The 90,621-nt window shown below is 40.6% G+C and carries 80 protein-coding genes, 4 pseudogenes and 2 riboswitches (1 of these 86 cut by a window edge); of the genes and pseudogenes, 71 read left to right on the forward strand and 13 right to left on the reverse strand.

Going from position 1 to position 90,621, the window contains the following annotated elements; translation table 11 throughout:
- Positions 1-376: the start of a hemolysin family protein gene (locus DW005_RS04070; protein ID WP_022376597.1), read on the reverse strand. It extends 932 nt beyond the left edge of the window; the window shows 376 of its 1,308 coding nt (coding positions 1-376); it begins with the start codon at positions 374-376; its stop codon lies off the left edge, out of view.
- A 105-nt stretch (positions 377-481) separates the two neighbouring features.
- A complete protein-coding gene (locus DW005_RS04075) occupies positions 482-2,092 on the reverse strand; it encodes an ATP-binding cassette domain-containing protein (RefSeq protein WP_022376596.1) in 1,611 nt (536 codons plus the stop codon).
- A 180-nt stretch (positions 2,093-2,272) separates the two neighbouring features.
- Between DW005_RS04075 and DW005_RS04080 the strand changes: the two genes are divergently transcribed.
- The 12 genes from DW005_RS04080 (at position 2,273) to fabV (ending at position 21,365) form a co-directional block, all read left to right on the forward strand.
- Positions 2,273-3,184, forward strand: a complete 912-nt coding sequence (locus DW005_RS04080; RefSeq protein ID WP_117478269.1) for a ComEC/Rec2 family competence protein — start codon at positions 2,273-2,275, stop codon at positions 3,182-3,184.
- 68 nt (positions 3,185-3,252) lie between these two features.
- Positions 3,253-5,577 carry a bifunctional (p)ppGpp synthetase/guanosine-3',5'-bis(diphosphate) 3'-pyrophosphohydrolase gene (locus DW005_RS04085; RefSeq protein ID WP_022376594.1) on the forward strand — a complete coding sequence of 775 codons (2,325 nt, stop codon included), beginning with the start codon at positions 3,253-3,255 and terminating at the stop codon, positions 5,575-5,577.
- Positions 5,578-5,592: 15 nt separating this feature from the next.
- Positions 5,593-6,213: an MBL fold metallo-hydrolase gene (locus tag DW005_RS04090; RefSeq protein ID WP_117478270.1), complete on the forward strand. Its 621-nt coding sequence runs from the start codon at positions 5,593-5,595 to the stop codon at positions 6,211-6,213.
- Positions 6,214-6,224: 11 nt separating this feature from the next.
- Positions 6,225-7,661 carry a coproporphyrinogen dehydrogenase HemZ gene (hemZ, locus tag DW005_RS04095; protein WP_242989357.1) on the forward strand — a complete coding sequence of 479 codons (1,437 nt, stop codon included), beginning with the start codon at positions 6,225-6,227 and terminating at the stop codon, positions 7,659-7,661.
- Positions 7,652-8,902, forward strand: a complete 1,251-nt coding sequence (hisS, locus tag DW005_RS04100; protein WP_022376591.1) for a histidine--tRNA ligase — start codon at positions 7,652-7,654, stop codon at positions 8,900-8,902. The genes hemZ and hisS overlap by 10 nt, the downstream gene beginning before the upstream one ends.
- 45 nt (positions 8,903-8,947) lie before the next feature.
- On the forward strand, positions 8,948-10,744 hold the full coding sequence (gene aspS, locus DW005_RS04105) for an aspartate--tRNA ligase (protein ID WP_022376590.1): 1,797 nt from the start codon (positions 8,948-8,950) through the stop codon (positions 10,742-10,744).
- Complete coding sequence (locus DW005_RS04110; RefSeq protein ID WP_117478271.1) at positions 10,741-11,781, forward strand: aldose epimerase family protein; 1,041 nt, start codon at positions 10,741-10,743, stop codon at positions 11,779-11,781. The genes aspS and DW005_RS04110 overlap by 4 nt, the downstream gene beginning before the upstream one ends.
- Positions 11,782-12,140: 359 nt before the next feature.
- Positions 12,141-12,590, forward strand: coding sequence for a hypothetical protein (locus tag DW005_RS04115; RefSeq protein ID WP_022376588.1), 450 nt, complete (start codon positions 12,141-12,143; stop codon positions 12,588-12,590).
- A gap of 10 nt (positions 12,591-12,600) precedes the next feature.
- Positions 12,601-12,705: riboswitch (TPP riboswitch) on the forward strand.
- 37 nt (positions 12,706-12,742) lie between these two features.
- Positions 12,743-14,050, forward strand: coding sequence for a phosphomethylpyrimidine synthase ThiC (gene thiC / locus DW005_RS04120; RefSeq protein WP_022376587.1), 1,308 nt, complete (start codon positions 12,743-12,745; stop codon positions 14,048-14,050).
- A gap of 89 nt (positions 14,051-14,139) precedes the next feature.
- Entirely contained in the window at positions 14,140-19,434 is a 5,295-nt protein-coding gene (locus DW005_RS04125) for a hypothetical protein (protein WP_117478272.1), read from the forward strand.
- An 18-nt stretch (positions 19,435-19,452) separates the two neighbouring features.
- Positions 19,453-20,133: a hemolysin III family protein gene (locus tag DW005_RS04130; RefSeq protein WP_117478273.1), complete on the forward strand. Its 681-nt coding sequence runs from the start codon at positions 19,453-19,455 to the stop codon at positions 20,131-20,133.
- Positions 20,134-20,210: 77 nt separating this feature from the next.
- The gene (gene fabV / locus DW005_RS04135) at positions 20,211-21,365 is read left to right on the forward strand and encodes an enoyl-ACP reductase FabV (RefSeq protein WP_117478274.1); all 1,155 of its coding nucleotides are present in this window, start codon (positions 20,211-20,213) and stop codon (positions 21,363-21,365) included.
- A 55-nt stretch (positions 21,366-21,420) separates the two neighbouring features.
- Here the strand turns inward: fabV and DW005_RS04140 are convergent, their stop codons facing one another.
- Positions 21,421-22,740 (reverse strand): aspartate kinase, encoded by a 1,320-nt coding sequence (locus DW005_RS04140; RefSeq protein WP_117478275.1) that lies wholly within the window; start codon positions 22,738-22,740, stop codon positions 21,421-21,423.
- Between the two features lie 135 nt (positions 22,741-22,875).
- On the opposite strand from DW005_RS04140, the gene DW005_RS04145 reads away from it, so the two are divergent.
- The 5 genes from DW005_RS04145 to DW005_RS04165 all read left to right on the forward strand — a co-directional run bounded on the left by DW005_RS04145 (position 22,876) and on the right by DW005_RS04165 (position 27,344).
- A complete protein-coding gene (locus tag DW005_RS04145; protein WP_117478276.1) occupies positions 22,876-23,148 on the forward strand; it encodes a hypothetical protein in 273 nt (90 codons plus the stop codon).
- A 75-nt stretch (positions 23,149-23,223) separates the two neighbouring features.
- Entirely contained in the window at positions 23,224-24,306 is a 1,083-nt protein-coding gene (locus DW005_RS04150) for a CobW family GTP-binding protein (RefSeq protein WP_117478277.1), read from the forward strand.
- Between the two features lie 15 nt (positions 24,307-24,321).
- The gene (locus tag DW005_RS04155; RefSeq protein WP_181974936.1) at positions 24,322-25,275 is read left to right on the forward strand and encodes a GTP-binding protein; all 954 of its coding nucleotides are present in this window, start codon (positions 24,322-24,324) and stop codon (positions 25,273-25,275) included.
- A 268-nt stretch (positions 25,276-25,543) separates the two neighbouring features.
- Positions 25,544-26,062: a PaaI family thioesterase gene (locus tag DW005_RS04160; RefSeq protein ID WP_117478279.1), complete on the forward strand. Its 519-nt coding sequence runs from the start codon at positions 25,544-25,546 to the stop codon at positions 26,060-26,062.
- Between the two features lie 73 nt (positions 26,063-26,135).
- Positions 26,136-27,344, forward strand: a complete 1,209-nt coding sequence (locus DW005_RS04165) for an NADP-dependent isocitrate dehydrogenase (protein ID WP_117478280.1) — start codon at positions 26,136-26,138, stop codon at positions 27,342-27,344.
- Positions 27,345-27,692: 348 nt separating this feature from the next.
- Here DW005_RS04165 and DW005_RS04170 read toward each other — a convergent pair.
- Positions 27,693-28,208, reverse strand: a pseudogene (locus DW005_RS04170) (polysaccharide deacetylase family protein); the annotation flags it as partial.
- A 150-nt stretch (positions 28,209-28,358) separates the two neighbouring features.
- Here DW005_RS04170 and DW005_RS04175 point away from each other — a divergent pair.
- From DW005_RS04175 to DW005_RS04270, 19 genes and pseudogenes are all read left to right on the forward strand, one after another.
- Positions 28,359-30,470 carry a lectin like domain-containing protein gene (locus DW005_RS04175; protein ID WP_117478281.1) on the forward strand — a complete coding sequence of 704 codons (2,112 nt, stop codon included), beginning with the start codon at positions 28,359-28,361 and terminating at the stop codon, positions 30,468-30,470.
- An 88-nt stretch (positions 30,471-30,558) separates the two neighbouring features.
- Positions 30,559-30,846: pseudogene (locus tag DW005_RS04180) on the forward strand (metalloregulator ArsR/SmtB family transcription factor); the annotation flags it as partial.
- A 26-nt stretch (positions 30,847-30,872) separates the two neighbouring features.
- Positions 30,873-31,091, forward strand: a complete 219-nt coding sequence (locus DW005_RS04185) for a cation transporter (protein WP_022377652.1) — start codon at positions 30,873-30,875, stop codon at positions 31,089-31,091.
- Between the two features lie 11 nt (positions 31,092-31,102).
- The gene (locus DW005_RS04190) at positions 31,103-32,971 is read left to right on the forward strand and encodes a heavy metal translocating P-type ATPase (RefSeq protein WP_117478282.1); all 1,869 of its coding nucleotides are present in this window, start codon (positions 31,103-31,105) and stop codon (positions 32,969-32,971) included.
- A 142-nt stretch (positions 32,972-33,113) separates the two neighbouring features.
- On the forward strand, positions 33,114-34,472 hold the full coding sequence (locus DW005_RS04195; protein WP_117478331.1) for a citrate/2-methylcitrate synthase: 1,359 nt from the start codon (positions 33,114-33,116) through the stop codon (positions 34,470-34,472).
- A 3-nt stretch (positions 34,473-34,475) separates the two neighbouring features.
- Positions 34,476-35,267, forward strand: coding sequence for a Cof-type HAD-IIB family hydrolase (locus DW005_RS04200; RefSeq protein WP_117478283.1), 792 nt, complete (start codon positions 34,476-34,478; stop codon positions 35,265-35,267).
- 15 nt (positions 35,268-35,282) lie between these two features.
- A complete protein-coding gene (locus DW005_RS04205) occupies positions 35,283-36,737 on the forward strand; it encodes a UDP-N-acetylmuramoyl-L-alanyl-D-glutamate--2,6-diaminopimelate ligase (RefSeq protein ID WP_117478284.1) in 1,455 nt (484 codons plus the stop codon).
- A gap of 117 nt (positions 36,738-36,854) precedes the next feature.
- Positions 36,855-39,140 (forward strand): glycoside hydrolase family 2 TIM barrel-domain containing protein, encoded by a 2,286-nt coding sequence (locus tag DW005_RS04210; protein WP_117478285.1) that lies wholly within the window; start codon positions 36,855-36,857, stop codon positions 39,138-39,140.
- Positions 39,133-40,542: a glycoside-pentoside-hexuronide (GPH):cation symporter gene (locus DW005_RS04215; RefSeq protein WP_117478286.1), complete on the forward strand. Its 1,410-nt coding sequence runs from the start codon at positions 39,133-39,135 to the stop codon at positions 40,540-40,542. Before DW005_RS04210 ends, DW005_RS04215 begins: the two co-directional genes overlap by 8 nt.
- An 82-nt stretch (positions 40,543-40,624) precedes the next feature.
- Entirely contained in the window at positions 40,625-40,987 is a 363-nt protein-coding gene (locus DW005_RS04220) for a CidA/LrgA family protein (protein WP_022376476.1), read from the forward strand.
- The gene (locus tag DW005_RS04225) at positions 40,980-41,672 is read left to right on the forward strand and encodes an LrgB family protein (RefSeq protein ID WP_022376475.1); all 693 of its coding nucleotides are present in this window, start codon (positions 40,980-40,982) and stop codon (positions 41,670-41,672) included. The genes DW005_RS04220 and DW005_RS04225 overlap by 8 nt, the downstream gene beginning before the upstream one ends.
- Positions 41,673-41,704: 32 nt before the next feature.
- The gene (locus DW005_RS04230) at positions 41,705-42,358 is read left to right on the forward strand and encodes a GntR family transcriptional regulator (protein ID WP_117478287.1); all 654 of its coding nucleotides are present in this window, start codon (positions 41,705-41,707) and stop codon (positions 42,356-42,358) included.
- Between the two features lie 12 nt (positions 42,359-42,370).
- Positions 42,371-43,717 carry an MATE family efflux transporter gene (locus DW005_RS04235; protein WP_117478288.1) on the forward strand — a complete coding sequence of 449 codons (1,347 nt, stop codon included), beginning with the start codon at positions 42,371-42,373 and terminating at the stop codon, positions 43,715-43,717.
- 373 nt (positions 43,718-44,090) lie between these two features.
- Positions 44,091-44,936 (forward strand): DUF3737 family protein, encoded by an 846-nt coding sequence (locus tag DW005_RS04245; RefSeq protein WP_117478290.1) that lies wholly within the window; start codon positions 44,091-44,093, stop codon positions 44,934-44,936.
- Between the two features lie 14 nt (positions 44,937-44,950).
- Complete coding sequence (locus DW005_RS04250; protein WP_117478291.1) at positions 44,951-46,111, forward strand: MalY/PatB family protein; 1,161 nt, start codon at positions 44,951-44,953, stop codon at positions 46,109-46,111.
- 98 nt (positions 46,112-46,209) lie between these two features.
- The gene (locus DW005_RS04255; protein ID WP_117478292.1) at positions 46,210-46,830 is read left to right on the forward strand and encodes a TetR/AcrR family transcriptional regulator; all 621 of its coding nucleotides are present in this window, start codon (positions 46,210-46,212) and stop codon (positions 46,828-46,830) included.
- Between the two features lie 113 nt (positions 46,831-46,943).
- Positions 46,944-48,734, forward strand: a complete 1,791-nt coding sequence (locus tag DW005_RS04260) for an ABC transporter ATP-binding protein (RefSeq protein ID WP_117478293.1) — start codon at positions 46,944-46,946, stop codon at positions 48,732-48,734.
- Position 48,735: 1 nt separating this feature from the next.
- Positions 48,736-50,463, forward strand: a complete 1,728-nt coding sequence (locus tag DW005_RS04265; protein WP_117478294.1) for an ABC transporter ATP-binding protein — start codon at positions 48,736-48,738, stop codon at positions 50,461-50,463.
- A 162-nt stretch (positions 50,464-50,625) separates the two neighbouring features.
- On the forward strand, positions 50,626-51,582 hold the full coding sequence (locus DW005_RS04270) for a 2-dehydropantoate 2-reductase (protein ID WP_117478295.1): 957 nt from the start codon (positions 50,626-50,628) through the stop codon (positions 51,580-51,582).
- Positions 51,583-51,597: 15 nt separating this feature from the next.
- On the opposite strand, the gene DW005_RS04275 is transcribed toward DW005_RS04270, so the two are convergent.
- Genes DW005_RS04275 through DW005_RS04285 form a run of 3 tightly spaced genes read right to left on the reverse strand, consistent with a single transcriptional unit; the run spans position 51,598 to position 52,736 of the window.
- Entirely contained in the window at positions 51,598-51,912 is a 315-nt protein-coding gene (locus DW005_RS04275; protein ID WP_022376466.1) for a hypothetical protein, read from the reverse strand.
- Positions 51,913-51,925: 13 nt separating this feature from the next.
- Positions 51,926-52,363, reverse strand: a complete 438-nt coding sequence (locus DW005_RS04280; protein WP_117478296.1) for a hypothetical protein — start codon at positions 52,361-52,363, stop codon at positions 51,926-51,928.
- A 1-nt stretch (position 52,364) separates the two neighbouring features.
- Positions 52,365-52,736, reverse strand: a complete 372-nt coding sequence (locus tag DW005_RS04285; protein ID WP_022376463.1) for a PadR family transcriptional regulator — start codon at positions 52,734-52,736, stop codon at positions 52,365-52,367.
- A gap of 216 nt (positions 52,737-52,952) precedes the next feature.
- On the opposite strand from DW005_RS04285, the gene DW005_RS04290 reads away from it, so the two are divergent.
- The 3 genes from DW005_RS04290 to DW005_RS04300 are packed head-to-tail and all read left to right on the forward strand — an operon-like array spanning position 52,953 to position 56,862.
- Entirely contained in the window at positions 52,953-54,044 is a 1,092-nt protein-coding gene (locus tag DW005_RS04290; RefSeq protein WP_117478297.1) for a hypothetical protein, read from the forward strand.
- Positions 54,045-54,056: 12 nt separating this feature from the next.
- A complete protein-coding gene (locus DW005_RS04295; RefSeq protein ID WP_117478298.1) occupies positions 54,057-56,147 on the forward strand; it encodes a hypothetical protein in 2,091 nt (696 codons plus the stop codon).
- Positions 56,140-56,862, forward strand: a complete 723-nt coding sequence (locus tag DW005_RS04300) for an ATP-binding cassette domain-containing protein (RefSeq protein ID WP_117478299.1) — start codon at positions 56,140-56,142, stop codon at positions 56,860-56,862. Before DW005_RS04295 ends, DW005_RS04300 begins: the two co-directional genes overlap by 8 nt.
- Before the next feature lie 6 nt (positions 56,863-56,868).
- Here DW005_RS04300 and DW005_RS04305 read toward each other — a convergent pair.
- Positions 56,869-57,009, reverse strand: a pseudogene (locus DW005_RS04305) (winged helix-turn-helix transcriptional regulator); the annotation flags it as partial.
- A 6-nt stretch (positions 57,010-57,015) separates the two neighbouring features.
- Positions 57,016-57,156 carry a hypothetical protein gene (locus DW005_RS13765; protein WP_181974937.1) on the reverse strand — a complete coding sequence of 47 codons (141 nt, stop codon included), beginning with the start codon at positions 57,154-57,156 and terminating at the stop codon, positions 57,016-57,018.
- A gap of 110 nt (positions 57,157-57,266) precedes the next feature.
- Positions 57,267-57,362: riboswitch (purine riboswitch) on the forward strand.
- Positions 57,363-57,375: 13 nt separating this feature from the next.
- On the opposite strand from DW005_RS13765, the gene DW005_RS04310 reads away from it, so the two are divergent.
- From DW005_RS04310 to DW005_RS04325, 4 genes are all read left to right on the forward strand, one after another.
- The gene (locus tag DW005_RS04310; RefSeq protein ID WP_347461415.1) at positions 57,376-58,758 is read left to right on the forward strand and encodes an NAD(P)/FAD-dependent oxidoreductase; all 1,383 of its coding nucleotides are present in this window, start codon (positions 57,376-57,378) and stop codon (positions 58,756-58,758) included.
- 825 nt (positions 58,759-59,583) lie between these two features.
- Positions 59,584-59,886, forward strand: a complete 303-nt coding sequence (locus tag DW005_RS04315; protein WP_347461416.1) for a nucleotidyltransferase domain-containing protein — start codon at positions 59,584-59,586, stop codon at positions 59,884-59,886.
- Positions 59,873-60,283 (forward strand): HI0074 family nucleotidyltransferase substrate-binding subunit, encoded by a 411-nt coding sequence (locus DW005_RS04320; protein WP_117478301.1) that lies wholly within the window; start codon positions 59,873-59,875, stop codon positions 60,281-60,283. The genes DW005_RS04315 and DW005_RS04320 overlap by 14 nt, the downstream gene beginning before the upstream one ends.
- Before the next feature lie 110 nt (positions 60,284-60,393).
- A complete protein-coding gene (locus DW005_RS04325) occupies positions 60,394-60,843 on the forward strand; it encodes an NUDIX domain-containing protein (RefSeq protein ID WP_117478302.1) in 450 nt (149 codons plus the stop codon).
- A gap of 110 nt (positions 60,844-60,953) precedes the next feature.
- Here the strand turns inward: DW005_RS04325 and DW005_RS04330 are convergent, their stop codons facing one another.
- Positions 60,954-61,832, reverse strand: a complete 879-nt coding sequence (locus DW005_RS04330; RefSeq protein WP_117478303.1) for a LysR family transcriptional regulator — start codon at positions 61,830-61,832, stop codon at positions 60,954-60,956.
- A 204-nt stretch (positions 61,833-62,036) separates the two neighbouring features.
- Between DW005_RS04330 and DW005_RS04335 the strand changes: the two genes are divergently transcribed.
- From DW005_RS04335 to thiI, 23 genes and pseudogenes are all read left to right on the forward strand, one after another.
- Complete coding sequence (locus DW005_RS04335) at positions 62,037-63,137, forward strand: MATE family efflux transporter (protein ID WP_242989359.1); 1,101 nt, start codon at positions 62,037-62,039, stop codon at positions 63,135-63,137.
- A gap of 2 nt (positions 63,138-63,139) precedes the next feature.
- Entirely contained in the window at positions 63,140-64,015 is an 876-nt protein-coding gene (locus tag DW005_RS04340) for an aldo/keto reductase (protein WP_117478304.1), read from the forward strand.
- Positions 64,016-64,027: 12 nt separating this feature from the next.
- A complete protein-coding gene (locus DW005_RS04345; RefSeq protein WP_117478305.1) occupies positions 64,028-64,222 on the forward strand; it encodes a hypothetical protein in 195 nt (64 codons plus the stop codon).
- 97 nt (positions 64,223-64,319) lie between these two features.
- Positions 64,320-65,108 (forward strand): class I SAM-dependent methyltransferase, encoded by a 789-nt coding sequence (locus DW005_RS04350; protein WP_117478306.1) that lies wholly within the window; start codon positions 64,320-64,322, stop codon positions 65,106-65,108.
- A gap of 144 nt (positions 65,109-65,252) precedes the next feature.
- Positions 65,253-67,124, forward strand: coding sequence for an InlB B-repeat-containing protein (locus tag DW005_RS04355; protein WP_117478307.1), 1,872 nt, complete (start codon positions 65,253-65,255; stop codon positions 67,122-67,124).
- A gap of 152 nt (positions 67,125-67,276) precedes the next feature.
- Positions 67,277-67,714, forward strand: a complete 438-nt coding sequence (locus DW005_RS04360) for a MarR family transcriptional regulator (protein ID WP_117478308.1) — start codon at positions 67,277-67,279, stop codon at positions 67,712-67,714.
- 1 nt (position 67,715) lies between these two features.
- Positions 67,716-69,071 (forward strand): MATE family efflux transporter, encoded by a 1,356-nt coding sequence (locus tag DW005_RS04365; RefSeq protein ID WP_117478309.1) that lies wholly within the window; start codon positions 67,716-67,718, stop codon positions 69,069-69,071.
- Between the two features lie 7 nt (positions 69,072-69,078).
- A complete protein-coding gene (locus DW005_RS04370; protein WP_242989360.1) occupies positions 69,079-69,429 on the forward strand; it encodes a response regulator in 351 nt (116 codons plus the stop codon).
- Between the two features lie 156 nt (positions 69,430-69,585).
- Positions 69,586-69,876 carry an antibiotic biosynthesis monooxygenase gene (locus tag DW005_RS04375; RefSeq protein ID WP_117478310.1) on the forward strand — a complete coding sequence of 97 codons (291 nt, stop codon included), beginning with the start codon at positions 69,586-69,588 and terminating at the stop codon, positions 69,874-69,876.
- A gap of 79 nt (positions 69,877-69,955) precedes the next feature.
- A complete protein-coding gene (locus DW005_RS04380; protein ID WP_022376679.1) occupies positions 69,956-70,594 on the forward strand; it encodes a class I SAM-dependent methyltransferase in 639 nt (212 codons plus the stop codon).
- Positions 70,595-70,725: 131 nt separating this feature from the next.
- Positions 70,726-71,634 (forward strand): C39 family peptidase, encoded by a 909-nt coding sequence (locus DW005_RS04385; protein ID WP_117478311.1) that lies wholly within the window; start codon positions 70,726-70,728, stop codon positions 71,632-71,634.
- A 72-nt stretch (positions 71,635-71,706) separates the two neighbouring features.
- Positions 71,707-72,402 carry a VanR-ABDEGLN family response regulator transcription factor gene (gene vanR / locus DW005_RS04390; protein WP_022376681.1) on the forward strand — a complete coding sequence of 232 codons (696 nt, stop codon included), beginning with the start codon at positions 71,707-71,709 and terminating at the stop codon, positions 72,400-72,402.
- 415 nt (positions 72,403-72,817) lie between these two features.
- Positions 72,818-73,513: pseudogene (locus tag DW005_RS04395) on the forward strand (HAMP domain-containing sensor histidine kinase); the annotation flags it as partial.
- Between the two features lie 111 nt (positions 73,514-73,624).
- On the forward strand, positions 73,625-75,907 hold the full coding sequence (locus DW005_RS04400; RefSeq protein ID WP_181974938.1) for an EAL domain-containing protein: 2,283 nt from the start codon (positions 73,625-73,627) through the stop codon (positions 75,905-75,907).
- A 505-nt stretch (positions 75,908-76,412) separates the two neighbouring features.
- Positions 76,413-76,580: a hypothetical protein gene (locus DW005_RS13770; RefSeq protein WP_181974939.1), complete on the forward strand. Its 168-nt coding sequence runs from the start codon at positions 76,413-76,415 to the stop codon at positions 76,578-76,580.
- Positions 76,581-76,667: 87 nt separating this feature from the next.
- Complete coding sequence (locus DW005_RS04405; RefSeq protein ID WP_117478313.1) at positions 76,668-77,291, forward strand: DUF6033 family protein; 624 nt, start codon at positions 76,668-76,670, stop codon at positions 77,289-77,291.
- Positions 77,282-77,500 carry a hypothetical protein gene (locus DW005_RS04410; protein ID WP_117478314.1) on the forward strand — a complete coding sequence of 73 codons (219 nt, stop codon included), beginning with the start codon at positions 77,282-77,284 and terminating at the stop codon, positions 77,498-77,500. The genes DW005_RS04405 and DW005_RS04410 overlap by 10 nt, the downstream gene beginning before the upstream one ends.
- Positions 77,501-77,577: 77 nt before the next feature.
- Complete coding sequence (locus DW005_RS04415) at positions 77,578-77,856, forward strand: nucleotidyltransferase domain-containing protein (RefSeq protein ID WP_242989361.1); 279 nt, start codon at positions 77,578-77,580, stop codon at positions 77,854-77,856.
- Positions 77,840-78,250: an HI0074 family nucleotidyltransferase substrate-binding subunit gene (locus DW005_RS04420; protein ID WP_117478315.1), complete on the forward strand. Its 411-nt coding sequence runs from the start codon at positions 77,840-77,842 to the stop codon at positions 78,248-78,250. Before DW005_RS04415 ends, DW005_RS04420 begins: the two co-directional genes overlap by 17 nt.
- A gap of 284 nt (positions 78,251-78,534) precedes the next feature.
- A complete protein-coding gene (locus DW005_RS04425) occupies positions 78,535-79,212 on the forward strand; it encodes a hypothetical protein (RefSeq protein ID WP_117478316.1) in 678 nt (225 codons plus the stop codon).
- 89 nt (positions 79,213-79,301) lie between these two features.
- Positions 79,302-80,063: a 16S rRNA (uracil(1498)-N(3))-methyltransferase gene (locus DW005_RS04430; protein ID WP_117478317.1), complete on the forward strand. Its 762-nt coding sequence runs from the start codon at positions 79,302-79,304 to the stop codon at positions 80,061-80,063.
- Complete coding sequence (locus DW005_RS04435) at positions 80,064-81,227, forward strand: cysteine desulfurase family protein (RefSeq protein ID WP_117478318.1); 1,164 nt, start codon at positions 80,064-80,066, stop codon at positions 81,225-81,227.
- Positions 81,228-81,239: 12 nt separating this feature from the next.
- Positions 81,240-82,427, forward strand: a complete 1,188-nt coding sequence (thiI, locus tag DW005_RS04440) for a tRNA uracil 4-sulfurtransferase ThiI (protein WP_022376691.1) — start codon at positions 81,240-81,242, stop codon at positions 82,425-82,427.
- A 91-nt stretch (positions 82,428-82,518) separates the two neighbouring features.
- Here thiI and DW005_RS04445 read toward each other — a convergent pair whose 3' ends face one another.
- Entirely contained in the window at positions 82,519-82,752 is a 234-nt protein-coding gene (locus DW005_RS04445) for an HPr family phosphocarrier protein (protein WP_022376692.1), read from the reverse strand.
- Positions 82,753-82,907: 155 nt separating this feature from the next.
- On the opposite strand from DW005_RS04445, the gene mtaB reads away from it, so the two are divergent.
- From mtaB to DW005_RS04465, 4 genes are all read left to right on the forward strand, one after another.
- The gene (mtaB, locus tag DW005_RS04450) at positions 82,908-84,203 is read left to right on the forward strand and encodes a tRNA (N(6)-L-threonylcarbamoyladenosine(37)-C(2))-methylthiotransferase MtaB (RefSeq protein ID WP_117478319.1); all 1,296 of its coding nucleotides are present in this window, start codon (positions 82,908-82,910) and stop codon (positions 84,201-84,203) included.
- Positions 84,204-84,240: 37 nt separating this feature from the next.
- Positions 84,241-85,629: a magnesium transporter gene (mgtE, locus tag DW005_RS04455; protein WP_117478320.1), complete on the forward strand. Its 1,389-nt coding sequence runs from the start codon at positions 84,241-84,243 to the stop codon at positions 85,627-85,629.
- Between the two features lie 63 nt (positions 85,630-85,692).
- Positions 85,693-85,893: a hypothetical protein gene (locus DW005_RS04460; RefSeq protein ID WP_117478321.1), complete on the forward strand. Its 201-nt coding sequence runs from the start codon at positions 85,693-85,695 to the stop codon at positions 85,891-85,893.
- Positions 85,890-86,042: a type II toxin-antitoxin system RelE/ParE family toxin gene (locus DW005_RS04465; RefSeq protein WP_117478322.1), complete on the forward strand. Its 153-nt coding sequence runs from the start codon at positions 85,890-85,892 to the stop codon at positions 86,040-86,042. The genes DW005_RS04460 and DW005_RS04465 overlap by 4 nt, the downstream gene beginning before the upstream one ends.
- A gap of 50 nt (positions 86,043-86,092) precedes the next feature.
- On the opposite strand, the gene DW005_RS04470 is transcribed toward DW005_RS04465, so the two are convergent.
- Positions 86,093-89,512, reverse strand: coding sequence for a DUF4982 domain-containing protein (locus DW005_RS04470; RefSeq protein ID WP_117478323.1), 3,420 nt, complete (start codon positions 89,510-89,512; stop codon positions 86,093-86,095).
- A gap of 131 nt (positions 89,513-89,643) precedes the next feature.
- Between DW005_RS04470 and DW005_RS04475 the strand changes: the two genes are divergently transcribed.
- Positions 89,644-90,105, forward strand: coding sequence for a GNAT family N-acetyltransferase (locus tag DW005_RS04475; RefSeq protein ID WP_117478324.1), 462 nt, complete (start codon positions 89,644-89,646; stop codon positions 90,103-90,105).
- An 8-nt stretch (positions 90,106-90,113) separates the two neighbouring features.
- Here DW005_RS04475 and DW005_RS04480 read toward each other — a convergent pair whose 3' ends face one another.
- Positions 90,114-90,569: a substrate-binding domain-containing protein gene (locus tag DW005_RS04480; protein ID WP_117478325.1), complete on the reverse strand. Its 456-nt coding sequence runs from the start codon at positions 90,567-90,569 to the stop codon at positions 90,114-90,116.
- Positions 90,570-90,621 lie beyond the last annotated feature (52 nt).

Genomic DNA, 90,621 nt, shown 5'->3' on the forward strand with positions numbered 1-90,621 from the left:
TTGTCGCAAGGTTTTTTGGTGTGATTTCACCAAAAATCAAAATCAATACAGTCAGAATACCGGTTGCGATACCGGCAAAAAGACTAGTGCTGTTTTCCATACCAATCCGTTTGCATATTGAAAATGCATAGGATGTTGATATCGAAGAAGCAGAAAGATTTACAATGTTGTTACAAATCAGTACAGCACTCAGCATTTTTGAAGGTTCTTCGATTAACTTCAAAACGCGTTTTGCTGCTTTACTATTTTCCTCTGCCAAAGAGCGCATGCGGATTTTATTTACCGTTGTTAATGCCGTCTCTGCAGAAGAGAAATATGCGGATAATATGAGTAAAATTATAATTATAAGTATATTTACCGCGTCACTGGGCCCCAAGTCCTCATCTCCTTTTGTATCCAGGGTCGTTATGGATTATTTTCCAACCATTGTATCTGATTGGATGAATATTGTCAAGTTTTGTCTTTTCAAGTCAGCGTCAAATCAGCTTAAAGCCTGACGTTTTCTGGCCATTTCATCACTGTCGAGATATTCGTCATATGTGGTTACCTTGTCAATCATACCATTTGGCGTAAATTCAATGATACGGTTGGCGATGGTCTGGATAAACTGATGATCCTGGGAAGTGAATAAAACAACACCGGGGAATTTAATCAGACCATTGTTTACGGAAGTGATGGATTCCATATCTAAGTGGTTTGTTGGCTCATCCATTAAAAGGACGTTAGAACCAAGCATCATCATTTTGGAAAGCATAACACGAACTTTCTCACCACCGGAAAGTACATTGACTTTCTTTAATCCATCGTCGCCCTTAAAGAGCATACGTCCTAAAAAGCCGCGGACATAAGTAGCATCTTTTTCCGGAGAAAATGGCATTAGCCAGTCTACGATGGTATCGTTACTGTCAAAGTATGCTGTGTTATCTTTCGGGAAATATGAGTTGGAAGTTGTAATTCCCCATTTATAATCGCCTTCGTCCGGTTCCATTTCACCGGCAAGAATCTGGAATAAGGTTGTTGCCGCAATACCGTAAGAACCAACAAAAGCAATTTTATCATCGTGGCCAACGGTAAAGGAAACATTGTCAAGCACTTTTTCGCCATCAATCGTCTTTGAAAGATTGGTAACGGTAAGGACTTCATTTCCGATTTCGCGGTCCGGTTTAAAGTCAACATAAGGATATTTACGGCTGGATGGGCGCAGAGTGTCTAACTCGATTTTTTCCAGCGCACGTTTTCTGGAAGTTGCCTGTTTGGATTTGGAAGCATTTGCACTGAATCGCTGGATAAATTCCTGCAGTTCTTTGATTTTTTCTTCCTTTTTCTTATTGGCTTCTTTCATCTGCTTAATCATCAATTGGCTGGATTCATACCAGAAATCATAGTTACCTGCATAAATCTGCATTTTGCCGTAATCTAAGTCAACGGTATGAGTACATACTTTGTTGAGGAAATAACGGTCATGGGATACTACAATAATTGTATTCTCAAAATCAATGAGAAATTCTTCTAACCAGCGGATGGAGTCCAAATCCAAATGGTTTGTCGGCTCGTCGAGCAGAAGAATATCCGGGTTGCCAAATAAGGCACGTGCTAACAAGACTTTAACCTTGTCCGTGTCCGGCAGTTCGCTCATCTGTTTGTAGTGAACTTCCGTGGCAATACCAAGTCCGTTTAACAAGGTGGCAGCGTCAGCTTCTGCTTCCCATCCATTCATGGTGGCAAACTCGGCCTCGAGTTCACTTGCACGCATACCATCTTCTTCGGAGAAGTCTTCCTTGGCATAGATGGCATCTTTTTCCTTCATGATGTCATACAGTTTTTGATTTCCTGCAATTACGGTGTCCAAAACAATTTGGTCGTCATATTTAAAATGGTCCTGCTCCAATACGGAAAGACGCTCGCCGGGGCCTAAACTGATTTCGCCGGTTGTCGGCTCTAATTCGCCGGAAAGAATTTTCAAAAAAGTAGACTTTCCTGCACCGTTGGCACCGATGATACCGTAGCAGTTTCCTTCAGTGAATTTAATATTTACTTCCTCGAAAAGCGCTTTTTTTCCGAAACGTAATGAGATGTTACTTGCTTGAATCATAATTTCCTCCATGTTTGTTTCATACTAAAGTTTTTGCCATAAGGCATAACATATCTATTTTATTTTACTAGAAATTTGCTAAATTGCAAGGATTTCTTTACAGTAGCGGAGGAATATGGTACATTTTATCATGCAGAAAAAAGCTGCCGGGTGTGCAGCTGGTTAAGAAAGGGAGATGTTATGCCAACGAAAAAGCAAAAACAGGCTGTAATCCGACAGCTTTTAATTCCAATAATTTTGATTATTGCGGCACTTTTGTACCAGCCGGTAAAAGGGCTTTTTGTCTCAAAGGAAAAGCCTGTTGAGACAAAAGCGGATGGTGGCAGCCTTACGGTTTCTTATATCGATGTGGGACAGGGGGATGCTACGCTTATTCAAAAAGGAAACTTTAGTATGTTAATTGATGCCGGGAAAAATGAAAAAGGGCAGATGGTTGTTTCTTATCTGAAGAAAAAAGGTATTAAAAAGTTAAATATATTAGTGGGAACTCATCCGGACAGTGACCATGTCGGAGGTCTTGATGATGTCATTAACAATGTTCAGGTAGACACGGTGTATCTGCCTGAGGCAAAAAAACAGACGAAAACGTACCGGGATGTGGAAAGTGCCTTGAAGAGTGTGAATAAGACGGCACAGATGCCGGAAATCGGAAAGGAATATCGGTTTGAAAAAAATGTGGTAATCCGTTTTTTGGGACCGCTCAAAAATTATAAGGAAGCAAATAATAATTCTTTGGTGGTGCAGCTTGCCTATGGGAAAAACCGCTTTTTATTTATGGGCGATGCGGAAGAAAAAGCAGAAGAGGATATGATAAAAGAGAATTACGATCTCGAATGTGATGTGCTAAAAGTTGGGCATCATGGAAGTTATACGGCAACGGGGGATAATTTTCTTACAAAAGCGGATCCGGCGTATGCTGTTATCAGCGCGGGAAAAGACAATTCTTATGGACATCCTCATGCAGCTACTCTTGCTAAGCTTGAGGATGATGATGTGCAGATATACCGCACGGATACGATGGGAACGATTGAGGCAGTTTCAGACGGGAATCAGATTCATATGGAAACGGAGAAGGGGAAAACAAACGAATAGTTGATAGTTGCATTTTCAAGGGAATCCCATTATAATAAGTAAGATACCACATAAGAAGGAGGAGCCATATGGAGGAAGAAAAGACAGTCGGATTGGTTGAAACGTTTGATACCGGTGAATTGTCAACGGAATTGATTCCGCCGAATTTTACAGATCCGGATGATTTGTTTGAAATCTTGAAAAAAACGGTCAGCAGTTACCATCCTTCCAATGATTTGGAGATGATTAACAAAGCTTATGAACTGGCGAAGGATGCCCATAAAGACCAGAAGAGAAAATCCGGCGAACCATACTTGATTCACCCGGTATGTGTGGCGATAATTCTTGCACAGCTTGAGATGGATAAGGAGACCATCGTGGGGGGGCTGCTTCACGATGTTGTTGAAGATACAAAATATACGACAGAAGATTTGACAGAGATGTTCAGCGCAGAAATTGCGGCATTGGTGGATGGTGTTACGAAATTGACACAGTTGAATTATTCTTCTGATAAATTAGAGTTACAGGCGGAAAATCTGCGTAAGATGTTTCTTGCGATGGCGAAAGATATCCGCGTAATTATTATTAAACTGGCTGACCGCCTTCATAACATGCGGACAATGCAGTTTATGAAGCCGGAGAAACAGAAAGAAAAATCAAAAGAGACGATGGAAATTTATGCACCGATTGCAGACCGGCTTGGTATATCCAAAGTAAAGGTTGAATTAGATGATTTGTCTTTACAGTATTTAGAGCCGGAAGCTTATCGGGATTTGAGCGAACAGTTTAATGCCATCAAGGAATATAAGGAAAATTTCGTAAAGGAAATTATGGAAGAAGTGGATAAGCGGCTGATTGAAAATAATATTAAGGCAACCATTGATGGCCGCGTAAAACATTTGTTTAGTATTTACCGCAAGATGGCAAAACAGCATAAGACATTAGACCAGATTTACGATTTATTTGCAATTCGTATTATTGTGGACAATGATCAGGAGTGCTACACGGCACTTGGTATTATTCATGAGATGTATAAACCGATTCCGGGGCGTTTTAAAGACTACATTGCGATGCCGAAACCGAATCATTACCAGTCTCTGCATACGACGCTGATTGGTCCGACCGGTCAGCCGTTTGAAATTCAGATTCGTACGTATGAAATGCATCGAACGGCAGAATATGGTATTGCGGCTCACTGGCGTTACAAAGAGAGCGGTGGAAGCAACAGCTCCAAAAATCAGAGAGAAGAAGAGAAGATGGCATGGCTGCGTAGAATTTTGGAATGGCAGCATGACATGGATGATAATAAGGAATTTTTGAGTTCCATTAAAAGTGATTTGGATTTGTATTCCGACCGAATTTACTGCTTTACACCAAATGGAGATGTAAAAAATCTTCCTGCCGGCTCCACACCGATTGATTTTGCCTATGCTGTCCACACAGCAGTGGGAAATAAAATGGTGGGTGCCAGAGTAAATGGCAGTATCGTGAAACTGGATTATGAGATTCAAAATGGTGACCGCATTGACATTATTACCAGTCAAAACAGCCGTGGTCCAAGCCGTGACTGGCTAAATCTTGTCAAGAGCAGTCAGGCAAAGAATAAAATTAACCAGTGGTTCCGTAACGAATTTAAGGAAGATAATATTATTAAAGGAAAAGAACTTTTGCATACTTACTGCAAAAACAAAGGCATTGACCTTTCGGTTCTTTTGCGAAATGAATATACAGCAGCCTGCATCCGCAAATATGGATTTCGTGACTGGGAGTCTGTGTGTGCCGCAATTGGGCATGGTGGATTAAAAGAAGGACAGGTTGTTAATAAGTTACAGGACGAGTATAACAAGAAAAACAAACGCATTGTTTCGGATGCTCAGGTGCATGAAGTAATTGAGAATGCAAAAGAGGCAAAGCAGGTGGCAGAACACACATCCAAAGAACACTTAAAGAGCAAAAGCGGCATTATTGTGGAAGGTTTGGATGATTTGGCAGTTCGTTTTTCGAAATGCTGCAGCCCGGTTCCGGGAGATGAAATTGTTGGATTTGTTACAAGAGGCCGCGGTGTGTCAATTCACCGTACCGATTGTGTGAATATGATTCATCTGCCGGTATCGGAGAAAAATCGCCTGATTGAAGCCGAATGGAGTCCGGAGGCAAAAGACAGCGGTGAAGTTTATCCGGTTGAAATCGTCATTTACTGTTATAACAGAAGTGGTGTATTGTTTGACATTTCCCGTATTTTTACGGAAAATAATATTGATGTGAAATCCATGAATGTCCGCACAACCAAGCAGGAGCGCGCAACGATTACCGTTGGATTTGAAACACATGGTGTGGAACAGTTAGACCGGTTAATCAGTAAATTAAAATCCGTAGAAAGTGTAAACGACATTGAGCGAAGCACGAACGGTTAAAAAGGGAGAAATATTATGGAAATCATTATGCTGACAGTAGGTCAGGTATGTACTAATTGTTATATCATTCATCAAGAAGGTACGAATTCTTGTGTTGTGATTGACCCTGGTGACGAAGCAAAAAAAATAGCAGACCAGATTCGCAAAAACGGCTGGGACTGTGAGGGGATTTTATTAACACACGGACACTTTGACCACATTACCGGCGTGAGTGACCTTGTCTCTTATGTTGGTGGAAAGGTGTATGCTTACAGGGAGGAACTTGATGTTTTGAAAGACCCGCATCTGAATGCCAGTGCGATGGCAGGCTATGAGGTGGCAATTGAGCCTGAGATGTTACTGCGTGACGGTGAGAAACTTGAGATTGCCGGATTTGTATTCCGTGTCATTTATACGCCGGGGCATACGAAAGGCGGATGCTGTTATTATGAAGAAAAGGAGAAGGCTTTATTTAGTGGAGATACCATTTTTATGGAATCGATTGGCAGAACGGATTTGCCGACCGGAAATACGGCACAGTTGTTAGATTCCGTGCGGAATAAAGTGCTTGTGCTGCCGGATGATGTTAAAATTTATCCGGGACATGGGCCGGAAACAACGGTTGCCTATGAGGCGGCAAACAATCCATATGCATAGGGGATTTATGTATGATTACTTTTGAAATGAAGAAAAATGACAAAAAGCCATTGGAATTTGCTTATGATATGAGAGCACTTTCCCAGAGTTTTTTTCCGGAACACCCTTGTGAAATTAAAGAGAGGGAAGACTGGAAAGAGCAAGAGGGATATCCCTTGTCATGTTATTTTGGAGATGAGCTTTTCTTTCATTTGGATTTACCGATAGGCTATGATAAAAACAGTGTAAAAGCTGCGGTGTACAGACAGTTTTCAGAGAAAGCAAATAAGACACTGCCATGGGGGATTCTTACCGGGATTCGTCCTGCGAAAATTCCACTTCGCATGCTTTTTGAAGGGAAAACCAAAGAAGAAGTCCGTGAGTGCTTAAAAGAAGAATATCTGGTGAGCAAAGCAAAGATTTCTCTTGTGATGGATGTTGCAGAGAAAGAATATGAGATGGTAAAAGATTTGGATGAAAAAAACGGATACAGTGTCTACATTGGAATTCCGTTCTGCCCTTCCATCTGCCAGTACTGCTCCTTTTCTTCTTATGATTACAAGAGTTATGCCACAAAGGTGGATGCCTATTTAGAGGCACTGGAAAAAGAGATGGCTGCTTTTAGTCTGCAGGCCGGAGAGAGACCGCTGCATACCATTTATGTAGGGGGCGGAACGCCGACATCTCTGAATGAGCAGCAGTTACAGAAACTGATGGATATGATACAAAAGCATCTGGATGTAAAAAAGGCACTTGAGTTTACGGTGGAAGCCGGGAGACCGGACAGTATTACAATGGAAAAACTTGAAATTTTAAAACGTGCCGGTGTGACGCGTATTTCCATTAATCCACAGACAATGAAGCAGCATACATTAGAATTGCTCGGTAGAAATCACACAGTAGAACGTGTGAATGAAACATTTTGGATGGCACGTAAGGCTGGTTTTGATAACATTAATATGGATGTGATTGTTGGATTGCCGGAAGAAGATGAAGTGGACTTTTGCAATACGCTGTATAAAATCCATGAACTTGACCCGGATAGTGTCACCGTGCATACGCTTGTGATTAAGAGAGCATCCAGAATGAGACGTGAACAGATGGAGAGAGGTGGAGAAATTCGCCCGGAAGATACACTGATTCCGATTATTCAGAAGGCAAGCGAGGATATCTTAAGAGATTACGGATATCTGCCGTATTATATGTACCGCCAGAAAAATAAGGCAGGTACCACAAGAAATACAAATCAGGAAAATGTTGCCTATGCAAAACCGGGTAAGGAGTGTTTATATAATACGTTAATCATGGAAGAATGGGAAACGATTGCGGCACTTGGCAGCGGCGGCTCCACAAAGTATGTCATTCATGAAGAAAACCGTATGGAGCGCATTGAAAACGTAAAAAGTGTGGATGATTATATTCTCCGCATTGATGAGATGATAGAAAGGAAAAAGAAATTATGGCATTAAAGAAAAAACCAACAACCGGAATGAAAGACATTCTGCCAAGAGAGATGGAGATTCGAGATTATGTAATCGGACAGATTAAAGAGACATATCGTACTTTTGGTTTCCAGTCGATTGAGACCCCTTGTGTGGAACATATTGAAAATTTGAATAATAAACAGGGCGGTGAAAATGAAAAACTCATTTTCAAAATTTTGAAACGTGGTCAGAAACTGAATCTGGAGACGGCAGAAACCGAAAGCGATTTGGTTGATGGTGGTCTGCGCTATGACCTTACAGTGCCGTTATCCAGATATTATGCGAATAATGCAAATGAACTGCCGGTTCCGTTTAAGGCACTTCAGATGGGAAATGTATGGCGTGCCGACAGACCACAGCGTGGACGTTACCGTCAGTTTATGCAGTGTGATATTGATATTTTGGGTGAGCCGTCAAACTTAGCGGAAATTGAATTGATTCTCGCAACGACGACGCTGCTTGGTAAACTGGATTTTGAAAACTTTACCATCCGCATTAACAATCGTAAAATCTTAAAAGGAATGGCTGCTTTCTGCGGATTCCCGGAAGAAGAATACGACGAGGTGTTTATCATTCTTGATAAGATGGACAAGATTGGTATGGACGGCGTTGTGGCAGAACTTTTAGAGGCCGGTTATGCCGGTGAATCCGTAGAAAAATGTAAGACTTTATTTGAGACAGTAACAAGTGATATTGAGGGCGTACGCTATATGAAAGATACGCTTGGCGAGTTTTTGGAAGAGGGATCTGCCGAAGATTTGGAGACTATTATTTCTACAGTAGAAAAAGTTAAAACAGCAAATTTTAAAATTGTTTTTGACCCGACACTTGTCCGTGGTATGAGTTATTATACCGGACCAATTTTTGAAATTGCGATGGATGAGTTTGGCGGTTCTGTCGGTGGCGGCGGACGTTACGATGAAATGATTGGAAAGTTCACCGGAAATAACACATGTGCATGTGGATTTTCCATTGGATTTGAGCGTATTGTTATGCTGCTTTTAGAGCGTGATTACAAAGTGCCGTCGGCAGCTCAGAAAAAAGCCTATTTGATTGATAAAAAAGCATCTGCGGATGTAATCGCAGAAGTAATCGAAAAGGCAAAAGCCGAAAGAGAAAAAGGAATTATTGTTGCTATTAATATTATGAAAAAGAACAAAAAATTCCAGAAGGAACAGCTCATGGCAGATGGCTATGAAGAGATTGAAATGATTTACGCAGATTAATTAGCAAAACAAACCGATACAATCGGGTTATCTATGGAGGTTATTATGGCAGAGTCAATGACAGGATTAAAGCGCACATGCCGATGCGCGGAATTAACAACAGAAAATATTTCTCAAACCGTTACCGTGATGGGATGGGTTCAGAAAAGTCGTAACAAAGGCGGAATTGTCTTTGTGGATTTAAGAGACCGTTCCGGTATTATCCAGCTTATTTTCGAAGAAAGCAATGTTGGAAAAGAAGGGTTTGAAAAAGCAGCAAAATTAAGAAGTGAGTTTGTTGTGGCTGTTACAGGAACTGTTACAAAGCGTTCCGGTGCGATCAATGAGAATTTGAAAACCGGTGAGATTGAAGTGGTTGCCACCGATATCCGGATTCTTTCGGAATCGGAAACACCACCATTCCCAATTGAGGAAAATTCAAAAACAAAAGACGAACTTCGTTTGAAATATCGTTATCTTGATTTGCGTCGCCCGGATTTGCAGCGTAATCTGATTTTGCGCAGTAAAGTCGCTATGGTTGCACGCCAGTTTTTGGCAGATGAAGGATTTTTGGAGATTGAAACACCAATTTTGATTAAGAGTACACCGGAGGGAGCACGTGATTATCTTGTGCCAAGCCGTGTGCATCCGGGCAGTTTTTATGCGCTGCCACAGAGTCCGCAGGTGTTAAAACAGCTCCTTATGTGTTCCGGTTATGACCGTTATTTCCAAATTGCAAAATGTTTCCGTGATGAGGATTTGCGTGCAGACAGACAGCCGGAGTTCACACAGATTGATATGGAATTATCTTTTGTTGATGTGGACGATGTTCTGGATGTCAATGAGAGATTACTGCAGAAAATGTTTGCTCTGATTGATGTGGATGTTCCACTCCCAATTCCACGTATGACCTGGCAGGAAGCAATGGACCGTTTTGGGTCGGATAAGCCGGATACCCGCTTTGGCATGGAGCTTAATGATGTGACAGAAGTCGTTAAAAACTGTGGTTTTGGCGTATTTACCGGTGCCATTGAAAATGGCGGTTCCGTGCGTGGTATTAATGCGAAGGGACAGGGCGCTATGCCACGTAAGAAGATTGATAAATTAGTTGACTTTGCAAAAGATTTTGGTGCCAAAGGACTTGCTTATCTGTGTATCAATGAGGATGGCAGCTATAAATCTTCTTTTGCAAAATTTATGACAGAAGAGGAATTGAAAAACTTAGTAGAAGCAATGGCTGGTGAGCCGGGCGATTTGCTGTTGTTTGCAGCGGATAAAAATAAAGTTGTCTGGGATGTGCTTGGAAACCTTCGTCTGGAGCTTGCGAAACAGATGGATTTGCTTGACAAAAATGAATTTAAGTTCCTCTGGGTAACGGAGTTTCCGCTTCTTGAGTTCAATGAGGAACTGGGCCGTTTCCAGGCAATGCACCATCCGTTTACAATGCCGATGGAAGAGGATATTCCATATCTGGAAAGTGATCCGGGACGTGTTCGTGCACAGGCTTATGATATTGTATTGAATGGTACGGAAATCGGTGGAGGTTCCATCCGAATCCACCAGAACGATATTCAGGAGAAGATGTTTGAAGCATTAAACTTCTCCAAAGAAGATGCGTATGAGCAGTTTGGATTTTTGTTAGATGCCTTCAAATACGGCGTTCCGCCTCATGCAGGACTGGCCTATGGTCTGGATCGTCTGGTTATGCTGATGGCAAAGGAAGACAGTATTCGTGAAGTAATTGCATTCCCGAAAGTAAAAGATGCTTCTTGTCTGATGACAAATGCACCAAGTCCGGTGGATGCAAAGCAGTTAGATGAATTAGGTATTATGGTTGAAGAAAAGGAGGAACAGGCAGAATGAGTGTAGCACAAAAAAGTTTTGGAACAACCAAGAATGGAGAAGAGGTAACTCTTTACACCATCACAAACAAGAATAACGTATCGGTAAGCGTCATTGATTATGGTGCAAACTTAGTGTCTTTGATGGTACCGGATAAAAACGGCAATGTGGAAGATATTGTTCTTGGATTTGATAACGTTGCCGGTTATGAAGTGAATGGATGCTTTTTCGGTGCGTTCATCGGACGTCATGGAAACCGCATCGGCGATGCCAAATTTGAGTTAGACGGTGTAACGTATGAACTTGAGAAAAATGATGGAAAGAATAATCTGCATGGCGGCACACCGGGCTATCATCAGGTTATGTACCAGGCAGCAGTTGGTGACAACAGTGTCACATTTACCCGTGTAAGTCCGGATGGAGAGCAGGGATATCCGGGAAATCTTGATGTGAGTCTGACCTATACGTTGACAGATGACAATGAATTAAAATTGCATTATGTGACAAAATCAGACAAAAACACACTTTGCAATTTGACAAATCATAGTTACTTTAACTTAAAAGGACACAAGGGCGGACAAATTACGGACCACATTGTGACGATAAAAGCAAACGGCTTTACGTCGACAAGTGACGATTTGATTCCGGACGGAACAATTGTAGATGTGACCGACACACCAATGGATTTCAGAAAGCCAAGATGTGTAGGTGACGATATTGATTCCGATTATCCACCGATTGTTTTGGCAGGTGGTTATGACCACAACTATGTTTTGGATAAGCCGGAAGGAACTTTTGCAAAAGTAGCAGAAGTGACAGAAAAGGAAAGTGGCAGAACAATGGAAGTGTATACAGACCTTCCGGGCATGCAGCTTTATTCCGGAAACTTTATTGAGAATGAGAAAGGAAAAGATGGACAAACTTATACAAAGAGAACCGGTATCTGCTTTGAAACGCAGTTTTTCCCGAACTCCATCAATGTTAAGTCCTTTACACCATGCGTGATTAAAGCAGGCGAAACCTTTGAATCCGAAACAATGTATAAATTTTTCTTTTAGTTAGGAAATACTTACGATCGACAAATGCTAAGCTTTCTAATCGGATAAGTGATGGTGTTTGTCGGTTTTGCATAACAAAAAGGAAGATGGCGGGGAACCATCTTCCTTTCTGCATTAAAAAGAGGAGAAAGTTTGGTTTAAAAACACCAAAACAATTTATGAAAAAAAGAATCTTGTAAGCAAATTCATGTTACAATCGTTAGTATAGGGGTTAGATGTTAGGATAGTTTTGCGAAAATGTAAACGTTTTGTTAACATGGGAAATTTACGGTAATTCTTTTTTGTGGGAATAACGAAACAAGATATGGTTGAATACTATAGGATAAAAAGGCAGCTTTGATTTTACTAAAGGAGAGTGAATGGTGAAAAGTGTATTGGGAAAATTGATTCAAAGAGAATTTGGAAAAGAACGGTATGCGTGCTATGCCGATAAATTAAAGAGAAAACAAAGTATGGATGTGTTTTGCGATATTTATGAGAAATTGAGTCATTCGTCGGAAGAAGAACTGGATTTGGCGTTAAAAGGACTTTTGGACACCGTGCAGCAGTCAATTGGAATCAGCCGCAACTTTATCTATATTGTGACTGGTTTTGCAGTTACGGTGCTTACGCTTGTTTTTTTACAGCTTCCTGCGGTGGTGTTTGCCATAACAGCAGTGACCGCCGGACTTATTTTTTTGTATAAGACGTGTGAATTTGTGAAAAACCGGTACTGTGACCGTGACATCCGCATTGTTTTGATTTATAAGATTGCTCTCTTTCATCTTTTGGAAGAATCTTGTTTACAAGAGGAGCAACATGAGCTATAATAGCGGTATGTCAATAAATCTGGGGAGCTTGCAGACAGGCTGAGAGGAAGGTGACACCTTCGACCCGAAACCTGATGTGGGTAATGCCAACGGAGGAAGAATCTATGGAGGACCACATTTGTGGTCTTCTTTTTTTTGAATGGAGGATAAGAATGAGTAATTATACGACACAGATGGATGCAGCCAGAAAAGGAATTATCACACCGGAGATGGAGCGGGTCAGCGCTTATGAAAATTTCGATGTGGAAGAACTTCGCGAGTTAGTTGCAAAAGGACAGGTTGCGATTCCTGCCAATAAAAATCACAAATGCTTAAAAGCTTATGGAATCGGTTCCCGTTTGAAAACAAAAATCAATGTTAATCTTGGAACGAGTAAGGATTGTCTTGATTTGGATGTGGAAATGAAGAAAGTACAGGCGGCTGTCGATATGGGTGCTGAGGCAATTATGGACTTGAGTTCATTTGGTGATACACAGAAATTCCGCCGTAAACTGACAAGTGAATGTCCGGCTGTTATTGGTACCGTGCCGATTTATGATGCCGTTGTTTACTATAACAAAGCATTAAAAGACATTACTTCCGATGAGTGGATGGAAGTCGTAAAAATGCACGCCAAAGACGGTGTTGATTTTATGACCATTCACTGTGGAATTAACCGTGCCACAGCAGACCGTTTTAAACAGAATCTGCGTCACACCAATATTGTATCCCGCGGCGGTTCCATTATTTTTGCATGGATGGAATTAACCGGAAATGAAAATCCATTTTATGAGAGATATGATGAACTTTTGGATATCTGCGAAGAGTATGATGTGACAATCAGTTTAGGAGATGCCTGCCGTCCGGGAAGTATTGAAGATGCCGGAGACATTTCGCAGATTTCCGAATTGGTTGCACTTGGTGAACTGACACAGCGTGCATGGAATCACAATGTACAGGTTATGGTTGAGGGACCGGGTCATATGCCGCTGAATCAGATTCGTGCAAACATGGAAATTCAGCAGACGGTATGTAAGGGAGCGCCATTTTATGTATTAGGACCTTTGGTGACCGATGTTGCACCGGGTTATGATCATATTACCAGTGCGATTGGTGGAGCAATTGCTGCGACTTATGGTGCATCATTCCTTTGCTATGTAACACCGGCAGAGCACTTGCGTCTCCCTACACTTGAAGATGTTAAAGAAGGAATTATTGCTTCCCGCATTGCAGCCCATGCTGCGGACGTGGCAAAAGGACTGCCGGGTGCAAAAGACTGGGATTTTGAAATGAGCGAAGCACGTCGCAATCTTGATTGGGAAAAGCAGTTTGAACTTGCCATTGACCCAGAAAAAGCACGCCGTTACCGTGCAGAAAGCAAACCGGAAAAAGAAGATACATGTACGATGTGCGGAAAAATGTGTGCCGTAAGAAATATTAATAAAATTCTTCGAGGTGAAGACGTCGATATCATGGACTAAACGAATTACTATCTTGCAAAACACCCTCCATTAGGTGTATAATAATACTGCATTAATGTGCGGATATTATACCCATGGAGGGATTTTTTATGAAGAAAAGGATTTTGGATTTTTTAATTAAGATTGGAAAGAAGTGTAAACCACTTACCTACCCGGTAATGATTGTAGTCATTGCCTTTTTGACAATTTATCATGCGATAAGAAATCTATTTACAAAGGAGAATAAATGGAAGTCTCTTGTGACCGGTGCCATCTGTCTGGTTGCCATTGTAGGAGCTGTTCTTGTCCTGCCATCACTGGCGGATGAGATGACGGGTGAGAGCCAGACCGAGACTGTGTCAGAGGCGGAACTTGAGCCGACGATGACACCGGATGTGACGGTGGAGCCGGTTGTGACTGAAGAACCGGAAGAAAAGCAGGACAGTGAGGAGACAGAATCGGTAGAAGAAACGACAAAACCGGAAGAAGAGAAAAAAGACGAGGGAAAGGCGACGGATGAGCCACAGGCAACTGAGGAACCGCAATATCAGTCAGCAGCCAAACAGGATGAATCCGATAATCTGCCAAAAGAGGAAAAGAAGGCAATTAAGAAAAAGAGGGAAGCGGCACCGGTTCAGTTAGAAAAACCGACCTGCCAGGTGGTAGAGCAGCCGGTAGGGCCGTATACATATCCGATGGATTCAACCATCAAAGTAAAAGTTGAAGTAACACCGCCGGCAGGAGCCGGTTATGAGTGCCAGTGGTATGTAAGCAAAACGGCAAACGGTACCGGTGAGGCGCTGGTTGGAAATGGAGCAAAGACAACAACGTATTCCATTCCGAAAGATACCGGAGCCGGTGATTATTATTTCTACTGTATGGTGAAAAGTGTTGACAATAACCAGTATGATTTAGATTCTGAAGAAGTACGCAGCGATGATGTAGTTGTTACGATTCAGAAGGGCGAGCCGCAGCTTTCTGATTTTGATATCAGTACGATTAAAGAGGAATACTATTATACCGGAGAAATCATTAATCCAACTATTGTGTCTCCGAAAGAGGGAATGGGAAATGCCTATATTGTTGTGAAAGATGGCACGACAGAAAATCGTCCGAAAGCAGACAGTGATGATCCTTATGCGATTTATCTGCATGTCAGCAAGGGTAGTAACTATAAGGCAAAAACAATTGATTTGAATAAAACAATTACCATTAAGCGTTATCCGACACCAACGAAACCGTACACAGTCAGTGGTACAAAAGGAAAACTTGTCGATGGAAAACAGTGGTATACTTCAGATGTAAAGATTGTACCGATGAGTGGCTATTTGATTTCAACGGATGAGAGCGATTTTAAAGATTCCATCATTTGTTCATCCGATGGTACGAATCAGGGACCACTTAACGTCTATTTAAAAAATAAAAATAATAAAGGAATCACCGGTGCAATAACGGTGGCAGAAAAGCGGGATGGACAGATTAATATTGATAAGACCAAACCGACAGCAACGATAACTTATGAAGGAAAACAGTATTCGGATGCCGATCATGAACTTAGCGAGGATTGCTTTAATCATGAAGTTGTATTTTCTCTGAGTGCAGAGGATGAGACGAGTAAAGTGGACAGCCGTGCTTATGTGCTGGCAACAAAGGCGATGACGGCAAGCCAGTTAAAGTCAGCTTCCTGGGTTACTCTTGCAGAAGGGGACACGGTTACGTTCAGCCAGGAGGGAAAACGTATTTTCTATGCTCGTGTAATCGACAAGGCAGGAAATACAACTTATTCCGCATCTAATCAGATTACTGTGGATAAGACCTTGCCGGAAATTTTATGTGGAAGTAAAAAATTAGGGGATACGAAAAGTTATATTGCAGATCGCAAAAAAATTACGGTTACGGATGACTATCTTTCAAAGGTTACTGTGAAAAACGGTTCCAATACGGTTCTTACAAAAACAGAAGATGATATCACAAAGGGAAGTGTATCGTTTGTCATTGAGAGAACTACGGAAACGAATGATGATATTGTTTACGAGATTACGGCAGAGGATAAGTCCGGTAATCAGAAAGTTACGACATTGACACTGAAAAATCCGGTACTTGATGTCGATGCGAAAAACCTCGATTTTGGAAGTGGCAGCTCGGCACTGACTTATGGTTATGAAGAGGTGGAAGCACAGGCGGTAAGCTTGATAAATAAAGCAAACAATCAGCCGGTGGCAGCAGATTCCATTACATTGGAAGGTGCAAATGGAGAAGCAGAGTATTTTGAAGTTGCAGATGGAACAAAAATACGTCCAAAACAGGGACTTCATGCAGGAACTTATACCGAAGTGGTTCGGATTGCTTATAATGGAGATGCTGAGTCCGAGGTGACCTGCAAATGCAGCGTAACAATTAAAAAAGCCAACATGTTAGTGCGTTACACCGGTCAGAAAGATGTCGGTTATCATACGCTGCCGGATTTGAAAGGAACAATTGAGTACACAGCGACGGATTTTAAAAATGGAGACACAAAGGATGTATTTGTAAAAGATGCAGATTTTGTGGCACCGAAATTATATTATATGGATGAAAATCAGAATAGTCAGGAATTTACATCGGATAAACGTGCAATGGAAACGATGCAGCTGATTCCGGATGGCGGTTCTTCACACGACTATGAATTTTCATATGCAGCCGGTGAACTGGAAGTGAAACATCATGTACTTCGTGACGGCTATGTGATTGAGGGTAAAAAGGTAAAAGGCTACGATTGGTATGTATCAGATTATGTAGCCATCCGCCCGGCGGCGAATTATCAAATTAGTGATTCGGAAGCAGCAGATTCTTTCGCTTCCCAGACACAGTCGATTTCCGTGGCTGGGCCGACAAACGGTGTAGAGAAAAGTTTTTATGTTATGAATACACAGACGGGTGAAATTTCTGCGCAGATGAAAGAGACGATAAAAATAGATAATACGGCTCCGTATTTTAGAAATGGAGAAGGTATTACCGTATCCTCCAATCTGTGGGCTGAGTTTTGTAATTCCGTAAGTTTTGGACTGTTTTTTAATCAGACCAAAGCGGTATCCATCAGTGCAACGGATGAAGAGAGCGGACTGGAACCAATTCAGTATTGTATATCGGAAAAAGCCGTGGAAGGAACAGCAGAGAGTTTAGATACCAAATTAAACTGGGTAACGTATGAGGATGGATTTTCGATTTCACCGGAGGAATATGAGAGTGCGGTTATTTATGCAAAAATAACAAATCATGCCGGTTTGTCAACTTATATATCTTCCAATGGTTTGGTGTTTGATAACAAGCAGCCGGAAATCAATAAGGTTGAAAATGGAAAAGAACAGGGTATCGTGGATGAAAAAGAATATATCACGGAAGTTTTGTCCTTAAAAGTTTCAGACGGTAATTTAAATGAGACAACACTCTATGAGGGAACCGATGTTACGGCATCCGGAAGTGCCCTTTCGATTGTTGAAGAGTCGGAAGGGATGAAGACGGCGGAGAAGGAGATTGCCTGCCCACAGAAAGGCTCTAAGACTTATACCGTGGTAGCGAGAGATTCAGCCGGTAATAATGCGGAGCGTGAGTTTACGATTACGAAACCGATTTATGATATTACGGCAGATACGCTTAAAATTGCGGATGCGGTTTATGGTTACACATCAACGCCACAGACCAAAATAACCTTTAAAAATACGGATAAGGCAAATGCAGACGCTACGGTACAGAAAGTCATTCTTGGCGATGACAAACATTTTGAAGTGAAAAACACAGGAAATGAATTCTGGATTGCTGCCAAAGAAGGACTTTCACATGGTAAATATGCAACGGATGTGACACTGGTTTATAACGGTGGCAAAGAAGCAAAGACGACATGTGGTTTTTCTGTTGATAAAGCGGTTTTGAAGGCGACATATTCGGGCGATGATTTGTATTATCACGAAACGTTAGCTAAGGGTTCTGTAAAAGTAACCGGATTTGTAACGCAGAACGGTGTTGTGGAAACACCGGAGACGGCAGCCGGCTATGTGGCTCCAACGGTTGATTTTACACAGACAGCGAAAGAGACAAAAGAGCTTACACCAAAAGGCGGCAAGGCAGATAATTATACCTTTGAGTATGTGTCCGGTCTGCTTTTGGTTGACCGCCGCTATGCGAGTGCCGGAAAAGACGGTCAGTACCGAATTGAAGGCAGTGTTTCGGATACCGGCTGGTATACTTCGGATTTAAGGATTGTACCAAAAGATGGTTACGAACTTTTGAGAGAAGAGGAAGGAAAAGCACTGGATGAGATTGCTCTTACAAAAGATACAGACTGCGGTGAAGAAAAATTCTATATCATGAATGAGACTACGGGTGAAATTTATTATCCGAGTGTATTCAATTATAAGAAAGATACGAAAATGCCGGAAATTAAAGGTGTTGAAAAAGATGCCACATATGAGGCAAACAGCCGTGAGGTAACGGTATCGGATGAGAATCTGTCGAATGTTACCGTGAACGGTAAACCGCAGAGTATGGAAAATAATACGGTTACATTTACTTTGACAGCAGAACAGGAAACGATGGTATATGTAATTACTGCAACCGATTGTGCCGGTAATATGTCAGATTGCACAGTGGTATTAAATCAGCCGGCATCGCTCCCGGCATCAGATGATACCGATGCGGATAATGCAGGCAATTCAGGTGATAATAATACGGATGGAAATGCAGTTACACCGACCGCTTCACCGTCCCAGGCAATTGCCGGTATTGTGAAAAAGCATGTCAAGGTGGTTGACGGAGCACCGAATACAGCACTTGTAACAGGTACACAGGATTTGAAAACATCTGTACTGTCAAATGGAGAACAGCAGGCAGTAGAAGATGGCAGTAATGCAAGCATTGAATTGCGCATCAAGAATATTGACGGCAGTGTTCCTCAAAACGATAAGGAACTTGTGATTGCAAATCTGTCGGGTTATTCGGTCGGTGAATATTTGGATATCACACTGTGGAAGAAAGTAGGAAGCAGTTCAGAGAAAGAGGTAACAAATTTGGCAAAACCGATTTCTGTAACGGTAACGGTTCCTTCGGATTTGCGGAATGCGTCGCGTGAATTTGTTGTCCTTCGTGTTCATAAAGGAAAAGTATCCGTATTGGAAGATTTGGATTCAGCAACAAATACGGTTACATTTAAGACAGACCGTTTCTCTACGTATGCGCTTGCCTACCGTACGGCTGCAGCACTTACAACGAGACAGACAAATTCCACGAAGAATACAAGTGTGATTGGAACACTTGCGACAAATCCATCACCGGCTACCGGCGATACGGCTCCACTTCTGCCGATTGCTATTGTATTTCTTGGTTCTTTATCAGGAATACTCATAACGATGGTGCTTCGGAGAAAAATGTAATTCATCGGAGGTTTTAGCATGAAAAAAGTTAGAACACATTTGGAAGACCGTGTTCTTCCATCTTATACAAAAGGAGAAGAAATTTTTAATATGGTTTCGCATATTGCCGGTGGTGCGCTGGCAATTGCGGCACTGGTACTCTGTGTGATTTTTGCAGTAATACACACAGATGCATGGGGTGTTGTGGGAGCAGCTATTTATGGCTCCACGATGGTTGTGCTTTATGCGATGTCAAGTATTTATCATGGTTTGAAACCGGAAATGCCTAAAAAGGTGTTTCAGGTTATTGATCACTGTACAATTTATTTTCTAATCGCAGGAACTTATACGCCGGTCACTTTGACGGCACTGAGACCACAGTACCCGGTACAGGCATTTGTGATTTTTGGTATTGTGTGGGCGTGCTGTTTCATCGCGGCAACTCTGACGGCAATTGATTTGAAAAAATATCAGATTTTGTCGATGATTTGTTATCTTGCGATGGGATGGTGTATTATTTTCTTTATTAAACCGACGGTGCAGTGTCTTGGTGCCGGAGGAACCGTCTTTTTGTTTACCGGCGGTGTTGCTTACACCATTGGAGCAATTTTGTATGGTATTGGTAAAAAGAAAAAATATGTGCATTCCATTTTCCACTTGTTCGTGGTGGCGGGAAGTATTTTGCACTTTTTTATGATTTTGTTTTATGTTATACTATAGCGTAAAGTGTTCCCTTATGAATGGGGATGCGGGTTGTTTAGTGGTTTTGATTGATGCAAAAGAATTTGGAGGATAAGATGATAGTAGAACCAAAAGTAAAAGGATTTATCTGCACGACAGCACATCCTGCCGGCTGCAAAGAGAGTGTAAGAAGACAGATTGCTTATTGTAAAGAAAAAGGCATGGTGGAAGGACCGAAGAAGGTATTGGTGATTGGCTCTTCGACCGGTTATGGTTTGGCAAGCCGTATTGCAGTAACATATGGTTACGGGGCAGATACGATTGGCGTGGCATTTGAGAGAGAGTCCAATGGAAGAAGAACGGCAACTGCCGGCTGGTATAACACAAAGGCATTTGAAGAGTTTGCCAAAGAAGACGGTTATTATGCAAAGTCATTTAATGGTGACGGTTTTTCGGAAGAAATGAAAAATCAGGTAATAGAGACGATTCGCAAGGATTTTGGAAAAGTTGATATGGTTGTTTACAGTATGGCAGCTCCGAGAAGAACGATGCCGGATGGAACGACAGTATCCTCTGTATTGAAAACGGTAGGAAAAGAACTTACAAATAAAACGATTGATTTGAGAAATAATGAAATTAAAGACGTAACGGTACCGGTTGCCAACGAAGAAGAAATTGAAAATACGGTTAAAGTTATGGGCGGTGAAGACTGGGAAGCATGGATTCAGGCTCTTGTAGATGCAGACGTCTTGAGTGACAATGCTGTTACGTTAGCATATTCTTATATCGGACCGGAACTGACTCATGCGATTTACAAAGAAGGCAGTATCGGTCAGGCAAAGAAACATCTTTTTGAGACATCGAAAAAACTCACAAAAGAGTTTGAGGCGAAAGGATTGAAGGCTTACATCTCGGTGAATAAGGCGTTGGTTACACAGAGCAGTGCAGCAATTCCAATTGTCCCACTTTACATTTCTCTGCTTTATAAGATTATGAAGAAAGAGGGACTGCATGAGGGGTGCATCGAGCAGATGAACCGTTTGTTTATCGACAAACTGCCGGCAAAGGAAACGGATGCAGAAGGTTATATCCGTCTTGATGACTGGGAAATGGAAGATAAAGTCCAGAATGAAATAACAAAGCTTTGGGACTTAGTTACGACAGAGAACATTGGCGAGCTTGGTGACATTGAAGGTTACTGGGAAGATTTTTATCACATGTTTGGTTTCCATTATGACAATGTGGATTATAGTGCTGATGTAGAAATTTAAAAATGACAGAAATAAAAAAGGGGCTGCCAAAATGGCAGCCTCTTTCAATTTGCAATTATAATCTTGCAACTACGAAAATATCATAGATAGCGCGAATTGCATCTTCGAAATCTTCATTATTTACACCGATGATAATATTTAACTCACTCGAGCCCTGGTCAATCATTTTTACATTGATATGCGCATGAGCAAGAGCGGAGAACAAACGACCGGCAGTACCACGTGTACTCTTCATGCCACGTCCTACAACAGCAATCAAAGCTAAATCAGATTCCAGATGAATGGTATCCGGTTTTGCTAAACGGTTGATGTCGGCAATGACTTCCTGCTCTTTTTCCTGAAATTCGTCCTGATGAACAAAAATAGTCATGGTATCAATACCGGATGGCATATGCTCAAAAGAGATACCATTGTCTTCAAAAGCGCTGAGGACTTTGCGACCAAAACCGATTTCGGAGTTCATCATATCTTTTTCAATATTAACGGCTACAAAGCCTTTTTTTCCGGCAATACCGGTGATGGTATAAGCAGGAATCCGGCAGGTGCTTTCTACAATCATTGTTCCATCGTCTTCCGGACGGTTTGTGTTTCGGATGTTAATTGGAATACCGGCTTTTCGTACCGGGAAGATTGCATCTTCGTGGAGTACGGAAGCACCCATGTAAGCAAGTTCTCGTAATTCCATATAAGTAATGGTATGAATGACTTCCGGATTTTTTACGATACGTGGGTCAGTAACTAAGCAGCCGGAAACGTCTGTCCAGTTCTCATACAAATTCGCATTGATTGCTTTGGCAACCAAAGAACCGGTGATATCGGAACCGCCGCGGGAGAAAGTAACAACTGTACCATTTTTCATGGCACCGTAAAATCCCGGAATGACAGCTCGTTCAATTTTATCTAAATAAGTGGCAAGAAGCTCGTTGGTGGTTTCAGAATCAAAAGACCCGTCTTTGTTAAAACGGATTACATTGGCAGCATCGACAAATTCATAGCCGAGGTATTTTGCCATAATTTTTCCGTTTAAGTACTCGCCACGGGAAGCAGCGTACATAGAACCTGCTTTTGCTACAAACTGTTTTTTAATGATTTCAAAATCTTCATCTAAAGAAAAATCGAGTTTCAAACCATTAATGATTTCGTTATAGCGGTCTTTGATTTGATTTAACTGCTTGTTGAATGCCTTGCTCTGTTCTGCCAGTTCATAGCAGTGATACAGCATATCCGTTACCTTCGTATCATCGGAAAAACGTTTTCCCGGTGCGGAAGGGACTACATAACGGCGGGATTCGTCTGCTCGAATAATAGCGCCAACTTTCATAAACTGTTCTGCGCTGGCAAGGGAACTTCCACCAAACTTAACTACTTTTTTCATGAAACATCTCTCCATATATTTTTTTTGTGTCAAAGATTTACAGACACACGATTATAGTAAACCATGTTTTTTGGTATTTTTCAAGAGTTTTTTGTGATATAATAAGAAAAAGAAATTTTACAGAGGAGGATTTGTATGGAAGGAATTACATTATATTCCATTGATTATTATAAAAAAAGTGTTTTTAAAGGCAGTTACCGGGGGATGAATTTCAGAATTTCGAAAGACGGCGATGAGGAGGGAAAGAAACTTCTTGCGACTGCGTGGAAAGGGCCGTTTATACTGGAAAAGACAAAGGAGGAGCCGGTGACGATGGCGTTTAATTTTTCGGATGAGGGGCTTTTAGAGGCGGATGAATGGTTGACGAAACAGCAGAAACTGTTATGCCCGGGAGTAGGGGAAGAGTGACCTCTTGTAACTTTTTGAAAAACGAGTATAATACTAGTAGCAGAGAAACATAAGAATAAGGAGGTTATTATTACCATGACAAAAATTGATATTTTTTCCGGTTTTCTTGGTGCCGGTAAGACAACATTGATAAAAAAACTGATAAAGGAAGCATTTCAGGGAGAAAAACTTGTCCTGATTGAAAATGAATTTGGTGAGATTGGCATTGATGGCGGTTTTATGAAAGATGCCGGCATTAATGTAACGGAAATGAATTCAGGATGTATTTGCTGTTCATTGGTTGGTGATTTTGGTGCCGCATTGGAAGAAGTACTTGAGAAATATCATCCGGACCGCATTATTATTGAGCCATCCGGTGTTGGTAAATTGTCGGATGTTATTAAGGCTGTCTCCGGTGTAATGGAAAGCCATGCCGATGTGCAGATGAATGGGTATGTTACGGTGGCAGACGCAACAAAATGTAAAATGTATATGAAAAACTTTGGTGAATTTTACAATAATCAGGTTGAGAGCGCAAAGACAATTGTGCTAAGCCGGACCGGTAAAATTACGGATGAAAAGTTAGATGCTGCGTTGGCTTTGATTCGCGAGAAAAATGATAAGGCAACAATTATTACGACACCATGGGATGAGATTGATGGAAAACAGATTCTTGGTGCGATTGAGGAGAGTAATTCGCTGGAATTAGAATTGATGGAAGAAGAGGATGTATGTCCGGAGTGTGGACATCATCATGATCACGACCATGAACACCACCATCACCATGAGCACGGTGAGTGCGACCATCACGACCATGAACATGAACACCATCATCACCACGGGGATGGCGAGTGCTGTTGTGGACATGACCACGAGCATGGACATCATCACCATCATGCGGACGATGTATTTACAAGCATGGGTATCGAGAGTGCGCACAAATACAGTGAGGAAGAATTGACCGGTATTTTGAAAAAATTGTCTGCTGAGGATAATGGCTATGGAAACATTCTTCGCGCGAAGGGAATTGTACCGGCGACGGAAGGTGAATGGTTCCACTTTGATTTGGTACCTGGTGAGTACGAAGTACGCCGGGGCAGTGCAGACTATACCGGAAGAATCTGTGTTATTGGAGCAGAGTTGAAAGAAAGTGAAATTAAGCAATTGTTTTTAGGATAAGGAATGGAGGAAACTATGTTTGGAAATCGGGATATTCCGGTCTATTTGTTTACCGGTTTTTTGGAAAGCGGTAAATCAACATGTTTTCAGGAAATACTGGAAGAGGGAAATTTTGAAGACGGCTTGCGTACCTTATATCTGATGACGGAAGAGGGAGAAAAAGAAGTCGATGAAATGTTGCTTCGCCATAATAAAGTGGACACGGTTTTGATTGAAGACGAGGAAGATTTGACAGAAGATAAGTGTAAAGAACTTGTGAAACAGTATAAGCCGGCACGAATTGTTATTGAAGTAAACGGAATGTGGGATTTGGTTAAGTTAATCAATGAAACCATTCCGGAAAATTGGATTGTTGTGCAGACTTTTACGACGGTCAATGCGGAAACATTTTCTGTTTATATCAATAATATGAAATCATTGATTATGTCGCATTTTCAGCAGTCGGATTTGGTTATTTTTAACCGTTGTTCGTCCGATATGGACAAGGCATCCATGCGTCGAAATGTCAAAGCAATCAACCGCCGTGCCCAGGTTTTATTTGAATCAGAGGATGGCTCGGTTGAGAGTAATATTGAAGAAGAATTACCGTTTGATGTCACTGCAAAAGAAATTGTATTAGAAGATGATGATTTTGGATTGTGGTATCTGGATGTCAGTGAGCATCCGGAAAAATACGAGGGAAAAACGATTGTATTTAAGGGACAGGTATACAGAAATAGAACCTTCCCAAAAGATGCCTTTGTACCATCCCGTGCAGCCATGACCTGCTGTGCAGACGATATCGCAAAAATCGGATTTATCTGCCATTATCCAGAGGCTGATAAATTTGCAACCAACGACTGGGTTATGGTAACGGTAAAAGTAAAACCGGAATTTAGCCGTAAACAACAAGCATTAGTGCCAATGCTTTGGGCTGACAAAGTCGAAAAAACCACTCCCCCACAAGAGGAAGTTGTATACTTTAGTTAGCTACAAGCCACGCACCAAAAGAGATGCGCCATGGCATGCAAGCTCGCTTGCAAATGCCATGGCGCATCTCTTTTGGTATGAGGCGACAGCCTCTATGAGCGGAGCCGGAGGCGGAGCGAATAGCGTGGGATATTCGGCGGAGCGAATAGCGTTGCATAAGGCAAGCCATCACAAATTTTATAGATGTTTTACAAACGTTGTGCTATACTACTAATAGACAAAAGGCAGAAAGAAATTTAATCAATATTGAAAGTACAAGGAGCACAACATGAAGATACTTAGCAAACAAAGAAACAGCCGAATGTGCATGATTTGCGGGCTGGATAATGAATATGGCGTGAATGCACCATTTTACAACATGGAAGATGGCAGTGTGATGACGGTGTTTCGCTACAAAGAACAGCACCAGAGTTATCCGGGACGTGTGCATGGCGGTATGATTACGGCGATGCTTGATGAGATGGGGCTTCGTTCCTTGTGGGCGAAGGAATTGTCGGAGGAGACTTTTGGTGTGACGATATCGTTGGATACCAAATACCGCAAACCGGTTCCCTATGAGACAGAATTGATTGGGCGGGGTGTAGTTGTAAAAAACACGAGCCATTTTATTATTACAGATTCTTATATTATGGATAAAGACGGTGAAGTCCTTGCAAATGGAAGAATTAAATACATAAAAATGGACACACAGAAGATTCAAGAGGGCATAGAAGTGCATGAAGAAATGCCGTATCTTGTAGAGGATGGCAGGACAGAAATCGAGGGGCCATTCTTTGACAATCTGTAGCCACTATGCTATAGTAAAAGGCGACAATAATTTATGGAAAGCGTCCATGTGAACGTTTTGGTTAGGAGGAAAAATGAGTAAGATTCAGATGAAAACCCCACTTGTAGAGATGGACGGGGATGAAATGACCAGAATCCTTTGGCAGATGATTAAAGATGAACTGTTGCTGCCATACGTTGATTTAAAGACAGAGTATTATGACCTTGGTCTGGAGTACCGCAATAAAACCAATGATCAGGTGACAGTGGATTCCGCAGAGGCAACAAAGAAATATGGTGTGGCGGTAAAATGTGCTACGATTACACCGAATGCTGCCCGTATGGATGAATATGATTTGAAAGAAATGTGGAAATCGCCAAACGGCACAATTCGTGCAATTTTAGATGGTACCGTATTTCGTGCACCAATCCTTGTTAAGGGAATCGTTCCTTATGTAAAAAACTGGACGAAACCGATTACAATTGCTCGTCATGCGTATGGTGATGTTTATAAAAATACAGAAATCAAGGTTCCGGGTAAAGGAACAGCAGAGCTTGTATTTACAGCTGAGGATGGAACACAGACTAAAGAAGTAATTCATAACTTTGATGGTCCGGGAATCATTCAGGGAATTCACAATACAGAAAAATCCATTTCCAGTTTTGCACGCGCATGCTTTAGTTATGCAGTGGACACCAAACAGGACTTGTGGTTCTCTACCAAAGATACCATTTCCAAAAAATACGACCATACATTTAAGGACATTTTCCAGGAAATTTATGATACGGAGTATAAAGAAAAATTTGAGAAACTTGGCATTGAGTATTTCTACACGCTTATTGATGATGCGGTTGCCCGTGTAATCCGTTCAGAAGGCGGCTTTATCTGGGCTTGTAAAAACTACGACGGAGATGTAATGTCTGATATGGTAGCTACGGCATATGGCGATTTGTCCATGATGACATCCGTTTTGGTATCACCAAGCGGTGTTTATGAATATGAGGCTGCACACGGAACGGTACAGCGCCACTATTATAAACATTTGAAAGGCGAAGAGACTTCGACTAATTCCATTGCAACTATTTTTGCATGGACAGGCGCACTCAGAAAGCGTGGAGAGTTGGATGAGATTCCGGAATTGATGGATTTTGCAGACAAACTGGAGAGAGCCTGCATTAAGACTGTGGAGGATGGAAAAATGACAAAGAGTCTTTCTCTTATTTCCACATGTGAAAATCCGGTAATTTTGAACAGCCTTGAATTTATTCAGGCAATTCGTGAGACACTGGATTCTTTGATGTAACATATAAAAAAACAGACCACTGTGATACTGTAAAAGTGCAGATATTGCAGTGGTCATTTTTTGGTATCGGCAGGGGTAGTTTTTAACCTGCCGTCCTTCTGTGTTTATCGTGTAATTATCTTTCATAATCAAAGCAGAAATTGGTACGAGTTGAAATCCTTTTTTCTTCAAAATTGTTAAAAGTTCATCCAGCGCTTCGGCGGTGTGTTTTCCGCCATTGTGGCAGAGAATAATCGAACCGTTGCCAAGATGTTTGTGCTCTGTGACGCGGCGTATGATGGTGGCGGCATCGTAATCTTTCCAGTCGAGGGAATCCACATCCCACTGAATCGGATAATATTTATTTTCCCGGCACACACGGATAAGAGTGTCGTTATAGTCCCCGTAAGGAGGGCGGAACAAAATCATATCTTTACCGGTTAGTTTTTTTACTTTTTCATGAGGTTTCATAATTTCTTCTTTGCATTGTGCGGCCGATAGCTGTGACATCTGTTTGTGGTTTTCACTGTGGTTTCCAAGGTCATGCCCGCCGGCGGCAATTGCTTTTACATCGTCCGGATATTTTTCAATCCAGCCGCCTGTCATAAAAAAGGTTGCCTTTACTTTGTGTTTTTTCAGCGTGGCAAGAAGTGATGCGGTGTCGTCGTTTCCCCAAGCCGCATCAAAGCTGATTGAAATCTGCGGTTTTTCCTTTTCTACGCAGTAGATGGGAAGTTCTTTTTCATGAAGCAGAGATTCATTGAAAACGGCACGGTTTTCCGGATAAACAAAAAAACTTGTTGCGAGCAAAGCAAAGGATGTCAGGACGATGGCACCGATTTTTGTAAAAAGAATCAGTTTTTCCCGTTCTTGTTCGATGTTCATAGATTACCCCGCTATCGTTTTGCTATAGTTTATGGAGAGAAAATGCTTATTATGACAGGAAATCTTTTTTCTTTGCAAGTGTGTATGAATATGGTAAGATTACTACATAAGAAAATTTATGAATGAATCATTTACGAATGGAGGTATATCATGAAAAGAAGAAATTTATTGGCAGCAGTGCTTAGCTTTTCGCTGGTAATAGGGATGAGTGCACCGGTGGATTTGGCACAGGAAAGTAAGAAAACGCAGACCGCAGTATCCATCGAGGATTCGGTCGGTGAGACTTCAAAGTATGGCTATCTTCCAATTCATCGGAAACTATTAAATTCGGATGATTTGTCATCCGGCAGAAAGAAAAAGGCAGCAAAGACAACGATTCCGTCATCGTTTAATGCCAGAGAGGAAGGGCTGTTGACGGATATCAAAGATCAAGGAAAAACGGGCATGTGCTGGACAATGTCTGTGATGGGAGCGTCTGAAGCAGATATTATACAGGATGGCTCTGAAGAATCTCCGGATTTATCAGAGTATCATCTGGCATATTCGACATACAACAAAGCCGACGATCCGCTTGGTTTGACGGTAGGGGATATTTGCAGGCCAAGAGAGAAGAATAATGATTTGTATGGCTGGGGCGGAAATTCCGTTTTAGCAACTGCTACATTAGCCAGATGGCAGGGAGTTGTAGATGAATCAGTTGCTTCTTTTGAAGATTTACAGAACAAAATTAATCGTAACGTAACGGCTGACTTACCGGATGAGGTGATGTATGATAAGGATTCCTATCATTTGCAGAACGTAGAATACATTTATATGACGAAAGCGAACCGCAACCAAATCAAACAGAAATTGATGGAGTATGGGGCAGCGGAGTGCTCTATGTATGCGCCGGAAACATCGAGTGACGAGCAGATGTATGGAAATACTGGGAAAAGCAATTTTACGGCGTATTATTGTGATGATACAAGCAAGACGACCAATCACAGTGTATTGATTGTAGGATGGGATGATAATTATTCGGCAAGTAATTTTAATTCCAAATGTCGTCCTTCTTCAGACGGTGCATGGCTAATTCGCAACAGCTGGGGCGACTGCAACAGTATGGGCGGATATTTCTGGATTTCTTATGAGGATGCTATGCTGCAGGCGGAGAAGAATGAAGAGGCAGAGGTGGCATTCTTTGATGTGGAAAAAGCGGATAATTACGACAATAACTATCAATATGATGGTGGAATTCCATTTGCTTATTCGAGAAGTTTTCTGCGTGGTGCCAATGTATTTGAGGCAAAAGCCGATGAAAAAATGCAGGCAGTTTCTTTCTATACACAGGAAGCAAATGTAAATTATGAAGTATCAATTTATGAGAGTCCGGATTCGGATAATCCGATGTCCGGTAAATTAATGTCTTCATTGTCCGGTACGATTGCAGAGCGCGGATATCATACCATTGATTTTGTAAAAGAAGATAAAGATGAAGTATTTATGACAAAAGGAAAGCGTTATGCAGTTGTTGTAAAATTGGAAGAGAGTGGGGATACTTCTTATCAGACTTATGAATGTACTTATAACAATTCTGCACTTACAGAAGCAGTTAGCGCAAATGAGGGCGAAAGTTATGTTCAGTATTCGGATGGTGAGTGGGAAGATTTTTCCAAACTTGTATGGTCTGGCGGCAGAAAAAACAATGCAAATCTCTGCATTAAGATGTTTTCTGATACTTGGGATTCTACGAAAGCAACACCGACGCCGGTGCCAACGGTAACACCAACGCCGGTGCCAACGGCAACACCAACGCCGGTGCCAACGGCAACACCAACACCGGTGCCAACGGCAACACCAACGCCAGTGCTAACGGCAACACCAACGGCAACACCTGTGACTACGCCGACGCAAAAGGCACAATCAACACCGGCAGCCAATAATCCGACAACCCCGGTAGTTACGGATAATCCTGTAACACCTGATAATAGCAGTGCCCGGACAGTGGTTGTGAAAAAACTAAAGTTTAAATATTCGTTGAAAAAGGTGAAAGCCGGTAAAAAAGTAAAGTTAAGTAAGTGGCTGAAAGTGACGAAAAAACGCGCAGGGGATGCAAAGATTACCTATAAATTTACAAAGAGTAAATATAAAAAATATGCTACCCTGTCAAAAAAAGGTGTCTTTAAGGCAAAGAAGGCCGGAAAGAAAAAGACGGTTTATGTAAAGGCAGCAGCGGGTGACGGCAGTAAAAAGACAGCGAATATAAAAATAAAAATTAAATGATAATAGGGGTTGACTTTTTATGTTATCCTGCATATAATGAACATATGAATAATTGTTCATATGTAAATTTACAGAAACGGAGAGTGATAAAATGCCAAGTGAAGATGAATTGTATGACTTGGCGGAATTGTTTAAGGTGTTTGGCGATTCGACCAGAATCCGGATTTTGTTTGTTTTATTTGAGAAGGATGTCTGTGTTTGTGATTTAGCGGAAACCTTGAATATGACGCAGTCAGCAATTTCGCATCAGCTAAAGATTCTAAAACAGAATAAGTTAGTAAAAGGCCGCCGCGAGGGGAAATCGGTGTTTTATTCACTGGCCGATGACCATGTGCGAACGATTATCGAGCAGGGAATCGACCATATTGCGGAATAACATAATTGAATTGGAGGAAATGAATCATGAAAAAGAAATTTAAATTACAGGACTTGGATTGTGCAAACTGCGCAGCAAAAATGGAAGAATCAATTAAGAAAATTGATGGTGTAAACGATGCAGTAGTCAGCTTTATGACACAGAAGATGACAGTAGATGCCGATGATGCGCGTTTTGATGAAATTATGGATGAGGTTGTCCGTGTTTGTGCAAAAGTTGAGCCGGATTGCCAGATTCTTTTGTAGGAGATGAGTGTATGACAAAAAAACAGAAAAAAATGAGACTTCGGATTATCATTTCCCTTGTCCTATTTGTTATCCTGTTTGTTTGTGAGCATATGGGAGTATTAGAGCCACTGCCGTGGTGGGCACAGCTTTTGATATTTGCCGTTCCGTACCTGATTGTCGGATATGACATTATTTTTAAGGCTGCGAGAAATATTTCCCATGGACAGATTTTTGATGAAAACTTTCTGATGATGATTGCCACCTTTGGTGCATTTGGCGTTGGTGAGTATTTAGAGGCTGTTGCTGTAATGCTGTTTTACCAGGTCGGTGAATTGTTCCAGGGTTATGCGGTTGGAAAATCCAGACAATCCATTACGGAAATGATGGACATCTGTCCGGAATATGCGAATGTAGAGGAAGATGGGAAATTAGTGACAGTAGACCCGGATGATGTAGAAGTCGGTACGATTATTGTTGTAAAGCCGGGAGAGAGAATTCCTCTCGATGGTGTTGTTATAGAGGGCGAATCGTTAATTGATACGGCGGCACTTACGGGTGAGTCGGTACCGAGAAGAGCGTCAGAGGGCGATGAGATTATCAGTGGCTGCGTCAATGGCAGCGGAACGCTGAAAATCCGTACCACAAAGGAATTTGATGATTCGACGGTTGCCAAAATTTTGGAACTGGTAGAGAATGCAAGCAGTAAAAAGGCAAAGGTGGAGAATTTCATCACCCGATTTGCCAAATACTATACGCCGGTCGTTACGATTGGAGCAGTTTTGCTTGCTGTGATTCCACCGCTTATTTTAGGCAGAGGATTCGCTGAGTGGATTCAGAGAGCATGTATTTTCCTTGTTATTTCCTGTCCGTGTGCACTGGTGATTTCGGTGCCGCTTGGATTCTTTGGCGGTATCGGTGCTGCATCTAAGATTGGTGTTTTGGTAAAAGGCAGTAACTTCTTAGAGGCGGTTGCAGAGATGACTACCATTGTATTTGACAAGACCGGAACACTGACAAAAGGCGAATTTAAAGTAACCGAAATGAAACCTGCCGGTGGTGTTTCAGAAGATAAATTATTGGAAGTAGCCGCACTTGGCGAGAGCTATTCAAACCATCCGATTGCCGGTTCGATTATCGAGGCATATGGAAAAGAAATTGAGAGAAGCCGTGTGTCAGATGCGGTTGAAATTGCCGGCCACGGAGTTCAGATTCTCGTAGATGGTGTGATGACTTATGTCGGCAATGAAAAGCTGATGAAAAAACAGTCGATTGCTTATGAGCCGTGTGAAAGCGCCGGAACGGTTGTCTATGTGGGTCAGGAGCAGACCTTTTTAGGGGCACTTGTGATTTCCGACACCGTGAAACAGGGTGCAGCAGAGGCAATTCATAAGATGAAAAATGTTGGTGTGAAGAAGTGCGTCATGCTGACCGGTGATAGAGAAAAAACTGCGAAACATGTGGCAGATGAGTTGAAACTGGATGAAGTGCATGCCGAACTTCTCCCCGGTGATAAAGTGGATGAGGTGGAAAAACTTCTTTCCGCGCAAAAAGATGGAGAGCGTCTTGCCTTTGTCGGCGACGGTATCAATGATGCACCGGTTTTGACCCGTGCAGATATTGGTATTGCGATGGGAAGTCTTGGTTCCGATGCAGCAATTGAGGCGGCAGATGTCGTTTTGATGGATGATGACATCCGAAAGATTGCGTCAACCGTACTGATTTCCAGAAAAACACTTCGCATTGTAAAGCAGAACATTGTATTTGCCCTTGCCGTAAAAGCAGTTGTACTTTTGCTTGGTGCAATTGGTGTGGCGAATATGTGGGAAGCTGTATTTGCCGATGTCGGTGTATCTGTTTTGGCAATTTTGAACTCAATGCGGGTGATGAAAAATCATTAACATGATTTGCATTTTTGATTAACATGTAGTATAATGTCATAGTCAAAGAGGATAGGTCCGAAAATGAAGTGTCCTATCCTCTTTTTTCGACTATGACAAGAGTCCAAAAGAAGGAGGATTTGGTTTGGATAATCACTCAATGATGGAACTGGGAGAAAAGTTAAATAGTAAATTTGAAAATCTGGTGGATTACTGTATGGTGTCCGGTGCCATTAATCAGGATTTGTATAACGAATATGATGTGAAGAGGGGACTTCGCGATTCGAATGGTAAAGGAGTACTTACCGGCTTGACAGAGATTTCAGATGTCTGTGGATACCGCTTGAAAAACGGCAAAAAGATTCCTTGCGACGGAGAACTTTATTATCAGGGATATAATGTAATGGACCTTGTAAAAAGTTTTGAAAACCGCCGATTCGCTTTCGAGGAGACAACCTATTTGCTGATGTTTGGCGAACTGCCGACACATACTCAGTTAAAGGATTTTGAAGAGGTATTAACCAGTCTTCAGGAGCTTTCCGGTCAGTTTGTTCGTGATGTGATTATGAAAGCGCCAAGTGCAAACATTATGAATGCATTGCAGAAAAGTGTGCTGACACTGTATTCGTATGATGAGAATCCGGACGACATTTCCGTGGCAAATGTACTGCGCCAGTCTTTGCAGTTAATCGGCAAAATTCCGTTGATTGCGGTGTATGCGTATTTGTCATACCGTCATTTTGGATTTGATGATAATTTATACATCCGTACACCGGATAAAGATTTGTCAATTGCAGAAAATATTTTGCAGATGGTAAGACAGGACGGTAAATTTACGGAGTTAGAGGCGAAAGTTTTAGATATTGCACTTGTCATTCATGCAGAGCATGGCGGCGGTAATAACTCGACGTTTACCAATCATGTGGTAACGTCTTCCGGCACAGATACATATTCTGCGATTTCAGCATCCATTGCTTCGCTGAAGGGACCGCGTCATGGTGGCGCCAACTTAAAAGTGTTGCAGATGTTTGATGATATTAAAGAACACTGCAAGGACTGGAATAATGAAGAGCAGATTAAAGAATATTTGAATAAAATTCTGAATCGCGAGGCCTTTGATGAATCCGGTCTGATTTATGGAATGGGACATGCGGTTTATACATTGTCTGACCCTCGTGCCGTGATTTTGAAACGCTATGCAAAAAAACTGGCGGAGGCAAAAGGTAAAATGGATGAATTTCATCTGTATGAAACAGTGGAAGAAGTGTCCAAAGATTTGATTATGAAAGCACATTTGCGTTATAAACCGGTTTGTGCAAATGTTGATTTTTACAGTGGTTTTGTATATACTATGCTTGGTATTCCGAGAGAATTATTTACTCCGATTTTTGCGATTGCCCGTATTTCCGGATGGAGTGCACATCGTCTGGAAGAGCTGGTAAACAAGGGTAAAATTATTCGACCGGCGTACAAATACGTAGGAAGTCATGTGGATTTCCGTGAAATAGACGAGAGAGAATAAACGATGGAACAATACATGTTATTTTTCGATATTGATGGAACTTTGTTAGATGAAAAAGAGGGAATCGTGCCGGAGAGTACGGTGCGTGCCCTGCATCAGGCAAAGAAAAACGGACATTTACTGTTTCTTTGTACCGGACGCTGCAAGTCCATCTGGCCAAAGGATATTTTGGAAATTGGTTTTGATGGTGTGGTAGGCGGATGTGGTACGAATATATTTTATCATGGGGAAGAGCTGCTTCATGCAACATTACCGAAAGAATTGCAGAGAGAAGTTGCCGATTCTCTGACGCGCTATCATATCGATGGTGTTTTGGAAGGTCAGGAGACGGCATATTTCCGCAGAGATTACTGGATGCCGGTTGTAAAATCCATCTTTGAGGAAAATGGAACATTTTCGGCAAAATGCCAGTTGTTCTGGGAGGATGCCGATTTGAATTTTGATAAGATGGCACTCTGGTTTGATGAGAGCAGTGACATGAAATCATTTAAGGAACAATGGGAAAACACGTTTGATTTTATTTTACGTGACCCGACTTTTTATGAGGTCGTGCCAAAAGGTTATTCAAAGGCGACCGGAATTGATTTCCTTTGTAAGCGTTTAGAAATTGACAGAGCGCATACGGTAGGAATTGGTGATAGTACAAATGATTTGCCGATGCTTGATTTCACCGGCATCAGCATTGCAATGGGAAGTGGCAATCCGGATATTTTTCCGTCGGTCGACTATGTAACGGCGGCTGTGATGGAAGATGGAATTGAGAAGGCATTGAAACATTATCAATTAATCGAGTAAAGGGAGGTCGGCAAAATGAAGTTAAGTAAATTAGTGGAGCACATCGAGTACGAACTGGTACAGGGAAGCCTTGATACGGAAGTGGCAGACATCGCATATGATTCCAGAAAAATCAAAGAGGGAATGTTGTTTGTTGCCATTGCAGGAACGGTTGTCGATGGTCATAAATACATTCCGGATGTTGTGAAAAAAGGCGCATCGGTGCTTGTTGTGGAAAAAGAGATTGAGTCCATAGATGAAAGTATTACAGTGATTCGTGTGGCAAATGGCAGAGCAGCGCTGAGTCTTTTATCCCAGGCGTATTTTGATTATCCGGCATCGAAGATGATTTCGATTGGAATTACAGGAACAAAAGGAAAATCGACAACCACATATATGATTCGTGATATTATTGAAAAATCCGGGAAAACCTGCGGAATTGTTGGTACAATTGGTGTGGCAATTGCCGGCAAGGTGACACCGACGGAGCATACAACGCCGGAATCCTATGATTTGCAGAGATATTTTAAAGATATGGTGGATGCCGGGTGCGAGTATATGGTAATGGAAGTAAGCTCGCAGGGAATCAAGATGGACCGTGTGGCAGGAATGCATTTTAATTATGGTATTTTTACCAATATTACGCCGGACCACATCGGACCAAATGAGCATGCAGATTTTAATGAGTATTTGTACTGCAAGAGCCGTCTGTTTACGATGTGTGACGTCGGAATTGTAAATCGTGATGACCCGCACTGGAAAGAAATGATAAAAGATGCGACATGTGAGGTTAAAACATATGGAACAGAAGATGCGGATATGACGGCAACGGAAATTGAGCATGTGAATAACGAGGGAAATCTGTGTATGAAATTCCATGCGAATGGTCTTTTGAACGGAGATATCATTGTTGGTCTGCCGGGACGTTTTAATATTTACAATGGAATGTGTGCGGCGTGTACCGGTGCTCTGTTGAAAATGCCGGAAGAGGTGATTCTGCACGCGCTTGAGCACGTAAAAGTGCGTGGCCGTGTGGAAAATGTTCCGACCGGCAGAGGATTTTCCGTATTGATTGATTTTGCGCATAATGGTGTGAGTACCGAGAGTGTGCTAAAGACTCTGCGTGGTTACAATCCGCACCGGATTATTGCTATTTTCGGATGTGGCGGCAATCGAAGTAAACTGCGCCGTTACGAGATGGGAGAGGCCGTTGGAAATCTGGCGGAACTTGCAATTGTGACAAGTGATAATCCGAGGACGGAAGACGTAATGGATATTGTAAAAGATATTGAGGTTGGTCTGGCAAAGACAAACGGTGAGTATGTGGTGATTCCGGACCGTCAGGAGGCTGTGAATTATGCAGTTGATCATGCCGAGGACGGCGATATGATTATTCTTCTTGGTAAAGGGCATGAAGAATATCAGGAAATCAATGGTGTGAAATACCATTACAGCGAGAGAGAAGCGGTTATGAATGCGCTGGCGCGTTAATTAAAATTTGAATTGAAAAAGAAACTATCAATTTATGCGAAACGAAAGCATAAACGGATAGTTTCTTTTTTTTTGGGTATAAGTAAAAAGAGAATGATTCAATGGAGGAATAAATAAATGCGTCAGATTTTAGATTTTAATGAGAATTGGTGGTTTATTCATGCGGATGTAGATGTTTCGGAGGCAAGACCGGGAGAGGGAGAACTTGTTTCGCTGCCTCACACATGGAATGCACTGGATGGACAAAAGGGAGATGGAACATATGACAGAGGCAGTTACTGGTATGTAAAAACGTTGGATAAGTGGGAGCCGTCTGCGAAGTATTCTCGTTTATTTTTGGAAATACCGGCGGCGGGGCAGCAGGCAAAAGTGTTTGTAAATGGTGAGTTCGTTGTGAGCCATGAGGGGGGCTATTCAGCGTTTCGAGCCGATATTACGGAAAAATGTACGGAAGAATTTAATACGATAGCAATTTGGTGCAGCAATGAAAAATGTGATGCGATTTATCCGCAGTCGGCTGATTTTACTTTTTATGGCGGGTTGTATCGTGGCGCACATCTGATTTGCGTGCCGGAAACGCATTTTGAACTGTTACACTACGGAGATTTGGGAATCCATGCTGCCACAGAACCAGCTTCGTGGGACAAAGAGGATTTTATGCTTCACATCCGAACAAAGATTTGCGGGGTGGAAAAAGATAATCAGGTGATTTACCAGATTTTTGATGAAGATGGAAAAGAAGTGGCAAGTGCAGCACGTCCGGCGGACTCACCGGATACTTCTATTCCTCTTTATAAACCGCACCGCTGGGATATTAAAAATAGCTATCAGTATACGCTAAAGGCACTCATTATGCGCAATAACGAATGCTTGGATGAAGTGGAACTTAAATTTGGTGTAAGGACTTTTTGCTGTGATCCCGGGCGCGGTTTCCTAATAAATGGAAATTGTGTGCCGCTGCGCGGCGTGAGCCGGCATCAGGATAAATTGTATCAGGGAAATGCACTTACAAAAGAGGATCACATCCGGGATGCTGAGCTGATTGAAGAAATCGGGGCAAATACGGTGCGTCTTGCCCATTACCAGCATGCACAGGAGTTTTATGATGAGTGTGATAAGAGGGGATTTGTTGTCTGGGCGGAAATTCCTTTTATCAGCGTGATGAATGAAGACCCTTTAGCACATGAGAACTGTATAACCCAGTTAAAGGAACTTATTTATCAGAATGACCATCATCCAAGCATTTGTTTCTGGGGCATTTCCAATGAAATTTTGATTGGGGGTATTTCTGAAAAGCTTGTGGAGAATCACAGGGAGTTAAATGCACTTGCTAAAAAGATTGACCCATATCGTCTCACGACGATTGCTCATGTGACGATGACGCCGAAAGACGGTCCGATGCATGAAATTACCGATGTGGAAAGTTATAACCATTATTTTGGCTGGTATGGCGGAAAGACAGAGGACAATGGTCCATGGATGGATGAGTATCATGAAAAATATCCAAACCGCTGCATCGGATTGTCGGAGTATGGCTGTGAGGGAATCATTACCTATCAGGGAGGAAATCCAAAGTGTAAAGATTACAGCGAGGCATATCAGGCAGGATACCACGAATATATGGCACATATGTTAGAGAGACGCCCTTGGATTTTCTGCTCATATGTATGGAATATGTTTGATTTTGGGTGTGCCGCACGTTCAGAAGGCGGTGTGACGGGAAGAAATAACAAAGGCCTTGTAACGATGGACAGAAAAATTAAAAAGGATAGTTTTTACCTATACAAGGCGTACTGGAATCCAGAACCGATGGTTCATATCTGTGATAAGCGGTATTCGCTCCGCTCTGAGGAAAATACCCAAATCCGCGTGTATACAAATCAGGAAAGAGTGACACTTTTTGTGAATGGGGAAGAAATGGCGGTAAATGAGGTAAAACGTCATGTGGCATCTTTCCCGATTTCTCTTAGTGGAGGAAAAAATGCAATTCTTGTAAAGGCAGGAGATGTATGGGATGCTGTGACGATTGATAGGGTGGAAAAAGAGCCGGAAAGCTATGTATTCCCGGAAGCCAGTGAGAGGGAAGAAGGCGTGGCAAACTGGTTTCAGGAGATTGGTTCGCTAAATCTTTCAGAGGAAATGAAATATCCGGAGGACCGTTATCATATCCGCTGTACGTTAGAGGAAATCAGTGAAAATGATGAGGCGATGGAACTTGTCACGAAAGCGATGAAATTGATTACCGGTATGACACTTGCAAAAGAAGAAGGCATGTGGGATATGATGAAAAAAATGAAGTTGGAAAGTATGAAGGAAATGCTTGGGGCGATGGCACCGGATGGCTTTTTAGAAAGTCTGAATATGAAATTAAACGAAATTAAAAAGGAGAATTTAAATGGATAAACAAGTCAGACCCTTTGGTATGCGTGATAAAATCGGGTATATGTTTGGCGATTTCGGAAATGATTTTACTTTTATCTTATCATCGGCTTTCATGTTGAAATTTTATACAGACGTTATGGGAATTGGTGCCGGTGTGGTGGGAATGTTAATGATGGCTGCTCGTTTTTTAGATGCATTCACGGACATTACAATGGGACAGATTGTGGATCGGAGTAAACCGGGGAAGGACGGAAAATTTCGCCCATGGATAAGGCGGATGTGTGGTCCGGTTGCGATTTCCAGTTTTTTGATTTACCAGTCAGCATTTGCCGGTATGCCATATTGGTTTAAGGTAGGCTGGATGGTTGTCACGTATATTTTGTGGGGGTCGATTTTTTATACCGCGGTTAATATTCCGTATGGTTCGATGGCTTCGGCAATTTCTGCCGAGGCAAAGGACCGGGCGCAGCTATCAACCTGGCGGACGGTCGGAGCAACTCTTGCCGGGCTTGTAATTGGAGCAGGAACACCGATGCTTGCTTATGTTACGGTGGAAGGTCAGACGGTTTTGTCAGGATTTCGTATGACGGTAATTGCCGGTGTTTTTTCTGTGCTATCCTTTTTGTGTTATCTGCTGTGTGTAAGACTTACGGTAGAGCGTGTTGAGGTGCCGGCGAGTGAAGGGAAAATCCAGTTCACAAGCCAGTTAAAAAATCTAATGAAAAACCGGGCATTGCTTGGCATTATTGCGGCGGCGATGTTTTTGCTGCTTGCCTTACTTGGCATGCAGGGAATTTCTGCCTATGTATTTCCGGAAGTGTATAATAGCGCTAAGGCACAGTCAATGTTTTCGCTTCTCACCAGTCTAGCGGTGTTAGGTGTGTGTGCACCGCTTGCTACACGGCTGTCCGTGCGTTATGGAAAACGGGAATTGTCGGCTTTTTCCTGCCTATTTGGAGCAGTGATTTTGTTTTTGTGTATGGTAATATATCCGAAAAATGAATGGGTTTACGTTGGCTTTTTTGTCCTTGCTTATATCGGAATCGGCTTTTTTAACACAGTTATTTGGGCAATGATAACAGATGTGATTGATGATGCCGAGGTGAAAAATAAGGTGCGCGAAGATGGAACGGTGTATTCCTTATATTCGTTTGCAAGAAAGTTAGGTCAGGCTTTGTCGTCGGGCCTTGTGGGGACGATTTTAGCGGCGGTTGGATATCAGGCACAGCTTATGCATAATCCGCAGGGAGCAGAGCAGATAGCAAGGCGTGCAGTGATTCTTGACCGGATTTTTCAGATGTCATGTCTGATACCGGCAATTGGGCTTTTTATTGTGGCGATGATTTTGCTTTTTATCTATCCGCTTTCGAAAAAAAAGGTGACTGAAAATATTGCTGAGCTGGAAAAAAGAAGAAATTCTTGACAAGAAGGATATCCGTTGTATAATAGTTGGTGGTGCCAAATTGGTACTACCAATTTATTATATTACGTTAAGGAAGAGGATTATGAAATATTTAAAGCAGTTTTTACTTATTCTATGTATCACATTTGTTGGCGAACTTGTCAAATATGTTCTGCCGCTGCCGATTCCGGCAAGTATTTACGGTATGGTGATTTTATTTGTGGGTTTGATGACGGGACATATTAAACTGTCTTCGGTGAAGGAGGTAGGGAAGTTTTTGATTGAAATTATGCCGGTGATGTTTATTCCGGCGGGCGTTGGTCTGATGGTATCGTGGAATGTGTTAAAACCTCTTTTAATTCCCGTGGGAATTATTACGTTTGTTAGTTTTGTTGCGGTAGCTGTGGCAACGGGAAAAACGGCTCAGTGGATGATTAAGAAAGATGAGGGGAAAGACCATGAATGAATTTTTAGAGAACTCACTTTTTGCAGGAGTTACCATTAGTCTGCTTGCGTATATGGCAGGGGCATTTCTGAAAAAGAAATTTAAAATTGCGCTATTAAATCCACTTTTAATATCCATTATTTTATCAATTGTTGTATTAGTGACCGCAGATATTGATTATGATGTGTACAATGCAGGGGCTTCTTATTTGAGCTGGTTTTTGACTCCGGCTACGGTATGTCTTGCGATTCCTTTGTATGAGCAGTGGCAGCTTCTTAAAAAGAATTGGAAAGCAGTTATGTTTGGTATTTTAGCTGGTACACTTACCAGCGGTGTAACAGTTTTTATGTTAGCAAAATTTATGAGTCTGTCGCACACGGAATATGTGACGCTTTTGCCAAAGTCGATTACAACGGCAATTGGCATGGGGCTTTCCGAAGAGTTAGGCGGTTATGTTACCATTACGGTAGCAGTGATTGTTGTTACCGGTGTGGTTGGCAATATGTTTGGTGAGCTTGTCTGCAAGTTGTTTCGTATTACTCATCCGATTGCGAAGGGACTCGCATTTGGATCTTCCTCACATGCGATTGGAACGGCGAAAGCAATGGAACTTGGCGAAATCGAAGGGGCAATGAGCAGTCTTGCGATTGCAGTTACGGGAATTTTGACCGTAGTATTTTCCCCATTATTTATGAAGTTTATTTAAGAAATTTCATTTACATAGGAAAGGAAAAGGTTATGAAACAAACCGGGTGTCAGGAATATCAAAAGGTGCTTTCATATTTTTACGATTTGGTAAAAGATGGTACTTTGACTTGGGGAAGTAAACTGCCGACGGAGAGAAAGATTGCAGAGCAGTTAGGAATTGGAAGAAATTCTGCCAGAGAAGCCATCTGTGTTCTACATGGCATGGGCGTTGTTGAAAGGAAGCAGGGCTCCGGCAATTATGTTGCGGAGAATATCGGGCAGTCTTTTGGCAGCATGATTCAAATGCTTCTTCTTTTAAATGGGGTAACGAAAAGTGAAATCTGTGAGTTTCGCCGTGCCATGGAGAAAATGGCTGGCAATCTTCTTTTGAAAAATGGTATCGATGAAAAAATCAAACAAAAACTTTCGGATTTATTACATACAATGGCTGAATTAACCGGGGAACCTTTGGCAAAACAGGATAAGGAATTTCATGACACACTTGTTTTTGCTACGAAAAATAATCTGCTGATTACAATTATGCAGGCGGTCAGCATTGTGTATACGGAATGCGTTGAATATGACAGTAAAGATTGTCTGTTAGCGAGTCACACGCGGATTTATGAAACTCTTATAAAAGGGGATGAAAAGGATTTCAACGATGCAATCGATTTTCATTATGATTTGATTGAGAAGCGGATGTAAGGAGAACACAGGATGAGACAGGAACGAGATTTAACGAAGGGAGCAATTGTAAAGAGCCTCTGGCTTTTTGCACTTCCTCTCATGCTTGGCAATGTGCTGCAGCAGTTTTATAACCTGGTCGATACATGGGTGGTCGGGCGTTATCTTGGCAAAAGGGCACTGGCGGCAGTTGGCGCATCGTATACGTTGATGACATTTTTGATTTCGGTTGTTATTGGTCTGTGTCTGGGAGCAGGTGCCTTTTTTTCGATGGCATACGGTAGGAGAGAAAAAGAGACTTTCCGAAATGGGATTTTTATGTCCTTTACGGCAATTGGTAGTCTTTCGATCGTTTTGACAATACTGTTGTATGGATTCGTAAGACCACTTACTTATCTTTTGCAGGTTCCGGCAGAAACCGTAGAGGATATGGTAACGTATCTCATATATGTGTTTGCCGGATTCTTTGCTATTTTTTTGTATAACTATTTTGCAAGTGTTCTCAGGAGTATTGGAAATTCGGTGCTGCCACTTGTTTTTCTTGGGATTTCAGTCGCACTTAATATCGGACTTGACCTTTTGTTTGTTGTGACATTCTCATTTGGTATTGCGGGTGCTGCCGTGGCAACCGTTATTTCCCAATATATAGCAGGTATCGGTCTTATGCTTTATTTTCTCTTCCGGTATTCTGATTTGTGCCCTGCGAAAAAAGATTTCACATGGGAAAAAAAGAACTTCCGGCAGATTCTTTCTTTGTCCGGATTTACGTGTTTGCAGCAGTCCGTTATGAACTTTGGCATCCTGATGATACAGGGATTAGTCAATTCTTTTGGTACAACGATTATGGCAGCGTTTTCCGTGGCGGTCAAAATTGACACGATTGCGTATATGCCTGTGCAGGATTTTGGAAATGCCTTTTCCTTTTTTGTGGCACAGAATTACGGGGCAAAGAAGTATGCCCGCATCCGGAAAGGATTTCTGATGGCACTCGTCAGCGTATTGATTTTTTGCCTTGTAATCAGTGCAGCTGTCTTTGGATTTGCTGACACGCTGATGGGATTTTTTACAAACGAGGGCAGTGCCATATCTGCTGCCGGCGCCGAATATCTCCGGGTAGAAGGCGCTTTCTATGTTGGAATCGGTATTTTGTTTTTGCTCTATGGATATTACCGCGCGGTGGACAAGCCGGTTGTCTCGGTGGTTCTTACGATAATCTCACTGGGAACGAGAGTGCTTCTTGCCTATGCACTCACCGGACTTTTCCACACCGGTGTGATAGGAATTTGGATGGCAATCCCAATTGGATGGGGACTCGCTGATTTGGTGGGAATGGTGGGGATTGTTTCAAGTTTTCGAGGGCACTTTTTTCGGTTCCCATAATTTCGTAGAAAAGTTTTGAACCTCGTGGGCGCTCCCACTTGTTGAGTGCGTAGCGGTATGGGCACTGAAACTACCAGTGCCGCATACCGACGTACTCAAAACCCACGAGTTACAAAATTTTTCTACGGAATTATGGGCAGCCAAAGAAACCAATCTCGGAAACTTGAAATAAACAAAACCAGCCAAACTCAGTTCATCTTATGGATGTGTTTCGTTCCTTTTCAGAGTTTCTATAAAGCTTTACTACAGAATTACGGAAAACAAAAAACCACCCAACAACCATTTGACATTTTAAAGCAAGAAACTATAATAGGAAATAGTATGTTATTGGTGCTACCAATTATTTTTAGCCCAGATACAGGAGGTATTTGTGATGAAAGAAATCAGACAACAGTTTTTGACTGGTGAGCGTGCCTTATTTCAAGGTGCGGATTTGAAAATATACGATACGATATTTGACGATGGAGAATCTCCATTGAAAGAAAGTCATAATATTGAATTAAGAAACAGTATGTTTAAGTGGAAATATCCGCTGTGGTATTCGGACTCCATTTCTGTAAAAGACAGCACGTGGTTTGATATGGCGCGTGCCGGTGTGTGGTATACGAACCATATGGTTGTTGAAGATTGTGCAATTGAGGCACCTAAAAATTTCCGCCGATGTGTGGATTTAACACTTTCCCGCGTGTCCATTCCAAATGCAGAGGAAACATTGTGGAACTGTCAGGATGTTGTTTTGAATGATGTGATGGCAAAAGGCGATTATTTTGCCATGAACAGCAAAGATATGAAGATTGACGGTCTGACACTTTATGGAAATTATTCGTTTGATGGCGTAAAAAATGTAGAAATCAAAAATTCCAAATTGTTGTCCAAGGACGCATTTTGGAACAGTGAAAATGTAACCGTTTACGATTCCTTTATTTCGGGTGAATATCTTGGATGGAATGCAAAAAATCTGACACTGATTGGCTGTACGATTGAGAGCCTTCAGGGCATGTGTTACATTGATCATTTGGTGATGAAAGACTGCAAATTAATTAATACGACGCTGGCATTTGAGTATTCGACGGTGGATGCACAGATTACTAACACGATTGATAGTGTATTGAATCCGACAAGTGGAGAAATCCGCGCAAAAAGCATTGGAAAACTCATTTTGGAAAAGGATAAAATAGACCCGTCGAAGACAAAAATTATTTGTGAGGAGACAGTATAAGGAGGAAAATTTTCATGGCAAGCAATTTTGATGAGATGATTGACCGCAGAAACACCGCATCGCTGAAGTGGGATGTGGAGGAAAATGAATTGCCGATGTGGGTGGCGGACATGGATTTTGCGACCGCACCGTGTGTTCTGGAAGCAATGAAAAAACGCTTGAATCATGGGATTTTTGGTTATACCGTGATTCCGGAACAATGGTATGAGGCATATGTTGGCTGGTGGAAAAAAAGACATCATTTTGAAATGGAAAAGGATTGGCTTGTTTTCTGTACAGGTGTGGTGCCTGCCATTTCTTCCATTGTCAGAAAACTGACAACGCCGGCAGAAAAAGTGCTGATTCACACACCGGTGTACAACATCTTTTTCAATTCAATTCTCAACAACGGACGTCAGGTGTTGGAAAGTCCGCTTGTGCTGGAAGATGGAAATTACCGGGTGGATTTTGAAGATTTGGAGCAAAAACTGGCGGATCCTCAGACAACCCTTATGATTCTCTGTAACCCTCATAATCCGGGGGGCAAGATATGGGACCGTGCGACGCTCTCAAGAATCGGCGAGCTGTGTCAAAAATATCATGTGATTGTTGTGTCCGATGAAATTCATTGTGATTTAACGGAGCCCGAGTGTGAATATGTTCCCTTTGCTTCTGTTTCCGAGGCGTGCCGTGACAACAGCGTTACGTGCATTGCGCCGACGAAAGCGTTTAATATTGCCGGTTTGCAGACGGCGGCAGTTTCGGTTCCAAATCCGGTGATTCGTCACAAAGTATGGCGGGGACTGAATACCGATGAGGTGGCGGAGCCAAATGCATTTGCCATTGATGCGGCAGTAGCAGCATTTACAAAAGGAGAAGTGTGGCTTGACGAATTGCGTGCCTATATTTCGGAAAACAAACGTGTCGCTACGTCATATATTCAGGAGAAAATTCCGGAATTGACGGTGATTTTGTCCGATGCAACCTATCTTTTATGGGTTAATTGTGAGGAGGTTTCACAGAATGCGAAAGAGCTGGTACAAAAGATTCGCGAGAAAACCGGATTATATTTATCCGATGGCAATGTCTTTGGCGGGGATGGAAAACACTTTTTCCGAATGAACTTAGCGTGCCCAAGAGAGCGGATGATGGATGGATTAAAACGGCTGTCTCAGGCAATCACACAGATAAAATGATAAAATGTCGCAATAAGCGGTAAGGCATTGACAAAAGAAAGACGCAAGATTATACTCATAACAGTGTTATATAACGGTGTTATGGATTGGAGGTACAGGTGTCAAAACCATTGGAAGGTGTTTCTGAGAAAATAGAAACATGTGCAAAGAAGGAATTTCTTGAAAAAGGGTATGTGGATGCATCCCTTCGGAATATTGCTGCAAAAGCCGGAACTACGACGGGTTCAATTTATTCCCGGTATGGTGGAAAAGAAGGACTTTTTAGTGCAATTGTTGAGACGGCAGCAGAAGAATTTGTCCGGATGTTCCGTGGCATACAGGAAAAGTTTCATCAGACGGACCCGGAGAAGCAGCCGGAAATTATGGATGATTTAACGAGAGATGGTATGCGCCAGATGGTTTTATTCATGTATGAGCATTTACAGGAGTTTCAACTTTTGGTGGATGGTTCTTATGGAACAAAATTTCAAAATTTTGTGGAACATTTAGTGGAGATTGAGACAGAGTATACGGTCAAATACATGGAGACAGCGGGGATTGACCCCCAAAAGGAAAGTCCTATTACCGGTGAATTTTCACATATTATGAATAAGGCCCTTTTTGAAAGTTTTTTTGAAGTGGTTAGGCACAACATGCCAAAGGATGAGGCACTCCGATATATTGATATGCTTGCAAAATATCACTGTGCCGGATGGCGTGTTATTTATGAAAAAGATTGAATATAAAAAGGAAGGCTGCATGGAGTGAAAGCAGCCCCTCTTTTAAATCTTTGGTTAGTTATAACTTACACTAGTTATGTGACACGAATAGTATTTGAAGGAGGCTTTCTTAGATGGCAAAGAAGAAAGAAACAAAGCAAAGTCCGATGCAGCGGTTATTTGTTTATGCCGGAAAGTATAAATATCTTACCATTGCATCCTGGATTCTTGCTGCGATAAGTGCGTTTGTTGCACTTGTTCCATTCTATTTTATCTGGCGCATAATCAAAGGGGTGCTCTACGTGGCACCAAATTATGCAGATGCAGAAAATCTGTCGGCTTATGGATGGAGTGCGGTTGGATTTGCGATATTGTCCATGCTTATCTATATCGGAGCTTTGATTTGTTCGCATTTGTCCGCATTTCGCGTACAGGCAAATATAAGAGTTGGGCTGATGAAACATATTTTAACGCTGCCACTTGGTTTTATGGATGAAGAGGGAAGTGGAAAAGTAAGAAAAGTTGTGAATGAATCCAGTGCAGCAACCGAGACCTATTTAGCTCACCAGCTGCCGGATAAATGCGTGGCAGCTACTACGCCGATTGGTCTTGCGATTCTTCTTTTCGTATTTGACTGGCGGCTTGGACTCTTGTGCCTGATTCCGGTTGGTTTAGCTTTTCTTGTGATGGGAAGCATGATGGGCGAAAATATGAAAAAGAAAATGGCAGAATACCAGAATGCACTCGAAGAAATGTCAAGTGAAGCTGTAGAATACGTTCGTGGTATCCCCGTCGTAAAGACATTTGGTCAGTCTGTCTTTTCATTCAAGAGATTTCGTGAGGCAATTAAAAATTACGAAAAATGGACGATTTCTTACACAAAAGATATGCGCATTCCGATGACGGTATACACGGTATCAATTAATGCAGTATTTGCTATTTTGATTGCAGCAGCATTTTTCTTTGGCGGGGTAAATAGTGGAGCAGTGGACAACACATTTCTTTTAAATTTACTGTTTTATATAATTATCACACCAATTATCACGGTTACCTTAACAAAGATGATGTACGCCGGTGAAAATACGATGATTGTTGAAGATGCACTTACGAGAATTGATGGAATTCTCAATAAAAAACCACTTACACAGAGCACGGCTAAAAAGACGTCAAACGACACTTCCATTTGCTTTGATGGCGTTTCGTTCCGATATGAAGGTGCTTCAAAGGATGCACTGAAAAATATCAATCTTGAAATTCATGCCGGTGAGCAGGTTGCGTTTGTCGGACCATCCGGTGGTGGAAAGACAACGATTGCGCGTCTGATTGCGCGGTTTTCTGATGTGACAAAGGGCAGCATAAAAATCGGCGGCGTGGATGTAAAGGATATTGAGCAGAAAAAGCTGATGGATACCGTATCGTTTGTGTTCCAGGACAGCAAACTTTTGAAAATGTCCATCTATGACAACGTGCGCATGGGTAAAAAAGATGCGACCCGTGAGGAAGTCATGGAGGCATTAAAAAATGCACAGTGTGAAGATATTATCGAAAAACTGCCAAATGGTATTGATACCGTAATCGGTTCCAAAGGAACTTATTTATCCGGTGGAGAGGCACAGCGTGTTTCCATCGCAAGAGCAATGTTGAAAAATGCACCGATTCTGATTTTGGATGAGGCGACAGCGTTTGCTGACCCGGATAATGAGGTGAAAGTTCAGGCAGCATTTGCAAAACTCTCAAAAGGAAAAACCGTGATTATGATTGCACACAGACTTTCTTCTGTTACCGGTGTTGACCGTATCTTTGTTTTGCAGGATGGCGAAATCAGACAGGCAGGAAAACATGAAGAATTAAAAGATGCAGAAGGGCTGTATGCACACATGTGGAAAGCATACAATCAATCTGTAAGCTGGAAGGTAGGTGTGTAATATGATAGAAAAATTGATGCATAAATATGCTCTTTCCAAACAGGGAGCATCGGATATGATAAAAGCAATTATTTCCGCTACCATTTCGAATATTATACTTATGGTGCCGGTTGCCCTTTTGTATTATTTAGTAAGAGACTATATGGCAGGAAATTTAGGGGATAAAGTTCTCTTTTATGTGGCAGGGTGTTTGATTACATTTGTATTGATTGGTATTTCAACATACATTCAGTACAATGCCACGTTTTTATCGACCTACGTTGAAAGTGGTGTCCGAAGAGTAACATTAGCTGAGAAATTAAGAAAAATTCCGCTTTCTTTCTTCGGGAAAAAAGACTTGTCAGACTTAACAAGCACAATTATGAATGACTGCGCACAGATGGAGACAGCATCTTCTCATTTCATTCCGGAACTTTTTGGTGCGTGCATTTCGACAGCTTTGATTGCGGTTGGTTTATTTTTCTTTGACTGGCGTATGGCGATTGCAGCACTCTGGGTACTTCCGGTTTCATTTCTCATTGTCGGATGTTCGGGAAAAGTACAGAAGAGTTTGAATAAAAAACAGATGGTATTGAAAATGGCATGTGCAGACGGTATTCAGGAGTGCCTGGAAAATGTAAGAGATTTGCAGGCTTATAATACGCAGGAAGATTACATGAAAGGACTGACTGCAAAAATTAAGGCGGTTGAAAAGCATGCGATTGTAACAGAGCTTGGAACAGCTGTATTTGTCGGAAGTTCACAGATGATTTTGAAACTTGGAATTGCTACCGTTGCACTTGTTGGTGGTGTATTGTTAGCAAAAGGGGAATTAGATATTCTTACCTTTTTCATGTTCTTGATGGTAGTATCAAGAATTTATGACCCAATGCAGGTTTCTCTGCAAAATCTGGCAGCAGTTATTGCTTCCGGTGTTCAGAGTGACCGGTTAGATGAAATCTTGTCACATGAAGTACAGGACGGTACAAACACAATGAAGCATGACGGTTATGACATTGAATTTTCCAATGTGGGATTTTCTTACGAGACCGGTGATGTGGTGTTGAAAGATGTTTCTTTTGTGGCAAAGCAGGGAGAGGTTACAGCATTGATTGGACCATCCGGTGGCGGTAAAACGACAGTTTCCCGTCTTGCCTCCCGTTTCTGGGATGCAAACCGCGGCAGCATAACAGTCGGCGGCATGGATATTTCCAAAGTAGACCCGGAGACTTTGATGTCACTGTATTCAATTGTATTTCAGGATGTTACGTTGTTTAATAATACAATTCTTGAAAATATACGAATCGGTAAAATGGATGCAACGGATGAAGAAGTGATTGCGGCGGCAAAACTTGCTCACTGCGATGAGTTTGCAGAAAAGCTTTCCGACGGCTGGAATACGGTAATCGGAGAAAACGGATCGGAACTTTCCGGTGGAGAAAGACAGAGAATTTCGATTGCCAGAGCCTTTTTAAAGGATGCACCGATTATTCTTTTAGATGAGGCGACGGCTTCGTTGGATGTAGACAATGAGACGATGATTCAGGAATCTTTGTCTCGTTTAATTAAAGACAAGACGGTCATGATTATTGCTCACCGTATGAGAACGGTTGCAAATGCGGATAAAATAGTAGTATTAAAAGACGGTGTGGTAGCAGAGAGTGGAACGCCATCTGAGCTGGATGCGAAAGACGGTATTTATGCCAATATGGTGAAGACGCAGAACCTTGCTGCGGACTGGGCACTGTAGAGGCAGAATACGAAAAAACTGCATAGAATAGAAATGTATGAACTGGCACAGCATTTCCTATCGTATCGGAAAAACTTTTGTGGATATGGAGTTGAAGATGAGGACGAAGGCTGTCCGCATTGCTGGATAAAAAAGAAAATATGAAGAAAAGAGGAAAATAAAATGATACATTCCGTAGCCGTTTTAGGAGCAGGGGCAGTTGGTTCCTATGTTATCTGGGGGATTTCTGCTTTGGATGATGTAGAACTTGGTGTCATCGCAGAGGGAGAAAGAGCGGAGCGCATTCGGAGGGAGGGATGTCTTATCAATGATAAGGTTTATCGCCCGCAGGTGTGGGCGCCAAAGGAAGCAAAGAAAGCAGATTTATTAGTGGTTGCTCTCAAATACAATGCACTTTTAAAGGCTCTGCCAAGTATCAAAGAGGCTGTGGGAGAAAATACAATTGTTATGAGTCTGATGAATGGCGTTGATAGTGAGGAAATTATTGCAAAGGAAGTGGGAGAGCCACACGTATTATATTCTGTCATTAAGATTGCTTCTCATAAAGAGAAAACGGGCTTTTATTTCAATCCGGAAACAACGATAGGAATTATTTTTGGAGAATTGAAGACACCCTATGACAGTGAGCGGGTGCAGGCGGTAAAAGAATTGTTTGGAAGAACAGAAATCCATTTTCGTGCGACAAAATATATTCGTGAAGAGGTGTGGAGCAAATACCGGTTAAATGTGTGCAACAACCTGCCACAGGCAATTTTGGGTGCCGGGGTCGGCTGCTACCGGGATAGTGTTCACATGAAAAAAATCAGTGATAAACTTAAGGAAGAACTTGAGGCAATTGCGCTGGCAAAGGGAATCGATATGTCAAAGGTGGAAAATACTTCGACACAAAGAAGCGCCGTGCCGCCAAGTGCGAGATATTCTACTTTGCAGGATTTGGATGCAGGGAGACAGACGGAAATTGAGATGTTTTCCGGTGCGCTTATACGCATGGGAAAGGAACTTGGTATCCCGACGCCATATAATGAGTATACCTATCATATGATTAAGGCGTTAGAAGAAAAGAATGAAGGTGTCTTTGATTATCGCGGAGGAAATGAGGAGCCGGTGATGTTTAAGTAGGGGATTATAAAGAAATTAAAAAACATAGGTCGGCGGCTCCAAATTGTCTGCAATAAAATAAGCAATAAGGCAGGCAATAAATAATAGTCCGCCGATACCTATCATTAATTTCATGATTTTTTTGCTTGTTTGCATTTGCTTGGAATTAATTATCTCGTTGTCACAAAATTGTTGTTGTAAATTTGCATAGGTTGCATCTGGATATTTAGTTATATAATCATACAACTCTGTTTTTGCAGTTTCTCTCAGCATTTTCCGTTGAGGATTTGAATAAACAGAGGAAGGAACCATTTGCTTTATGATTTTTTTGATTTGATGTTTTTTGAGCATGGATTGTAACCTCCTAATCAAAAGTGATTTCTTGCACTGGTGTTGGGTCTGGGTTTCCATTTATAGGATTTATGTTTTGTATATTTTTATTGTCTTCTTCAAAGTATTCCACATAATATCCATCAGCGTATTCACGCATAGCACATACATGCTGAATTGTAAGCCATATAAGAATAATGAGTATTATAAAAAAGACAGAAAAACTGCACCAATATAAAATCATATTTCTTGGATGGAGTTTTGTGAGTGAGTGATAGGAGACCATGTTTTGAATTTCTGATGGTTCTCCAAATTGCGTCAGCAAATCATTGTAATCTGCATTTGGATGAGTTTTTTGATAATGTAATAAGTCTTGTTCTAACTCATCTAGAAAATTTTTTTTTATTTTATGTTTTCCCTTATAGAGTCTTCGAATTTGTCTTAGGTATTTTTTTGTGATATTTCGTTGCATGTTAATCCTCCCCGTTTTTATTATCCACTTGCGAGACACAAGAAATGATGGTATCAATTGCTGAAGTAATGGTATCATATTCTTGTAAAAGATTTTTTAATCTTAATCTGCCACTTTCCGTGATAGAATAGTAAACACGTGTCCGACGAACGCCAACTTTAACCTGTTCAAAATCCAAATAGCCATTTTGATTTAAACGATAAAGAGTTGGATACATAGTCGCTTCTTTTAATTCATATTTACCATTGCTTAATTCGGACATTTCCTGTGCCAGTTGATATCCATATTTTTTGTTCGTTTGCAATAATAGTAACAAAACCAATTCAATGGTGCCATTTTTTATTGTGTTTACTTTTCTAGTTTGTTTTGCCATTTTTTCACACCTTTATATATGTATCACCATAAAATTTTCTGAGTTTTATTTTATCTTATATAAATCATGTTGTCAACTTTATTATATAACATCAATACTTTTTAATAAATAGTATTTGACATTTGCTACATACGATGTTATTCTAAAAAAGAAATAACAAATCTAAAGTTGAAAGAAAAACTAGATTTAAATAATAAGAGAAGGGAGTAGTTTCAAATGAAAAAAATTATTATTGCAGCGTATATTCTTTTATGTATTTGTCTTACCGGCTGCGGTGGAACCAATCAGAAGGATTATGGTGAGAACTATAATCAAGAACAGGATGCACAGAATTTTTCCATGATAAGAAATGCAGCAGCAACAGAAAATGGATTTTATGTGTTACAGGATCAATATGTTTATTTCATTGATAAAAAATCGAAAAAAGCAGTTCCGTTATGTGGAAAACCAAATTGCAAACACAAAGATAATTCATGTAATGCCCATTTTACTCATCCGGAGAATATTCAGGCATATGCCGGAAATCTTTATGTAGTAGCCGGAGGTTCGGAAGAATTAACCTGTTCTTTGTATCGAATCAGCCTGGATGGAAGCCAGAGAGAAGAATTGAAAGTACTGTTTCGCTATGATAGTGGTGATTCCGGCTGCTCGCTAGATTTTACGATACATAGAGGCTATGGCTATATGGCAGTGAACTGGATGCAGAAAGACAGAGAAAAGAAGACACAGACATTGTATCAGATTCTTTTGGATTCCTCGGATGAAAAAAAGGAAGTTGCTCAGGTGACAGGATATGTGCCGCTTATTCATGTTAATGAAACAAGGGGAAATCATATTTATTTTACGACAAGCTGTTATTTGGATAAGGATGGGACAGAGGAAGAATTATTGAATTACGAATGGAACATTTTAGAGGGTTCTAGTAAAAAATTAAATATTCCTAAGGGCGAGGCTCTACTGGCTGTCAGGGGAGAACGCTATTTTTGCTACCAAGATGGAAAAGGACTTCGTTCATATGATGAGAATGGTAAAAATGAAAAGAAACTGTTTGAGTGGCAATATGAAATCTGTAGTGTATGCCGGGACGAAAAGTATATATATTTTGATAATGAACCATGTGCAGACTCGGTATCAGACCGGAGGATTATGGTTGTGGATTATGATGGAAATGTGATTTGTGAGAGAAAAAACATGACAGAAAATAGTCCGGAAATTATCTGGTCTGATTCCAAACAAGTACTGCTTCAAAATATAGAAAAAGAAACTTATCAAATACTGAATTTAAAGGAGATTTCTACTTTGAAATAGAGGGGAGTTATTATGGGAGAATTAAGAAGAATTGTTTGTCAAAAAAAATATCTGCTTGCCGTATTTGTATTATTAATTGCAAATTTGTTTTTGTTTCAATATTATCAAATGGATAATTTGCAGGCGTTAAGAGACAAAGAAACGAGACAGGATACCCTTGATGTGTGGCAGGAAGATCAGGAAACGGCAAAAGAAGAGTTTGTTAGCAAAATAAAGGAGATGGATGCACAGTCGGAAACTTTGTCCGAGATTAGTATTTTTTCGGATGAAAACTCATTTGTTAATCAAAATATCCAGCGGACAAAAAAAGATTTTGCAAGGATAAAAGGAGTCAATATAGATGTTTCACATTCTGAAAAGGCGATGTCCGAATTTTTGGAATATGATGAAATTTTTTATGTTTTCCTTTTGTTTATTATTGTAACGGTTCTAAATTTTTTTGATGAAAGGAAGTCGGGGCTCTGGCAGATTACTTATAGCTGTAAAGCGGGAAGAATGAAATTGGCAGTAAAACGATTAGGTATCTTTTTGTTTTTAACGCTGCTATTTAGCTTTTTTATTTTTTCTGAAACATTGTGGATGGCTTTTTTTGACTACGGAGGCAGTGGAATCCTATCTTCGCCGGCACAGTCGGTTATTGCGCTAAAAGATTTTACCCTTCCCCTTTCTGTATCTGGTTTTTTGATATATTATTGGGTGATTTGTACACTTTTAATGATGTTTACGGGATTGTTTGTGTGGGCGTTCCTCTCACTGGTACATAACCGAAATCTGGGACTGGTTTTGGTGGTTTTAATTTATGGAACGGCATTTGCTTTGTATCATCTTATCCCACAACAGCATCCGCTTTGTGTCTTGCGATATTTCAATTTATGGTTTTTGGCAAGTCCAAAAGAAACATTTTTAGAATATGTCAATTTCCGGATAGGCGGTATACTGGTTAATCTGCGGGAATTTGTGCAGGGAACTGCTATTGTATTTTGTGCTGCCGCAGGGATTGCTGCCTGTTATATTAATAAGAGGACGAGACCGTTTTATGCGGCAGGAATTGTGGAGCGTGTACTGGAGCGGGTGAATGAATGGTGGAAAAAGATTTTGTGTCATTGTCACGGGATTGGATTTGAATTATATAAAACATTATTCTATGGAAAGGGAATCTTTGCTGCTATTATTTTTGTGTATTTGATTGTAAGCGGCATTTCCATGGAGGATTTAATGGTTAGTCCGGCACGGGAACAATTAAATCATTTTTATGAACAAAATACCGGACATATTACAAAAGAGACGATGCAGCCATATGAAAAAATAACAAAAGAATTGAAAAAGGTTGAGGAGAACCGTGCCAAAGCATCGGGGGAATCATTAAAAGAAGCAGATGATATTTATGAGTCCTACGAGGCAACAAGGGCAATGGCTTTGAAACTTGAAGAGCGGTTAAATTATGCAGAAAAACTGGAAAAACAGGGAATTGATGGCTGGTGGCTGAATGAAACCGGGTATCGTTGGCTGTTTGGTAAAGGAAATGTATCTGACCGAATGGTTCACGGTGCACTGGCAATACTTGCCATGATATTTATGTTGTCCGGATGTTATGCTATGGAGAGGCAGTCCGGTGTCCGCTTTATTCTGCGGTGTACAAAAAAAGGCAGGAAGAGCTTTTTCTTACGAAAGGAAGTCTGTGCGGTAATTACGGCGGTATTTACCTGTGGTCTGACTGTTGGAGCGGAGATTTATGAAGCAGGGCGTTTATATAATTTAGATGGTTTGAGTGCACCGGTTCAAAATATATCATTTTTACAAAATGTGCCTTTTTCCATTAGCATCGGACAGTTTTTGTGTATCTGGATTTTTATGCGCTTTTTAATTTATATGATGGTTGCCAATCTGTGCCTGATGATATCATCTACGACAGAACGGGTAGAAAAAGCACAGATGATTTCGCTGTCATTGTTAATTTTTACAGTGATTTCCGGTGTTTCAGAATATATGGTACTTGGAACGCAGAGGGGCAGGAAAACCATTTTTGTTGGTATCTTTGTATTGTTGTGTCTCTGTATAAGCATTTTTGTTACATATCGAAGATGGAGGAATGTAAATGATTGAAATAAAAAATTTGCGAAAGACATATGGGAAAAAGGTGGCATTGAAAAGTTTTTCTTATACATTTGAAGATGGTATTTATGGTATGCTCGGAGCGAATGGAGCTGGGAAGAGTACACTAATGAATTTGCTTACGGATAATGTAAAAAGGGATTCCGGTGAAATTTTGTATGATGGAAAAGAGATATTAAAGATGGGGGGAAGTTATCTGGAAAAAGTAGGATATATGCCACAGCAGCAGGGATTTTATGAAAGTTTTTCTGCCCGCATGTTTTTGGTTTATATGGCGGAATTGAAAGGACTCCGAAAAAAAGAAGCAAAAAAGCAGATTGAAAATCTTTTAGAAATTGTTCACTTGTCACATGTGGCGGATAAAAAAATTGGCGGGTTTTCCGGGGGAATGAAACAGCGTGTTTTGCTGGCTCAGGCATTATTAGGCAATCCCAAACTTCTAATTTTGGATGAACCGACAGCAGGACTTGATCCGAAAGAACGTGTCAATTTGAGAAACTATATTCATCAGTTGTCTCAGAATAAAATAATTTTATTAGCAACTCATGTGGTAAGTGATGTCGAAAGTATTGCAGACCGGATTCTCATCATGAAGGCGGGAGAACTGGTGGCAGATGATACGCCGGAACATTTGGTTCATGCCGTTGATGGAAATAATTTAGAGGATGTGTATATGAATTATTTTGGTGATAAGGGAGAAAAATAGGTAAAATTATTTTAAAGTTTTCTTGTAATTTGTGCCCCAGCTTTGCATTGCCATAAGAATCGGTCTCATGGATTCGCCCGTTTCGCTCAGAGCATATTCTACATGAGGAGGAACTTCTGGGTAAACGGTTCGGGTGATGAGACCGTCTAGAGATTAAAAGGTTTTCCAGCACTTTTCCTTTAGAAAATTGCTAATTACATTTATATCTTCTCCTTCGTATGGAATTAAATTTATTCTAGCATTACAGTCTGCTCTTTCTTGTAAAAGAGATTGTATTTTATCAAAATCACTCATAAAAAATCCTCCTTTAGGGGTACTTTTGAAGAGCAGGAATATCGAAATTTATTGAAAATTTGTATTGCCGATTCCACAAAAAAGTGCGAAACACTTGCAGCTGCCCGCAATCTATGATATGATTTCAGTGTTATATAGGTTTGTAATTGGTCAAACGTTTCTACGAACTACCGTAATAGTTTACTATAACAATTATGGTAGTTTTTTATTTGTTATGAAATGGAGGACACGAATATGAAATATGATGTAATTATTGTAGGTGCCGGACCGGGAGGTATTTTTTCAGCGTACGAGTTGACGAAGAAGAATCCGTCTCTGAAAGTTGCCGTATTTGAAAAGGGATATTCTTTAGAGAAACGCAAATGTCCGATTGATGGAGATAAAGTAAAGTCTTGTATTAATTGTAAATCCTGTGCAATTATGAGTGGCTTTGGCGGCGCAGGCGCTTTTTCGGATGGAAAATATAATATTACGAATGATTTTGGTGGGACACTTTATGAGTATATTGGAAGGGAAAAGGCAATTTCGCTAATGAAATATGTCGACGAGATTAATTGTGCTTATGGTGGTGCAAAAACGCATATGTATTCAACGGCAAACACGAAGTTTAAGAAGATTTGTATGCAGAATAAACTTACACTTTTGGATGCATCCGTAAGACATTTAGGAACCGATATTAACTATGTAGTTCTTGAAAATTTATTTGCAAAACTAAAGGATAAAGTAGATTTTTATTTCCAGACGCCGGTAGATAAAATCGAAAAAAAACAAGAGGGTTATAAGGTTTTATATAAAGATGGGGAGGCAGAATGTACAGAGTGTATTATTTCTGTTGGGCGAAGCGGAAGTAAATGGATGCAGTCAATTTGTGAAGATCTTGATATTTCCACAAAATCAAATCGAGTAGATATCGGAGTTCGCGTGGAACTTCCTGCAGTTATTTTTTCGCATCTTACCGATGAATTATATGAGAGTAAAATTGTTTACCGCACAAAGAAATTTGAGGACCGTGTCCGCACATTTTGTATGAATCCTTATGGGCAGGTTGTGAACGAGAACACAAACGGAATTATTACGGTAAATGGACACAGTTTTGAAGACCCGGAAAAGAGAACAGAAAACACTAATTTTGCGCTGCTTGTGGCGAAGCACTTTTCTGAGCCATTTAAAGACAGCAATGGTTATGGTGAAAGTATTGCAAAACTATCCAATATGCTGGGCGGTGGTGTGATTGTTCAGAGATTTGGAGACCTTGTGAGGGGAAGGAGAAGTACGGTAAATCGTATTGAGGAAAGTACAGTGCGTCCGACTCTTGCGGCAACGCCCGGTGATTTAAGTCTGGTGCTTCCAAAACGTATTATGGATGGTATTATTGAAATGATTTATGCACTTGATGCTGTGGCACCCGGTACAGCAAATGATGACACTCTTTTATACGGAGTGGAAGTTAAATTTTATAATATGGAAGTGGATATTGATGAAAATTTGGAAACGAAACATAAAGGTCTTTATGTGATTGGTGATGGCAGTGGTGTAACACATTCGCTTTCGCATGCTTCGGCAAGCGGCGTGTATGTGGCAGACCATATTGTGAATAATTGATAAGGAAAGTGGGAGTAATTGTCCTAAAAAATTCTAGACAAGCTTTTTCTTTTATGCTATAACTAGAATAACAATGAAATAAAACACGACACTTTCCTGCCACCGGGTAGGAAAGTTAAGCGTCAGATTTTCTATCGTTAGGTCTTAGAAGATAGGAAATGCTGGCGCTTTATTTTTTTGAAAATAGGAAGGAGCTTAGGCACTATTATGAGTAATCCAATTAAAAGTTTAACAAAAAAAGAATGGGGGAGTATGGATTGGTTCCCTGCTAATCATTGTGATATCCAATGTTTCATCGGGAAGCTTTGATTTGTATGGCTTTATTAGCTGGAAGAAACGGGAAAAGTGATGTGTATCGGCTGGATGTTTGAATGAAGTAAAAGTGGACATTGAAAGCGGGCTTTCCGCAAAAGGCAGCAGAAGAACCCCAATATGAATTTACATCGTACTTTTCACAATTTGCTCGTATTCTTTTTGAATTTCATTTGTGCTTCCTGCCCGTTTGTTTTTAATAAATAGTGTTCGAAATATCAATCTTGCAAGTGGACCAACAAGAATAAGCTGCAACGGAAATGCCATAACAAAATTTTTGCAGTATGTCATGAGATAATCCGGTATGAAATTTTCTGTAAAACCATATCCATGATATACGCCGAGCACGCAATTAAATGAAGTCAAGTATTATTTTTAATTCGATTGCGATTGCAAGAAATAGGAAAAATGTGTAAGATAGTAGGAGAAATGACGAAATGCTCTGTTTAGTTTTCTGAAATTATGACGATACATTATATAGAGTGTTGATTTTATTTGCAAGGAGATTTTTATATGATGATAAATATGAAATATAATCTTCCAGATCGAATATTGAGGGAACTTTCTTTTTTTGCGAAGAAGTATTCTGTCACAAAAATTATACTGTTTGGTTCCCGTGCACGAGGCACAAATACAGAAAGAAGTGATATAGATATCGCAGTATATGGTGGAGATTTTGAACATTTTTATTGGGATGTCAAGGAAAATATGCATTCTCTTCTTATGTTTGATGTCGTACGAGCAGATGTAAAAATTTCAGATGAATTGAAACAAGAAATAGAAAGGGATGGTGTTATAATTTATGAAAAAACTTGAAAACTTTACAAATAGTCTGTCTATATTGGCAGAGGCGGATTTTAAACTTGCAGAAGAAAATGATATATATCGAACAGGGATTATTGGACAATTTAATCTAACTTTTGAACTTGCATGGAAAGCATTGCAGGAAATTATGAGACTGCATAGTGTGGAAGGTACTGCTACCGGTTCGCTTCGTGAAATCTTGCAGCTTGGTTATAAAATTGGATTTATCAATGATTCTGAGGTATGGCTGCTTATGCTGAAAAAACGCAATACTTCTGTTCATATTTATAATGAAGATGAAATTGATGAAATGATTATGCTGATACGTGACAGTTTTATTCCGGCTTTTATTGTTCTTAGGGATATGCTGGTAAAGAAACTGGATGTAGTTGAAAGTGATTGGGTGTAAGATGAGTGGAGGATTTAGTACGGTATCAACAGGAAGAATTACGATAGAAGAAAATGAACAACCCGCCTGAAATGTAGTGGGTACAAATCGTAATTTTAGGAGGAATATCAGTGCGAAATAGAAGTATGGCTTTGGTTGTTAGGAATGACAAGATTTTGATGATAAAAACATTTCGATTTAATAGATATATTTGGAAACTTCCAGGTGGTGGAATTGAGATAGGTGAAACCGCAGAAGAAGCTGCTATAAGGGAATTGAAAGAAGAATGTGGTTTAGAAGGAGTAATTAATAGACCTCTAAACACATTACATTGCAAAGATGGAAGTATAGAATATGTATTTTTAGTTGATGTTTCGGAAGAACAAGAGGCGATTGTGGGAATAGACCCAGAAGTTCCAGTAGGAGAAGAACAATCTATCAAAAATGTATGTTGGAAAAAGCTTAATGAACTTAGTGAAAAAGATAGGGCTTTTTTATGGTCGTATGGATTATTACAAGTAGATGATTATTTTGAACTTGTATTAAGTTGGGGAGACGAAATAAGTTATCCGCTTGATTAGGCAGTTTGTCGGACTGACGAGATACAGAAAACTACATAGGAATAATCAATAGGCAGGTGGTCTTATAACGAGACTGCCTGCCATCTTTTATGCCAGCAATTGTCATTTCTCTAGGCTGTAGATTGCTTTAATTTTTGCAGAAATATTTCAGCAGCCTTTGATTGAAATGCAGTTCTTTTCCAGATCAATGCATAATGTATTTCTAATGGTGGATTTAGAGGACGGAAACAAACATCCTGTTCTAAAATCGTCGGAAGTAAATCCTCAGTGGTCAGATAAAACCCTAATCCACTTTTGATAAATTTTGTTGGAGAGCCATTGACTACATTATATGTGGCAGCGATATTGAAGTTTTTTATATCAGTATCAGCCCAATGAGAAATCAACTGTTGCAGACCGGCTCTCCGATGAAAAATCAGAGGTATTTTCAAAATATCTTTCTTCTCTATAAAATCATTTTCTGCAAGCTTGCAGTCAGAAGGCATTAAAACTCCCCAACGGGATGATTCCGGTAGTGAAATGTAATTATATTCTGAAATGTCAATCGGTTCCAAAAATACAGCAAAATCGATGCTTCCATGCTCCAGACGTTCTAATACATCAATCGCATCGCTGCTGTAAAATTGAAAATGCACATCTGGGTATTTGGAACGAAGACGTGCGGCTGTATTTAATACTGTTATCGTTGGATTGCCACCAATAATAATTTCTCCGCCAATTTGTGAGTTGTTAGAGCTTAAATCATATTCGGTCTTTTCCACTAAGGATAGGATTTCTTCTGCCCGTTTCCTAAGGATAATTCCGTCTTCCGTCAATGTAATTTTGCGCTTGCCACGAATCAGCAATTGTTTTCCGAATTCATTTTCCAGTTCCATGAGCTGCTTGGAAAGATAAGGCTGCGAAATGTGCAGGCTCTCGGCAGCTCTTGTGATATTCTCTTCTTTGGTTACGGCAAGAAAATATTGTAATGTTCGTAATTCCATTATCATCACCTCAAATTTAGTGTAGCCTTTCTTATCATTCCTGTCAATTATGATAAATCATTCTATATAAGTATTTGTTATTTTAATCAGAGAAGATTATACTTTTCACTGATAGAACATAGATAAGAGGATTGAGAAAAATGATGGAAAAGCAAAAACGAAAATCGTTGGATATGTTACACGGCTCCATCTGGAATAAGCTGCCGCTATTTGCACTTCCAGTGGCTGCAGTCGGTTCATACTTCGATTCTTATTGCAATACTGGCAGGAATCGGCGTCGCCATTGCCGGGGAATTGGTTGCGAATCCCTTACTGTCATCCCTTCAGGTGCCGGGGGATGTCTTTCCGGAAGCTCTGCTTTATCTAAGAATCTACCTGATTGGAATGCCGGTCATATTGCTCTATAACTTTGAAGCAGCTATTTTTAGAAGTACCGGAGACACGAAAACGCCGCTTGTCATATTGACAATATCAGGAATCCTGAATGTATTGCTGAATCTGTTCTTTGTAGCTGTCTTACAGATGACAGTAAATGGAGTTGCCATTGCAACAGTTGTTTCCAATGCGGTAAGTTCTGCTTTACTGTTTTATGGCCTTGTAAAAACAAAAGAACTGATTCATGTAGAATGGAAGGAACTGAGAATTGACCGGAAAATATTAGGGCAGATCATGAGAATCGGTTTACCTGCTGGAATCCAGAGTGCGGTATTTGCAGCAGCCAATATCGTGATCCAATCGGCTATCAACAGCCTTGGAACGGTTGTTATGGCAGCATCGTCAGCAGCTTACAATATTGAGATTTTTGTGTATGATATATTGAACTCTTTCAGTCAGGCGTGTACGACTTTTGTGGGACAAAATTATGGCGCAGGACAGATCAGAAGGTGCAGAAAAGTTTTGATTTTATGTATTGTTGAGGATGCGGTTGCAACTGCGTGTGCCATTGTTTTGATTTTACTGGCAGGAAGGGAATTACTATCCATTTTTAATAATGACCCACAGGTTATCTCTGTAGGATATACAAGGATGATTATGGTATTTTCTGCATATACGATCAGTATGTTGTATGAAAATATGTCTGGTTATATGAGAGGCTTTGGCTTTTCTCTGATACCGGCTATCGTGACAACGCTGGGAATATGCGGAGTGAGAATTTTCTGGATAATGGCAGTATTCCCTTCACACAAAACGTTTGCCGGAATATTAACTGCTTATCCGGTCAGCCTTTCGGTGACGGCATTACTGATTTTTATAGTATTAGTAATTTATCATCCATCGAAAAGATTTCATACAAATAAAGGAGAAATGTAATTATGGAAAGAAAAGATATTGTATTAAATAACGGAGTAACGATGCCTCCAATCGGTTACGGAGTATTCCGTATGACGAATCTGGAAGAATGTGAAAGTGCTGTTGTGCAGGCAGTTAAAACAGGTTACCGCCTGATTGATACTGCGGCTGCTTACGAAAATGAAACTGCTGTTGGAAAAGCAATCAAACGTGTGATTGCAGAAGGAATTGTTAAAAGAGAAGACTTATTTGTGACAACAAAGCTTTGGATAACGGATACTAATTACGAAAAAGCAAAAGAAGGATTCCAGCGTTCCCTTGATCGTCTGGGGCTGGATTATGTGGATTTATATCTGATCTACCAGCCATACAATGATTATTACGGGGCATGGCGTGCGTTAGAAGAATTGTATGAAGAGGGAAAGGTAAAATCTATTGGAGTGGATAATTTTACGCAGGACAGAATGGCGGATTTTTTGTTCTTTAACAAGGTAAAACCGGCTGTAAATATGATTGAGTGCAATGCGTATTTCCAGCGTGAAGATGAATGTAACTATTTGAAGGAACAAAACATTCTGATGCAGGCATGGTCACCTCTTGCTGCCGGAAAAGAAGATCTTTTTACGAATGAAATATTATGTGAAATTGCACAGAAGCATCAAAAATCAGTGGCACAGATTATTTTAAGATGGCTTGTACAAAGAGGAATTGTCCCGGTTGTAAAGTCTGCAAATCCTATAAGGATGAGGGAAAATCTGGATATTTTTGATTTTGCTTTATCAGAAGATGAAATGGAGCAAATCACATCATTGGATACCGGACATACCTATGCAACCGCACGAAATACCGGAAAAGCAGTGACAGAATTCTTGGAAAAAGCGAACCAGTATCATGTATAAGGAGTTTTGAAGATGAGAAAAAAGATTTTAGGAACAGACTTGGAAGTTTCAGCAGTAGGATTTGTGGCGTTTTCACCACTGGCAAATGGATTTTTGTCTGGTAAATACAATGCCCAATCTGTTTTTGAAAAGAATACAGACTATCGTTTAATTATGCCGCAATTCCAAAAAGATTCTTACGTGAAAAATCAGGAATTTTTAGCGTGAATAGTTTCAATCAGTTCACCATGCCATTTTGTTTTGTGTTATACTGTTTTCAAGGATTTGCAGAGAATTTAATAACAAGATTACGGAGGTAATAACATTGATTATCAAAGATAAAACAATTGATGGCGGTAAAGGTTTTGACTGGGGAAAAGTTTCCTCCGAGTATGCAAAATATCGTGATATTTATCCTAAGATATTTTATCAGAAAATTTTGGCTTTAGGTTTATGCAAGGATGGTCAGAAGATATTGGATTTAGGAACTGGGACGGGTGTTTTACCAAGAAATATGTATTCCTACGGTGGAAAATGGATCGGTACAGATATATCGGAAGAACAAATTGAACAGGCAAAACACTTGTCTGTTGGTATGAATATTGATTACAAAGCAGTTGCAGCGGAAAAGATAGATCTTCCTGCAGAATCCTTTGATGTCATTACTGCTTGTCAGTGTTTTTGGTATTTCAATCATGAAAGCGTTATGCCAAATCTATACCGGATGTTAAAACCCGGCGGAAAACTCCTGGTTTTGTATATGGCGTGGCTTCCTTACGAGGATGAAATTGCCGGCAGAAGCGAAGAACTTGTACTAAAATATAGTCCTGCATGGAGTGGGGCGGGAGAAACGATGCATCCAATCCGGATTCCAGACTGTTATAAAACACGTTTTGATTTGATTCATCACGAAGAATACAAGCTGGATGTACATTTTTCCAGAGATTCGTGGCATGGGCGAATGAAAGCCTGCCGTGGAGTAGGTGCTTCTCTTAATGAAGAAGAACTGCAATCATGGGAAACCAAACATTTGAAATTGCTTTCAGAAATTGCACTAGAGGAATTTGACATTAAACATTATGCCGCACTGGTAGAATTAAAGGTGAGAAAATAATTTTCTATTGTTTCGGTATTACAAGAAATATTAGTGAAAAATAGTGAAAATTTAATGGAAAAGCCACTCTTTTTTTGGAAATAATTGCAAAATTTTCCCGGATAGTATACAATTCAACCATAAAACATCTAAAGGAGGATATGTATGATTATGAAAGGGAAAATGAAGTTTTGCATGCTTGCCATGTTTGTGCTTACCGTGGCGGCAATGTGGTTTGGAACGAAAGAGGCCGGTGCGTTTACGATTGCGGAGGATGGAAAGTATGCATTGGTATTGAATCTAAAGGGGTCAGATAAGGAGGTAGCAAATATTGACGGTCAGTCCGGCAAGGTAATTAAGTTTAACGTAGATGAGGGCGAAACGGTATTAAACGTGTCTGAACTTACAAATGGTGTTGTTGCTTATAATGAGATTAGAAAGTTCTCAGGATGGGCAAAAGGTTCGGCTGCTGTAGATACTATAGAAGAGTTAAGCATCGATGATTTTAATAGTTCAGGAAGCATGGGCGGTGTGCAATTTACAAATGGCTGCAGTTTATACGCATTATTCTTAGGTGACGAAATAGAACAACAGGAAGAGTATCGTGTGCTTTTGAATGGGAATGGCGGAGAAATTACCGGCAGTGCTTTGCCCGGTCAGACCAAGATTCTATTAACATATAAGGAAGACGAGCTTAAATCACTAGATATGTCCAAGTATGCGGCAGAGCGCGAAGGCTGCACTTTCTGTGGATGGGGCTGCAATGGTGAATTTTTAACAAGTGCACTGGATAAGTCGTATTTTAAAAGTGGTGATTCATTGGTGATTTATGCCCTTTATAAAAAGACAACGTTTGAGGGAACATCGTATGTATTAAATCTGGATGCCAACGGAGGTATGATAGAAGACGAATTTGTGAAAAAGTACGATTATCTCGGTGCGGATGATGATATGGCTATGCCTGTTTTTCACTATATTCCACAAAGAAGTGGGTACAGATTTAAGGGATGGAATAGTAAAAAAGACGGCAGTGGGAAAACATATCAGTTGATATCTAGCGAAAGCTGGCGTAAGGATAATGGGGATGACCTGGAAAAAGATGAGTTGCTGGACAATGAGAGCTATTACAAATATGTAACCTTGTATGCACTCTGGGAAAAAGAGCCCAATACACCTAATGTACCGGAGGAAGACGAAGTTACGGTTGTTTCGTGTACCGGAGGAAGTGTGGAACTGGAACTGCCAAAGGATGAAAAATATTCTCTTGAAATGGCTAATATGACGATTCCGGAGACCTTGGCAAAAGAAAATTTAAAATATCTGCTGGATATTAATTTGATGAAAAATCAAGAAATTGTACAGGTGAATGGCTGTCCGATGCGAGTGAAACTTATACTTCCGGACGAGTTGAAGGATTATGATTCCTATGAAGTTGTATATGTAAAAGATGGTAAAATAATGGAGCGTTTTAAATGCACCGTGGAAGATGGTTGTGTGATTTTTAACACAATGCATCTAAGTCTTTACGGTATTGTGGCGAAAAAGAATGAACCGGATAACCCAGGCGGCGGTGAAACAGGTGGCGGAGAAATAAAGGACCCAAACAAGGAAAATGGTGGAACCGGTGATAATGGCGGTTCTAATACAGGTACTAAAGGTAACGGAAATACAAACACAAACAACACGGACACAACGGATAAAAAAGAAACACCGAAAGATAATATCGTAAAGGAAAAGATTACAGTAAAAAGACCATACATCAGCAAAAAACATTTGAAGAAAAACAGAAAGCGGGTCAAAATTTACTGGAAGAAAGTGACAGATGTAAGTGGATACGAGATTCAGTATTCTACATCTAAAAAATTTACCAAAAAGACGACGAAACAAATTAAAGCCAAGCACACCAATAAGTGGATTCGTCTCAAAGGAAAGAAAAAGGCATATTATGCCAGAATTCGTGCATACAAGATTGTTAACGGCAAAAAATATTACAGTAAGTGGAGTAAAAGAACAGTTTTGAGAAAACAAAAGAAATAGGAAAATGTGACGGGGACACCTTGATTTAAGGGGTGTCCCTTTTTTGTGTGTATCTTAAAAAATATGCTGTTGACAAAAAGGGAAAATGCAGGTATATTGATTATGTAAAGTAATTACATTAGGTAATCAAATTGCGAAAGGAGTATTTTATTATGCAGAGAGATAAGATTAAGAAAGTAATGGATGCTTGTTATCTGGCGAAACGTGTAAGGGATTTACTTCCTAAACTGCCGAATGGAGTCACATCCACTCACATTCATTATTTGGATACAATACGGAAATTAGAATTAAAAACAACTAATATAAAAGTAAGTGATATCAGCGATGAATTGGGGCTGCCAAGACCGGGTGTTACCAAAATTACAAAAGATATGGAAAAACTTGGACTTGTTGAAAAGAAGGCAGCAAAAACAGATGGAAGAGTTGTGTTTATTAAAATTACTGCGTCAGGAAAAGACTTAGTGGATAAATATGTAGACCAGTATTTTGGTGAACTTAGTGCAGAACTTGATGATATTTCTGACGCGGATGCGGATAACATGATAGAGACGATAGAAAAATTATATGAAGTTATGAAGGGAAGAAAATGAAATGAATCAGAGAGAAAAAGCGGATTTTACACAGGGAAGTATTTTAAATAAATTAATTCCATTTATGATGCCTGTTTTAGGTGCACTTGTATTACAGGCGGCATATGGTGCAGTAGATTTGCTTGTTGTAGGAAGATTTGGAACGACGGTTGGGTTGTCGGCGGTATCTACAGGCAGTCAGATATTGAATCTTGTTACCTTTGTAATCACGCAGTTTGCAATGGGAATTACGGTGCTTATTGCACGGTATATTGGGGCAAAGAAAGTGGAACAAATCGGCGAATTGTTAGGAGGAGCCGTGACGGTATTTACAATCATATGTATTATATTATTTGTTGTGATGGTATTTTTTGCGAATCCATTAGCGGTATTGATGCAGGCACCAGAAGAGGCGCTTGCCCTTACATCCGTTTATGTAAGAATATGCGGAGGCGGAATATTTTTTATTGTTGCCTATAATGTGTTAGCAGCCATTTTCAGAGGCTTTGGTGATAGCAAATCACCGCTTATTTTTGTGGCGGTTGCATGCGTTGTAAATATTATCGGAGATTTGATTCTTGTAGCTGGTTTTCATCTTGATACGGCCGGTGCCGCGATTGCAACAGTTGCGGCTCAGGCGGTAAGTGTCATTCTTGCCATTATTATTCTAAAGAAGAAAAATTATGGTTTTCATATTAAAAAACGGGATTTTAAAATTAATAAACAGTGTAAGAGATTTGTTCGTGTGGGATTGCCATTGGCGCTTCAGGAATTTTTGACACAGATGTCTTTTTTGGCACTTTGTGCCTTTATCAATAAGCTTGGACTGGAAGCTTCCTCCGGGTACGGAGTTGCTTGTAAAATTGTCAATTTTGCAATGCTTGTTCCAAGTGCGCTTATGCAGTCTATGGCATCGTTTGTATCACAGAATGTTGGTGCCGGAAAAAATGAACGAGCAAGAAAGTCTATGTTTACCGGCATGGGAGTTGGTTTGGTTGTCGGTGCGGTAGTATTTATTTGTGTATGGAATTTTGGCGATTACTTAACATCTATTTTTACAACCGATTCGGCTGTAATTCAAAAGGGTGCAGAATACTTGAGAGGGTTTGCACCGGAGACGATTGTTACAGCCATTTTATTTAGTATGGTAGGATTTTTTAATGGAAATGAAAAAACGGTATGGGTAATGATTCAGGGACTGATTCAGACATTGTTAGTGAGACTGCCTCTTGCCTATATTATGAGTATACAGCCACATGCAAGTCTTACTAAAATAGGATTGGCGGCCCCTGTTGCGACATGTTTTGGAATTGTTTTGAATGTGATTTTTTATATTGTTTTTGTGAGGAAGAACACTTGCCGGATAAAGAAGAAATAGTATTGAGGTGATAGAAAGTGAACTGGGAGAAGGCAGTTGTTTTACGGTTGTAATTCCTTTCCGACTTGACAGGCAGGCAAAAGCACAAGAAAAAGAAGAGGCTGCAGATGCAGATATCACCGGTCTTAGAATTTTAGTGGCCGAAGACAATGAATTGAACATGGAAATTGCCCGGTTTATATTAGAAGACTGTGGTGCATTGGTAGAACCGGTATCCAATGGACTTGAGGCGGTACATAAATTTGAAGCATCCGCCGAGGAAGCTTTTGATGTTATTCTCATGGATATTATGATGCCTGTGATGGATGGGATTACTGCGACCAAAACAATACGTGCCATGGAGCGTCCGGACGCTTAGACAATTCCAATCATAGCGATGACGGCAAATGCCTTTAAGGAGGATGAAGAAAAATGCATGGCAGCAGGCATGAATGCACATCTGGCAAAGCCGTTGGAGGAAGAAAAAGTAGTTCGTGCGATTTATGAAAATATAACTGAAAAGAGGTCATAAAATATGGAACAACTCATACTGCTTGTGAAATATCAGACAAAACTAAATAAAAGAAAGGATTTTGTGAAGGAAGTGATTTCCTCCGGAGTTTTAGAAGAAATACGTCAAGAAGACGGCTGTATATCTTATGATTATTATTATGATGCGGTCAACCCGGCTTGTGTGCTTCTTGTTGAACAGTGGCAATCAAAAGGACAGCAGCAACAACATTTGCGGAGTGAGCATATGCATATTTTGAAAGAGATAAAGGAGAAATACGTCCTAGATACATCGGTGCGTGAGATTTCGGTATAATAATTAACTCTTGCATTCGTGACTGGTTATGCTAAAATAACATTAGTTAGACGTGGCTAATCGTGAAAGGAGAAATGTGATGACAGATGAAGAATATAAAAATATGTCGGTGAAAGAATTTACAAAGGCGGCTAAAAATTATGAAAGCGACCATGCGGGAATTTATAAGATGTGTAAAAAAGATTACCCGGATATTTTGGAGGAACTGGAAAAGGAAGATTTTTCAGACCTTTTGGACGCCGGATGTGGACCTGCGCCAATGATTTCTCTGCTTGCGGAAAAATATCCGGATCGTCATTATACAGGACTTGATTTGACACCGGCAATGATTGAACAGGCAAAAAAGAAAAATATTCCAAATGCTGATTTTGTAGTTGGTGATTGCGAGAATTTTCCGTTTGAGGACAATGCGTTTGATGCCATTATCTGCTCGAATAGCTTTCATCATTATCCGAATCCACAGGCATTTTTTGACAGCGTAAAAAGGTGTCTTCGTCCCGGTGGAAGGCTTGTACTTCGGGATGTAACCAGTGATAATAAATTGTTATTATGGTTTATGGATAAGATAGAACTTCCTCTGGCAAATTTGTGTGGGCACGGAGATGTGACAATCGCTACAAGAGAAGTGGTTACGGACTGCTGTAAAAAGGCGGGTTTAAAGGTAGAAAAACTGGAGATTCGAAAGGGAATGCGCATGCATTGTGTGGTGAGTAAATAATCGGAAAGTACAGTCATAATTTTGTAAGAAATTATGAAGAAAGATATCAGAAAGTTGTGATAGGAACTATAAAAATAGCCTTTTTTGTTCTGCTATGATGTTATCAGAAACTGACAAAGGAGGCTATTTTTATGGAAAGAATAAACAGTCAGACAATCCTTGCTAAGAGGAGAAGCAAACAAAGAAAACAAAAATTAGTAAGAGGTCTTGCAATTGTTTTGGCGCTGATGGTGATATGGAAATTTTTTGGAAGTGCAGTAACATGGATTAGACAGTGGCAATCTGATGAAGTATATGATGTGTCTGCTGAGAATATGTCCGTTCATGGTGAAAAGGAGAAAGCACCCAAAAAGTTTAGCGAAGCACAGATTACAAATGAATTAAGCCGTTTGTCCAAGAAAAATCAAACATATGAAAGTATTTATAACAATCGGGCGGAATATCCGACGGTATTATTACGTTCTCTTTGTAATAATTCGGAGATGTTGAATTTTGTGGCTGGATATTTAATAGCAGATAAATCTGCGCACGGTGAATTAACAAAAAAAGAATGTGAGGGAAAGATACCTCTTTTGCTGCAATGGGATAGAAGATGGGGATATGTATCCTATGGGAGCAGTGATATTGGTTTATCGGGCTGTGCTCCGACTTGTTTGTCAATGGTGATTGTGGGGCTGACCGGCAATCGAAATGCAACACCGGATAAGATTGCAGAATATGCACAGGAAAATGGCTATTATCTAAAAGGAACGGGAACGAGCTGGAGTCTGCTTACCGAAGGTGCTTCATATCTTGGCGTTGAGGGACGTGAAATTAGCTTGAGTAAGAAAACCGTTCAAACCGCATTGCAGCAGGGACAGCCGATTATTTGCAGTGTGGGACCGGGAGATTTTACAACAGAGGGGCATTTTATTGTGTTGACCGGGATGAAGTATGGAAAGATTAAGGTAAACGATCCCAATTGTATTCGCAGGAGTTGCTTATGGGATTATGAGGTGCTTGAGCCACAGATAAAAAATTTGTGGGCATATTGCCGGTGAGGACATTTGCAGAAGCTATTTGTTTGTAGTACAATGACCTCAAATGAGTAAATGGAAGAGGTGAATACGCAGATGGCTGAGAATATTCTGGTGGTAGATGATGAAAGGGAAATTGCAGATTTAGTAGAGGTGTATTTACAAAATGAGGGATATACGGTGTACAAGTTTTATAATGCAGGGGATGCTCTTAATTGTTTGGAGACAACACCAATTAGTCTCGCCGTATTGGATATTATGCTTCCTGACATGGATGGATTTGCACTTTGCAGAAGGATTCGCCAGAAGTTTTATTTTCCCATTATTATGCTGACGGCGAAGGTAGAGGACTTAGATAAAATTATGGGATTGACGGTGGGAGCAGATGATTATATTACAAAACCATTTAACCCGTTGGAACTTACCGCTCGTGTGAAAACGCAGTTACGACGTTATACACGATATAATACAGTAGGTTTTGCAGGGGAGCAGGATGAAGAGATTGATATACGGGGTATGCATATTTCTAAGGCTAGCCATAAATGTACGTTGAATGGACAGGAAGTTGCATTTACGCCTTTGGAGTTTGATATAGTCTGGTATTTGGCGAAGCGGCAGGGGAATGTTGTGTCTTCTGAGGAGTTGTTTGAAGCGGTATGGAAAGAAAAATATTTGGACAACAACAATACGGTAATGGCACACATTGCCAGAATACGGGATAAAATGCATGAGATGCCACGAAAACCAAAGTTTATAAAAACAGTCTGGGGGGTAGGTTATACCATTGAGTAAGAATGCAAAGTTAGAGAAAAAACAAGGGGAAAAGCATAATCATAAGGCAAGACAGCTTATGATGCAGTATGTCATTACACTGGGGGTATGTATCGGTAGTCTGGCATTATTTGTTATATTATCAAAACTTGTTTTGTCAGTCAGAGTATGGTATCCGTCGGATTCGTACTGGCCGTTATTACATTGGCTTAATCTGCATATCATTACTGTTTGTGCAGCAATTGGCGGAGCAATCTGGTTGATTGTGACAATCTATTATTTGTATCGTGTATTCCGGCAAATAGATGAGATTGTGGATGCCGCAGGGAAAATGGTGTCCTGGCCGGAAAAGCCATTGGAAATGCCACGTTCTTTGGAGGGCGTGCAAAATGAGTTGAATCTTGTGCGGGAGCAGGCGCTGCGAAATGAGATGGCGGCGAAGGAGGCAGAGCAGAAAAAGAATGATTTGATTGTATATCTGGCTCACGACCTAAAAACACCTCTTACCAGTGTGATAGGATATTTGTCATTGCTTCGGGATGAGCTGCAAATATCGGAAAAATTACGTGAACGTTATACAGAAATTGCACTCAATAAAGCAGAAAGACTAGAAGAATTAATAAATGAATTTTTTGATATTACGCGTTTTAATCTTTCTGTTATGACGCTGGAAAAAGAGACAATCCATTTCAGCCGTATGCTGGAACAGATTGTTAGCGAGTTTGAGCCGATTTTGCAGGAAAAGAGATTATCTGTAGAATCTGTGATTGAGAAAGATATTATTTTGTCCGGAGATGCTGATAAATTGGAACGCGTCTTTGATAATCTGCTTCGCAATGCTGTCAATTATAGTTATCCGGATACGGTCATACATTTGTTAATGAAGCGGATGACGAAAGAGCACAAAGTTTTGATTCGTGTACAAAATCATGGGCGGACGATTGCTAAAGAAAAATTGGAACATATTTTTGAGCAGTTTTTCCGTGTGGACGCATCAAGGTCTTCTGCAACGGGTGGTTCAGGACTTGGCTTAGCTATTGCCAGACAGATTGTGGAGATGCATTACGGACAGATACGGGCAGAGAGTGCGGATGAGACAATTGTGTTTGAAGTAGAACTTCCGTGTGAATGAAAATGCGTCGATAAACACTTGATACAAACAACTTTGAAAGGTCATTTGACAAGTATATTTTTCATTGTATAATGAAAGTGGATAGATTATATTTGAATGGAGGACGCCTATATGGACAAAGTATATATACTGGTATTGCTGTTAATGATAATTCCAATATTGATTTGTATAAAATATGCTGGAAAAGTAAAAAGTGAAGTGGCATCTTCTATTGTAAAATGTCTTGTTCTTGTGATTATCACCATTCTTAGTAATGGGGTATTTGTGCTTTCAGACAACCAACTGTTTTCGTATGTTATGGAAGGACTGTATCTGTTTTCTTTTGACGTGCTGTTGATTTATATATTACAGTATTCACAACAGTATACCCGGGTTTTTAACGAAGTGACTTTGTTTCGGACAGGCTGTTTTGTTGTTGCAGGTTTGGATGGAATTTCACTGCTTCTAAATGTATTTTTTCATCATGTATTTACGTTGAAAGCAGAAAACTATATAAGTTTTCAGATGTATCATATTAGTGATAAAACGATTTTTTATTATCTTCATTATGGATTTTCCTATTGTTTGATGTTTTGCATTATTGCATCTTTTTTGACAAAGATTGTGCAAATATCGGATTTTTACCGCAAGAAATATGTTCCAATTTTCGGAGTATTTTGTGTGATTGTTATATTAAATATTGTATGTAATATTTCGGGATTTCCATTAGATATTTCTCTTCCGTTTTTTGTATTTGCATCCATTTTAATTTGTTATTTGACGTTATATCGGTCGCCAAGGGAGTTGATTGATGAAACATTGTCCATTGTGGTGGCAGGTATGAATAATGCGGTAATCTGTTTTGATATTAGTGGGGAATGTGTCTATGCAAATGATCATGCACGCAGTATATTTCATGACTTGTCAAATGATATTGCAGGATTTTCCGAGCAGGTGCAGAATTGGCTGTGTGGACATGATTTTGACAACCGGGACTGCGTGGAATGGAGTGCCCAAAGGACGATTGACAATGAAATACATTATTTTGATATAGAATATAGAAAGATATTTGCAAAGAAGGGTGAATACATAGGATTTTTCTTAAATCTCATTGATACAACAGAAAAACGTCTTGCCTATGAAAAAGAAAAATATTTGGCGACGCATGATACGCTTACCGGATTATATAATAAAGACTATTTTTCAGTAAAAGTAGCAGAAGTTTTAAAAGAAAAAACAGACGAGGACTGGCTGTTAGTATGTTTTGATATTAAGGATTTTAAATTGATTAACGATCTTTTTGGAATTGAAAAGGGAAACGAAGTCCTAAAAATGCAGGCGGACATTTTTAGGGAACAATGTGGTGAAGGTATTGTCCATGGCAGAATTGGTGGGGATAAGTTTGCAATGTGTGTTCCAAAAACTCAATTTTTGGAGCAGAATTTTATGAATATGGTACAGACAATGAGACATGCGTTTGATAATGATATGTATCATTTGTATATGTATATTGGTGTTTACGAAATTACGGACAGAGATGAGGATGTTTCCATCATGTGTGATAAAGCAAATCTTGCCATGAAAACATTGTATGAAAACTATGACAAATCGATTGCCTATTATAGTGATGTTATATTGGATAAAACTATTGAAGAAAAACAGCTTGTAGGGGATTTCGATGAAGCGATTGCAAAAGGGCAGTTTTGCATGTACTTACAACCCCAGATGACATCGGAAGGAAAAATGATTGGGGCAGAGGCTCTTGTAAGATGGCAGCATCCGAAACGCGGATTGATTTTTCCGGGAGATTTTATTGAAATTTTTGAGCGGACAGGACTTATTTACCGGCTTGACCGGTTTGTGTGGGAGCTTGCTGTTGAAAAATTGGCACAGTGGCAGAAAAACGGAAGGGATGATCTATATATATCCGTAAATATTTCTACAAAGGATTTTTGTTATATGGATGTTTATAAGACCATCACGTCTCTTGTGGAAAAGTATCAAATTGTGCCATCAACTTTGAAACTGGAGATTACGGAAACGGCTATCATGACGGGAACTGCCGGAGAACTTGAAATCATTGGTCAGTTTAGAAAATATGGTTTTGAAGTGGAAATTGATGATTTTGGAAGCGGTTATTCTTCTTTTAATACGTTGAAGGATATAGATGTTGACGTGTTAAAAATCGATATGGGATTTTTAAGAACAACAAAACCGGAACATTTGGAAAGAAGTATGACGATTTTAAATATGATTATATCTCTTAGTAAAATGCTTGGTCTTTCTGTGATCACAGAGGGCGTGGAGACAGAGGAACAGGTTGTCAAACTCTCACAGATGGGATGCGGAATCTATCAGGGGTATTATTTTTCAAAGCCGATTCCGGTGAGTGAATTTGAGGAGAGATATATGTAGAGGGGGGAGAGCAGGATTGAGACGCGACCGGATTTTTTGTTTCATTTGACATAAAAACCATTCAATGATATTATGATATTAATAAGAAGTGCTACCGCCTATGCGGATAGCCTGATAATTTTGTCAGAAATGACCGCCAAAGTTTGTCAGACAGGGGCGGTTATTTTTGTGTCTTGGAATTATGCTTACCATGCGTATAACCAAGACTATAAAAGGTCGCACACAGTGCGAGCACTGAGATAAGGTCACTAATGGTTAGCATAAGCAAAAACCTCCTCGAAAGATTTCCATAAAAGGATGCTCTATGTAATCGCAAGCTAAAACTCTTGCGGAGAAGGCTAACCGCTTGCCGATAGGGTAGCACTGAAAATATTATAACAGACACGTGATAAAAAAACAACTGCTTCTATTGGATTATTTTACTGTAGAAAGGTTGCTAAAGAACAGGCAAAATGGTATGATTAGTTAGATACAACTAACAACAAGGAAGGGCGAGGACAAAAATATGACAATACTAATCATTCGAATTATGTTCGCACTGGGAGTTGTGGGATATGCAGTCAATATGTACTGTGACCGCATCTTAAGTATATTTCCAAATGGAACAATTAAACTTGATAATATAAAAGAAATAGAAAAAGAGGGTGTGCTGGCGAAGATGTTTTTGATTTAAGTTTTTTATTAATAATGCCGATATTTACACTATAAAGTATGTTTGAAATGGAGTTCAAACGAGTAATACTTCAAGGAGGATGGCATTATGGCAGTAAATGGAATTGGGAATGGTTATTTCTATCCGGTGAAAAATCAAGAGACAGTTGGGATGAAGGCATCGGATTCGAAACCATCGTCTCGGACGGTGGTTAATAATGGTGGTGTGAGTTATGAGAAAAGTATATCGGATGCTGCTTCATCCGGTCTTGATTTTATACAGGAAGTGGAAAAGCGAAATAGTGGAACTAAGTTTTTTGTGGGAACTGTAGGTTACGGGCAGACATATGGCAATTCATCGGATGTGAATTTTGTAATTCATCCGAAATATTTAGACAAACTGGGAACTGATGAAGAGGCGAGAATGACCTTTGAAAAGGATGTTAAGTTTTTAACGAATTGCTCCAAACAGTTTAAGGCACAGATGAAAGCACAGGGGCGGGAAGTGGTAAGCGACGGCTGGTTTTGCGACGAAAATGGAAACTGGGGCGGCTGGGTTATTACAAAAAATTCAGATAAGAGTTCCTTTTTGAAGAAAATGTCAGACCATACAAATGAAATTTTAGAAAAGAAACTGGCAAAGAAAAAAGGAAAAGCGTGCCGGGCGTATTTACAAAACCGATTTAAGGGGATTCAATTTCGATTAACAGGAGGAGATGAAAAATGCAGGTAAATGGACTGAGCGGAGCTGGTTCCAAGACAGCTGGAATTAAAATGGCACAGAAGATGGATTCTTTTAGCATAAATATTAAAAACGAGATTGCCAGAAAGCAGAAAGAGCAGCAGGAAATTTCTTCGAATAAATCATTGAGTGCAGAAGAAATTGTCAGCATCTGCATCCCAGATGAATACTTTGGGAACACTAAATCAAAAGATTGCTGATGTGGCAAAAGAAAAAGAGGATGAGGATAAGGAAGTTGCCAGTTCCTTCACAAAATGCTAGTATAGGAAAGAGGCAGGTGATACTTTTGAAAGCAGAGCAGGTAATCAGAGAAACGGCAAATCTTTGTCGGGATTTTGGAGCAAAAGAAGTTATATTATATGGTTCAAGAGCAAAGGAAACTGCGAGGGAACGAAGCGACATTGACATTGCAGTAACCGGTGTCAAAGATTTTGATGCACTTGTCGAAGAAGTGGAAAATCTGCCAACATTATACAGCGTCGATATGGTAAATATGGATACTTGTAAAAATCAGTTGTTATTGGAGGATATCAGACAGTATGGACGAAAAATTTAATCGCCGGTTTACATCATTTTGTAATTCGCTGGATGCATTATCGGAGGCAAAAAACAGAGATTTTTCTGATTCATTTGTCTTGAGTGGAACAAGTGCAAAGTTTAGTATTACATTTGATTTGGCATGGAAGGTTATGAAAGACATTTTGGTGCAGTACTATGCAATCACGGGGTTTGTTGCTGGTTCTCCAAGAGAAGTGTTGCGAGAGGCATTCAAAGCAAATTTGATTTCTGATGAGGCATGGATGGAAATGCTAAAAGTGAGGAATGAACTTACTCATGATTATGATTGCGAAATTGTGAAAACGCATTGTGACGCAATTGTTAGGAAATATATTGATCTGTTTTACATTTTTGCCGACAAAGTGAAGCAGTTGGGGGATAGCCTTAATTAGAGGCCGTGTATCGTTATTGGATGTGGTAACAACCGTATACAGGAAAGTGTTCCAGGACGCATTTATAAGATAAGGATAAACTGAGTTTGGCTGGTTTTGTTTGCGTCAAATATTCGTTGCCAGTTTCTTTGACTTTTCTCCTGAATTACGGAAATCAAAAAGTGCCAACGACTTGACACATACCCATTTTCTGCTATACTAAAGATAGTGGATAAAACTGCGATAGGATTGTCGCAGAGTTAAGGTAATGGAGTACCGATGCAGTAATCAAAGGAGTGAATGTTATGAATAATATGTATGGATTAGGAACATATGGAGCAAATTCATTTGTAGACACATTTTTTGGAACTAGCAGTACAAGGGGCGGCTCACTTTTGTCGTCGATTGGCGACTTGCAGATGATTCAAAAAGGTGCTTACAAAAAAGCGATGAAAGCTTATGTGGCAAAACAGAAGAGCAGTGATTCTGCGGAGACAATTAAAAACTCCGGTACAGCAGACAGTGGCACAAAGTTGTCTGGTTTAAAGAGTTCGTCACAGAAGCTGTATCAGGCAGCAAATGATTTAAAAAATGCTTCTTATGGTGATAATACAAAAGCAGAAGATTTATTAGATAAGGCGAAGAACTTTGTGAGCCGGTACAACAGTGTACTTGGTACAACAAAAAGTATGAACTCATATAGTATTTTGCAGACGGCTGTATGGGGAACGGAACAGATGAATCTGAGTCAGGGACTTTTGAATAAAGTTGGAATTACAATCAATGACGATAATACATTGTCTTTGGATGAGACGAAATTCAAGGCAGCAAATATGAGTGATTTGAAGGCACTGTTTTCAGGCAGCGGTTCACTTGCTGACCGCGTGGCACAGAAAGCATCGACACTGTACAATCAGAGTACAAACCAGATTGCATTGAATCAGGGCAAGTCGACATATACGATGTTTGGCACGTTGATTTAACGAAAAAGAATAAACGAATACAACCGTGCGGCACAGACAGGAAGGACGCTGTTTGTGCCGTTCGTATGTTGAAGGAAAGGAAGAGAAGGATGCACCGTTTTTTTGTACCGGAGGAAAACCGCACGGAAAATGAAATTGTGATACATGGGGATGATGTAAACCATATCCGCAATGTTCTCAGGATGGCAAAAGGGGAAAAGATAATGGTTTCCTGTGGGAAAGGTGTGGATTATGAGTGCGAGATTCTGGCGGTTTCCGATAGCGAGATAAGTCTTTTGATTCGGGATGAGAAACCGGCGGTTTCAGAACTTCCGGTGGAAATTACATTGTTTCAGGCACTGCCGAAAAAAGATAAAATGGAACTCGTGATTCAAAAGGCAGTGGAATTGGGAGCAGCATCCATTGTGCCGGTGAAAACAAAACGATGCGTGGTAAAACTGGACGCCAAAAAAGAAGAAAAGAAAGTGACAAGATGGCGTACTATTGCTGAATCGGCCGCAAAGCAAAGCGGTAGAGGTGTTTTACCGGAAGTGACGGCGGTGAAAAGTTTTTCGGAAGCACTTTCTATGGCAGATGAAATGGATTATGTGATGATTCCTTACGAATTGTGCGAGGGCATGAAAGAGTCAGTTCTTTCCTTTACGGAGGCCTCTCAAATAAAAAGAGGCGGCCGGATTGGCATTTTTATCGGACCGGAAGGTGGTTTTGAACGCGGGGAAGTGGAAGCGGCAGTGGCACAAGGGATTAAACCGATTTCTCTTGGTAAACGAATTTTGCGGACGGAAACGGCAGGGTTAGCAGCGTTGTCGATTCTTATGTTTTTAATCGAAGGAAGAAATGAGGAAGAATAAATGGAATGTTATTTGGATAATGCGGCGACGACGAGACCATTTTCAGAGGTCTGTGACTTGGTGACGCGGGTGATGTACGAGGACTTTGGAAATCCATCATCCCTTCACATGAAAGGTGTTATCGCAGAGCGTTATGTAAGACAGGCGAGAGAACAGATTGCCAAAACGTTAAAGTGTGCGGCGAAAAACATTGTTTTTACAAGCGGCGGTACGGAGAGTAATAACATGGCGCTGATTGGTTCAGCACTTGCAAATGCCCGTGCAGGCAAGCACATTATCACAACCTGTTTTGAGCATGCGGCTGTTTATGAGCCGCTGTTATATTTAGAAAAAATGGGTTATGAAGTCACTTACCTTCCCGTGGATTCAATGGGGCATGTGAGTGAGGAAACGCTTGAGAATGCATTACGTAAGGATACGATTTTAGTCTCTACGATGCTTGTGAATAACGAAGTTGGTGCGATTTTGGATGTCGAGAAATTTTCTAAAATTGTAAAAGCATTTAACAAGGATATTATTTTCCATGTAGATGCGATTCAGGCATATGGGAAAATGAATATTTATCCAAAACGAATGGGAATTGATTTGCTGAGTGTCAGCGGTCATAAAATTCATGGACCGAAAGGAACCGGATTTTTATATATTGGGGATAAGGTTAAAATTCATCCCTATATTCATGGCGGTGGGCAGCAGCAGGGGATGCGCTCCGGAACGGAAAATGTACCGGGAATTGCCGGGCTTTCTCTGGCTGCAGAAAAAATGTATGCAAATCTGGAGGAAAATAGAAAGCACTTGTATGAATTGAAACAGTATTTTGTTTCTCATATTGGAGAAGTTGATGGGGCTGTTGTAAATGCCTGTGATGCTTCTGCGGTAGAAGAGACGGCACCTCATATTGTGAGTGTGAGTTTTGACGGTGTCCGAAGCGAGGTGCTTTTGCATGCCCTTGAGGAAAAAGAAATTTATGTTTCTTCCGGGTCCGCCTGTTCCTCAAATCATCCGGGAATCAGTGGAACGCTGAAAGCGATTGGCGTTGCAAATGAGCGGCTTGACTGTACGCTGCGGTTTAGTTTTTCCGTGGAGACACAGATTGAGCAGTTAAAACAGACAATTACGGAATTAAAACAATTGGTACCGGTGTTAGCACGGTATACAAGACGATAGAAGGAGAGAAAAATGGTACGAGCTTTTTTGATTAAATATGCAGAAATCGGAATTAAAGGAAAAAACCGTTATGTATTTGAAAATGCATTGGTTCGCCGTGTGCGTGAGCGTTTGGACCGCTGTGTGGGTGAATTTATGGTAGAGAAGGAGCAGGGACGCGTCTACGTGGAGGCTCTTTCGGATGATTTTGACAAGGAAGAAGTGATGGAAGGGCTGAGCCATGTTTTTGGTATTGCTCATATCTGTCCGGTTGTTCTAGTAGAGGATAAAACATTTTCCCATGTATGTGAGGAACTGGTGACTCATATGAAAGAAGAACTGGGTGACCGCCCATTCACATTCAAAGTATTTGCCAAACGAAGCGATAAAAAATATGAGATGAAAAGCCCGGATATCTGCATGCAGGCTGGTGAGTATATCATTGAAAATATGCCAAATGCGTCGGTTGATGTGCACCATCCGGAAATTAAAGTGTATATTGAAATCCGCAAACGTGCTTATGTGTATGTGACAAGTATCAAAGGACCCGGCGGTATGCCGGTTGGTACAAGTGACCGCTCAATGCTGCTTTTATCCGGAGGTATTGACAGTCCGGTTGCCGGCTATATGATGGCAAAACGTGGCGTGAAAATTGAAGCAGTTTATTTTCATGCACCGCCATATACAAGTGAGCGTGCCAAACAAAAGGTTGTAGATTTAGCGCGTCTTGTTTCCGAGTATGCGGGTAATATCAATCTCCATATTGTGAATTTTACAGATATTCAGCTGTATATTTATGATAAATGTCCGCACGATGAATTGACAATTATTATGCGCAGATACATGATGCGGATTGCAGAAAAAATTGCGAGAGAACGTCACTGCTTATCACTGATTACCGGTGAAAGTGTCGGACAGGTGGCGAGCCAGACAATGCAGAGTTTAGCGGCAACGGATGCGGTATGTAATATGCCTGTGTTCCGTCCGGTGATTGCTTTTGATAAAAATGAAATTATTGAGATTGCGGAAAAGATTGATACCTTTGAGACATCGATTCAGCCGTTTGAAGACTGCTGTACGATTTTTGTGGCAAAGCATCCGGTGACGAAACCGGACATTGCAAAGATGGAAGAGTCTGAGAAAAACTTAGCGGAAAAAATTGATGAAATGGTAAAGAAAGCGATTGAAGAACGTGAAGTAATCTGTGTAAAACCAGAATAAAATTTTGTGGGGCGGTGCGTCGTTTTGAGACAAAAAAAGAAGCGGCCATCATGCCGCCCCATGCTAAGTAACAAACCCAATATTATATTTTTTATTTAACGATGAACTCGTCAAGTTTAGCAAGAATTTCATCAATGTTGTTCTCGCTGTGAATATTGAGGTCGATTGGTTTTGACAAATCCAAGCTGAAAATACCCATGATGGATTTTGCATCAATAACGTATCTTCCGGATACTAAGTCAAACTCTGCATCGTACTTTGTTACTTCGTTGACAAAAGCTTTTACTTTGTCGATTGAGTTTAAAGAAATTTTAACTGTTTTCATACTATATTACCTCCTTATTTTGTGTTAAGAGATTTTCCTCTCTTCACGTATTATATTAGTATGATTAACGAAGTATGTCAATATAAAAAATAAACGAGGTCTTTTCAAAAAAATATTGTTTTTTGTGCAAAATGCTATGGAAGGAAAAGAATAAAATGAAAGTTGCTTTTTTGACACTTGGCTGTAAAGTAAATTTTTATGAGACGGAACAAATGATGGAACAGTTTCAGTCTCTTGGCTTTGATGTAGTAGATTTTCAGGAAAAAGCGGATGTTTATATTGTAAATACGTGTACGGTGACGAATATGGCTGACCGGAAATCCAGGCAGATGTTACACCGTGCGAAAAAGAAAAATCCGGATAGTTTAGTAGTGGCAGTTGGCTGCTATGTTGAGAGCGGCGAGGCAAAACTTGAAGAGGATTCGGCTGTTGATGCCTTTTTCTCAAATCGGGAAAAAGAGCATATGGCAGAGCGTTTTGTGGAACAATTTCATTTGACGCCGAAAGAAACACAGACGATGGGAAGCCGTCATGTGGAGCATGAGAGAACAAGAGCATATCTGAAAATTCAGGATGGATGCAATCAGTTTTGTACTTATTGTATGATTCCTTATGTCAGAGGCAAAGGTAAGTTAGTCAGCATGCCAGAAGATGAGGTTATTTCTCATGTAGAATTGTTGGCGAAGCAGGGCTATAAAGAAGTTGTTCTTACCGGGATTCATCTGTCTTCTTATGGCGTGGATTTTTCGGATGCATTAAATTTTGTCTCCCTTGAAGGTAAACCACTTTTGGCTGTGATTTCAAAAGTCGCAGAAATTGAGGGGGTTGAGAGAATCCGGCTTGGCTCACTCGAACCAAGAATTATTACGGAATCTTTTGCAAAAGAACTTTCGGCAATAAAAAAAGTGTGCCCGCATTTCCACTTATCCCTGCAGAGCGGATGCGATACGGTATTAAAGCGGATGAACCGGCATTATACAAGTGCAGAGTATAAGGAAAAAGTGGAAATTCTGCGAAAATATTTTGATTATCCGGCGATTACCACGGATGTCATAACGGGATTTCCGGGAGAAACCGAGGAAGAATTTTTGATTACAAGAAATTTTCTGAGGGAAATTGCTTTTTCTGATTTGCACATTTTTCCTTATTCGCCGCGCAGAGGAACAAGAGCTGCGGCAATGACAGACCAGGTTGACCCGCAGGTGAAAAAACACAGGAGTGATTTGCTCATACAGGATACAAAAGAATATCAGAAAAATTATGCGGATGCTTTTGTTTCAAAACGGGAAAAGGTACTGTTTGAAGAAGTTGTTTCCCATGAAGGGAAAGAGTTTCTGATTGGACACAACGAACGTTATGTAAAGATTGGCGTTTTAGCATCCGAGGCAGCAGAAAAAGGGTATGTGGAAAATGAGATTCATGAGGTTTTTGTGGAGCATGTTTTGGTGTGAGGATTGATTTGCATTATACCTGAACGGAGGAATGAGTATGGAAAAAGAAATCTTAAAAGAACCACAGTTTACCGATGAAATTGTATCGATTATAAGAAGTGGTCTGCCGGATGAAGAAATTATTGAGAAATTACATGACTACCATGATAATGATATTGCAAGAAGTTTAGAAGCACTGACAAAAGAAGAAAGAATCCATTTATATAATATATTAGAGCCTGAATGGGTATCTGAAATTTTTACTTTTATTGAGGAACCGGAAGACTATATTGAGGAAATCGGGATTGATAAACTGGCGGCAGTTATCAATGAAATGGATTCTGATGACGCAGTTGATTTGCTGGAGGAAATTGATGAGAGTGTAAAGGAAAAACTGCGTCCGATTCTGCACGAGGATGTCAAGGCAGATATTCAGTTGATTCATTCGTATGATGAAGAGGAAATTGGTAGTCTTATGACGACCAATTATATCTGTATTAAAAAGACATTGAATATTCGCCAGGCTATGCGTGAGCTGATTGTACAGGCAGGTGAAAACGACAATATTTCAACGCTTTATGTTGTGGATGAGAATAATAAATTCAGTGGTGCGATTGATTTAAAGGATTTAATTATTGCCAGAGAAAATGATGATTTGGATGACCTCATTAGTTATTCGTATCCGTATTTGTTAGACTGCGAAAAGATATCCGACTGCATTGAAAAAATCAAGGATTATGCTGAGGATTCGCTTCCGGTATTAAATGATAAAAAAGAAATTATTGGTATTTTGACGGCTCAGGATGTTATCGAGGCAGTTGATGATGAGATGGGTGAGGATTATGCGAAGTTAGCCGGTTTGACAGCAGAGGAAGACTTGCGTGAGACAACAAAGGAAAGTATGAAAAAAAGACTGCCATGGTTAATCATCCTGCTTCTTTTGGGTATGGGCGTGTCAACTGTGGTTGGCTCATTTGAAGCTGTGGTGGCGGTGATTCCGATTGTGATTTGTTTCCAGTCCCTTATATTAGATATGGCGGGAAATGTCGGCACACAATCACTGGCGGTAACGATTCGCGTACTGATGGATGATGAATTGAATGCAAAAGCAAAACTTCGGCTTGTGCTGAAAGAAATGAAAGTTGGCTTCTGCAATGGGCTGCTTTTGGGCGGACTGGCATTTGTCTTTTTGGGACTGTATATTTTCGGCTTAAAGGGCTATGCCCTTCCGACGGCATTTTTGGTGTCCGGCTGTGTTGGCGTGTCACTGCTTTTAGCAATGGTAATTTCAAGTCTGGTAGGAACATTAGTGCCACTGTTTTTTGCAAAAATTAAAATTGATCCGGCAGTTGCATCCGGTCCATTGATTACTACGGTAAATGATTTGGTGGCTGTGGTCACGTATTATGGATTGGCATGGCTGTTCCTGATTCCCATAATGAATTAATATATTGAGAAAAATGTTGTTTGAGGTATACTATAGATAATATTTTGGAAAAGGGGTGACCGTATGAGTGGTTCAAAAGCTAGTGTGATTGAAAAAATTAATCGAATGCCAGACGAAATGAATGAATTTGAACTTATTGAGCGGTTGTATATGCTGAGTCGATTGGAACATAGCAGACAGCGCTGTCAAACAGAAGGAACGTTCTCGGATGAGGATGTCAGTGAGTATTTTGGGAAAAAGAGGGAGATGCATGCGAACAGATGAGAAAACTAGAATGGTCTCCTGATGCATTAGAGGACTTAGATGTAATTTGGTCTTATATTGCGGAGGACAATGTTGAGCGTGCAAGTTCTTTTGTGGAAGAACTACAGGCGCAAGCAAGAAAAAAGAAGTTCATTCGCGAGAGACTATAACGCGGAAGCGTTATCTCGTCTCTCACGAATGAACTTCTTTTTTCTACTTTCTATGCTTCAAACTGGAACCAGTCAAAGTCAAATTTACTACCCGGCATAAAGATAAAGTTTACTTTTCCGTATCCGGTAAAGCCGCTAATTGGGAAAGTGACTTCTTTGTAATCATCACTCTGCGTAAATTCTGCCATGTGATTGATCTCTCTGCCGTCTTCTGCAAAGAAGCGGATGTGAATCGTGTTGACAGGAATTGGTGAGTGACCGCAGATTGTAATTTTTGATGGTCCTTCTTCACCAAAATCCATATGCTCAAATTCGAGTGTAACATTATTTCCGATGTCAGTAATTTGTTTTTCTAAAACGGTAAACATATCACCGGAAATCGTATTGTTTTCGATGGCGTATACTTTTCCGTAGGCTTTGCTTAATGTCTTGCAGTAAAAGCCCTGTAAGGAAAGTTTGATGCTTGGGTATACCACGATGGAAATGCTTTGTACACCGCGGATTCGCTCCGGCAGAGTGTAAACATTTTCCTGATAGTGGTTATACCAGCTCTTTGCCTGATACTTGTCTTTGACAAGGCATTTGCCGTCTTTTTCAGAGTCACCAAGCCAGATTTCAATTGGCAGCTCATCTTCAAACGAGAAAATCGGAATGTGAATCTCATCTGATCCATATTCGCCAAAGTCCACATTTTCAAAGAGAAAGCGGGTGCGCTCTTCAGCGGTGATATAGACACCACCTTGAAAACTTAACTTAGCTTCGTTTGTGCAGTCCTTATAGTCGATGCCGTTTACCATTTTATATGGATTTAAAGTTGCCTCGCCGAGGCCTGTCACACAAAATTCCAACTCGGACATTACTTCCATCACATCGCGTCCGTTTTTACAGCTGCAACACAGGCGGAATTCACCATCGCCTAATGCGTGGATGGTTGCCTCGGTTCCGTTTGTCTCGATTTTCACACTATTGCTTTCGACACCATCAAGTGTAACCGCCTTAAATTCAATTTCCCGGTAGGTTGCATCCGCAGGAAGAATTTTTGCGGTAACGGTAGTTTCTGTCACATTTTCGTCGAAATGATTGGTGCCGTGGTTCGTTAATTCAATTTTGCGAACCGGAATTTCATCGGTTAAATCTTCTGCGGATTCTTTATTTTCCATGAAGCAGGAAATACCATCACGGACATCACAAGAAATGGCAGGAATCGAAAGGGCGGCAGCAGTAAGTCCTTTGGAAGTGACTTCGATATCAATGGTTCCCGGTGTGTCTTTGGCAGCGATAATTGCCAGAAGACGACCGCTGAATAAGCGGCGGCTCGTTCCTTTGTAGGAATCAAAGTCGGTGCTGTCACCGTTGTCCAGCCCGATTAAACGTCCGGCACCGCTGACGTGAACCTGAACACGGCTGCGGCTGTTTGCAACAAATGTATCGTTTTCATCGAGAGTGTTAATCTCGACAAATAAAAGATCTTCGCCATTTGCTAAAAGTTGTTCTTTGTTCGGCTTGCATACGATTTTTTTGGCATCGTCAAAAGATTTTTGTACGGTTTCTGCAATTACCGCATCGTTTTCATCGTAAGCAACTGCTTTTAGCTCACCCGGCTCATAGGCAATCTGCCAGTCGCAGGCTAAGTGAGTGCCCTTTTTGTGGTCAATCGTCTGTGCACCAAGAGATTTGCCGTTAAAGAATAATTCGACTTTTGGCGCATTGGAAAAGGCACGGACATCGATTTTCTGACCGATATTAAAATCCCAGTAAGGCAGGAGATGAACCATCGGATTTGTCTTATAATCCGTCCACTCAGCCATGTAATGATAGTAGCTGTCCTTTGGAAAACCGGCGGTGTCAACCTGACCGAAATACGAATTTTTTGTAAAATATGGTGTCGGCTCGCCGATATAATCAAAACCGCTCCAGATAAACTGACCAAAACAGTAATCACGGTCACGGTGGGCAGATACAACGACGTCTGTATTTTTAGCTCCCCAGTTTGTGGTACAGTTGCCAAGGGAAGAGCATTGTCCGTCATCGTAAGTTAATAAACGGTTTGTCAGTGGGAAATGGTAAATACCACGGCTTTGCAGAGTGGAAGAAGTTTCACTTCCGAAAATGCACCAGTCCGGATATTTTTCGTGGTGTTCATCATACAGATGTTCCATATAATTGTAACCGACCAAATCAACTTCAGCAGCACATTTCTGAGCTCCCTCACCGCCCATGATATTAGAACCCATGCCAATAACGGCATTGCCGTAGTAGTCAAGTTCTTTGACAGCATCCCGTAACATTTTTGTTACTTCTAATCCACGGTCAAAATTGATGTCGTGGATTTCGTTTCCGATGCCCCAGATAAAGACGGATGGGTGGTTTCTGTCTTGACGTACCCAGCTTGTCAAATCGGTTTTCCACCAGTCTTTAAAATAATTTCCGTAATCGTAATCGGTCTTGCAGTGTTCCCACATATCAAAACTTTCCGTGTACAAAAGAAGACCCATTTCATCACATAATTCCATCAGTTCCGGTGCCGGCATATTATGTGCACTGCGGATGGCATTAACACCCATTTTCTGCATAATTGTAAGCTGGCGTCTGACAGCCTCGCGGTTCATGGCAGCACCGAGTGCACCGAGTGTATGATGCTCACAGGAACCGTTGATTTTTACATTTCTGCCATTCAAAAAGAAACCTTTATCCGGGTCAAAGGCAATTGTCCGGAAACCAAAGCGTTCATCACTGGAATCAATGGCAGTTTCGTCTTTTATAATTTCACTATGTACGGTGTACAAATTCGGTGACTCAATATCCCAAAGAAGTGGGTTTTCAAAAGTCATTGTCTGTTTGTTTACGGTAAGGCCGCAAGGCACGGTAAGAGTTTCTTTACTTGTACCGGCCACTTCACCATCCGGTGCAAGTACTGTGTGGCAAAGAGTAACCTCGCAGGCAGAATCGATATCGTTTTGAATCTCGTAGTCGGCATGCAGAATGAAGGTATTTCCTTCTTTTTTTGCTGCCAGATAACCGCCATCTGTTGTGAAATGAACGGCAGGACGTCTTACAAGCCAGACGTTTCGGTAAATGCCGGAGCCCGGATACCAGCGGCTGTTTGGAAGTTCATAGGTGTTTTTTACCCAGATGGTATTCTCACCTTCTTTGACATAGGAAGTCAAATCAATTTCAAATTGGGAGTAGCCGTAAGGCCATGTGAAAATTTTCTCTCCATTCAGATAGATTTCATTATCCATATATACGCCTTCAAACAGTATGGAAAGTCGGTCTAAACCGAGTGCAGGCACCGTAAAAGTTTTTTTGTAGCAGCTGACTCCCTGAGCGTACAAATCTTTGCTGTCGTAAATCATCCAGTCATGCGGGATGTCAACCGGCTCCCAGTCCTTTGCATTGAAGAATGTATCAATGGTCGTTTCCAGTGGTTCTCTGTGGAAAAACCAGTCGTTGTTAAAAAGCTGTTTCATAAAGGTTATCCTCCTAAAAAGTCGTTTTGAATGTGGGTTAATTATCTATGTATAAGGATAGCAAAAAACTTTGACACAGGCAATGAATTTCTTTATACTTAAGATGTAGTTTTTTTGGAAAGGGAAAAAATATGCAGATTTGTAAAATTGTGCCGGAGAAACTAAGACCGGCATTGGAACTTATCTGGGAAGTCTTTGAAGAATTTGAGGTGCCGGATTATGAAGAAATGGGGATTCAGACTTTCCGCCATTTTATTGAGTATCATAATATGGTGGAAAAAGTCAATCAGGGCGAAATGAAATTTTATGGGTGTTATCTCAACCAGTATCTGATTGGTGTAATTGCCCTGCGCACAGGACAGCACATCAGTCTTTTGTTTGTGAGAGGGAAATTTCACCATCTGGGAGTGGCAACGAAACTTGTAGAGATAGTGGAAAATGAGGTGTTAGCACAGAATCCTAAAATTCGTGCGGTTACGGTAAATGCTTCACCATATGCCGTAGGATTTTATGAGAAAAGCGGTTTTGTCCCTTTGGATAAGGAACAAAAGGCAAATGGGATTCGTTTTACGCCGATGAGAAAAATGATTTGAATTGATTCTCAGCAAGGGGCATAGGTACAACTTTCACGTTCTATCAGCCGACAGGGAAGCTCAATTCGAACACATTCTTTGTGAGCCTTCTTTTGCTGGTCAAGCAGAAGAAGAAGTGCGAAGTGGGCAAGTTCTTGTTTTGGAATATCTATGGTGGTCAGCATCGGCGATGTTTTGGCAGACTTCCGAATGTTATCAATTGCGATAACAGAAGGAAGATAATTTTTTCTTCGGCACTTATTTAATGAGCGGAGTACACCAAGTGCTGTACAATCATTGGCACAGAAAATAGCGGTAGGAGGCTCCTCTTCTTTGAGGATGTCGTTCATGATGCGGGCTCCCTCTTCTTCCGTTTGACTGCTTGGGTGCACATGGCGATAATCAAAGGGAATGTGGTGTGTTAGTAATGTTTGATAATAGCCAACATAACGTGACTCATAAGTACAATCGCCGATATAGGCGATTCAGACTGTAGACAAAGTGGTGCTAGGACTGTTGTCCTGGCACCATTTTTTC

The sequence above is a fragment of the Clostridium sp. AF36-4 genome (assembly GCF_003435975.1).
Lineage (GTDB): Bacteria > Bacillota > Clostridia > Lachnospirales > Lachnospiraceae > Eubacterium_F.

Excerpts from the sequence above, each read along its gene's own strand:
- DW005_RS04075 (WP_022376596.1), bottom strand. The coding sequence starts at position 2,092 with ATGATTCAAGCAAGTAACATCTCATTACGTTTCGGAAAAAAAGCGCTT.
- DW005_RS04080 (WP_117478269.1), top strand. The coding sequence starts at position 2,273 with ATGCCAACGAAAAAGCAAAAACAGGCTGTAATCCGACAGCTTTTAATT.
- DW005_RS04085 (WP_022376594.1), top strand. The coding sequence starts at position 3,253 with ATGGAGGAAGAAAAGACAGTCGGATTGGTTGAAACGTTTGATACCGGT.
- DW005_RS04090 (WP_117478270.1), top strand. The coding sequence starts at position 5,593 with ATGGAAATCATTATGCTGACAGTAGGTCAGGTATGTACTAATTGTTAT.
- hemZ (WP_242989357.1), top strand. The coding sequence starts at position 6,225 with ATGATTACTTTTGAAATGAAGAAAAATGACAAAAAGCCATTGGAATTT.
- hisS (WP_022376591.1), top strand. The coding sequence starts at position 7,652 with ATGGCATTAAAGAAAAAACCAACAACCGGAATGAAAGACATTCTGCCA.
- aspS (WP_022376590.1), top strand. The coding sequence starts at position 8,948 with ATGGCAGAGTCAATGACAGGATTAAAGCGCACATGCCGATGCGCGGAA.
- DW005_RS04110 (WP_117478271.1), top strand. The coding sequence starts at position 10,741 with ATGAGTGTAGCACAAAAAAGTTTTGGAACAACCAAGAATGGAGAAGAG.
- DW005_RS04115 (WP_022376588.1), top strand. The coding sequence starts at position 12,141 with ATGGTGAAAAGTGTATTGGGAAAATTGATTCAAAGAGAATTTGGAAAA.
- thiC (WP_022376587.1), top strand. The coding sequence starts at position 12,743 with ATGAGTAATTATACGACACAGATGGATGCAGCCAGAAAAGGAATTATC.
- DW005_RS04125 (WP_117478272.1), top strand. The coding sequence starts at position 14,140 with ATGAAGAAAAGGATTTTGGATTTTTTAATTAAGATTGGAAAGAAGTGT.
- DW005_RS04130 (WP_117478273.1), top strand. The coding sequence starts at position 19,453 with ATGAAAAAAGTTAGAACACATTTGGAAGACCGTGTTCTTCCATCTTAT.
- fabV (WP_117478274.1), top strand. The coding sequence starts at position 20,211 with ATGATAGTAGAACCAAAAGTAAAAGGATTTATCTGCACGACAGCACAT.
- DW005_RS04140 (WP_117478275.1), bottom strand. The coding sequence starts at position 22,740 with ATGAAAAAAGTAGTTAAGTTTGGTGGAAGTTCCCTTGCCAGCGCAGAA.
- DW005_RS04145 (WP_117478276.1), top strand. The coding sequence starts at position 22,876 with ATGGAAGGAATTACATTATATTCCATTGATTATTATAAAAAAAGTGTT.
- DW005_RS04150 (WP_117478277.1), top strand. The coding sequence starts at position 23,224 with ATGACAAAAATTGATATTTTTTCCGGTTTTCTTGGTGCCGGTAAGACA.
- DW005_RS04155 (WP_181974936.1), top strand. The coding sequence starts at position 24,322 with ATGTTTGGAAATCGGGATATTCCGGTCTATTTGTTTACCGGTTTTTTG.
- DW005_RS04160 (WP_117478279.1), top strand. The coding sequence starts at position 25,544 with ATGAAGATACTTAGCAAACAAAGAAACAGCCGAATGTGCATGATTTGC.
- DW005_RS04165 (WP_117478280.1), top strand. The coding sequence starts at position 26,136 with ATGAGTAAGATTCAGATGAAAACCCCACTTGTAGAGATGGACGGGGAT.
- DW005_RS04175 (WP_117478281.1), top strand. The coding sequence starts at position 28,359 with ATGAAAAGAAGAAATTTATTGGCAGCAGTGCTTAGCTTTTCGCTGGTA.
- DW005_RS04185 (WP_022377652.1), top strand. The coding sequence starts at position 30,873 with ATGAAAAAGAAATTTAAATTACAGGACTTGGATTGTGCAAACTGCGCA.
- DW005_RS04190 (WP_117478282.1), top strand. The coding sequence starts at position 31,103 with ATGACAAAAAAACAGAAAAAAATGAGACTTCGGATTATCATTTCCCTT.
- DW005_RS04195 (WP_117478331.1), top strand. The coding sequence starts at position 33,114 with ATGGAACTGGGAGAAAAGTTAAATAGTAAATTTGAAAATCTGGTGGAT.
- DW005_RS04200 (WP_117478283.1), top strand. The coding sequence starts at position 34,476 with ATGGAACAATACATGTTATTTTTCGATATTGATGGAACTTTGTTAGAT.
- DW005_RS04205 (WP_117478284.1), top strand. The coding sequence starts at position 35,283 with ATGAAGTTAAGTAAATTAGTGGAGCACATCGAGTACGAACTGGTACAG.
- DW005_RS04210 (WP_117478285.1), top strand. The coding sequence starts at position 36,855 with ATGCGTCAGATTTTAGATTTTAATGAGAATTGGTGGTTTATTCATGCG.
- DW005_RS04215 (WP_117478286.1), top strand. The coding sequence starts at position 39,133 with ATGGATAAACAAGTCAGACCCTTTGGTATGCGTGATAAAATCGGGTAT.
- DW005_RS04220 (WP_022376476.1), top strand. The coding sequence starts at position 40,625 with ATGAAATATTTAAAGCAGTTTTTACTTATTCTATGTATCACATTTGTT.
- DW005_RS04225 (WP_022376475.1), top strand. The coding sequence starts at position 40,980 with ATGAATGAATTTTTAGAGAACTCACTTTTTGCAGGAGTTACCATTAGT.
- DW005_RS04230 (WP_117478287.1), top strand. The coding sequence starts at position 41,705 with ATGAAACAAACCGGGTGTCAGGAATATCAAAAGGTGCTTTCATATTTT.
- DW005_RS04235 (WP_117478288.1), top strand. The coding sequence starts at position 42,371 with ATGAGACAGGAACGAGATTTAACGAAGGGAGCAATTGTAAAGAGCCTC.
- DW005_RS04245 (WP_117478290.1), top strand. The coding sequence starts at position 44,091 with ATGAAAGAAATCAGACAACAGTTTTTGACTGGTGAGCGTGCCTTATTT.
- DW005_RS04250 (WP_117478291.1), top strand. The coding sequence starts at position 44,951 with ATGGCAAGCAATTTTGATGAGATGATTGACCGCAGAAACACCGCATCG.
- DW005_RS04260 (WP_117478293.1), top strand. The coding sequence starts at position 46,944 with ATGGCAAAGAAGAAAGAAACAAAGCAAAGTCCGATGCAGCGGTTATTT.
- DW005_RS04265 (WP_117478294.1), top strand. The coding sequence starts at position 48,736 with ATGATAGAAAAATTGATGCATAAATATGCTCTTTCCAAACAGGGAGCA.
- DW005_RS04270 (WP_117478295.1), top strand. The coding sequence starts at position 50,626 with ATGATACATTCCGTAGCCGTTTTAGGAGCAGGGGCAGTTGGTTCCTAT.
- DW005_RS04275 (WP_022376466.1), bottom strand. The coding sequence starts at position 51,912 with ATGCTCAAAAAACATCAAATCAAAAAAATCATAAAGCAAATGGTTCCT.
- DW005_RS04280 (WP_117478296.1), bottom strand. The coding sequence starts at position 52,363 with ATGCAACGAAATATCACAAAAAAATACCTAAGACAAATTCGAAGACTC.
- DW005_RS04285 (WP_022376463.1), bottom strand. The coding sequence starts at position 52,736 with ATGGCAAAACAAACTAGAAAAGTAAACACAATAAAAAATGGCACCATT.
- DW005_RS04290 (WP_117478297.1), top strand. The coding sequence starts at position 52,953 with ATGAAAAAAATTATTATTGCAGCGTATATTCTTTTATGTATTTGTCTT.
- DW005_RS04295 (WP_117478298.1), top strand. The coding sequence starts at position 54,057 with ATGGGAGAATTAAGAAGAATTGTTTGTCAAAAAAAATATCTGCTTGCC.
- DW005_RS04300 (WP_117478299.1), top strand. The coding sequence starts at position 56,140 with ATGATTGAAATAAAAAATTTGCGAAAGACATATGGGAAAAAGGTGGCA.
- DW005_RS13765 (WP_181974937.1), bottom strand. The coding sequence starts at position 57,156 with ATGAGTGATTTTGATAAAATACAATCTCTTTTACAAGAAAGAGCAGAC.
- DW005_RS04310 (WP_347461415.1), top strand. The coding sequence starts at position 57,376 with ATGGAGGACACGAATATGAAATATGATGTAATTATTGTAGGTGCCGGA.
- DW005_RS04315 (WP_347461416.1), top strand. The coding sequence starts at position 59,584 with ATGATGATAAATATGAAATATAATCTTCCAGATCGAATATTGAGGGAA.
- DW005_RS04320 (WP_117478301.1), top strand. The coding sequence starts at position 59,873 with ATGAAAAAACTTGAAAACTTTACAAATAGTCTGTCTATATTGGCAGAG.
- DW005_RS04330 (WP_117478303.1), bottom strand. The coding sequence starts at position 61,832 with ATGATAATGGAATTACGAACATTACAATATTTTCTTGCCGTAACCAAA.
- DW005_RS04340 (WP_117478304.1), top strand. The coding sequence starts at position 63,140 with ATGGAAAGAAAAGATATTGTATTAAATAACGGAGTAACGATGCCTCCA.
- DW005_RS04345 (WP_117478305.1), top strand. The coding sequence starts at position 64,028 with ATGAGAAAAAAGATTTTAGGAACAGACTTGGAAGTTTCAGCAGTAGGA.
- DW005_RS04355 (WP_117478307.1), top strand. The coding sequence starts at position 65,253 with ATGATTATGAAAGGGAAAATGAAGTTTTGCATGCTTGCCATGTTTGTG.
- DW005_RS04360 (WP_117478308.1), top strand. The coding sequence starts at position 67,277 with ATGCAGAGAGATAAGATTAAGAAAGTAATGGATGCTTGTTATCTGGCG.
- DW005_RS04365 (WP_117478309.1), top strand. The coding sequence starts at position 67,716 with ATGAATCAGAGAGAAAAAGCGGATTTTACACAGGGAAGTATTTTAAAT.
- DW005_RS04375 (WP_117478310.1), top strand. The coding sequence starts at position 69,586 with ATGGAACAACTCATACTGCTTGTGAAATATCAGACAAAACTAAATAAA.
- DW005_RS04380 (WP_022376679.1), top strand. The coding sequence starts at position 69,956 with ATGACAGATGAAGAATATAAAAATATGTCGGTGAAAGAATTTACAAAG.
- DW005_RS04385 (WP_117478311.1), top strand. The coding sequence starts at position 70,726 with ATGGAAAGAATAAACAGTCAGACAATCCTTGCTAAGAGGAGAAGCAAA.
- vanR (WP_022376681.1), top strand. The coding sequence starts at position 71,707 with ATGGCTGAGAATATTCTGGTGGTAGATGATGAAAGGGAAATTGCAGAT.
- DW005_RS04400 (WP_181974938.1), top strand. The coding sequence starts at position 73,625 with ATGGACAAAGTATATATACTGGTATTGCTGTTAATGATAATTCCAATA.
- DW005_RS13770 (WP_181974939.1), top strand. The coding sequence starts at position 76,413 with ATGACAATACTAATCATTCGAATTATGTTCGCACTGGGAGTTGTGGGA.
- DW005_RS04405 (WP_117478313.1), top strand. The coding sequence starts at position 76,668 with ATGGCAGTAAATGGAATTGGGAATGGTTATTTCTATCCGGTGAAAAAT.
- DW005_RS04410 (WP_117478314.1), top strand. The coding sequence starts at position 77,282 with ATGCAGGTAAATGGACTGAGCGGAGCTGGTTCCAAGACAGCTGGAATT.
- DW005_RS04420 (WP_117478315.1), top strand. The coding sequence starts at position 77,840 with ATGGACGAAAAATTTAATCGCCGGTTTACATCATTTTGTAATTCGCTG.
- DW005_RS04425 (WP_117478316.1), top strand. The coding sequence starts at position 78,535 with ATGAATAATATGTATGGATTAGGAACATATGGAGCAAATTCATTTGTA.
- DW005_RS04430 (WP_117478317.1), top strand. The coding sequence starts at position 79,302 with ATGCACCGTTTTTTTGTACCGGAGGAAAACCGCACGGAAAATGAAATT.
- DW005_RS04435 (WP_117478318.1), top strand. The coding sequence starts at position 80,064 with ATGGAATGTTATTTGGATAATGCGGCGACGACGAGACCATTTTCAGAG.
- thiI (WP_022376691.1), top strand. The coding sequence starts at position 81,240 with ATGGTACGAGCTTTTTTGATTAAATATGCAGAAATCGGAATTAAAGGA.
- DW005_RS04445 (WP_022376692.1), bottom strand. The coding sequence starts at position 82,752 with ATGAAAACAGTTAAAATTTCTTTAAACTCAATCGACAAAGTAAAAGCT.
- mtaB (WP_117478319.1), top strand. The coding sequence starts at position 82,908 with ATGAAAGTTGCTTTTTTGACACTTGGCTGTAAAGTAAATTTTTATGAG.
- mgtE (WP_117478320.1), top strand. The coding sequence starts at position 84,241 with ATGGAAAAAGAAATCTTAAAAGAACCACAGTTTACCGATGAAATTGTA.
- DW005_RS04460 (WP_117478321.1), top strand. The coding sequence starts at position 85,693 with ATGAGTGGTTCAAAAGCTAGTGTGATTGAAAAAATTAATCGAATGCCA.
- DW005_RS04465 (WP_117478322.1), top strand. The coding sequence starts at position 85,890 with ATGAGAAAACTAGAATGGTCTCCTGATGCATTAGAGGACTTAGATGTA.
- DW005_RS04470 (WP_117478323.1), bottom strand. The coding sequence starts at position 89,512 with ATGAAACAGCTTTTTAACAACGACTGGTTTTTCCACAGAGAACCACTG.
- DW005_RS04475 (WP_117478324.1), top strand. The coding sequence starts at position 89,644 with ATGCAGATTTGTAAAATTGTGCCGGAGAAACTAAGACCGGCATTGGAA.